This is a genomic window from Gracilibacillus sp. HCP3S3_G5_2, assembly GCF_052063305.1.
In the GTDB taxonomy this organism is placed as follows: Bacteria; Bacillota; Bacilli; order Bacillales; family Amphibacillaceae; genus Gracilibacillus.
Genome location: NZ_JBQHXU010000002.1, coordinates 403,700 through 502,785, shown reverse-complemented (window position 1 = coordinate 502,785; position 99,086 = coordinate 403,700). Strand labels below are relative to the sequence as shown.

82 protein-coding genes, 1 tRNA gene, 1 other RNA gene, 2 pseudogenes and 3 riboswitches (1 of these 89 cut by a window edge) are annotated in these 99,086 nt (G+C 36.9%); of the genes and pseudogenes, 79 read left to right on the top strand and 7 right to left on the bottom strand.

The window, feature by feature from the left end:
- The 32 genes from ACTNEP_RS04925 to ACTNEP_RS04770 all read left to right on the top strand — a co-directional run.
- The coding region (locus tag ACTNEP_RS04925; protein WP_441160601.1) for an IS3 family transposase at positions 1-82 on the top strand (82 nt) is incomplete at its 5' end.
- A gap of 318 nt (positions 83-400) precedes the next feature.
- On the top strand, positions 401-958 hold the full coding sequence (hpf, locus tag ACTNEP_RS04920; protein WP_441160583.1) for a ribosome hibernation-promoting factor, HPF/YfiA family: 558 nt from the start codon (positions 401-403) through the stop codon (positions 956-958).
- A 301-nt stretch (positions 959-1,259) separates the two neighbouring features.
- A complete protein-coding gene (locus tag ACTNEP_RS04915) occupies positions 1,260-1,778 on the top strand; it encodes a hypothetical protein (protein ID WP_441160582.1) in 519 nt (172 codons plus the stop codon).
- 113 nt (positions 1,779-1,891) lie between these two features.
- Complete coding sequence (locus ACTNEP_RS04910) at positions 1,892-2,920, top strand: TFIIB-type zinc ribbon-containing protein (RefSeq protein WP_441160581.1); 1,029 nt, start codon at positions 1,892-1,894, stop codon at positions 2,918-2,920.
- Positions 2,917-3,684: a TPM domain-containing protein gene (locus tag ACTNEP_RS04905; RefSeq protein ID WP_441160580.1), complete on the top strand. Its 768-nt coding sequence runs from the start codon at positions 2,917-2,919 to the stop codon at positions 3,682-3,684. Before ACTNEP_RS04910 ends, ACTNEP_RS04905 begins: the two co-directional genes overlap by 4 nt.
- 26 nt (positions 3,685-3,710) lie before the next feature.
- Complete coding sequence (locus ACTNEP_RS04900) at positions 3,711-4,736, top strand: SPFH domain-containing protein (RefSeq protein ID WP_441160599.1); 1,026 nt, start codon at positions 3,711-3,713, stop codon at positions 4,734-4,736.
- A 1,182-nt stretch (positions 4,737-5,918) separates the two neighbouring features.
- A complete protein-coding gene (locus tag ACTNEP_RS04895) occupies positions 5,919-7,028 on the top strand; it encodes an AAA family ATPase (RefSeq protein WP_441160579.1) in 1,110 nt (369 codons plus the stop codon).
- Between the two features lies 1 nt (position 7,029).
- Positions 7,030-8,256 (top strand): CpaF family protein, encoded by a 1,227-nt coding sequence (locus ACTNEP_RS04890; RefSeq protein ID WP_441160578.1) that lies wholly within the window; start codon positions 7,030-7,032, stop codon positions 8,254-8,256.
- 7 nt (positions 8,257-8,263) lie between these two features.
- The gene (locus tag ACTNEP_RS04885) at positions 8,264-9,217 is read left to right on the top strand and encodes a type II secretion system F family protein (RefSeq protein WP_441160577.1); all 954 of its coding nucleotides are present in this window, start codon (positions 8,264-8,266) and stop codon (positions 9,215-9,217) included.
- Positions 9,218-9,220: 3 nt separating this feature from the next.
- Positions 9,221-10,087, top strand: coding sequence for a type II secretion system F family protein (locus ACTNEP_RS04880; RefSeq protein WP_441160576.1), 867 nt, complete (start codon positions 9,221-9,223; stop codon positions 10,085-10,087).
- A 37-nt stretch (positions 10,088-10,124) separates the two neighbouring features.
- A complete protein-coding gene (locus ACTNEP_RS04875; protein ID WP_441160575.1) occupies positions 10,125-10,295 on the top strand; it encodes a Flp1 family type IVb pilin in 171 nt (56 codons plus the stop codon).
- A gap of 28 nt (positions 10,296-10,323) precedes the next feature.
- Positions 10,324-10,962, top strand: coding sequence for a TadE/TadG family type IV pilus assembly protein (locus tag ACTNEP_RS04870; RefSeq protein ID WP_441160573.1), 639 nt, complete (start codon positions 10,324-10,326; stop codon positions 10,960-10,962).
- 27 nt (positions 10,963-10,989) lie between these two features.
- On the top strand, positions 10,990-13,389 hold the full coding sequence (locus tag ACTNEP_RS04865; RefSeq protein ID WP_441160572.1) for a DUF5702 domain-containing protein: 2,400 nt from the start codon (positions 10,990-10,992) through the stop codon (positions 13,387-13,389).
- Positions 13,390-13,455: 66 nt separating this feature from the next.
- On the top strand, positions 13,456-14,091 hold the full coding sequence (locus tag ACTNEP_RS04860; protein WP_441160571.1) for a DUF4352 domain-containing protein: 636 nt from the start codon (positions 13,456-13,458) through the stop codon (positions 14,089-14,091).
- Positions 14,092-14,237: 146 nt separating this feature from the next.
- A complete protein-coding gene (locus ACTNEP_RS04855; protein WP_441160570.1) occupies positions 14,238-14,876 on the top strand; it encodes a hypothetical protein in 639 nt (212 codons plus the stop codon).
- Positions 14,877-15,372: 496 nt separating this feature from the next.
- Complete coding sequence (locus tag ACTNEP_RS04850; protein ID WP_441160569.1) at positions 15,373-15,969, top strand: TadE/TadG family type IV pilus assembly protein; 597 nt, start codon at positions 15,373-15,375, stop codon at positions 15,967-15,969.
- Positions 15,970-15,987: 18 nt separating this feature from the next.
- Positions 15,988-16,503, top strand: a complete 516-nt coding sequence (locus ACTNEP_RS04845) for an A24 family peptidase (protein WP_441160568.1) — start codon at positions 15,988-15,990, stop codon at positions 16,501-16,503.
- A gap of 265 nt (positions 16,504-16,768) precedes the next feature.
- On the top strand, positions 16,769-18,310 hold the full coding sequence (locus tag ACTNEP_RS04840) for a DUF6382 domain-containing protein (protein WP_441160567.1): 1,542 nt from the start codon (positions 16,769-16,771) through the stop codon (positions 18,308-18,310).
- Between the two features lie 16 nt (positions 18,311-18,326).
- Positions 18,327-18,896: a hypothetical protein gene (locus ACTNEP_RS04835; RefSeq protein ID WP_441160566.1), complete on the top strand. Its 570-nt coding sequence runs from the start codon at positions 18,327-18,329 to the stop codon at positions 18,894-18,896.
- Between the two features lie 71 nt (positions 18,897-18,967).
- Positions 18,968-19,768 (top strand): PP2C family protein-serine/threonine phosphatase, encoded by an 801-nt coding sequence (locus ACTNEP_RS04830; protein WP_441160565.1) that lies wholly within the window; start codon positions 18,968-18,970, stop codon positions 19,766-19,768.
- A gap of 27 nt (positions 19,769-19,795) precedes the next feature.
- Positions 19,796-20,560, top strand: coding sequence for a PP2C family protein-serine/threonine phosphatase (locus ACTNEP_RS04825; RefSeq protein ID WP_441160564.1), 765 nt, complete (start codon positions 19,796-19,798; stop codon positions 20,558-20,560).
- A 13-nt stretch (positions 20,561-20,573) separates the two neighbouring features.
- Positions 20,574-22,514 (top strand): protein kinase domain-containing protein, encoded by a 1,941-nt coding sequence (locus tag ACTNEP_RS04820; protein WP_441160563.1) that lies wholly within the window; start codon positions 20,574-20,576, stop codon positions 22,512-22,514.
- Between the two features lie 10 nt (positions 22,515-22,524).
- Entirely contained in the window at positions 22,525-23,139 is a 615-nt protein-coding gene (locus ACTNEP_RS04815; RefSeq protein WP_441160562.1) for a hypothetical protein, read from the top strand.
- On the top strand, positions 23,136-29,057 hold the full coding sequence (locus tag ACTNEP_RS04810) for an Ig-like domain-containing protein (protein ID WP_441160561.1): 5,922 nt from the start codon (positions 23,136-23,138) through the stop codon (positions 29,055-29,057). Before ACTNEP_RS04815 ends, ACTNEP_RS04810 begins: the two co-directional genes overlap by 4 nt.
- Before the next feature lie 415 nt (positions 29,058-29,472).
- Positions 29,473-31,983, top strand: a complete 2,511-nt coding sequence (gene secA, locus ACTNEP_RS04805) for a preprotein translocase subunit SecA (RefSeq protein ID WP_441160560.1) — start codon at positions 29,473-29,475, stop codon at positions 31,981-31,983.
- Between the two features lie 19 nt (positions 31,984-32,002).
- A protein-coding gene (gene prfB, locus ACTNEP_RS04800; protein WP_441160559.1) for a peptide chain release factor 2 occupies positions 32,003-33,104 on the top strand; the annotation gives its coding sequence in 2 pieces (ribosomal slippage) (positions 32,003-32,074 and positions 32,076-33,104; 1,101 coding nt in all).
- A gap of 71 nt (positions 33,105-33,175) precedes the next feature.
- Positions 33,176-34,039 (top strand): YitT family protein, encoded by an 864-nt coding sequence (locus ACTNEP_RS04795; protein ID WP_441160558.1) that lies wholly within the window; start codon positions 33,176-33,178, stop codon positions 34,037-34,039.
- Positions 34,040-34,240: 201 nt separating this feature from the next.
- Positions 34,241-34,927 carry a cell division ATP-binding protein FtsE gene (gene ftsE / locus ACTNEP_RS04790; RefSeq protein ID WP_441160557.1) on the top strand — a complete coding sequence of 229 codons (687 nt, stop codon included), beginning with the start codon at positions 34,241-34,243 and terminating at the stop codon, positions 34,925-34,927.
- Positions 34,917-35,810: a permease-like cell division protein FtsX gene (gene ftsX, locus ACTNEP_RS04785; protein ID WP_441160556.1), complete on the top strand. Its 894-nt coding sequence runs from the start codon at positions 34,917-34,919 to the stop codon at positions 35,808-35,810. The genes ftsE and ftsX overlap by 11 nt, the downstream gene beginning before the upstream one ends.
- A gap of 38 nt (positions 35,811-35,848) precedes the next feature.
- Entirely contained in the window at positions 35,849-37,252 is a 1,404-nt protein-coding gene (locus ACTNEP_RS04780) for a murein hydrolase activator EnvC family protein (protein ID WP_441160555.1), read from the top strand.
- A gap of 152 nt (positions 37,253-37,404) precedes the next feature.
- Positions 37,405-38,886 (top strand): S41 family peptidase, encoded by a 1,482-nt coding sequence (locus ACTNEP_RS04775; RefSeq protein WP_441160554.1) that lies wholly within the window; start codon positions 37,405-37,407, stop codon positions 38,884-38,886.
- A 1,027-nt stretch (positions 38,887-39,913) separates the two neighbouring features.
- Positions 39,914-41,113, top strand: coding sequence for a PDZ domain-containing protein (locus ACTNEP_RS04770; protein ID WP_441160553.1), 1,200 nt, complete (start codon positions 39,914-39,916; stop codon positions 41,111-41,113).
- A gap of 3 nt (positions 41,114-41,116) precedes the next feature.
- On the opposite strand, the gene ACTNEP_RS04765 is transcribed toward ACTNEP_RS04770, so the two are convergent.
- Entirely contained in the window at positions 41,117-44,344 is a 3,228-nt protein-coding gene (locus ACTNEP_RS04765) for an SNF2 helicase associated domain-containing protein (RefSeq protein ID WP_441160551.1), read from the bottom strand.
- A gap of 158 nt (positions 44,345-44,502) precedes the next feature.
- On the opposite strand from ACTNEP_RS04765, the gene ACTNEP_RS04760 reads away from it, so the two are divergent.
- From ACTNEP_RS04760 to ACTNEP_RS04670, 19 genes are all read left to right on the top strand, one after another.
- Positions 44,503-46,083 (top strand): peptide chain release factor 3, encoded by a 1,581-nt coding sequence (locus tag ACTNEP_RS04760; protein WP_441160550.1) that lies wholly within the window; start codon positions 44,503-44,505, stop codon positions 46,081-46,083.
- Between the two features lie 559 nt (positions 46,084-46,642).
- A complete protein-coding gene (gene uvrB, locus ACTNEP_RS04755) occupies positions 46,643-48,628 on the top strand; it encodes an excinuclease ABC subunit UvrB (RefSeq protein ID WP_441160549.1) in 1,986 nt (661 codons plus the stop codon).
- 5 nt (positions 48,629-48,633) lie between these two features.
- Entirely contained in the window at positions 48,634-51,489 is a 2,856-nt protein-coding gene (uvrA, locus tag ACTNEP_RS04750) for an excinuclease ABC subunit UvrA (protein ID WP_441160548.1), read from the top strand.
- Positions 51,490-51,649: 160 nt separating this feature from the next.
- Positions 51,650-52,003 (top strand): YojF family protein, encoded by a 354-nt coding sequence (locus tag ACTNEP_RS04745; protein WP_441160547.1) that lies wholly within the window; start codon positions 51,650-51,652, stop codon positions 52,001-52,003.
- An 18-nt stretch (positions 52,004-52,021) separates the two neighbouring features.
- Positions 52,022-52,678, top strand: a complete 657-nt coding sequence (gene bshB2 / locus ACTNEP_RS04740) for a bacillithiol biosynthesis deacetylase BshB2 (RefSeq protein ID WP_441160546.1) — start codon at positions 52,022-52,024, stop codon at positions 52,676-52,678.
- Positions 52,679-52,779: 101 nt separating this feature from the next.
- On the top strand, positions 52,780-52,977 hold the full coding sequence (locus ACTNEP_RS04735) for a PspC domain-containing protein (protein ID WP_441160545.1): 198 nt from the start codon (positions 52,780-52,782) through the stop codon (positions 52,975-52,977).
- 2 nt (positions 52,978-52,979) lie between these two features.
- Entirely contained in the window at positions 52,980-53,321 is a 342-nt protein-coding gene (locus tag ACTNEP_RS04730) for a phage holin family protein (RefSeq protein WP_441160544.1), read from the top strand.
- Positions 53,322-53,608: 287 nt separating this feature from the next.
- Positions 53,609-54,571, top strand: a complete 963-nt coding sequence (hprK, locus tag ACTNEP_RS04725; RefSeq protein WP_441160543.1) for an HPr(Ser) kinase/phosphatase — start codon at positions 53,609-53,611, stop codon at positions 54,569-54,571.
- Positions 54,572-54,594: 23 nt separating this feature from the next.
- The gene (lgt, locus tag ACTNEP_RS04720; protein WP_441160542.1) at positions 54,595-55,440 is read left to right on the top strand and encodes a prolipoprotein diacylglyceryl transferase; all 846 of its coding nucleotides are present in this window, start codon (positions 54,595-54,597) and stop codon (positions 55,438-55,440) included.
- A 64-nt stretch (positions 55,441-55,504) separates the two neighbouring features.
- Positions 55,505-56,146, top strand: a complete 642-nt coding sequence (ppaX, locus tag ACTNEP_RS04715) for a pyrophosphatase PpaX (RefSeq protein ID WP_441160541.1) — start codon at positions 55,505-55,507, stop codon at positions 56,144-56,146.
- Positions 56,147-56,149: 3 nt separating this feature from the next.
- Positions 56,150-56,692, top strand: coding sequence for an acyltransferase (locus ACTNEP_RS04710; RefSeq protein ID WP_441160540.1), 543 nt, complete (start codon positions 56,150-56,152; stop codon positions 56,690-56,692).
- Between the two features lie 208 nt (positions 56,693-56,900).
- Positions 56,901-57,899, top strand: coding sequence for a tetratricopeptide repeat protein (locus ACTNEP_RS04705; RefSeq protein WP_441160539.1), 999 nt, complete (start codon positions 56,901-56,903; stop codon positions 57,897-57,899).
- Between the two features lie 80 nt (positions 57,900-57,979).
- Positions 57,980-58,930, top strand: coding sequence for a thioredoxin-disulfide reductase (trxB, locus tag ACTNEP_RS04700; RefSeq protein WP_441160537.1), 951 nt, complete (start codon positions 57,980-57,982; stop codon positions 58,928-58,930).
- A 251-nt stretch (positions 58,931-59,181) separates the two neighbouring features.
- The gene (gene rapZ / locus ACTNEP_RS04695; RefSeq protein ID WP_441160536.1) at positions 59,182-60,063 is read left to right on the top strand and encodes an RNase adapter RapZ; all 882 of its coding nucleotides are present in this window, start codon (positions 59,182-59,184) and stop codon (positions 60,061-60,063) included.
- 2 nt (positions 60,064-60,065) lie between these two features.
- Complete coding sequence (locus ACTNEP_RS04690) at positions 60,066-61,019, top strand: gluconeogenesis factor YvcK family protein (protein WP_441160535.1); 954 nt, start codon at positions 60,066-60,068, stop codon at positions 61,017-61,019.
- Between the two features lie 33 nt (positions 61,020-61,052).
- Positions 61,053-62,003 carry a DNA-binding protein WhiA gene (whiA, locus tag ACTNEP_RS04685; protein ID WP_441160534.1) on the top strand — a complete coding sequence of 317 codons (951 nt, stop codon included), beginning with the start codon at positions 61,053-61,055 and terminating at the stop codon, positions 62,001-62,003.
- 141 nt (positions 62,004-62,144) lie between these two features.
- Positions 62,145-62,402, top strand: coding sequence for an HPr family phosphocarrier protein (locus ACTNEP_RS04680; RefSeq protein ID WP_441160533.1), 258 nt, complete (start codon positions 62,145-62,147; stop codon positions 62,400-62,402).
- A 173-nt stretch (positions 62,403-62,575) separates the two neighbouring features.
- On the top strand, positions 62,576-63,019 hold the full coding sequence (locus tag ACTNEP_RS04675) for an SRPBCC family protein (protein ID WP_441160532.1): 444 nt from the start codon (positions 62,576-62,578) through the stop codon (positions 63,017-63,019).
- A gap of 544 nt (positions 63,020-63,563) precedes the next feature.
- Positions 63,564-64,088 carry a GNAT family N-acetyltransferase gene (locus ACTNEP_RS04670; protein WP_441160530.1) on the top strand — a complete coding sequence of 175 codons (525 nt, stop codon included), beginning with the start codon at positions 63,564-63,566 and terminating at the stop codon, positions 64,086-64,088.
- 221 nt (positions 64,089-64,309) lie between these two features.
- On the opposite strand, the gene ACTNEP_RS04665 is transcribed toward ACTNEP_RS04670, so the two are convergent.
- Positions 64,310-64,382 (bottom strand) — tRNA-Arg (locus tag ACTNEP_RS04665).
- 333 nt (positions 64,383-64,715) lie between these two features.
- On the opposite strand from ACTNEP_RS04665, the gene clpP reads away from it, so the two are divergent.
- The 15 genes from clpP to eno all read left to right on the top strand — a co-directional run bounded on the left by clpP (position 64,716) and on the right by eno (position 82,320).
- Entirely contained in the window at positions 64,716-65,312 is a 597-nt protein-coding gene (gene clpP, locus ACTNEP_RS04660) for an ATP-dependent Clp endopeptidase proteolytic subunit ClpP (protein ID WP_441160529.1), read from the top strand.
- 214 nt (positions 65,313-65,526) lie between these two features.
- A riboswitch (SAM riboswitch) is annotated at positions 65,527-65,642 on the top strand.
- A 72-nt stretch (positions 65,643-65,714) separates the two neighbouring features.
- Positions 65,715-65,822: riboswitch (SAM riboswitch) on the top strand.
- Positions 65,823-65,927: 105 nt separating this feature from the next.
- Complete coding sequence (locus tag ACTNEP_RS04655; protein ID WP_441160528.1) at positions 65,928-67,724, top strand: PLP-dependent aspartate aminotransferase family protein; 1,797 nt, start codon at positions 65,928-65,930, stop codon at positions 67,722-67,724.
- 22 nt (positions 67,725-67,746) lie between these two features.
- A complete protein-coding gene (locus tag ACTNEP_RS04650; RefSeq protein WP_441160527.1) occupies positions 67,747-68,754 on the top strand; it encodes an aliphatic sulfonate ABC transporter substrate-binding protein in 1,008 nt (335 codons plus the stop codon).
- 32 nt (positions 68,755-68,786) lie between these two features.
- On the top strand, positions 68,787-69,644 hold the full coding sequence (locus ACTNEP_RS04645; RefSeq protein WP_441160525.1) for an ABC transporter permease: 858 nt from the start codon (positions 68,787-68,789) through the stop codon (positions 69,642-69,644).
- Between the two features lie 15 nt (positions 69,645-69,659).
- Positions 69,660-70,388, top strand: a complete 729-nt coding sequence (locus ACTNEP_RS04640) for an ABC transporter ATP-binding protein (RefSeq protein WP_441160524.1) — start codon at positions 69,660-69,662, stop codon at positions 70,386-70,388.
- Between the two features lie 24 nt (positions 70,389-70,412).
- Complete coding sequence (gene acsA, locus ACTNEP_RS04635) at positions 70,413-72,107, top strand: acetate--CoA ligase (protein ID WP_441160522.1); 1,695 nt, start codon at positions 70,413-70,415, stop codon at positions 72,105-72,107.
- A 3-nt stretch (positions 72,108-72,110) separates the two neighbouring features.
- A riboswitch (SAM riboswitch) is annotated at positions 72,111-72,218 on the top strand.
- A 77-nt stretch (positions 72,219-72,295) separates the two neighbouring features.
- On the top strand, positions 72,296-73,213 hold the full coding sequence (locus ACTNEP_RS04630) for an alpha-hydroxy-acid oxidizing protein (protein WP_441160520.1): 918 nt from the start codon (positions 72,296-72,298) through the stop codon (positions 73,211-73,213).
- Positions 73,214-73,298: 85 nt separating this feature from the next.
- Positions 73,299-74,270: an L-lactate dehydrogenase gene (locus ACTNEP_RS04625; protein ID WP_441160518.1), complete on the top strand. Its 972-nt coding sequence runs from the start codon at positions 73,299-73,301 to the stop codon at positions 74,268-74,270.
- Between the two features lie 594 nt (positions 74,271-74,864).
- On the top strand, positions 74,865-75,119 hold the full coding sequence (locus tag ACTNEP_RS04620) for a glutaredoxin family protein (protein ID WP_441160517.1): 255 nt from the start codon (positions 74,865-74,867) through the stop codon (positions 75,117-75,119).
- Positions 75,120-75,237: 118 nt separating this feature from the next.
- Positions 75,238-76,257, top strand: a complete 1,020-nt coding sequence (locus tag ACTNEP_RS04615) for a sugar-binding transcriptional regulator (protein ID WP_441160516.1) — start codon at positions 75,238-75,240, stop codon at positions 76,255-76,257.
- 48 nt (positions 76,258-76,305) lie between these two features.
- Positions 76,306-77,313, top strand: coding sequence for a type I glyceraldehyde-3-phosphate dehydrogenase (gene gap / locus ACTNEP_RS04610; protein WP_441160515.1), 1,008 nt, complete (start codon positions 76,306-76,308; stop codon positions 77,311-77,313).
- A gap of 199 nt (positions 77,314-77,512) precedes the next feature.
- On the top strand, positions 77,513-78,694 hold the full coding sequence (locus ACTNEP_RS04605; protein ID WP_441160514.1) for a phosphoglycerate kinase: 1,182 nt from the start codon (positions 77,513-77,515) through the stop codon (positions 78,692-78,694).
- A gap of 20 nt (positions 78,695-78,714) precedes the next feature.
- A complete protein-coding gene (gene tpiA / locus ACTNEP_RS04600) occupies positions 78,715-79,473 on the top strand; it encodes a triose-phosphate isomerase (RefSeq protein ID WP_441160513.1) in 759 nt (252 codons plus the stop codon).
- The gene (gene gpmI, locus ACTNEP_RS04595; protein ID WP_441160512.1) at positions 79,470-81,008 is read left to right on the top strand and encodes a 2,3-bisphosphoglycerate-independent phosphoglycerate mutase; all 1,539 of its coding nucleotides are present in this window, start codon (positions 79,470-79,472) and stop codon (positions 81,006-81,008) included. Before tpiA ends, gpmI begins: the two co-directional genes overlap by 4 nt.
- Positions 81,009-81,033: 25 nt before the next feature.
- Positions 81,034-82,320: a phosphopyruvate hydratase gene (gene eno, locus ACTNEP_RS04590; RefSeq protein WP_441160510.1), complete on the top strand. Its 1,287-nt coding sequence runs from the start codon at positions 81,034-81,036 to the stop codon at positions 82,318-82,320.
- A 500-nt stretch (positions 82,321-82,820) separates the two neighbouring features.
- Here the strand turns inward: eno and ptsP are convergent, their stop codons facing one another.
- The 3 genes from ptsP to ACTNEP_RS04575 form a co-directional block, all read right to left on the bottom strand.
- Positions 82,821-84,536, bottom strand: coding sequence for a phosphoenolpyruvate--protein phosphotransferase (ptsP, locus tag ACTNEP_RS04585; protein ID WP_441160509.1), 1,716 nt, complete (start codon positions 84,534-84,536; stop codon positions 82,821-82,823).
- 7 nt (positions 84,537-84,543) lie between these two features.
- Positions 84,544-84,813 (bottom strand): phosphocarrier protein HPr, encoded by a 270-nt coding sequence (locus tag ACTNEP_RS04580; RefSeq protein WP_441160507.1) that lies wholly within the window; start codon positions 84,811-84,813, stop codon positions 84,544-84,546.
- Between the two features lie 102 nt (positions 84,814-84,915).
- Positions 84,916-85,863 carry a lysophospholipase gene (locus tag ACTNEP_RS04575; protein WP_441160505.1) on the bottom strand — a complete coding sequence of 316 codons (948 nt, stop codon included), beginning with the start codon at positions 85,861-85,863 and terminating at the stop codon, positions 84,916-84,918.
- Between the two features lie 108 nt (positions 85,864-85,971).
- Here ACTNEP_RS04575 and secG point away from each other — a divergent pair, with 108 nt between their 5' ends.
- The 6 genes and pseudogenes from secG to ACTNEP_RS04545 form a co-directional block, all read left to right on the top strand.
- The gene (secG, locus tag ACTNEP_RS04570; RefSeq protein ID WP_441160503.1) at positions 85,972-86,202 is read left to right on the top strand and encodes a preprotein translocase subunit SecG; all 231 of its coding nucleotides are present in this window, start codon (positions 85,972-85,974) and stop codon (positions 86,200-86,202) included.
- 177 nt (positions 86,203-86,379) lie between these two features.
- Positions 86,380-87,120: an alpha/beta hydrolase gene (locus tag ACTNEP_RS04565; protein WP_441160502.1), complete on the top strand. Its 741-nt coding sequence runs from the start codon at positions 86,380-86,382 to the stop codon at positions 87,118-87,120.
- 127 nt (positions 87,121-87,247) lie between these two features.
- Positions 87,248-89,530, top strand: a complete 2,283-nt coding sequence (gene rnr / locus ACTNEP_RS04560; RefSeq protein WP_441160501.1) for a ribonuclease R — start codon at positions 87,248-87,250, stop codon at positions 89,528-89,530.
- A 209-nt stretch (positions 89,531-89,739) separates the two neighbouring features.
- Positions 89,740-90,204 carry an SsrA-binding protein SmpB gene (smpB, locus tag ACTNEP_RS04555; protein WP_441160499.1) on the top strand — a complete coding sequence of 155 codons (465 nt, stop codon included), beginning with the start codon at positions 89,740-89,742 and terminating at the stop codon, positions 90,202-90,204.
- Between the two features lie 128 nt (positions 90,205-90,332).
- Positions 90,333-90,695, top strand: a transfer-messenger RNA (tmRNA) gene (gene ssrA, locus ACTNEP_RS04550).
- A 231-nt stretch (positions 90,696-90,926) separates the two neighbouring features.
- Positions 90,927-91,007 (top strand): annotated as a pseudogene (locus ACTNEP_RS04545) (transcriptional regulator); the annotation flags it as partial.
- A gap of 58 nt (positions 91,008-91,065) precedes the next feature.
- Here ACTNEP_RS04545 and ACTNEP_RS04540 read toward each other — a convergent pair.
- Both ACTNEP_RS04540 and ACTNEP_RS04535 read right to left on the bottom strand, forming a co-directional pair.
- A pseudogene (locus ACTNEP_RS04540) lies at positions 91,066-91,219 on the bottom strand (IS1595 family transposase); the annotation flags it as partial.
- A gap of 18 nt (positions 91,220-91,237) precedes the next feature.
- Positions 91,238-91,354 carry a biofilm-forming protein gene (locus tag ACTNEP_RS04535; RefSeq protein WP_441160498.1) on the bottom strand — a complete coding sequence of 39 codons (117 nt, stop codon included), beginning with the start codon at positions 91,352-91,354 and terminating at the stop codon, positions 91,238-91,240.
- Positions 91,355-91,843: 489 nt separating this feature from the next.
- On the opposite strand from ACTNEP_RS04535, the gene ACTNEP_RS04530 reads away from it, so the two are divergent.
- The 7 genes from ACTNEP_RS04530 to ACTNEP_RS04500 all read left to right on the top strand — a co-directional run.
- Positions 91,844-92,215, top strand: coding sequence for a hypothetical protein (locus ACTNEP_RS04530; RefSeq protein ID WP_441160497.1), 372 nt, complete (start codon positions 91,844-91,846; stop codon positions 92,213-92,215).
- 179 nt (positions 92,216-92,394) lie between these two features.
- Positions 92,395-94,176 (top strand): cache domain-containing sensor histidine kinase, encoded by a 1,782-nt coding sequence (locus ACTNEP_RS04525; protein ID WP_441160496.1) that lies wholly within the window; start codon positions 92,395-92,397, stop codon positions 94,174-94,176.
- A complete protein-coding gene (locus ACTNEP_RS04520) occupies positions 94,151-95,692 on the top strand; it encodes a response regulator transcription factor (protein WP_441160494.1) in 1,542 nt (513 codons plus the stop codon). The genes ACTNEP_RS04525 and ACTNEP_RS04520 overlap by 26 nt, the downstream gene beginning before the upstream one ends.
- Before the next feature lie 129 nt (positions 95,693-95,821).
- The gene (locus ACTNEP_RS04515) at positions 95,822-97,162 is read left to right on the top strand and encodes an ABC transporter substrate-binding protein (RefSeq protein WP_441160492.1); all 1,341 of its coding nucleotides are present in this window, start codon (positions 95,822-95,824) and stop codon (positions 97,160-97,162) included.
- Between the two features lie 84 nt (positions 97,163-97,246).
- Positions 97,247-98,143 (top strand): carbohydrate ABC transporter permease, encoded by an 897-nt coding sequence (locus ACTNEP_RS04510; protein ID WP_441160491.1) that lies wholly within the window; start codon positions 97,247-97,249, stop codon positions 98,141-98,143.
- Positions 98,144-98,146: 3 nt separating this feature from the next.
- Positions 98,147-98,986, top strand: a complete 840-nt coding sequence (locus ACTNEP_RS04505; protein WP_441160490.1) for a carbohydrate ABC transporter permease — start codon at positions 98,147-98,149, stop codon at positions 98,984-98,986.
- A 70-nt stretch (positions 98,987-99,056) separates the two neighbouring features.
- Positions 99,057-99,086 carry the 5' portion of a YesL family protein gene (locus tag ACTNEP_RS04500; protein ID WP_441160489.1) on the top strand. It continues 603 nt past the right edge of the window, so the window shows 30 of its 633 coding nt (coding positions 1-30); it begins with the start codon at positions 99,057-99,059; its stop codon lies off the right edge, out of view.

Here is a 99,086-nt window from a genome sequence, read left to right as displayed (position 1 = left end):
CAACCATGAACGATCAAAGAAAAAATTAGCTGGATTGAGTCCAGTTGAATACCGAACTCAATCCAGCCAATCAGCTTCATAATAAAACTCTAACTTTTAGGGGTAACCACCCAATGAAGTGGTTATTTTTGTTTACCTGATAACTAAGATACATCGCTAACAACACTCCTTCTCGAGCACAATCCTCTACTAAATTTTTTCATTTAACATATCATGTCTGTGCAGGGTTCAGCAATAGAAAGACATAGTCCGTACAAAAATCGACAAAAAGGTAAAATGTTAAAAAAATGTTCAATTTTTCTGAATTTTATTTACATTTTATTCGTTTAACTTTTACAAACTGTGGTATTATAGTTATATAGCTTATTATAGCTTGATAGTTTGAAAGGAGGACACTTTCATGAAGTATAACATTCGAGGGGAAAATATAGAAGTGACCAATGCCATTAAGGAGTATGTCGAGCGCAAAATCGGCAAATTGGAAAGGTATTTTGACACTCCTCCGACTTCTGATGTAAATGTTAATATAAGTGTCTATAATGATGAGCAGCAAATCGAAGTTACCATTCCAATGACAAATTTATTGTTGAGAGCAGAAGAAAATCATGTTGATTTATACGCTGCAATCGATCTTGTTGTTGACAAACTAGAAAGGCAAATTCGTAAGCATAAAACAAAAGTAAACCGTAAGTTCCGTCAGCAAGGTGCGCCCAAGCACGTATTTGCGGAATTGGAAAATGAAGCAACACAATTAAGTGAAGTTGATTTTGAAGATCAAGATATAGAAATTGTAAGGACAAAGCGTTTTGAGTTAAAACCAATGGATTCTGAAGAGGCAGTGTTGCAAATGGATATGTTAGGACACGCATTCTTCGTTTTTGAAAATTCAGATACAGGTAATACTAACGTTGTATATAAACGTCGGGACGGTAAATACGGCCTGATCGAACCAAATTAAAATACTTAATATATAAACCCGTTTCAGTAAAATGGAAACGGGTTTTTTAATTGAAAATACACATGTAACTATGTTTAAGCAGCTTACGTATCTCTCCACCAGTCAGTCTTAAAAGAGCGCATGTTATCTCAGTCATCCATAAAAAAAGAAAACACAAAAGTTACTTATTTGGTATACTAAGAACATATAAAGGAAACCTATTAATTTTGGATGCTAGTATTTCAATCCCAGAAAAGGAAAAATTGCTATTTTGAAACAAAATTCCCATTTGTAACGTATAGTAAAGAAAGAGGTGATAAGTGTGGGCTTTTTTAAACGGGCAAAGAGAATTCTAAAAAGTAACATAAAAACAGAAAAGAATCCTCTTCATAAAATGCAGAAAGACTTTGATCAGATAATGCGTGAACTAAAGGCAAAAGTAGATACAGCAGAGGCAAAGCTTCACCAACTTGAACAACAGATCCTCGAACAACAAAGCAAGGTTCAAAAATTGACGAAATATGAACGAAAAGCAACAGAACAAGGTGAAACGAATACATTTGCCCTACAAAAACAGCAGGCATTTAACGAAATTCATGCTTTAGAAACCAAAAAAATAGATTTAGCAGCAGAAGCGAAAGAACTAAATGATGCCTATCAGAGATTAAAGCAAAGGCAAGAAAATCAATCAGCGTATCTGCAAGTGATGAAAACGGAAGCAAAGGGAAATCAACAATTAGCAGCTTCTGTAAGCGCAGCTGAAAAATATGAAGAGCAAGTGCGTAAAGAACTAGCAGAAGCGGAAGCATTGTTAGAACTGCGGAAGGATTCGCTACAATAAGATGACACAGAACCCATTAGCAAATAGAAGGAGATAAAGAAAATAGACGCTTGCTCTTTAGTGTTAGCCATCTCCTTCGTTACTTTACTTACAATTAAATAGAGGTGAGAAAGATGTTAGTACATTATAAATGTTCAGGTTGCGGTGCAGATATGGCTTTTGACAGTGAAACAGGACATCTTTCCTGTGACAGCTGTGGCAGACAGGAGCATATTGATACATATGAGGACGTTAATATTACTCAAACATTTGAAGAGAATGAGGCAAAAGAGTACCATTGCGAAAACTGTGGAGCTGTCGTTTTGACAGAACCAGATACAACTGCAACTTCCTGCAGTTTCTGTGGAGCAGGGGTTGTGTTGGCAGATCGCTTATCTGGAGATTTAGCCCCGACGAAAGTGATCCCTTTTACCATTAGTAAAGAAGAAGCTATGCAAGCATTCAAAAAATGGTGTAAAAATGGCAGATTAACACCTAAAGGATTTATGACAGCAGACCGAGTCAAAGGCATTACTGGTATATATGTACCGTTCTGGATCTATGATCTAGAAAATGATGTGGAAGTAGAGGCAACTGCAACAAAGGTGAGAACGTATCAAAGAGGAGACTATCGTTATACCGAAACGCGTTATTATAATGTGTATCGAGATATTGATTTAAGTTATTTGAAGGTGCCAGTAGATGCTTCAGAAAAACTGGATGATGCCTTAATGGATAAACTGGAGCCTTATAATTACAATGATTTTAAAGAATTTAAAACACCATATTTAGCAGGTTATTTAGCAGAAAAATATAACTATACGGACAAAGAATTATTTGGGAGAGTAAAAGACAAGATTAAGACTTTCATAGATTCCTATGTATCTTCCACAATTACCGGTTATTCAACTGTCCAGTATAAACAAAAAAATATTCATACAAAGCAAAAAAATAGCTATTATGTATTATTACCTGTTTGGATGGTGTATTATGACTTTGATAAACAAGAGCATACTTTTGCAATGAATGGCCAAACAGGAAAAATCGTTGGTAAACCACCGTTAAGCTATAGTAAGGCTGCCATCTGGTTTTCAGGTATAGCAGGTGGAACATTTATCGTGTTGAAAAGCATTGCTTTGTTGTTGGGTGGTGATCTTCTGTGAAAAAGGTCTTAAGTAGCTTTTATCTCTTACTATTATTTTCCTTATTGTTGTTTACCCCTGTGATGGCGGAAGAACAATATATTTATGATAATGCCAACATTTTCTCCGATGCAGAAAAAGCAGAACTTGAACAACTGGCAGCGGAGTATAGAGGGGAAAATGAAACGGATTTTCTTATTCTAACAGCTGATGATCTAGAAAATAAAAATGCGACGGAGTATGCAGATGATTTCTATGACGAAGTTGCTCCGGGATACGATCAAGCACAGGGTGCTACAGTGATATTAACAATCGATATGGAAAATCGCGAGGTTGATTTAGGTGGTTATGGAGATGTGCAAGAGTATTTATCAGATGAACGACTGACTCAAATCCGGGAATATATTACTCCTGCATTATCAGAAGGGAACTATGTCAAAGCAGCTCAACAATTCTTTGACAAAGTCGAACAATACCTTGGCGTAAATCCTTATATAAATCCAGATAGTATTTTTTTAAAGACATGGTTTCAATTAGTGGTAGCAGTCCTGATCGGTGCAGTTGTTGTTGGATCGATGATATTTAATATGGGTGGCAGGGTCACTGTCAATCATCAAACATATATGGACCCTCAAAATTCAAGAGTTGTAAAGAAACGAGATACGTATATTAGGAAGTCTGTAAGAAAAACGAAAATTCAGAAAAATAATAGCCGTAGTGGTGGCGGAAGTGGTGGAATGACTAGCGGTGGTCATTCGCGTACTGGAAGCCGTGGCGGATTTTAAAATTAGTGAAAGGATCTGATAGTATGATGAGTTTTTTTAAAGGACAACTAGCTAACGTTGTGGAATGGGAAGAGTTCAGAGACGACATGATTTTTTGGAAATGGAATAATCGTGAAATTAAAAAAGGAAGTAAGTTAATTATTAAAGCAGGTCAGGATGCTGTGTTTTTTGATCATGGAAAAATTGAAGGAGTGTTTAAGGAGCCTGGTCAATATGAGATTGAATCAGAAATCATTCCTTTCTTATCTACGCTAAAAGGCTATAAGTTTGGTTTTAACAGTGGTATGCGAGTGGAGCTATTATTTGTTAATACGAAGGAATTTACTGTAAAGTGGGGAACCAAAAATGCAATCAATATCCCGACACCACAGTTACCAGGTGGCTTGCCAATTCGAGCAAACGGAACATTTAACTTTAAAGTAACGGACTATTTAAAACTAATTGAAAATATTGCAGGTATGAAGGACAGCTACTTAGTAAAGGACGTCCACTTGAGGATTATCCCCAACCTTGATCAGCTGTTAATGAAATGGATTACCAAAGAAGGCAAGGATATATTTAACCTTCAAGCGAATTCATTTGAAATAGGAGCAGGAATCCGTGAAGACCTTGATATGCTCGTGAATAAAGATGGCTTTGAAATTACAGGCTTTAATATTATGAGTTTCAGTAATCCAGATGAGATCCAGGACATGATTAACAAGACAGCTTCACACAGCATGATTGGTGATATGAACCGGTACAAGGAAGTTGCAATGACAGATGCAATTGCCTCTGGGAAATCAGAAGGAGGCAACTCAGCTACCGATATGGCTGGCATGATGATGGGGATGAATATGGCTCAGGAAATGATGAAAGGGATGAATCAAAACCAATCGTCCAATCAACAACAAGCACAGCCACAACAACAGAGTCAGCAAGCGCAGCAACAGCCACAACAGAATCAATCAGCACAGTCACAATCAGGAGCTATTCCAAACTTTTGTCCAAATTGCGGAAGCAAAACAGCAGGTATGAATTTTTGTGGGAATTGTGGTCATAAATTAGCATAAATAGAAACGGAACTGTTTGATAAACGATCGTACTATTGTTTGTCGGCAGTTCCTTTTTTAAAGACAATGCCTTACCTAAGCGTCAAAAAACATTTTACGAGTCACTCGATATAGTAGAACGCTCTAATCACCCCCTTCTATTAATACTTCCTGTTCATCGATTTGCATCCGTTTATTTCAGTTCACTCACTCCAAATACTACATTTATGAATCTAGTCTTTTACAAAAGAACTGATCATTATTGAAAAATTTTTTCAGAAAGTCCACAAACAGCCATTTCCAAGTAACGAAGGGGATTCACTCCGGAAAAAAATAGTTCTTTTTAACTAAAAAGTCAATAGATTCATAGTTATAAACTCCTCTTTTTGTTTACACCTATTTAATATTTGGTTTTTTGCTGTTTTTATGACGATATATGGCGCTGTGTCACATAATAGCACTATTTTTATCTGAATAATACAGCTTTTTTGCAGAAAATGAAAAATAGATTCTGTCTACAATTAGAAGATAAAATGATCTTCATCTCAGTAATCACAAAGGTTAGAAGTATCTAAACAAGGAATATTGGACTATTAAAAAAACGTTTTCATTTATGTTTAAGTGCTTTTGGAGTTAGCAGAGATTAAGAAATTCAGATTAAAAATCAGGATAATAGCATGAATCCAATAAAATATAAAAAATCTCACCTTTAAATAGCTCGAATTCAAGGTATTCAAACATTCTCAAAAGTGAACCAAATTGCTTAATAAACAAACTTTGTCAGGATATGTCGAGGAAAATAATGGTTCTTTTTGTTTATCCCTTCCAATCCCTTGCACAGAGGTATATTGATTTGTTTTTGTTGTGAATAGGATTTTTAATATAGTTCATTATAACTAATAAAAAAATTTTTATGAAACTTATGGATTAGATGGAAATGATTTCATTTTCCTATAGAAATTATATAGATATGTGGTTAAATAAACTTTAGTTGAAGGAAGCTTGCATTTTGTGGAATTTTATCCAACAAATTTATTAATTCAAAAGTGTTACATCATCAATGATTGGTTGGATGTTTGGAAGGAAGTCGAAAAATGAATTTACACATGAAAATAACAATCTTATTAGCAGCATTGGCGCTAGTATTTATAATAGGTGGAATGCTAAAAATTTTAGGTCTTTTTTAAAAAGGGGGGAGAAACGATGAAGAAATTACGTCTTGTTTTATTTGATCTTGATATTGAGTACATAGAATTGTTTGCAAATTATATTAGGACTTCCGAATATGCAACACGTTTTGATGTTAAATTGTTTTCCAGGTTCGACAGTTTACAAGAATATTTAAAAAGTGGTGAACGAACCGATATTTTGTTGCTGTCTTCTGAAGATCTGCAACTTGAACCAGAAACAAAATCGGTAGGAACGTTACTTCATCTGGTTAATGATATGAAACAAGAACCTAATAAACAAGAATTATTTAAATTCCAACCGTTGAGTCAATTAATATCACGAGTATTATCGTCTCATTACGAACAAGGTGACAAACAAACCAAAATAGAAAAACCACAGAATGGAAACACCCATGTTATTTCGCTATTTTCAGCAGCTGGAGGAACAGGTAAAACAACAACAGCCTTTCATTTAGCAAATCAAATGAAAGAAAATGGACTAAATGTATTTTATTTAAATTTGGAATTAGTGAATACAAGTCCACTACTTTTTGACGTTGAGAACCTTTCTTCTTCCTCTCCACTTTTGTATTATCTAAAAACAAATGCGGAACAACTACCATCTAAAATGAAGGAATTGATAGTGGTTGATCAGGATACAGCTGTTCCTTTCTTTTACTTTATCCCGAGTGCGGAAGAAATGCTCGATTTAAGTGAAAAGGAAATCGAATTGTTACTAGATAGTCTTGTGAGTATGGAAGAGTTTGATTATATCGTTGTCGATTTAGAAAGCACGATAAATCCTATCGTTCTTACCGCGTTAAAAAAATCCGACCATGTTCTATGGCTTCTTGCGAATGATATGTACAGTTTTCATAAAACTGGCTATCTATTAGAGGAGTTACACGGGTTTGTCAATGATGGATCTTTTAGTAGCAGAGTTCAATTAGTACTCAATAAATATACAGGCTCGATTGATCCAACGCTTTCCGAAACAGGAATAGAAATCGATCATTTTCTTCCATATATACCTGAGTGGAAGCAGTTAGTAGATAAAAAACAACTTGATAACCAAGTGTTTCAAGAGTACATTCAACAACTCATTCATTCTTTTAATAGAGTAGTACCAGAGGTAGGTGGATGAGATGGAACTGAACGATACTTTAACAGAATCCATTATCACTCATGTGCGTGAGATGTTAAATGAAAGACAGACTATGGAAGACGAGGCTTTGCATGAGTACATTGAACACTATGTCTTTCAACAGGCCAATCAGCATAGGCTGACGTCTAAGCAAATGAAATGGTTGATCGATAGAACGTATAATGCTTTTCGAGGATTAGATGTACTTCAGCCTTTAATAGATGATCCTTCGATTACAGAAGTAATGATTAATAATTATGATGAAATCTTTATTGAGCAGGATGGAGAGATTTTCAAGAGTGATGTTCAGTTTGAAAGCTCTGAAAAATTAGAAGACATTATTCAAATGATTGTCGGGAGAGTGAACCGTACCGTAAACGCATCGTCTCCAATTGTCGATGCACGTCTACAGGACGGTTCCAGGGTTAATGTCGTCTTACCACCAATTGCGCTCAAAGGCCCGACCATGACCATTCGGAAATTCCCGGAAAGACCTTTAACGATCGAAGATTTAATAGAAAAAAATTCTATTACTGAAGAAGTAGCAGACTTTCTCGAAAAATTGGTTCAAGCTAAATACAACATTTTTATCAGTGGTGGTACTGGTTCAGGAAAAACAACCTTTTTAAATCTGTTATCCAATTTTATCCCGAAGTCAGAAAGGATTATAACGATCGAGGATTCAGCTGAGTTGCAGATCAAGAGTGTACCAAACCTTGTCAGCATGGAGACGAGAAATGCGAACACAGAAGGAAAAGGTGAAATTACAATGAGAGATTTAATCAAATCTTCATTGCGGATGCGTCCTGACCGTATTGTTGTCGGAGAGGTTCGAGGTGTAGAAGCATTGGACATGCTGCAGGCAATGAACACAGGGCATGATGGTTCGCTTTCCACAGGACACGCTAACTCCACACAGGACATGCTCAGCAGATTGGAAACAATGGTGTTAAGTGGAGCAAATTTTCCAATCCCGGTAATTCGCCAGCAAATAAGCTCTGCTATCGATATTATGGTTCATCTTTCTAGATTACGAGATCATTCAAGAAAAGTTGTTGCCATTAGTGAGGTGTTAGGTGTGGAAGATGGAGAAGTCCAACTTTCACCAATGTATGAATTCATCGAGGAAGGTGAAGGCCCAGCTGGTAAAGTAGTAGGATCTTTAAAACGGACAGATGCCATGTTACAGAACAGGCTCAAATTGGAAATGTCAGGAATCAAGCTGTGAATAGGGGGTGAGTACGATCGAAATTTTTATTATAGCTACGATCGTAGTGGCGATATTGGTTGTTGTATTTATTATTCTTGATCGTAGAAAGAATAAGGACAAGGAAGAATTACAAGAACAGGTCCAACAAGCGAAAAGAGAAAAACAGCAAACAAAGGCAAATAAACCTAAAAAGAATAAGAAAGTGGCGGAACCCGCTTTCAATGAACACGGTATGACCAATTACAATACCTATCAATTTAGTAGTCATGAATTTTTATTATGGGCTATCGTCGGATGTGGCATCTTATTTACGATTGGATTTGTTTTTTACCAAAATGTAATTCTAGCAGCATTATTCAGTCTTGTCGGACTATATTTCCCAAAAATGAGAAAAAAACAAATCATTCAAAAGCGGAAAGCAGAGCTAAGCCGCCAATTTCAGCAGGCGCTTTTCTCCTTATCTTCTTCTCTGATAGCGGGGAGATCGATTGAGAATGCATTTAAAGAAGTAACCAATGACTTATATTTACTTTATCCAGGAAAACAAACGATGATTATTCAGGAATTTGAGCATATTAACAAACGTCTTGAAAACCGGGAACCAATTGAAAAATTACTGAAGGAATTTAGTGAAAGAGCAGGAATCGAGGATATTTCTAACTTCACGGATGTATTCGTAACTTGTAAACGAACTGGTGGAGATTTGGTAGAAGTGATCAGGAGAACTGCCAATATGATTAGTGAGAAATTCGAAATCCAACAGGAAATATCAGTAATGATTGCACAAAAGCGTTTTGAATCTAATGCATTGGTTCTCATACCAATTGGCATTGTTGCCTTGTTAACTTACTTTTCCGGAGACTATATGGAGCCGTTATATAAGTGGTCAGAGTTAGGTCCGATTGTCATGACCTTTTGTTTAGGCTTGCTTGCTCTTTCATTTTGGATTTGTCAACGAATTATGAATATTGAGGTGTAGGAGATGCTGATTAGTGCAATATTTAGCTGTTTTGCTGTCGGATTGGTTGTAATATCGTTTGTTTTTGCCGGCTCCAAATACAAATTATTTATCGATGAAAACAAGGCAGACTTCCAGTTTTTATTTATGGCTCCTGCAGCTTTATGGTTAATTGACCGGACAAGGCTGATGGAACGGCTATCCTCACAAATAACAGCCGTTCAACACAAAGTAGCCATTCTATACTCGGCTGGTAAGCAGGTACCACAATATACCAAAATGTTTCTTGCCCAAATGATTTCAGTAGTATTGCTTTGTTTGGCAGGAGGAAGTCTGTTTGCTGTTTTAAATGGTGGTGATAAACGATTCGTTTTTTTAGCAATTGTACTGGCTGTTATTATCCCACTCGTTTCGGTGAGAAGCCTAGATGAGAAAATGAAAAAACGAAAACAGGATATTATCATTGAGTTGCCAGAATTCGCAAGTAAGATTGCGCTCTTAGTTAATGCTGGTGAAACCGTTCAGCAGGCCATTATCCGATGTACAATGATGAAAGCTGATCATGATCATCCATTATATAGAGAACTGAATGATGCGGTCACCAAAATCAAAAACGGAGATTCATTTAGTGGCGTTATGGAGGATTTCAGTAAACGTTGCGCTGTTCAAGAAGTCTCTGTTTTTACCACTACTATACTATTAAATTATAAACGTGGTGGTAATCAACTAGCTTTATCATTACGAGAATTATCAAGAGACTTATGGGAGAAACGTAAAGCAATCTCTAGAAAACGAGGTGAAGAAGCATCTTCTAAACTCGTATTCCCAATGGTGCTAATTTTTATTGCCGTACTCATTATTATCGCATATCCTGCGTTAAGAATTTTTTAAGTATTTCAACATAATCCCTTTAAAGGAGGTGAGAAACATGCAGGCATTTTTCGCAAAACTATGGACAGAAGAAGATGGTCTAGGAACTTTAGAGCTATTATTAATTGTTGCCGTACTTGTTGCAGTTGCAATTCTTTTCGGACAACAGATTATTCAATGGGTACAAGATATCATTGGAGGAATTGATGTAACTCCACCATCACCATAATAATTATGTGAAGAAGGGGGACTTTGTTATGTTCCTTTCGCTAAGTAACAAGTGGAAGAAGTTCCAAAAGGACGAAAAAGGGATGTTCACTATTGAAGCATCCCTAGTCTTCCCGGTTATATTTCTATCTACAATTGCGCTAATATTGTTTAGCCTTGTTATTTATGAAAAAGTAGTGATCTATCAAAAGGCTCAGATAATCGCTGAGCGGACTGCCTTTACATGGGATAACAGTCAGAAGGACTTTACAACTGGAGCATTTGAAGAAAATCAATACACTACCATGGATGGTGGAGATGGACTTTATTGGCGCAGTAACTATATAGGAGAAGAGTTGATCCGAAAGATATTTAACTATCGAATGACAGGTAGTAAAAGATCTCAAAAAGAACAACGGGCTAATACAGAAGGTAGTGCCATGTATACAAGTGGAGATGTGAGCATTACTACAAATGGAGCGTTAGGCTTTAATAACAAAGTAACAGTTGAAGTTTCAGGGAATTTAAAGTTTCCTGACTTTATTGGAGAATTTTTTGGGAATGCAGTCAATGACGAATTTAAGGCAGAAGCCACTGCTTCGCTGAAGGATCCTGTTGAACTAATTAGAACAACAGATTTTATTGTGCATTATGGTAAAGAGATCATCGGGGCTGTGGTAGATCGTTAGCTATGAAGGTAAATTAGAGGTGAGTGTATGAGGCGATTTTTATATAAATTAAAGCATGATACAAAAGGTGCTGTCACCATCTTCTTTTTATTAATTATTGCAGTGGTTTTTGCTTTCAATGCTGTACTGATAGACTATGCAAGAATTATGTCTGCAGAACAGCAAGCAGAATACGCTGTTCAAAGTGCTGTTCGTTCTGCCATGGCCGGATATGAAAATGACTTAAGAGAATATGGACTCTTTGGTATTGATGGAAGCACTGTTGGATCAGACTTTGAGGATCTTTTGAAAGCGAATGTTGAAGCTACTTCTAATGATGACACCTTTAACTTTACTAATCCTCAGGTAGAAAGTGCGGAGATTAATTTTTCACGAGCTTTGGCTAATCCAGAAATATTGGAGCACCAAATATTAGAAGAGATGAAGTATAAGGCCCCTGTTGAGGTTGTAAAAGAATTAATAGAAAAGTTTTCGTTTTTAACTACAGCTTTGAAAGAAACATCAGCATTTATTGACACTGCAGAGAAGATCCAAGAAGACTTCGAGGATAGAGAAGAACTATTGGATGAGGTGGAGGGTGAATATGAAACTCTTCAAAGCAAAATTGCTCTTTTTAAAAAGAATTTAACATATGACAATTACAGTACTTATCCAGATGTGAATTATTTTTCTGATGTTGTTTATCATTATTCTACATATAGTCAAACTGATAGTAAAATAAGTGAATTAGAAAGTGAAAATGAGTTTATTGAGGCTAATAATAAAGCTACTCAAGAACAATTAAAAGAAATGCGTAAAGAATTAGAGGAACTAGAAGATGATTTAGAAAAGGTTAAATCAGGTAAAGAAATTGACCCACCTAAAACTGTCGAAGAACTGGAAGAAGAAATAGAAGAGCTAGAAGAAGAGATTAAGAGGAAAGAAAATCTAATAGAGAATAATGATCAGAACTTTGCTGATAATAAAGCTGAAATAGAGCGGTTAGAAGATGATAGTAAGGATTTTAAAGAACAAGCTGAAGAAAAAGCATCGGAAATGTATACATTAGCAAATGACATTGTAGATTTTTTGAATAATATAAGAGAAAGTATCGAAGAAGCGAAGAAATTAAATGAGAATATAGCCAATGCTATAAATGATGCTAATGATGAAGCAGATGCAAACTATGGAAATGCTGAGCGTTATGCGGAAGCTCCGAGAGGTGGTATAGATACTGGGTCTGTAGAAGACGTGGCAAATGCTATTGCCGAAACAAGTGCTAAGCTTGATGAGTATCCTTACGAAACGGAATTCTTTGATCATATACTTGAAGTAACAGACGAAGCTATTACTAATGTAGAAAATTTACCCGATTTGTTTGATGCATTGGAGTCCAACATAGATCTCTCCAGTACAGAAGCGTTACGACAAGTTAGAGATGATGCACTAGATATGATAAATACAGGTGCAACAAACGTTGATTCGGGTGCAAATAAACTGGAAAATGATCGAAAAGAATTTGAAGAAAATGATGAAAAATCGATGGAAGAACATAAAGAAGAAGCGGAAGAATCAAAAGGAGAAGCAGAAGGTGATTTTGGAGATATTGAAAATATAATCAATTCTGCTATGGAAGATGAAGAGATGTATGAAGAACTGCAAGAATTAGTTAATCAATATAATGAGTTTGTAGAAGGTTTCGACGGAGATATTCCTGAATTAGATTTTAGTGGGGATGCTGGTGAAAGTGGTAAAAGTGCGATGGATATAGTGGATTCCATCTTTAGTGGAATAGGGAATATACTTAGAACTTCAAGAGATAAATTATATATTAATGAATATATATTATTGCATTTTGAGAGTGCAGAACCAACAGGTATTACCAATACGGATGATTTTTTATTTAAGAATCGGGAAGTGGAGTATATTCTATATGGGCAACATGCATCTGGTATGAACTATTCTATGGCGTTAGGTCAACTTTTTGCTGTTCGATTTGCTATAAGGTTTATCGATGCCTTTATGCAAACAGAAGTTCGAGCCGCAGGTCACCCTCTTGCTGTATTTATAGCAGCGGTAGCGTATTCTCTAAAACATTCGATTCGAGATACAAACAACCTCGCAAAATCAAATGGGGTACCATTAATTAATAGTGATATAACGCCGGTTCGAGCACTTAAGGTAGTATATAAAGATTATTTACGTTTGTTCCTGTTTATTAATCCAAGTGGTGATGCTCGCTTAAGAAGGATTATGGCAGTAATTGAAAAAAATACTGGAATAAACCTTGCAGAACGTCAGACATATGTTCAAGGAAATGTTAGTGCTTCAGAAAGGCTTATTTTTGTACCTCAAATTGCAGATACACTAAACCTTGTTGGAGCGCTTGATGGACACTCAGAAGGCGGTAAATTCGTTTTTGAAAAAGAAGCACATTTCTCTTATTAAGTATAATAAGGATAGAGGAAGAATAGTCATAATTTATGAATAATTTTACACAAAGGAGAATGAACCATGAAGAAGTTTCACGTAAGTTTGATAGGATTTCTATTATTGATTGTAATGGTTGCTTGTAGTTCCAATGATGAAAGTAACCAAGAGCAAAATGATAATGCTAATGACAATGAACCAGTTCAAGAAGATACAGAAACAAACCCAACAGATACAGAAGAGGAATCGAATGAACCTGAAGATGAAAATGAAGGTAATGTGGAAGATCCTAGTAATAATGAATATTTAAGTTTAGGAGAAACTGGTGAAGTTACTGGTATTTTAGGAAACTATGAAATAACGGTAAATTCTTTTGAGATTCTTGATGAAATCGAAGGCGAACCATCACTGATGGAAGTACTTGTCTTAGTTAATTTTGAAGTAACCAATATCGATGATGAACCAATCGTGGGTAAGGATATATATAATGGAATGTTGTTTGATGATGATGATACAAGCCAAGAAAACCTTTATGATTTTGAATCAATAAAAATGTTGACAGAAGAAGAGATCCAGCCTGGCGAAACCGTGGAAGCACAAATGCTTTTTGATCAAAACAATTCGGATTATTATGAGTTAGTTTTCAATTTTGGAGCACTAGAATCAAATGCAACGATTTTAACTTGGCGTTTCGATGCTGAGGAAGCAAGTAATAATTAAAGAATGAGTAGGGAGAGTAATCTCTCCCTAAAAGAGATCTTATCAGTAGCTGTTAGGAGATACATGTATCTCCAAGTTTATGAACCTAACTAATTTATGATGGATCAATATGCTATTAGTTCTTTAATACAAAAGGAGAGTTTAACATGAAAAAGTATTTATACGTATTTGCATGTCTTTTAGCAGTATTATTTTTAGCAGCATGTAATTCTGAAGACACAGATAATGGCGAAGAAAATGAGGAACCACCTGCAGAAGAAGCGACAGCAACAGAGGAGATTGAAGCTGAAGATGAAGAGTCAGAAGACATAACAGAAAGTTCTGAGACAGATGATTCGGTATCGACAGGAAGTGATATGGAAGAGGTTAAAGAAGTAGCGCTTGAACGCTTTCCTGACAACGTAAGAATCGGAGAAAAGCTAGAATTTGAAAGAAATGATCTTGGACATGATCATGTTAATCAAATCGTCAATTCATTTAAACTAGTTGAGGAAATTGATGGAATAAAACCAGAAAATGATTATTTCTTGATAGCCAATATCACAATTGAAAACTTAATTGATGATTTTGCATATGGGTTAGATTTTCTAATGCCAATTGTATACGATGATAGTTCAACTACTTTTCGGATAGAATCCGGTGAATTGGAGGAAGAATTTGTTGACGAAGGTGATGGTATATCAACAGGTAATATAATTGTGGATGTTGATGATTCCGATTATTATCGTATTCTTGTAGATGGCGGAGAATTTATACTATTCCGTGATGAAGCGACTGAAGAGTAAATAGAATACATAGATCGAGTGACTTCAGATAGAGGATATCTACGGTCAAACCCGCAAATAAATGAATGTATATTCTGGACAAAGAAGTTTAAGAATTATGTTTACTTTCTAATGTGAAAAAGCGAATAGGTAAACAGAGGATAGTTAATCTAACCATTGAATACTTCATATAAGATTATGCCTATGTAATTGATTTTGTAAAGTCTTCCGCTAGGAATGAGAACTACCAAACGTTCGGTAAAGAAAATGGTGAGCTCGAGCAAGAGTTAGTAGATGAAGGTAATGGAGTAAGTACAGGGAATGTCATTTATGATGTGGAAGATTCAGATTTCTATCGCATTTCGTTGCCAGGTGACTATGAATTTATGCTGTTCCCTGACGAAGCAGAAAATGCCGATGAATTAGAATTATAAAAAGTATCTGAATTTATTGAAAATATGGTGAGATATTTTCATCACACTTACTGAAAAAGACTGACTACTTAGGAGGTGAAGCAATGAAGCGGTTTGTCAGGAAAGAAGATGGAAGCATTACGTTGGAAGCAGCACTTGTAATGCCATTCTTTATTCTATTTTTAGTTTTTCTAATGTATATGATCAAGTTCGCACTGGTAGAAATTGCAATAAACCGAGCAACCTCTGAGGCTACTAAGCAGGTGGCAACGCAGTTATATCCAGCAGAGGTTGTCGTCGATGAGGTGCATACAGCTGCATCAGGAACAGACATTTACCAAGACTTAGTCCCAGGTATACAGGAAAATATTGAACTTATTGAAGAATCAGTAAAAGAGACGCTTGGTGAAGAAAATTACAATACGATTAAAGGCAGGGCCGGTGCTGTCCTTGATGAAGCTAGTGCCGCTGTCTTCACCTCTGTTGTAAATATGTATTTAGAAAAGGAAGAAGAGATGAATATTGTGGATAGAGATAATGTCAAGGTTACCTCAGCAGTTCTTCCTAATATTTTTAGTAGTAGTGGTAATAAGTATGTAGAAATCACCACTCAATATGAATTAGATTTACCAATACCATTTATAGATGAACCTTTTATTATTGAGAAACATTCCAAGGAAAGAGCATGGGTTGGCTCATAGGAAAGGAAATTGTTTAATATGTATCTGAATTTTTACATTTTATTTATCTATCTTTTAATTGCATTCTACACAGATGTACGTTATAGCAAAATACCAAATTGGCTAACCATCAGTGGTGTTTTAGTTGGAGTGTTATATCATGTCGCTACAGGGCTGGTTGGCGGTCTTATTTTTACCTTATTGGGGCTTGTTGTAAGTACATTTGTCCTTATCTTATTATATCTTTTCAAAGCATTAAGTGCTGGAGATGTGAAACTATTCGCTGGTATCGGTGCAATCACAGGAATGGAATTCTCACTATACAGTATCCTTTATTCAGTAATTATGGCAGGACTAATTAGTTTGATTATTTTAATAATCTTTAAACTACCACCATTAAAGATACTTGTCTATCATCTTTATTACCGAATTTTAACGTTATTTAAAAAGGAACCGAAGCATGATCGTGAAAGTTTTATGGAATTAAAAATTAAGCAATTTCCTTTCATGTATGCAGTTATTCCGGGAGTTCTTATTACACTGTCCTATTTTTAATTACAAAGTAATCGATAAGTGAAAGGTGAAGAGGACAACCCTCTTCACAAGTAGGTATTTGTAATAACATTTTATTATTACTTTTCTATATATGCAGGCATGTATGGGAAGGTAATAATAGGATGTGAAGAAATGAAGGAGAAGTAACGTATGAAGCAAACGGTAGAGAAGATTCATGAGGTGAGAGAGGAAACAGAAGAATGTATACGAGATGAATGAAAGCCAGAACAAATAATGGATCTGAATTTTAAGTGGGGTGAATAATATGAGTGAAAAAATATATGGATTAACATGTGATTTTGAACAGCAACAAGGACACTTTATGACATTATTTCGTGAGGAACCTACTCCTATACATAGTGATGAGTTAGCAAAAATTCAGGTAAACATGATAAAGGCAAACAGTATTGATCATGTTTTACCACTAGAAGTTCAGGAAATCGATTTTTATGTCAAGTTTTATTATGACATTTCTTCAAAAAAGATGCTTTCTCATTATGTGAGGGAAAATGCAATCACGATGCATGAATTGTATGAGTTGTTATATGAAATTGGTTCTGTCATTAAATCGAGCAAGGAATTTATGTTAGATGAACAACAATATGTCTTGCATGAAGAGTTTATTTTTGTAGGAGAAAGTATCAAAGAACTTTATTTAACTTACATACCTTTAAAAGAAATCAAGCAAAAACCAGATCTTCATCAAGAATTTAGAGAGTTGTTTTTCCGACTGGTTGGCTCTGTAACAGAATTATCTGGTGATGGAGTACAGAAATTAACAAGTTATTTAAATGGCTCTAATTTTCAATTAGATGACCTATTAAAAAGGCTGGATTCCTTACGTAAAAACAATGTATCTCGACAGCCTGCTCCTCCACCAAAGCCGGTTGATATGCCAGCAAAAATTGAGAAAAAACGAATTGATTATGCAAAACCAACGGTGGCAAGTAGCAATAAACAGAATAAAAACAGTCAAAGTAAGTCAGCACCAAAAAATACACCTGTAAAAACAGAAAGGAAAGTGAAGAAAAAAGAACCAGTTATTCAGGTTGAAGAAGAAATAATGGAAGAGACAACGGAAAGAAAAGCTCCTAGTCCAATAATTGTTGGTTGTTTAGCTTTACTTGGAATAGCAATTATCTGGAGAATGTATATGTCTTTTCCGAATGAAGGTGTTTTCTATATTTCCATTGGATTATCATTAGCTGTTTTAGCTGCATGTTATTATTTCTTGATGGTCTATCCGAAGGCAACGAAAAAGGTAAAACCAACAGAAAAATCGAATAAAAATAAGGTGCATTCAAATCTTAAAAAAGAGAAAAAAGTTACGGCTAGCCAAGGTATTAGTCCAAGACAAGTTGATAGTCTTGAAAACAGTTCACTGAGAAAACAAGAAAAACCTGAAGTAAATAGTGCTAACTATTTTCAAAATCTGAATATGGAAACAACGCTCTTATCGCAACCAGATTCCACCGTAGCTCTGGATAATAGCATACAAGCAGTGGATACAATAGCCTATCTGGATGTTGATCGAAATGGAGAAATTGAAACGATTCCGCTTAACAGCGAATCCTTTATTATAGGCAGACAAAATGAAGGTGTTAACTATGTAGAGGATTCTATTGGGATTTCTAGGGCACACTTAGAAATAATCAATAATGGTACATCCTTTACTGTCAAAGATTTAGGATCTAAAAACGGCAGTAAACTGAATGAAGAGCGAATGGTAGCTTATAAAAGCTATCCATTGAAGGATGGCGATCAGCTCAAAATGGCTAAAGTTACCTATACTTTTCATAATAAATAAAAAAATGAGGGATTAGATGAAACGATTTCGATTAACCTTTATTGGTTTGTTAGTATCACTTGCATTAATAGCATGTAGCTCGGAAGAAGAAAGCAATCAAGCTATTGATGAAAACAGTGAAGTGAGTCAAGAGAATGATGAAGAAACAGTTGAAGCGGAGGATAAGGAAGTCCTAAGCTTAGGAGAAACTGGTGAAGTAACAGGCATTCTAGGAAACTATGAAATAACGGTAAATTCTTTTGAGATTCTTGATGAAATCGAAGGCGAACCATCACTGATGGAAGTACTTGTCTTAGTTAATTTTGAAGTAACCAATATCGATGATGTACCAATCGTGGGTAAGGATATATATAATGGAATGTTGTTTGATGATGATGATACAAGCCAAGAAAACCTTTATGATTTTGAATCAATAAAAATGTTGACAGAAGAAGAGATCCAGCCTGGCGAAACCGTAGAAGCGCAAATGCTTTTTGATCAAAACAATTCGGATTATTATGAGTTAGTTTTCAATTTTGGAGCACTAGAATCCAATGCAACCATTTTAACTTGGCGTTTCGATGCTGACGAAGCAAGTAACGAATAATAACCTTACATACCTATACATAAATCTGATTGCTATACATTATCGAAACTTTTAAAAAAGGATTTAATCACATGTTACGAAAAAAAGAAAAATGGCGTTTTGGAGTGTCTACCCATAAAGGGTCTGTGAGAGAACACAACGAGGATAATGCATATCTCAATACAATGAAGGATCGAAAAGGCAATCATTTACTAGTAGCTGTCGTAGCAGACGGCATGGGTGGGTATTATGCTGGTGATGTTGCTAGTAGTATCGTGATTGCAAAAATTGATGAATGGTATCGAAGGAAAGCCTCCATTTGTTTACCATTACCATATCCATTGGCAAAAATCGAGCTAGAGATGGAGCAAGTGTTACAAGAAGTGAATCAAACCTTGCTTGAGCAAGGAAAAAAACAAGGGAAGCGAATGGGTTCTACAGCTTCGATTCTCTTTCTTTATAATGATAGCTATCTAATTGTCCATGTAGGTGACAGTCGCATATACAAGATTACTAAATTGGAAGAAATGAAATATAGTATCAATCAGTTGACAGAAGATCATTCCTGGGTGATGGATCAAGTAAGGAAAAATCTGCTGACCATAGAAGAAGCAGAACTTCATCCACAGAAAAATATACTGATGCAATGCCTTGGTGTAAATGAACATTTTTCCCCTTTTGTAAAGGTAGGTAAATATACTCAAAATGACCTTTTTTTCCTTTGTAGTGATGGTTTTTACAATATTTATCCAAGTGAAGAACTATTAGATAATTTGCAAGATTGTGAATCAGACAAGCTTCCATTCCAATCTATTACCGACTACCTGGTAGAGGATGCTGATAATAAAGGAGCAACAGATAATATTACTGCATCTCTTGTTGCACCAAAATGATTAAAGAAGAGAGGGTGGCTAATCCCAGTGCCTTTTATTACTGCTTACCATACCGAAAAAGGAAATACGAAACCAATAAACCAAGATGCATTAATGATCCAAGCTGCAAGAAGTAAGCAAGGGTCAATCGGCTTGTTTGTTGTTTGTGACGGAATGGGCGGGCTGAACCAAGGGGAGGTTGCAAGTTCTACCATTATCGAACAATTGTCAGAATGGTTCAAGCACACATTGCCAATCCTTCTAGATTCAGCCGAGTTAGAGGATCTACCATTATATTTTGTAGAAAAAATAGAAGCTATTAATCAAGATCTCATAGAAAAAAGTCAACTGCAGAAAATACAGATGGGTTCAACACTTACGGCCATTTTGGTATTAGACCAGCAATACTTCACTTTCCAGGTAGGTGACAGTAGAGCATATGCTGTAGGGCAACAGATTACCCAGTTAACCAAGGATCAGTCATTGGTAGCCAGAGAAATAGAAAGAGGCATGATAACAGAGCAGGATGCACTAACACATCCCCAACGTCACGTTCTGTTGCAATGTATTGGTGTCCAATCTGATATAGAAGTAGCAACCACCAGTGGGATGTTAGCAGATGGTGAGCAGCTTTTACTTTGTACAGATGGCTTTTACAAAACTTTAGCCCCAGAAGAAATATTTCAAGTGATGAGTCCCGATACCTCGCTAGACAAGACTGAAATGGAGGAAAATTTGAAGTTGTTAAGTCAGACTGCTAAAAGTCGAGAGGAGACAGATGATATTACCGCATTGTTAGTACAACCTTTATGAAAGGAGGAAGAAGATGCTGGAGAGTGGTGTCGTCATTGATGGCAGATATGAGATATTGAAGGAAATTGGCCGAGGCGGGATGAGTATTGTTTATCTCGCGATGGACAATCGATTGAAAAAATCATTAGTCGTGAAAGATATTCGCAAGCGCAAGAGTAATAACCATGAAATTTTACTAAATAGTCTTGTTGTTGAAGCGAATATGCTCAAAAAATTAGAACACCCTGCTTTGCCGCGAATCTATGACATTATTGAATCGAAAAATGGTATTTATGTGGTGATGGACTACATTGAAGGCGAATCACTTAAAGAAAAACTAGAACGTGAGCATCGTGTTGGGCCAGATGAAGTAATTGAATGGGCGAAACAGATCACCAATGTACTTGGTTATCTTCATAGCAGGGAGCCGCACCCGATCATCTACCGAGATATGAAACCAGACAATCTTATGCTGACGCCAGATGACAAAATCAAGCTAATTGACTTTGGGATTGCTAGAGAATATAAAACAGAAAATTCAACGGATACTACTAATCTAGGAACGAAAACCTACGCAGCTCCGGAACAGATTGCCGGTAAACAAACAGATAAACGAACGGATATTTATAGTTTAGGTGTTACGCTATATCATCTTGTCACTGGCAAAACATTGAATGAACCACCTTTTGAAATTAGACCCATTCGTACATGGGATCCTTCACTCCCTGAAGGGCTAGAATATATTATTCAGCGTTGTACTCAGGTAGAGCCAGAAGATCGCTACCAAGAGACAGAAGAGCTATATGCAGATCTTTTTCAAATTGATAAATTAACAAAAGGCTATAAGAAGCAGCTAATTAAAAAGCTATCATACTTTCTCATCCCAGCGATACTTTTTCTTACCTTTACTACAACCGCGGCTTTTGGCTATACAGGCATGCAAAAAGAACAGTTTCAGGATTATGTCCGTTTATTAAATGACGCCAATATCGCATTAATTGACGGGCGGGAAACAGAAGCTATTTCCCTTTTGGAAAATGCCATATCTGTTGATAATTCAAGGGCTGAAGCATATAACCGTCTCCTTGACCTATATATTAACAGGGGTGATACAGAAACAGGTCTGTCTACTATAGAAACGCACATCGATGATGGCTACGGTAGATTGGATCAAAACAACGAAGTGTTATTTAAAGTTGGGATGACTTATTTTGATGTGGCAAGAGATTATAATGCCGCCCTTCACTATTTCCGGCAAATAGATGAAGAAGCGTTACCAGATGCTAGATATTACAAAACGCTCGCTACGCAGATGAGTCAGTTAGATATTGATTATGATCAATTTGTAGCAGAACTTGATAGCTTTGAACAATATAACGATAGTTTAGCCAATAATAGTAGAAAGTTAGAAAATTATAATGCATTGGCAAACATTTATCTGTCCTATAAGGGTCAAATAGAAGATGCCAATTCAAAGGCGATCAGTATTTTACTAAAGGCACAAGATATGTTTGCTTTGCTTGATGATCAAAATGTTCAGATGCAATTTGAACAGAACTTTCAACGGAAACTAGCACAGGCATATTTCAGTCGCGGGATTTTGGAAGATAATAACGCAAATGCAAGAGATGATTTCTATGCAGCGATTGATCATTATAACGAATTGCTTGGTCAAGATGTCTCCGACCAGGAAAGTATTATGATTGCGATAGGAAATGCCTATCAAGAAATGGGAGAATATGATGATGCTATTAACCAGTATCGGTTGGTAATTGATCAATATTCACAATCTATCAACGCTTATGTAAAGCTGATTAATTTACTCATTGATATCGAGCAGGAAAAAGAAGTCTCTGACCGTAACTTTAAGAAAACAATGGATTTATATGAAGAACTATTGGAAATCGAACATGCAAAGGATAACCCAGAAGTAGAAAAACTAGAACGTAGATTACAGAATAATTCCGTTATATAGGAGGGGTGATATGGAATTAACGTATTTATATAGATTGATGCTATATGGAGGTATTACTGGTGCACTTATCACCCTTTCGATTGCGATTTGGTTGTTTTTCAGACTGGATATTCGCCATGTAATAGAGGACTTAACAGGAATAAGATTAGGTAAAAGCAAAAGAAAACAGAGTAATACTTCCTTTGAAATGTGGAACGAACGGGATCACACATCTAGTAAGATTGAGTTAAAAAAAATCGAATATACTTCTGATAGATTGCGTCAAAGTCGGCATTCACATACTTCATCAAGCTTCTCACCGACTAATAAAAAATTGCGAAATAAGGAAGAAAGCTTCGTAAAAAGTGTCAACAATACTACTTCAACTAACAAGCACAATGTGGATCAAACAGAACTATCGCAAGAAGAGACATTCGATGAAACAGAGTTGTTAAAGGATGCTACTGATCATTTCCAGACAGAATTATTACATGAACAGGATGATAACCAAACGGAATTATTGGAAGAGACAAGTCTTCTGGGCAGTGAAACCGAGTTAATCAGCGATGAGGAGCAATCATTTCTAGTAGAAGAGGAAGTTATCGTAACTCACAATTCATTAAACAAGAAGGAGGGATTAAAGTGAGTAATAATCAGAAGAAAAGAAGTAAAAGCTATGTAGTTTATGCCATCATATCAATTGTTATGTTATCCGCTATTATTTTTACCTCACATGCAATTGCTTCTGATGAGTTGCATATGAAAATTCAATATCAAGGAGAGGAATGGGATTTAAGTAGTGAGCCGACAAATGATCCCGACTGGTACACCAATAAGGATGATATTAGTTTTGAGGTCGATCTGAGTGAATACTACCAAGACCTAGAGAAAGAAGAGGAAGATGGCTCCACCATCTCATATAGCCAGCCCTTTGAGGTGAATGTTTCACGAGCAACTGTTGATGTTAAAGAGATAACAAATGCTGAAGGGGAATTTACGGGCATCTATGAGGTAACAGTGGAACCTAATCGCAACCATGAAGGACAAATGAAGATAGAATTAGACATTGAGGAAGATAACAACTGGGGAATTCCTACTGAACAAAATCCGATATCTTTTACCATTGTAAAAGATACGACATCACCTGGTGTTCGTTATTCAGGTTTGGAAGATCAACAAGTATATTATGATGAACAGGAATTACGAATTACTATTGAGGAAGAGAATATTGACAATAAGAGCGTGATGATAACGCATAACAATAATGAATTGGACCAGGATATTGAATGGAATGGTAATAAGGCGAAAATTAGCTTTGCAGAGAGTGGTAATTATCAAGTCAAGACGACAGCAGTAGACAAGGCAGGAAATGAGACAACGGAAGAACTTACCTTCTACTTAAACATCGAGAAACCTATCTTGGAAGTTACTACAAGCTCAGGCGATGCAGTAGAAGATGGAGCAGTGCTTGCAGAGGATAGTTACAACTTTGCAATTGAGAATGGTATAGCAATCGAAGCTGCAAAGATAATGATTAGCCAAGAAAACGAAGAAATAGTCGAGCTTGATATGAATACAAGTGGTAATCAGGCGAGTGTGGAGTATCAATTCGAACAAGATGGAACATATGAAATGAAAGCAGAGTTGGAGGATAGTCATAACGGCAAAAAGCATGAGCTTGAACCGTTTATGCTTACAGTGGATCAATCAAATCCGAAAGTTACTATTACAGATAGTTATGATCAGCCAGTAACAGACGAGCAAGTGTATGAACGCGAATTTGAATTGTTGTTTCATGTAGAGGATGCCAATCTCGATGTGGATCAAAGCTCTATTACCGTAACACATAGCTATGTTGAGAGTGTAACCGAAAGTGAAGTCCCATTATCCTACAGTGATGGGGTAGGTATCGGAAAATTCGCTGTTAATCAGGATGGCGAATATAAGGTAAGCGGTAAACTTGTAGATTATGCTGGAAACGAGAGCATTATTGATCTTACTTTTGCTTTGTATACAGATAGTGATCTTATTAATATTACAGATAAAACGAATAATGGAAATCTGCAAGAATATTACCAGGATAACGTGTTAATTAATGTTAGATATTGGGACTTCAATCCAATTAATAAATCATTCTCCGTTACTAAGCGTAACTTAATTACTGGTGAGGATGAGCCTTATTTAGATAGTTCTGACCTTTCTAGTATTTTATTCTTGAGCTGGATTGACCATTTCTTCCATGAAGGGGAGTACTATTTATCGATAGAAACCCAGACAATTACGGGAAAAACAGAAACAGAGAAACGTAAATTTATTGTAGATAAAACTGACCCAGAAGTAACAATTGATTCACCAATTGTTGACAACCAACATATTACATCTGCTTTTCTTGAAGAACAAGAAAGCAGCATCTTTAACTTAAGTGTATTCGATCATTACCTCGATCAATATCAAGCGCAATTGGAATATACAGACACTAACGGTAGAAAACAAATGTGGGTAGATAGTGATGCAGGTACTTGGGTAAATCAGGAAGGTACCTATCATTTTGATTTGAATGAAGAACTGATCGGTGATGAGGGAGATTATACGCTTTCGTTACGAGCTGAAGATAAAGCAGGACGAACTGGTGAACAACGTCTTCGCTTTACTATTGATGATACAGCTCCAGTTATCGAAATTTCGGAAGTAGATAGATATAGCGACAAACACGTAGTAAGTAACGTAATCGTAAAAGAACATAATTATGAGGAGAACAATGTAACCATAACAATCGAGAAGCAAAATGAATCTGGAACGTTTGAACCATTTGAATCTGATAGCTTTGAAGATTGGGAAAATAGCGGTTTTCAATCAGAAGCAGCATTTCCATTCAATGAAGATGGCACCTACCGTATTACAGTAAATGCTGTAGATTTAGCTGGTAATGAAGCAGTAGGCGAACGTGTAGTCTTCACGATTGATACAGAGAATCCTGTGTCGACGATTTCAGGAGTCAAACACCAGGAACACTATACAAGTGCTAGATCAGTAGAGGTAGATATTAAAGACCATAATATTGATGAATCAGCTACAAATCTTACGGTTAATAAATGGAATCACAACAGCGAGCAATTTGAACCATATGATATGGATACCACGTTACAGTTTGAGCGTAAACATGCAGAATGGCAGCATGATTTTGAAGAAGAAGGCACCTATGAAATGATCGTTAGAGCGAAAGATAAAGCTGGTAGAGAGGCAGAAGATGCACATGTTATTTTCACCATTGATTACACAGATCCAGTTGTATCGATCGTGAATATAAAGGATAAAACCTATTATGATAAGGAATTAACAGCTACATTTAAAGTAGAGGAATTAAATTATCGTGAAAATGATGTCACTTTTGAAGTAACAAAAGATGGTAAGGATTATACAAAACAAGTTGAAGGAAATGCGGGACAAGCCTGGAGAAATGCATCGAGTCTATCTGAATTAACATATACCTTTACGGAGGATGGAGACTATGAAGTAAGATTATATGCTGAAGATAAGGCAGGAAATACTTCCAAGAATGTCACCAGAACGTTCACAATTGATACGGCATCACCGTCAATTACAGTAGAGGGTGTGAAAGATGGTGTACATTATGACGGTAATAAAGAGGTTGCTGTAACAATCAAAGATAAGAATCTTGATGAATATCAAATGACGGTTTGGAAAAATCAAAAAGAGTATGCAATAGAAAATGTGGATGAAAAACGTACATTGGTCACTTTTGAACATACGTTTAAGGAAGAAGGCGACTATGTAATTAATCTTTCTGCGGTTGACCGCGCTGGTAACCATTCGACTGAAGAAGTCAGCTTTACCATTGATAAGACAAATCCAGCCATTTCAATTGATGATGACATTCCACCATATGTTAGGAGTAACTATATTAATGACAAGGGAATGACAAACCTTATACCGATTAATTTAAAAGAAAAGAATCTTAAAACGAAAGAAGTACGTATTTCTCGAGTAGATAATAACGGTAAAAGGAGTACACATGGTGAAGCGGAAACTGGTAAATGGGTTAAATTATCAGATTCTAACTATCGCTATGATCTGAAGGATAGTTTTTTTGCAAAAGATGGTGATTACGAAATTGTGGTGACAGCTGAAGATTATGCAGGCCGAACCGATCGTAAAAGCCTGTCATTTACTGTTGATAATATTGCTCCGGTAATCAAGCTATCGAATTTGAAAGAATTTAATGATGCAGCTCAGACACAAACGGTTACGGTAACAGAGCATAATCACGCTACGAATAAGGTGAATGTATCCATTTATCGGGAGAACTCCCAAGGTAAGTTTGTTCCGTATAATGATCATTTTCCAAGTTGGAAGAACAACCAAAAGGTTACATCCTTAGATTTTCCTTTTACAAAGGATGGAAAATACAAAATAGAAGTAAGTGCAACAGATGCAGCAGGTAACAAAGCAAAAACGCAAACCAACATATTTACCATTGATACGGTTAATCCGGACTTAAGTATCTCTGGAGTTACGCAAGATAGCCATTACCGTACAAATAAAGAAGTGAGGGCTTCCGTTAGGGATGAGAACGTAAGTAAAGCGGATACCGTGTTAGCTGTATATCGACTCAACCCTTCAACTGGCAAAATGGAACCTTATAACACAAGAAAGCAGCCAACTTTTACAAGACGTTCGATGAATTGGCGTTATAATTTTACTACGGCAAATGAAGGTACTTATCGTGTTCAATTAAACGCTACTGATTTGGCTGGTAATAAAGGAACAGAACAATCAGTTGACTTTACGATCGATAATACCGCACCTGTTTTAGCGATCAACAATATTACTGATGGCAACTATTACGCTTCTGGCAGAACTGCTGAGATGACTGTACAAGAAACAAACTATCGTCATAATAATGTACAGTTTGAAGTGACAAGGAATGGTCAAAATATAACAAACACAGTAGAAGGATCAAGAGGGCCATCTTGGAGAACCGCTAGTGCGTTGTCAAGATTAAGCTACCACTTCAATCAAGATGGGGCTTATAGTATTGTATTAAATGCAACAGATAAAGCTGGAAACAAAAGCAAGACAGCTAAGAAAAGCTTTGTAATTGATACTGTTAAACCAGAAATAGATATTTCTGGCGTCGAGGATGGACAATATTATAATCATGATCTTCCGGTTTCCATACAAATTGCAGATGTAAACTTGGATCAGAATAGAATTCGTGTAACACGGAATGGACAGAATTATCCTGTTGGAGGTTTCTCTATCACGAATAATCAATATCAAAACTCCTTTGCAAGATTAAGCCATACCTTTAGTCAAGAAGGCGATTATGAAATAGTAGTAGAAGCAGTGGATAAAGCAAATAATCAGCAGTCCCAATCTGTCTCTTTTACTATCGATAAAACGCCACCGGTTATTACTCCTGTAATGGGAGGAGAAGGTAAGGAGCTTGTAGATGGCTCATACATTAATCATGTATTCCAGCCCCAGTTCTTATTAGATAATGAGGAGGACACGATTGTATCCGTTAGATTAAATGGAGGTTCCAATATCGCTGGTAATATTCCGTTAGCGTCAAAAGAAATGAAATATAATTATGAAGTATTGGCACGGGATAAAGCAGGAAATGAAACAACGCTAACGACAAGCTTTACATTAGATACAACTAGACCAGAGTTAAGTATTACCGGGATATTTGGCAATTTTACTAATGAGAATGTCCGTCCACATGTAGAATATTCGGATCGTAACTTAGATGAAGAACGGACATCTGTGACGTTAAATGGAGCACCTTTTAGTAACGGGATGGAATTGACAGATGAACAAGATTATATTCTAGAGGCTGTTATTACAGACTTAGCAGACAATGTCACAGAACAGACAATTGTCTTTACGATCGATAAGACTGGTCCAAGAATTATTTTTAAAGAGCCATTGTCAGGGCAATACTTTAATGGAGTGGTTATTCCTGAGATTATTATTGAGGCAATGACAGGCTATGATATCATTACTTTAACACTGAACGGGGAACCATATGAATTAGGTGACCCAATCGAAACGGAAGGTAAGCATGTACTCTATTTTGAAGTAGTAGACCAAGCAGGAAATGTGAAACAGCTTACTGTTGAATTTATTATCGACTTAACTCCGCCAGTAGTGATTTTTGATGGTATTGAAGAGAATGGTGAGTACGTGGAAGCAGTTAATTTGTCTGTTCAGTTAGACAACCCAGAAGATACAATCCAATCTGTGTCTGTTAATGGTGAGGCATATGAAGGTGAAGTGACGGAAGAGGATGGATTTGAAGTAATTCAATACCGCTTTACCGAAATTGATGATTATACCGTAGAAGTTACTGCATACGATAAAGCTGGTAATGAAGTAACGGAAAGCTTACCATTCGTCATAACAGACAAAAGTTTACTAACAAAATTCTATGAAAATAAACCATTATTTTCTGGAAGCATTGCGGGTATTATCGTACTGATAATCAGTGCAATAGCAGTATTAGCTCGTAGAAGAGCAACAGCGAAAGCAGTAGAATAATAAAAATAAAAGCAAATAGAGGAGGACTCTATTTGCTTTTATTTGCCTATTTTGTTTTTATCGGCTATTTTCATTGAAAAATACAAAGTTGTTTTTTCTAAGGATCTAAACTTATTAAGATAATAAAAAGTCTATGGAGAAAGCTATTTTTATATTATCTTCACAATATGAAAATTCCAAATCACTAATTTTGTTCGACGATAAAATTGTGATATAAAAAGAGTAGCTCCTTTTTAGGGAGGATTTAGCCTCCCTCTCTTCCTTTCATGGAGAAGCAGTCTTCACCCCTCTATCAACTGCTTCTCCTCTCTTTTTGTGGATTGTTGTAATTTATATCCTGCAAGTGTTATTATAGGGTGTGGAGAATAATTATAGGAAACAAGTATTGATTTTAAGATAAAGAGGAGCGGCTGCAATGCGTGGATTATTAAAAAAAGTATTCGGTGATGGCAACCAACGTGAATTAAAAACGCTTGAAAAAATTGCGGATGAAATAGAAGCGTTAGAGCCATCAATACAGCAATTATCAGATGATGAATTAAAAAATAAAACAGAAGAATTGAAGGAACGTTACCAAAATGGTGAGTCCCTAGATGATCTTCTAGTCGAAGCATATGCCGTAGTGCGCGAAGCTGCGAATCGTGTGTTAGACATGCGACCATTTTATGTGCAATTACTTGGTGCAATTGCCATGCACAAAGGGAATATCGCAGAGATGAAGACTGGTGAAGGAAAAACCCTTGCTTCTACCATGCCTGCCTATTTAAATGCATTGACAGGAAAAGGTGTGCACATTATCACGGTAAACGACTATTTAGCAGATCGTGATGCTCGGGAAATGGGAGAATTATTTCAATTTTTAGGTTTAACAGTTGGGTTAAATCTGAACAGTATGTCAAAAGAGGAAAAAAGAGAAGCATACCTAGCAGATATTACGTATGGAACCAATAATGAATTTGGTTTCGATTATTTACGAGACAATATGGTATTATACAAGGAACAAATGGTTCAACGTCCATTACACTTTGCTATTATTGATGAGGTGGATTCGATTTTAATCGATGAGGCACGTACGCCGCTGATTATTTCCGGTACAGCCCAGAAATCAGCTAGCCTTTATCAGCAAGCGAATTCTTTTGTTCGCACATTGAAAAACGAAGAAGATTATACGTATGACGAAAAAACAAAAGGTGTACAGTTAACAGAAGAAGGAATGAATAAGGCTGAACGATTCTTTAATATTGATAATCTGTTTGACCTTGACAATGTGACGTTAACACACCATATTAATCAAGCATTAAAAGCCCATGTCGCAATGCACCGGGATACCGATTATGTAGTGGAAGAAGACCAAGTGGTCATTGTCGATCAATTTACTGGTCGTTTAATGAAGGGCCGCCGATACAGTGATGGCTTACATCAGGCGATTGAAGCAAAAGAAGGTTTACAAATTCAAAACGAAAGCATGACACTTGCTTCCATTACCTTTCAGAACTACTTCCGTATGTATGAAAAGCTTGCAGGGATGACTGGTACTGCCAAAACGGAAGAAGAGGAATTTCGTAATATTTATGCAATGGATGTTATTGCGATTCCAACAAATAAGCCGATTATCCGGGAAGATAAAGCAGATTTAATTTATAAGACGATGGATGGGAAGTTTAAAGCAGTTGTGGAAGAAATTAAAGAAAGATATGAGAAGGGGCAACCAGTACTAGTCGGTACGGTGGCGGTTGAAACCTCTGAATTAATTTCGAAGCTTTTGAAGAAGGCAGGCGTCAAACATAATGTATTAAACGCTAAAAACCATTATCGAGAGGCTGAAATTATCGAAAATGCTGGTCAGAAGCATGCCGTTACCATTGCGACTAACATGGCTGGTCGTGGTACAGATATCAAATTAGGTGATGGTGTGAAAGAGTTAGGTGGACTTGCTGTAATAGGTACAGAACGTCATGAATCACGACGTATTGATAATCAGTTACGTGGTCGATCTGGTCGTCAAGGGGATCCAGGTATAACCCAATTCTATTTATCAATGGAAGATGAATTGATGCGACGCTTTGGATCAGATAATATGAAAAATATGATGGAAAGACTTGGCATGGATGATACGCAGCCAATTGAAAGTAAAATGGTCTCACGTGCAGTAGAATCTGCTCAAAAACGTGTAGAGGGTAATAACTTTGATGCACGTAAAACGATCCTTTCTTATGACGATGTGTTACGTCAACAACGTGAGATTATTTACAAACAACGTTTTGATGTCATTGATTCTGAAAACCTTCGAGACATTATTGAACAAATGATCGAGACCACAGTAGAAGGTGCTGTTGACACGTATATGACGGATGATATTCCAGAAAATTGGAATATATCTGGATTAATGGAATATCTCCATGCAACATTGCTAGAACCTGAATGGATGACAGAAGATGATCTCAAAGGAAAAGAAAAAGAGGAAGTTATTAAAGAGATCATGACAAAAATTAAAGAAAAATATGACCAGAAAGAAGAAGAGTTCACCCCAGAAAGAATGCGTGAGTTTGAAAAAGTTATCCTTCTTCGTACGGTTGATCGGAAGTGGATGGATCATATCGATCAGATGGATCAGTTACGCCAAGGTATTCATCTGAGAGCATATGGACAAAATGATCCATTGCGTGAATACCAGATGGAAGGCTTCGCCATGTTTGAACAGATGATTGCTGTCATTAATGAAGAAGTAGCTAAATATATAATGAAAGCTCAAATTCGTGAAAACTTAAAAAGAGAAGCAGTTGTCAAAGATACACAGGCGGTTTCTGGTGGAGATCAGCAAAAGAAAAAAGTGAAAAAACCATACGTTAAAGCACAAAGTGTTGGACGAAATGAACCATGCCCTTGTGGCAGTGGTAAGAAGTACAAACATTGTCATGGACGTTAAGGTTAAATGAGGTGGAATGATGGAACTGGTAGAAATAAAACAAGAATTAGACAAAATGGCTAAGCGATTAGCGGATTTTAGGGGGTCTCTTTGACTTAGATGCAAAGAGAGCCCGTATTGCCGAATTAGAGGAAATTATGACAGACCCAAGTTTTTGGGATAATCAGCAAGCAGCGCAGAAAGTAATTAACGAGGCAAATGGTTTAAAAGAGTTAGTTCATGCATTTGATAGAAATGAAGAAACATTGGAAAATGCAGAGGTCTCTTACGAGCTAGTAAAAGAAGAAAATGATGAGGACTTACGTGAAGATTTAGAAAATGAAGTAAAGTCTCTCACCGAGGCACTTAATCAATTTGAATTGTTCATTCTTTTAAGTGAGCCTTATGACAAGAACAATGCGATTTTGGAATTGCATCCAGGTGCTGGTGGAACGGAATCACAGGATTGGGCAAGCATGCTTTTACGTATGTATACAAGATGGGCAGAATCGAAGGGGTTTAAAGTAGAAACCTTGGACTATCTTCCTGGTGAAGAAGCAGGAGTCAAAAGTGTTACATTGTTGATCAAAGGTCATAATGCCTACGGTTATTTGAAAGCTGAAAAAGGTGTTCACCGTCTTGTGCGGATTTCGCCGTTTGACTCATCCGGACGTCGTCATACTTCGTTTGTTTCCTGCGATGTAACACCTGAATTGGATGATGATATTGATATTGAAATTAATAGCGAAGACTTGAAGATTGATACGTACCGTTCAAGTGGTGCTGGTGGTCAGCATGTTAACACAACTGACTCAGCTGTCCGTATCACGCACTTACCAACAAACACGGTAGTAACATGTCAATCGGAAAGATCGCAAATCAAAAACAGAGAACAAGCGATGAAAATGTTAAAAGCGAAATTATATCAATTAGAAATAGAAAGACAGAAGCAAGAAATGGCTGAAATTCGTGGAGAACAAAAAGAAATAGGTTGGGGAAGTCAAATACGTTCTTATGTCTTCCATCCATATTCGATGGTGAAGGATCATCGAACAGATTACGAAACAGGGAATACCCAGGCAGTAATGGATGGAGAGATAGACAATTTTATTGATGCCTATTTACGTTCTGTAATGGATTAACGAGCAAAAGGGGAAGGATCTCCTTTTGCTCGTTTTACTGTGTCATTAACAACAGGAGGAGTGATTTAAACATGATAACAAAATATCGAAGAAAGCAAATGCCTGATTGGCTACGTCAAACATTAGACTATATCTTTGTTCTGGTAGGTGCCTTCTTTGTTGCCATCGCATTTAACCTTTTTTTATTACCAAATAACATCGCATCCGGTGGTGTAGCAGGAGTTAGTACGATAACGAAAGCTGTCTTTGATTGGGAACCATCGATTGTACAATGGGGGCTGAATATCCCATTATTTATCGCTGGAATAGTAATTTTAGGAAAAAATTTCGGTGCAAAGTCACTGGTTGGTACAATCGTTTTACCATTTTATGTGTTTCTAACTAGAGATATACAGCCAGCAACAGCAGACCCATTGTTAGCAGCTCTTTTCGGAGGGATGATAGTTGGGATAGGAATTGGTATCGTTTTTCGTGGTAAAGCATCAACTGGAGGTATGGATTTAGCAGCACAAATATTACATAGATTTACCTCTTTACCCCTTGGTATATGTGTGGCGATATTGGATGGTTTGATTGTGTTAACAGCTTCCTTTGTTTTTTCTATTGAAGAAGGCTTATATGCATTAATCGGATTATTTATTACCAGTCGAACCATTGATTTTGTCCAAGTGGGTCTAAATACCTCAAAGAACGTGATGGTCATAACGAATCAACCTGAGAAAATACGTCGAATTCTGTTGAATGATATTGATCGAGGTGTTACTATTTTTAAGGGATCAGGTGGTTATACAGATGAAGATCGAAAAGTGTTAATGTGTGTCGTACAGCAAAATGAATTTAGTAAAACCACTAGAGCGATCAAAACGATTGATCCTGATGCATTTGTTATAGTGATGAACGCAACAGAAGTATTAGGGGAAGGATTTAAACGATAATTACCATTTAATGGTATAAAATCCTGGACCTAGGTAATGGAGGGAACGCTTTAAACATTTTGAAATAAAATTGTAATAAAAAATAGGATAAAAATTATCGAAAATGATGTTATAATGTATTTGTACGCAATAGATCGTCGAAATTTGATTCCGTTAATCGGGAAATTTATATATCATACGATAAAAAAGGTGAGTAATTTTATGATAGAGATGCAAGATGTTTATATGACTTATCCTAACGGGGTTGTTGCCCTGAATGGAGTAAATGTAACAATTGAACAAGGAGAATTTGTCTACATAGTAGGACCAAGTGGTGCCGGTAAGTCAACCTTCACTAAAATGTTATTCCGTGAGGAAGTACCAACTAACGGCTCCGTTGTTGTTAATAATACCGACATATCAGCGTTGAAGTGGAAAGAAGTACCTTATTTCCGTAGAAATATAGGGGTTGTCTATCAAGATTTCCGTTTATTACCGAAATTAACTGTATACGAAAATATTGCTTTCGCTTTGGAAGTGATTGAAGAAACACCAAAGAACATTCGTAAACGAGTAATGGCTGTTTTAGATCAAGTTGGATTGAAAAATAAAGCACGTTTTATTCCTGATGAGTTGTCTGGTGGAGAACAGCAACGTGTTGCAATTGCCAGAGCGATAGTAAACCACCCGGGTTTACTAATAGCAGACGAACCGACTGGTAACTTAGACCCAGATACATCATGGGAAATTATGCGGATATTAGAAGCAATTAATGCAAGTGGTACAACAGTTTTAATGGCAACGCACAGTAAAGATATCGTTAATACAGTAAAAAAACGTGTCATAGCTATCGAAGATGGCATGATTGTACGTGACGAGCATCGAGGAGAGTATGGATATGAAGTTTAGTACATTAAAGCGCCATTTTAAAGAGGGTGCTAGAAATACGTGGAGAAATGGCTGGATGACCGTCGCATCTATAGGGGCGGTGACCACTACCTTGATTCTGGTTGGGGTATTTCTTGTATTAATGCTGAATTTGAATCATATTGCTAATGGACTAGAAGATGATGTACAAATCAAAGCATTAGTCGAGTTAACTGCTGAAGAGAGCGATGTACAACAATTAGAAGAAAATATTAATGAAATAAGTGGGATTGAAACAATAGATTATGTCACAAAAGAAGAAGAGCTACAGAGTTTAATTGAGAGCATGGGAGAGCAAGGACAAGCATGGGGGTTATATGAACAAGATAACCCATTGAATGATGCGTTTATCATAAAAGCGACAGATCCGCTCGATACAGAAAAAATAGCAGCAGAAATAGAAGAGTTTGACTTCATTTATCGTGTTAATTATGGACAAGAGTATGTAGATACTCTATTTACGTTCAATGAATATGCTAGAAATATAGGATTAGTGTTAATTGCTGCACTAGTATTTACCGCCATCTTCCTAATTTCGAATACAATTAAGATAACGATTCTTGCTCGTAAGAGAGAAATTGGTATTATGAAGCTTGTAGGTGCAACAAATAACTTTATTCGTTGGCCATTTTTCGTTGAAGGTCTGCTGTTAGGAGTGTTGGGAAGCTTACTTCCTATAGCAGTTATATTAATTGGCTATTATTTCTTGACACAGAATTTAGCGATGTTACAGCAATTTGAATTCGTACAAATCTTGAACTTTTATCCATTTGCGGTCCAGATTTCACTTATTATTATTGGAATAGGAGCTGCGATTGGTGTGTGGGGAAGCCTTATGAGTGTTCGCAAGTTCTTAAAAGTTTAATAGAATACGAGAAAAGTTTTACAGAGAGGGGAAATTATATGAAGCGACTATTTCTAGTGCTAATTATATTACTAGTCTCTACCGTTTTCACTACAACTTCTGTATTTGCGGAAAACCTAGACGAAAAAATAGGTGAATTGGAAAAAGAAAAGAATCAAATTAATAAAGAAGCAGACAGTATAAAAAGTGAAGTAAACGAGACAGAAGAAAAAATCGCAGGAAATCAAGAGCAACAAAAAGAGACAAAAAGTGAGCTTGATAAAATTAATAGTGATTTAGAAAATACCCAAGCTGAATTACAAGCGAAAGAAGACGAAATTGCAGCAACTAACACGAAAATATCCGAAACTGAGAATGAAATTAATAAGACTGAAGAGGAAATAGAGGAATTAAAGGAAGAAATTAAGGAATTAGAAGAGGAAATTAAAGAGCTAGAAGAGAAAATTGAGGCAAGAGAAGAATTATTAAAAAACAGATTGCGCTCCATTCAACAAAACGGTGGCAATATCAGTTATTTGGAAGTAATTTTGGGCGCCCAAAACTTTGGAGACTTTATTAACAGAGCAACTGCTGTCACAAAAATCATGGATTCTGACAAGAAGATCATGGAAGAACAACAGGATGATAAAGATAAACTAGAAGAAAACAAGATTGCAGTGGAAGAAAATAAAAAAGAAGTTGAAGAGAAGCAAGCTGCTTTAGAAGAAGATAAAAAAGAATTAGAAGAAACAAAATCTTCTTTACAATCTCAAAAACAAGAATTAGATGCTATTCAAACAACGTTAAATCAACAAATGGATGAAAAAGAAAGTATAATGGAGCAGTTAGAGATAGAAGAAGAAGAGCTAAATGAAATTGTACTTTCTGCTGAAGAAGAGCAAAGACTACTTGATGCACAGGCAGCAAGTATTCAAAAAGCAATCGAACAGGCTGAAAAGGAAAAGCAACGATTAGAGCAATTAGCTAAGGAAGAGAAGGAATCTAACTCTTCTTCATCTGGTAATTCAAGCTCATCTTCTAATAGTGGTGGAAATGGTAAATTTATTAGACCTACAAGTGGTTCTGTTTCATCTCCGTTTAACCCTAATAGGGTTCACCCGATTCATGGTGTAGTAAAGCCACATAATGGAACGGATTTCCGTAATGATACAAGTGACGCTTCTGTCATTAAAGCTGCTGCAAGTGGTGTTGTTTCATATGCAGGGTGGATGAGTGGATACGGAAATACTGTAATGATCACACATTCGATAGATGGACAAACCTATTCGACACTTTACGCTCACTTGGCTAGTATTCGCGTTTCGGTAGGACAATCAGTAAGTCAAGGTCAACAAATAGGTGTAATGGGAACAACAGGGGATTCAACAGGAGTACATTTGCATTTCGAAATACATCCTGGTGGATATAAAAATCCAGCAGACCCTATGAATTATATTAATTAACATCCGTAGATGTTTTCTTTACAATACATATAATTTCATATATAACTGAGTGTAAAAAACAAAAGACATCACAAAATAGTTGTGATGTCTTTTTTAAACCTTCATAATATAGTAAGTAAAGAGTTATTTATTTAAGGCTATGGGGTGAAATAATGAATATTAGAAAAAAATATTTAGTGTTATATTTATTCGTGGCGCTTGCATTGGGAGCAGTTGGTACATATGTAGGCTTATCTTTTTTGTCAGACGGAACAAGCTCTAATAATGGCAGTCTAACTAGTTCGGATCGGGATTTATTGCTAGAACTGACTGACAACCAAGAAACATTAGAAGAAAATATGGGAAAAATGACCAAAGTTGTAGATGCCTTTACGATTATACAGGAAAACTATCTGGAAGAGGTGGAAGATACCCAATTAATAGAGGGTGCCATTCAAGGCATGCTTCAATCTCTTGAAGATCCTTATAGTGTTTATATGGATCAGGAAACAATGGAGCAATTCAATGAACAGATTGAATCCTCCTTTGAAGGGATAGGTGCTGAGGTATCCATGATGGAGGGTAATGTGACCATTATAGCTCCAATAAAGGATTCTCCTGCTGAGAAAGCAGGCTTAAGGCCAAACGATCAGGTGCTTTCAGTTGATGGAGAAAGTGTAGAAGGATTGGATCTCTATGAAGCAGTAAATAAAATACGTGGTGAAAAAGGTTCACAAGTTACATTAGAAATCAGAAGACCTGGTGTAGAGGATATTTTAGAAGTGGAAATAACAAGAGATTCTATACCATTGGAAACCGTTTATGCAGATACACGAGAAGTTGATGGTAAGTTAATTGGAATTTTGGAATTAACTTCTTTCTCTGAGGATACAGCAAGTGATTTCGAAAGGGAACTAGAAAACCTAGAAGAACAAGGGATTGATGGCTTAGTAATTGACGTCCGTGGAAACCCAGGTGGTTTACTTCCTGCTGTAGAGGATATTTTAAAGAATTTCATTCCTAAGGATACGCCATATATTCAAATTGAGGACCCATCAGGAAAGAAAACAAGGTATTTTTCTAACATTGAATCTGCCAAAGAGTACCCTATTGTAACATTAATCAATGAGGGGAGCGCATCAGCATCTGAAATTATGGCAGCTGCCTTAAACGAAGCGTTAGACTATGAGATCGTTGGAGAGACTTCATTTGGGAAAGGTACTGTACAACAAACCGTACCAATTGGTGATGGGAGTACCATTAAAATAACTCGTTTCAGGTGGTTAACTCCTGACGGTAATTCGATTCATGAAGTCGGTGTAGAGCCGACAATTGAGCAGAGAATGCCAGATTATTATTACACCAATCCTATTCAAATTGAGGATCCTCTAGCCTTTAATCAAAGTGACAATAATATAGAAAATGTTCAAATTATGCTAGAAGGTCTGGGTTATGATCCTGGACGAACAGATGGTTATTTTAATGAAACGACTCAAGAAGCAGTGGAAGCATTTCAACGTGATCAAGAAATCAACGTAACTGGGGAAGTGGACGAAAAGACAGCAGAGGTTTTACAAACTACCATTATTGAAAAAATTCGAAACAACGAAGACGATAAACAACTTGAAAAAGCAATCGAAACACTAACCCAATAACGGAAGATGCGAGCAGCCGTATGAAAGTTTACGGCTGCTTTATTTATTAGAGTAAAAATCAGGTAAGAAGAAGATAATTTTTTACACCTATTGTGTTTTATTTCTACATAGGAAATGAATAAAAAACATTACTTAAAACTTCTGTAAGCTCTCTTAACCTCTCTTATTTCTTAAATAAAAGATGAATCCTATTGACCCAAGTAATAGCAATAAAACTAATGACAGGAATAGAATTCCAAGCGTAGTAAACCCTTGAATGGATGCCATGACCATCAATAAACTTCCTCTCATTCATTATCTATAAATTTTCTTCATGCATTTCATGCCGTATAAAAAATATAACCTATTATTTTTAAAAATTATGTAACTCCAAATATTCCAGCATCATCATAGCCGTATATTTTTAATTGCCAACATTATATAAATTCTTTGTGCAAGGAACGTTTGTGGTGCGAAAGAATATTAAAGCTTGGCAATTTATCCTTTATGGGAGAAATTTAAGGTTTGGAGATAAAGATAAGGGGTAATAATTAATTAGCAATAATATAGAGGTGATATAATGGAGAAGAAAATAACGACAGAAGATGTGCAATTATTGCTACAGGAATTAGATAAACTAATTGATAAAGAAAGAACATAGGAGAGGTTGAGACAAAAAGAAAGTTTTTCGTCTAGAAGCCGGACAATGTGCTAATAGAGCTTAGGAAATATACGTAGACTCCTGTGGGAAAGCGGGGTATAATTTCCGAAGCGGGTATTCGCACCATTTGTGTTAGGAATTTGCTGGATAAAAACCACTTTTGTCTCAGCTTCTTTTTTTATCCTATATCGTCTACCTACGAATTTTCACTCCCAAATACTCCAAAAAAACATACAATTTACTACACGAATTTGGATTTGCGTTTTATACTGATTAATAGTAAAGTGTTGATATGATAGAGTTTTCATCTTTAAAGTTTTCGTTATAGAAATCATAAAAGAGTCAATATACATAAATGGATGTTTGGTTGGGGAGGGAGTGTTTGGGATGGAATGGTTGATGGAACTTGGCGCAGTTATCGCACGTTTGTTTATGCAGCCGTTTATCTATCTATTTTTTCTATTAATATTACTGAGTGGTTATCGGCGAATTAAAAAAGACCGTCAAAATTTTGGAGCGAAAGTATATCCGTATTTTCATGAGTCAAAGCATACTTGGGCGATATCCATCATAAGTGGTTTACTATTATCAGTTGTGTCGATTGTGTTTGGATTCGTCATTTCGATTCCATTTACTTTAGTATTAGGTCTAGTTATGCTAGTAGTGGCAATTGGTAACCGATTTTACTGGTTATCAGCTAGTTACACATTAGCCATTGTATCTGCTCTTATGTATTTTCTCAACATATATGGTGAGAATTATTTGCCTAACAATTGGCTTCCTTTACTGGCTGCAACAGACTTATTCTATATACCGTTTGTCGTTGGGATATTTTTATTAATAGAAACGTGGCTTTTAGCTAGAGTACGTAATCGTGATACATTTCCTGAACTTGTTAAAAGTAGTCGCGGTAAATACTTAGGTCAGCACCGTATCAAAAAGTTAACGATCATCCCGTTTATCGCATTAATTCCGGGTGGATGGGTAGAACCTTTTAGTGGGTGGCCAATTGTAGAAATTGCCGGTGAATCATTTGGCTTCATTCTTTTACCATATATATTAGGTTTTGAATACGTAGTACGCTCTCGGTTAGTACAGGATGCAGCTAGTTGGTTATCAGCAAAGAATGCTTTCTTAGCAGTAGTTGTTTTGCTAATAGCTGTAGGAAGCTATTTCTTTCCAATTTTAACAGTTGCTGCACTTGCAGTTGCTTTTTTAGGTAAAGCATTCATTCAGCTATTTTATCGAACTGGAGAGCGACGACATACACCGTACTACCAGCCAGCTAAAGAAGGCCTATTAGTCCTAGGAACCTTGCCAGGTACACCAGCAGTAGGTTTAGAATTATTGCCAGGAGAGAAAATTATCAAGGTTAACGATATAACCGTAGAGAATGAAGAAGACTTTTACCATGCAGTTAATCAAAATAGAGCATTTTGTAAATTAAATGTTCAAGACTTAAACGGTGAGATCCGCTTTGCTCAACGGGCACTATATGAAGGAGAACATCACAAGTTAGGAATATTATTTGTAAAAGAAAACGATAGCTATGTACAAGAAACCATACTAGAAAAACAAGAGAGCTGATCATCAGCTCTCTTGTTTTTCGTTAAATTGCAGCAGTTCCCGAATCTCTTCTTCCGATAATTTCGATAATAACGTTTCACCTGGCTGGATAATTTGATCCACTAGTTCACGTTTCTTTTGCTGCAACTGGTATATTTTTTCTTCAATCGTTCCTTCGGTAATAAAACGGATGACTTGTACGACGTTTTTCTGACCAATTCGATGGGCTCTTCCTGCAGCTTGTTCTTCTACTGCTGGATTCCACCATAGGTCATATAGTATAACGGTATCTGCTCCGGTCAGGTTTAGACCTGTTCCACCAGCTCTTAAGGATATTAGGAAAAACCCTCTTTCCCCAGCATTAAATGCTTCAACCATCTGCATTCGTCGTTCAGAAGGAGTTGATCCATCTAAATAAAATACTTCATGACCATTGGCTTGTAGAGTATTACGGATAATCTCCAGCATACTAGAAAATTGAGAAAAAATTAATGTCCGTTTTCCATTTGCTTCTAACTCAGAGGTTAATTCCATCAACTGTTCTAGTTTTCCAGATTTACCACTGTAATTCTCAAGAAATAAACTAGGGTGGCAGCAAATTTGCCGTAAACGAGTCAGCCCTGCTAAAATTTGCAGCTTGCCGCGATCAAAGCCTTTAGCTTGAATGGTTTCATCCAGCTCATTCTGAATTCGTTGCAGATAACCGATATATACTTCTTTTTGTTCTTTTGTTAGTTCAGAATATTGAACCGATTCTATTTTGTCAGGTAATTCATCCAAAACATCTTTTTTTACACGCCTTAATATAAATGGTCTAGTAATTTTAGCGATATAGTTTGTGTCAAGGTCGCTGAATGCTTTTTTGCTACCAAATAATCCAGGTGATATCGTATAAAAAATCGACCATAATTCATCCAGATCATTTTCGATAGGCGTTCCACTCAGTGCAAAAAATTGTTTTGCCTGTAACGATCGTACCGCTTTTGCTGTTAAAGTTAAATGATTTTTAATTGCCTGGGCTTCATCCAAAATGATGCAATCAAATAAATGATTCTCATATAAATCCTGATCTTTCCGTAAAGTGGGATAGGAAGTAATCAGAATATTAGTATCTTGATGCTGCTGTAATAATTTTTGTCGTTCGAGTTTTGGCCCGATAATGACTCCGGAAGTCAGCGTAGGTGCAAATTTTTCAATTTCTTTTTTCCAGTTATATAACAGTGAAGCAGGTGCGATGACAAGGGCTTGATAACGGTCCGTTTTTACATTAGCTTCCGAAAGAAGGTAACTGATCGTCTGTAATGTTTTCCCTAATCCCATATCGTCAGCTAAAATACCACCTAAATGATAATGGGATAATGCTTTCATCCATTGAAATCCTGTTACTTGGTAATCGCGGATATCCGCTTCTAACTGATCTGGTAATTGAAATTGTAACTGCTCCGGGTGTTTCAATTGCTCCAGCATTTGTTGAAATGATGCACTATAGCGATAGTCTGTCTTATTCAATGCTTCTTCCACCTGGAAACTACGAGCAGCTGGAATCGAAATTTTACCATCTTCCATTTGTTTTTTGGATAAGTCCAATGTTTTTTGCAGTTTTTGAAAGGACGAAAAGTCATCTGATTCTAAATGGATAAGTGCTCCATTCGGGATACGATAATATCGCTTTTTCTCGATTAAAGCTTGCAAAATATTACGTACATCTTCGTTTGAAATACCTTCCATATCAAATGCAATATCCAACATTCCTTCAGAAGGTCGATAATCAACATGTGATTGTAGTTTTATTTGATCGATACCTTCCAGCATTTGCTTTACACTTCTAGATAAGTAGACAGATGCTGTTCTTTCTAGTTGATATACGCCTTCGTGGATGAAGGAATAAATGGCATCATCATTAAATAAGTAAAACGATTGATTCATCTCAATAAAAGCTTCATCACGGAGCATTTGCAGTATGTCTTGTTCCTTGTGCGTTTCTCGTTTGACGATTGTTCCTCCTGATCCTTGATCTGAAAAAGGGGTAAATGTTGCCTCACCATATTGATACTCTACTTCAGCTTTTAAAGCTCCTTCTATTTCATCGATATAGATTTTCGTTTTTAGTGGAGCGGTGTTAATCTGTCTCTCCATTCTCTCTGTCATGTTTAATGTTCCGACTTGTTCGAATTGTGGCATAACATTTTTGACAAATACATCCATTTCGTTTGGTGAAATTAGCTGTTTTTTCTTGTTTTGAAAAGGAACGACCCGGAACAATTTTTCTAAAATTACTTTCTGTTGATAGGATATTTTATAAAAGTGGTGTTCATGGATGACATAACGATAACTATCTAAAAAGTAATAATCTGTTAAATCGGTCATTTCCAAGGTATAATTATTTGGTTGTTGGTAATCGAGATGAAATTGAAGCTGATCTTCCATTTCACTCACTTCTATAGCATTATATTCTTTATTCGTATGATGGCGGAACACATATTCCATCTCGACTAATTGGTCTAACAATTGGTCAATTAAACTTGGAGGAATATAAATACTCCTAGGTTGCTCCAACTTTAACACATAGCTGTTCCCAAAGAGACGTTCCTGCTCATAACAGGTTAGAAGCATCTCCATCATTTTTTGGTCATTCGACGTAAAATAATGAATAAATGGATCATAAGTGAAGCTTTGATTTACTTTATAGGGTTCCCCACTATTAAAGGATTTGAAAAAACCACGAAGATCGCGAATCACATATGGTCTTTTATCTCCTATTTTTACTTCGATGCTCAAAGCATACTGCGAGTTTTTATTCGCTTTCGTTAAGGACAAAAGGTACTCTGTTTCAACAATTTGTGGTGTTTCACTGCGTCCTTTTTTATCCCGAAATGTATGTAATAATTGCTTGGCAAACAGGTCTGTATCCTGTACAGGTCTCTGATGGGCAGTTCGGTCAACTGCAAATCTTCTGCGATTGGATTGCGCATCCTGCGTAATAGCTAACAGTACTGCAGCAATATGTTTACAGGTACCATGTGTTTCATAGGCTGGGCAGGTGCATGTTGTATCTACCTTCATATCATCTGAAAAATAAATGCGAACCGTATAAATTTTTGTTCCTTTTACAAGTCCCCGCCAGGAATTGGATTCCGGGTTATAGGAAAGACCATACACTTTTCCTGATTGATAGTATTGATAGCCTCTTTTATAAAAACGCTCACCAGTAAGCTGGCGGATCGATTGTTCTGTCATTTGAATTTGCTGCAAATTGATCCCATCCTTATTTAAAGAATCCATCATTATATTATATCAGATTCTGGTTTTGATGCCATTCTGATGATGTTTTTATTTTCACTCTGATCGATAAGTGGTAAAATAGGAAAAGTTAATAGGTATGCACGTAAAGCAGAAAGTAGGTAACAAATATGGGATTACAAGAAGAAGTGCAAAAAAGAAAAACGTTTGCCATCATTTCACACCCTGATGCAGGGAAAACAACGATGACAGAAAAACTATTGTTGTTTGGAAATCTAATTCGCTCAGCAGGTACCGTAAAAGGAAAAAAGTCAGGTAAATTTGCTACATCTGATTGGATGGAAATCGAGAAACAACGTGGAATCTCGGTTACTTCTAGTGTGATGAATTTTGATTATAAAGGCCATAAAGTCAATATCCTTGATACACCTGGTCACGAAGACTTTAGTGAAGATACCTATCGTACGCTTACAGCTGTCGATAGTGTCGTTATGATTATTGATGCCACAAAAGGGATCGAGGCCCAGACGATTAAACTGTTTAAAGTTTGTAAAATGCGCGGGATCCCGATCTTTACGTTCATTAATAAACTAGACCGTGAAGGGCGCGATCCCTTTTCCTTATTAGATCAGATAGAGGATGTTTTGAATATTGAAACCTATCCAATGAATTGGCCTGTGGGGATGGGAAAACGATTTTTAGGTATATTAGATCGATACAATGATCAATTTATCAAATTTAATGGTAATGAAGAAGAAACATATATCCAGATGGCAGAGATGGAAAAAGAAGAGGAAATATTTAATCATCCTACTTATCAGGAAACAGCAGAAGAACTGGAATTATTGGATGAAGCAGGCGATCAGTTTTCATTAGATCGTGTGCTTGCCGGTGAACAAACACCAGTATTTTTCGGTAGTGCACTTGCCCCGTTCGGTGTGCAAACCTTTTTTGATACATTTATAAATATGGCACCAGCTCCAGGACCACGCCGTACCACAGAAGAAGTAATCAGTCCTGATTATCCTGATTTTTCCGGATTCATTTTCAAAATCCAAGCGAATATGAATCCCCAACATCGTGACCGAATCGCCTTTTTACGTGTTTGTTCTGGTAAGTTTGAACGAGGAATGAATGTGACACTTGCTCGTACTGGAAAAACCATTCGTCTTGGTCAGACTCAACAATTTGTTGCTTCCTCACGTGATACGGTAGAAGAAGCCTATGCGGGTGATATTATCGGTGTTTATGATCCAGGTTCTTATCGAATTGGTGATACATTAATCGAAGGTAAGAAGACATTTGAATATGATGAGTTGCCACAATTCCCACCGGAAATGTTTCAGCGAGTAATGGCGAAGAATGTGATGAAAGCCAAGCAATTTAGAAAAGGAATTGAACAGCTTGTTCAGGAAGGTGCGATCCAATTGTTCCGTGGTTACCCAACTGATTCGATGATTATCGGTGCGGTTGGACAATTACAGTATGAAGTATTCCAGCATCGTATGAAGAATGAGTATAATGTAGAAATTATGCTTGAATCAATCGGTGATAGGATTCCGCGCTGGTTGAAAAAAGAGCAAGTTGATCCGGCCTTATTTGATGAGCGGAATTTATTAGTGAAAGACAGAGAAGATGAATTTCTCGTATTGTTCAAAAATGACTTTGCCCTTAGATGGTTCACCGATAAGCACCCAGAGATCGAGTTGATCGATTTATATGAAGTAAACCAATACGATCAAACTACCTAATTAGTGAAATTTCGATGAATTTACCATTCTTTCCTTTGAGTTTAAAGGGTTATGAAGTAATAGGGAAATCATCAAAAATAATTGTATGAGTTATACACTCATCGATAATCAGAAAACTAATACTAGCGGAGGTAGAATGCTGAGACTCCTGCGGGAACAGCACGAGCTGAAGATCCATTTCGTGAAGTGCTCTTCTTCACGAAGTTAGCTGAAGCCGTTCCCGCTAAAAGCGAAGTATTCTGCCGCTGCGTTATGAGGACATCTATCCAAAGCTACGGAAAAAAATGCGACACTCTTAGAAAAAGAAGGTATTTTTCCGTAGCGATAAGATAGCCCCATTTTGAGCTATACATCTTAATTGTAGCATTTTTTATATACAACCTCGTATTTTCTCCCATATTGAACAGCCCCTCTATTATTATAAACATTTATTTTTATCATCACTGTACCTTTGGTTATAATGAAAGAAGAGAATCCAAAACCAAAAACGAATATTTGTTCGCTTTTTGTTGGGATATAGTGTATACTATAACCAGTAAATGAGAACGGAGGTATGAAGGTGGAAGAACAAACATTTTCTTTACAAGCACCTTATCAGCCGCAAGGTGATCAACCTCATGCAATTAAGGAGCTTGTGACTGGCATAGAGAATAAGAAACGTCATCAGACCCTACTAGGTGCTACGGGGACCGGAAAGACGTTTACCATCAGTAACGTTGTCAAAGAGATCAATAAACCAACTTTAGTGATTGCCCATAACAAGACACTAGCTGGTCAATTATATAGTGAGTTTAAAGAATTTTTTCCGAACAATGCTGTCGAATATTTTGTTAGTTACTATGATTATTATCAACCGGAAGCATATGTGCCGTCCACTGACACATTTATTGAAAAAGATGCGAGCATTAATGACGAAATTGATAAATTGCGCCACTCGGCAACATCTGCATTATTTGAACGTCAGGATGTTCTAATTGTTGCCAGTGTTTCTTGTATCTACGGTTTAGGTTCACCGGAAGAATATCGTAGCCAAGTGCTTTCATTGCGAGTAGGGATGGAAAAAGACCGGGATGAGCTATTAAGGGGGCTTGTTGATATTCAGTATGCTCGTAATGACATTGACTTTCAACGTGGTACGTTCCGTGTTCGTGGTGATTCAGTCGAGATTATTCCGGCATCACGTGAAGAGCATTGTGTTCGCGTGGAATTTTTCGGTGATGAAATCGACCGGATTCGTGAAGTGGATGCATTGACAGGTGAAATTATCGGGGATCGTGATCATATTGCCATTTTTCCGGCATCACACTTCGTTACCCGTGAGGAAAAATTGAAAGTAGCGATGGAAAATATCAAAAAAGAATTAGATGAACAATTGGAAAAGTTACGTTCTGAGGATAAATTGCTAGAGGCACAACGATTGGAACAGCGGACCAATTATGATTTGGAAATGATGGCAGAAATGGGTTTTTGTTCAGGTATCGAGAACTATTCTCGCCATCTGACTTTAAGAGAGCCAGGGTCAACACCGTATACTTTACTTGATTATTTTCCAGATGATTCCTTAATTGTAATTGATGAGTCCCATGTTACCTTACCACAAATACGGGGTATGTATAATGGAGACCAGGCACGGAAGCAAGTATTGGTCGATCATGGCTTCCGTCTTCCCTCTGCACTAGATAACCGACCATTAACTTTTGAGGAGTTTGAAAATAAGGCAAATCAGTTGATTTATGTTTCAGCTACTCCGGGCCCTTATGAATTGGAACATACACCTAAAATGACGGAGCAGATTATTCGCCCGACAGGCTTGTTGGACCCGGAAGTAGAGGTCCGTCCAATCGATGGGCAAGTGGATGACTTAATTGGCGAAATTAACAAAAGGATAGAAAGAAATGAACGTGTATTAGTAACAACCCTTACGAAAAAAATGTCAGAGGATTTAACTGATTATTTAAAAGAAGTTGGTTTAAAAGTTGCTTATTTGCACTCAGAAATAAAAACGTTAGAGCGTATTGAAGTCATTCGCGACTTAAGAGTAGGAAAATATGATGTGTTAGTGGGAATCAACCTTTTACGTGAAGGGTTGGACATTCCTGAAGTATCACTGGTAGCGATTCTTGATGCTGATAAAGAAGGTTTCTTACGTTCAGAGCGTTCGTTGATTCAAACAATGGGGCGTGCAGCACGAAATGAAAATGGTATGGTTATCATGTATGCCGATAAAGTAACGGACTCGATGCAAACCGCTATCGATGAAACATATCGCCGTCGCGAAAAGCAACAGGCATATAATGAAAAACATGGCATTGTACCTCAAACGATCAATAAGGGAGTTCGAGATGTGATCCGTGCTACAATGGCAGCAGAAGAAGAAGCACCATATGACAGTAAAGCCAAACAATTAAGTGAAATGACGAAGAAAGAAAAGCAGGAATTAATCGAAAAAATGGAAAATGAAATGAAACAAGCGGCACGAGAACTCGATTTTGAACGAGCTGCAGAGCTTCGTGATCTTGTTTTAGAATTGAAAGCAGAAGGGTGAAATAAATGGCTAAAAAATCCATTTCTATAAAAGGAGCACGTGCACATAATTTAAAAAACATATCACTTGATATACCAAAGGATAAACTGGTAGTTTTAACAGGTTTATCTGGTTCAGGTAAATCATCATTAGCTTTTGATACTATTTATGCCGAGGGACAACGCCGGTACGTAGAATCACTATCGGCATATGCTCGTCAATTTTTAGGGCAAATGGACAAACCAGATGTCGATTCAATTGAAGGATTATCGCCTGCTATCTCCATCGATCAGAAAACGACAAGCCGTAACCCACGGTCAACGGTTGGAACTGTAACAGAAATTTACGATTATATGCGTTTGCTTTTTGCACGAATTGGTCATCCGATTTGTCCGATTCATGGTGAAGAAATCACTTCCCAAACGGTTGAACAGATGGTAGATAGAATTATGGATTACCCAGAACGAACAAAATTGCAAATTCTTGCGCCAATTGTCTCTGGTCGAAAAGGGACACATGTTAAGGTTTTAGAGGATCTGCAAAAAGAAGGGTATATCCGCTTACGTATCGACGGAGAGATGCGTGAAATTAGTGATGATATTCAATTAGATAAAAATAAAAAACATTCTATAGAGGTTGTCATTGACCGAATTGTCGTAAAAGATGGTATTGCAGGTCGTTTATCTGATTCATTGGAAACAGCTTTAAAACTAGGTGATGGTAAAGTAATGGTGGATATTATTGATGATGAAGAGTTGTTGTTCAGCGAAAATCATGCTTGTCCTATTTGTGGTTTTTCAATAGATGAATTAGAACCAAGATTATTTTCTTTTAACAGTCCTTGGGGAGCATGTAAAACTTGTGACGGGCTTGGCTCACAGCTAGAAGTAGACATTGACCTTGTCATCCCGAACAAGGACTTAACTCTTAATCAAGGAGCAATTGCTGCATGGGAGCCTACAAGCTCCCAATATTATCCACAATTACTGAAAAGTGTTTGTGACCACTATGGAATTGATATGGACGTACCGGTAAAGAAACTACCGAAAACGCAAATGGACAAAATATTGCATGGAAGTGGTAAAGAAAAAATATACTTCCGTTACCAAAATGATTATGGCATGCTTCGGGAAAATGATATTTACTTTGAAGGGGTTATAAATAATATTGCTCGTCGTTATCGAGAAACATCATCAGATTTTATCCGTGAGCAAATGGAAAAATATATGACAAATAAACCTTGCCCGACATGTGAAGGCTATCGTTTAAACACTGAAGCTCTTGCAGTTAAAGTAAATGATTTGCATATTGGCCAGGTAACAGCATTGTCCGTGACAGAAGCACATCATTTTTTTACAACACTTCAACTGTCAGAAAAAGAAAAACAAATAGCACAATTAATTATTAATGAATTAGATGACCGCTTAACCTTTTTGAAAAATGTCGGTTTAGATTATCTAACTTTATCTCGTTCTGCTGGTTCGTTATCTGGTGGGGAAGCACAGCGTATCCGCTTGGCAACCCAGATTGGTTCAGCACTTACTGGTGTGCTTTATGTACTAGATGAGCCTTCCATCGGTCTACATCAGCGAGATAACGACAGACTAATACAGACATTGGAACGGATGCGTGACTTAGGTAATACATTGATTGTCGTCGAGCATGATGAAGACACGATGTTAGCAGCTGATTATTTAATTGATATCGGTCCAGGTGCTGGAGAACATGGCGGGGAAATCGTTGCACAAGGTACACCAAAGCAAGTGATGAAAAAGAAAAAATCATTAACAGGACAATATCTATCAGGTGATAAATTTATTCCTGTTCCTGCAAAACGGAAGGAACCCGATGAACGTTTTCTAGAAATTATCGGGGCGGAAGAAAATAATCTAAAAAATGTAGATGTGAAAATTCCTATTGGTATTTTCACGGCAATAACCGGTGTATCTGGATCAGGGAAAAGTTCATTAATCAATGAAATATTACACAAAAGCCTTTCTGTTCAATTACACCGCGCCAAACAAAAACCAGGTAAACATAAAGAGATTAAAGGTATAGAACATTTAGAAAAAGTGATTGATATTGACCAGTCACCAATCGGAAGGACACCTCGTTCGAATCCAGCAACCTATACAGGTGCATTTGATGACATACGTGATGTATTTGCCCGAACAAATGAGGCAAAAATCCGTGGCTATAATAAAGGGCGATTTAGCTTTAATGTTAAAGGTGGCCGATGTGAAGCATGTCGTGGTGATGGAATTATTAAAATCGAAATGCACTTTTTACCAGATGTATATGTACCTTGTGAGGTGTGTGAAGGAAAACGATACAACCGTGAAACGTTGGATGTGAAATATAAAGGAAAGAATATTGCTGATATTCTTGATATGACAATTGAAGAGGCTATGAAATTCTTTGAAAACATTCCGAAGATCAAGCGAAAATTAGAAACGATTTACGATGTTGGATTAGGTTATATTCGACTCGGGCAACCAGCAACAACATTGTCTGGCGGCGAGGCGCAACGTGTAAAATTAGCGAGTGAATTGCACCGTCGCTCAAATGGGAAGTCATTATATATTTTGGATGAACCAACGACTGGCTTGCATATTGATGATATCTCTCGTCTTTTAGCTGTTATTCAGCGCCTTGTTGATAATGGAGATACGGTCATTATTATTGAACATAATTTAGATGTAATTAAGGCAGCGGATTATATAATTGACCTAGGTCCTGAAGGAGGAGACGGCGGTGGAACAATTGTTGCTACTGGAAGTCCTGAGGAAATCGTGGAAGTAAAGGAATCACATACAGGTAGATATTTAAAGCCTATTTTAGAACGTGACAAAGCAAGAATGGAAGCAAGAATAGGAAGTTAACGAATTAGATGGCCGTCCATTTTCGGACAGCCATTTTTTCGTTTTTGTCAATTTTATTATTTAGATATACCCATGGATGATCACAATTCTGAAACAAGAACTTGCGCTCATACTATGATAAAATAGAAAAAGAATGTAGGAAGAGGAGGCGTCCATTTCCATGGAACCAATTGAAATCAATCAACTACAAAAATACATTGATCATTTTGCAAATAAAGAAGTATATGTTCACTTAGAAACTACCAATGGAGCATATGCGAGTCATTTTAATCAAGATGCCTATAATGTAGGTGCTTTTATCCGTAATGCAAAAGTAACTTTTCAACGAGGAAAAATTGTAGGAGCAGGTACTACATATCGTGTAGGATTAAAGCTGGATATTGGCTGGATTTATGCCGAAGGTGTCAATCAGTTTGAAGTAGATGAACAAAACAGACTGTTAATGGCAGGTCACGATCGTGAAGGAAGATTAATGGTAGCATTACAAATAAGTGAATCACCATTTCATTATTAAGTTAGAGGAGGAATAGATATGACAGAGCATGTGGTTGTTATATATCCACATCCAGATGATGAAGCATTTGGTGCATCTGGTACGATTACAACGTTTCGGGAAAAAGGTATTCCGGTAACATATTTATGTGGTACATTAGGGGAAATGGGGCGAAACATGGGAAACCCTACTTTTGCCACTAGGGAGAATTTACCCGAAATTAGAAAAAGAGAATTAGTGAAAGCATGTGAAGTCCTAGATATTAATTTGGAGATGCTTGGCTATCGCGATAAAACATTAGAATTTGAATCAACGGAGGAAGTAGCAGCACATCTTTTTTCTTACTTAGATAAACTGAAGCCATCGTTAGTTATAACCCATTATCCTGGACATGCAGTACACCCAGACCATGATGCATTTGGAAAAGCAGCTATTAGAGCGGTAGAAATGTTCCCTGCAGATGAACGACCAACAGTCTGGGCACAAGCGATCAGTCGCAATCACTTAGAAGAACTTGGCGAACCGGACATCCAAAATGATGTAAGTGAAGTATTCACGAAAAAATTTGAAGCAATCCAAGCACATAAATCACAGGCTGATGGTATGCTCTCAAAGGTCAGAAATGAAGCTGATGATATAGTAGAAGCGGCAAGGCAATGGTTGGGCGTAGAATCTTTCTACACGTGGAAATTTTAAGGTATTACCTTTCGACAGGAGCATAGAATAAAAATAGTAGGTTTAATCTTTCAAGTTTGTGGAAATGTAATTAATACAACGCAGACTGGGAGGTCAACATCATGAACCATAAATTATATCGGTCTGATACGAATCAAATGGTTGCAGGAGTACTAGGAGGTATAGCAGAAGCGACCAAACTAGATGCAACCATATTACGGTTGATATACATCATCCTACTTATTTTTACAGCAGGATTCCCACTATTTATTCTGTATATAGCAGCCGCTATCATCATACCAAAAAGAGGTGTTCATTAAGCATGCGCTGGATTCTATCGCTCGTATTTAATGCTTTAGCGTTAATGTTAATTGATTATTTGTTTGATGGTTTTATTGTCGATGGCTTTGGTATTGCTTTGATTGCTAGTATCATACTCGCTATTTTAAATGCGATCGTAAAGCCCATCTTAGTTTTATTAACATTACCAATCACCATCTTAACACTAGGATTGTTTTTGTTGGTAATTAATGCTGTTACGTTATGGCTTACACAATTATTACTAGGTAATAATTTTATTATTGAAGGGTTTGGTACAGCATTTATAGCTGCCATTCTTTTCTCCATTATGAACCTGTTTATTAACAGTATCGTCAAAGACTAAAATCGCTAGGTAGCTATTAGCTACCTGGCGATTTTTCATGCCAAGGAGATTGATGAATTGCATTTTATAAACAGCAGATTCTCTCCTTATCAGTTACTTTATACTGTGTTAATTACTTGTCACTTACCGACTATTATTTAACAGCAATTATGCTCGAATTTTTTCGAACAAATCTGTACTATATCTTTCAAAAAGTGCTACAATAGTTACAGCATGATCATAAAAAGAAGTGAAAGAATGGGGCGAGAAGGCACTGCTTCTCTGTCCTAAAATGAGGGGGCTTTTGTATGGCGAAGGTGCGTACACAGGATTTGTTGGATCGTTTTCAAATTGAGCTTATTGCTGGAGCAGAGGGAGTTCACCGTGAGATTTTTATGAGTGAGGTTTCTCGACCAGGAATTGAGTTGACAGGTTATTTTAAATACTATCCAAAAGATCGATTGCAATTATTAGGGAAAACAGAATTATCTTATTTCGCAGAACTGACACATGAAGAAAAAAAGGATCGTGCATACCGCTTATGTACTGATATAACACCAGGTATTGTGGTAACAAGGGATATGGAAGTACCAGAAGAATTAATAGAAGCCTGTGAAGCTTCAGGTGTCCCGTTAATGAGATCACCATATAAAACTACACGTGTTATCAGTCGTATAACGAACTTTTTAGAGGCTAAATTTGCCCCTTTTACAGCAGTACATGGTGTTTTAGTCGATATATATGGTATTGGTGTTCTAATTACAGGTCAAAGCGGCGTTGGTAAAAGTGAAACAGCACTGGAATTAGTCAAACGAGGACACCGTCTTGTTGCTGATGATAGTGTAGAAATTCGTCAAGAAGACTATGATCGTTTAATCGGATCTTCCCCTCCATTAATTGAACATTTATTGGAAATTAGAGGATTGGGTATTATTAATGTGATGACATTATTTGGTGCTGGATCAGTTCGTTCCCATAAACGTATTTCATTAGTAATTAATTTAGAAACTTGGGATCAAAAGAAACAGTATGATCGCTTGGGATTAGAGGAAGAAACAATGAAAATAATTGATGTGAAACTTCCTATGGCAACACTTCCTGTTCGACCTGGTCGTAACCTAGCTGTTATTATAGAAGTGGCTGCGATGAATTTCCGTTTGAAACGAATGGGTGTGAATGCAGCAGAAGAATTTTCGCAAAGATTATCAAAAATGATTCAAAATGGAGAACAAGAAGTATCAGAATTTGATCCAGATCTTGATATGGATTAAGATGGGAACGGAGGAGATAGACTTTGGCATGTGAAGCTCCAGCACTTGATCCTGTTTTCTTGCAAATAGGTTCATTACCAATTTATTGGTATGGCGTAATCATCGCTTCAGGTGTTTTTTTAGCATTATGGTTAGCGACGAGGGAAGCAGATAAATTAGGTGTGAAAAAAGATTATATTGTGGATTTAGTAGTATTTGCAATACCGATTGCAGTTTTAAGTGCACGAATATACTATGTAACTTTTGAATGGAATCAATATGTTGGCGAACCATGGTGGAAAATATTTGCCGTCTGGGAAGGTGGTATTGCCATTCATGGTGCATTGATAGGTGCTGTTCTAACGGCAGTTATCTATACGAGAGTAAAAAAGCTTTCCTTTTGGCAAATTGCCGATATTGTAGCGCCAAGTATTATTTTAGGACAAGCAATTGGACGATGGGGTAACTTTATGAACCAGGAAGCTCATGGCGGTCCCATTTCTGAAGCTACATATCAAAGTTATCATCAATATTTACCAGATTTTATTATGAATCAAATGTGTATTAATGGTACGATGTATCACCCTACCTTTTTATATGAATCAGTTTGGAATATCATTGGATTTATTATATTATTAGTATTGCGTAGATATCCATTACGTCGTGGTGAACTGTTCTTAAGCTATGTGATTTGGTATTCAGTCGGACGTTTCTTTATTGAAGGGATGAGAACCGATAGTTTATATATTATTGGTGAGCTGAGAACAGCACAGTTTATTTCAATTCTGTTAATTATCGGTGCAGTACTTATGATGCTATACCGTCGCAAAAAAGGCTTAGCCGACAGAACGTATCAAGGAAAAAAAATAACACAAAATAGGAAGAAATAAGGAACGATGAGCTTTTGCTTTATTTCAGGCAAAAGCTCGTTTCTCGTCATTTGGAGGTAACAGTATGAAAGTAGAAACAATTTTATTTGATTTAGATGGAACGTTAATCGATACGAATGAATTAATTATTGCGTCCTTTACCCATACATTGGAAAAGTATGGGGACCGTCGATACACAAGAGAGGAAATTCTCGATTTTATCGGCCCACCATTAGTGGATAGCTTTAAGAAGGTTAATCCACAGAAAATCGAAGAAATGATGGCGACTTACCGAGAACATAATTATGCGAACCATGAAAAATTTGTGGAAGCATACCCTACGGTTGTAGAGACCATCAAAAAATTAAAAAAATCAGGACTGCAACTTGCCATTGTCACTACCAAATTAAACGACACTGCAAAGTTAGGTTTAAAGATTACTGGTATGGATCAACTGTTTGATGTATTGATCGGTCTTGACGATGTCGACAACGCTAAACCACATCCGGAACCTATTTTAAAAGCTATCGATGAATTAAAAGCAAATCCGATGACAACGCTGATGGTTGGTGATAATTATCATGACATCGAAGCTGGCCATAATGCTGGTGTTCAAACTGCAGGTGTTGCCTGGACAATTAAAGGAAGAAAGATATTAGAAGATCATGATCCAGATTATATGTTAGAAGAAATGAGTGATCTATTAAAAATCGTTGGAGTGGAATAAAACATGCGAAAAACAAAACGATATCGTGTCCATGGTGCTAACAGTTTATGGCATGTCTATAAAACGGTTCCGTTCTGGAAAGTTATCAAAAACTTTATTGTTATTCAGATTGCCAGATACACTCCTTTTCTAAAACTGAAGAATACGATGTATCGTACTCTCTTAAAAATGGATGTCGGCACCGAAACGGCATTTGGACTAATGGTAATGCTAGATATTATGTTCCCTGAAAAAGTTCATGTCGGAAAAAATACGGTCATAGGTTATAACACCACGATTTTAGCTCATGAATACTTAATTGAAGAATATCGTTTAGGTGATGTGTATATTGGTGACGAAGTAATGATTGGTGCTAATAGCACTGTATTACCTGGAGTGAGGATCGGAGACGGTGCAGTCGTGGCAGCAGGAACGGTCGTCCATAAAAATGTCGATGCTGGAACATTTGTCGCAGGTAATCCAATGCGTGTAATCTATTCAAAAGACGAAATGTACGAACGTAAACAAAAAGACACGTTCTTCCAAAAAGCTGATGATCATTCGTGAGATCGTCAGCTTTTAATGATTGGTCAGTATTCCGAAAATACAGTAAAACACATATACTTTACGGGGAGAGAATTTTTATGAAAGCTTGCCTTTTTAAAAAGATCTTTTATTGTAGCAAAAGTATGTTATAATGCTAAAGTCATTAAATTTAAAAATGAAGGAACGATCATATAGAAATTTTTGTAAGAATGGGAGGGGACTGCTAAGCGTGACGAATCCATATCAAATAGAAGGAAACATCATACCTTTCATACCTGAAGGGGATTTTTATTTTACAAAGGGAGTAGAAGCGTATCAAAAACGAAAATTCGATCTTTCTTTAAAATGGTTTAAAAAAGCGATGAGTGATAAACCGGATAACCCTCTATACCAATGTCAAGCATCCATTGTCTACACTGAAATTGGTTCCTATCATCTAGCTAATCAATTGCTAACGAAAGTACTGGCAACACATGGAGAAGATTATATGGATTGCTATTACTTAATTGCTAATAATTACGCACATTTAGGGCTTCTGCAGGATGCGATTAAATATGCTGAATTGTATGTAGAAAAAGCACCAGAAGGAGATTTTATCGAGGAAGCAAAAACACTAGTAGAACTGTTAGATTTTAGCGACGAGGAAGAAGACGATGATGATGAATGGATGTTGGAAGAAGAGGACGACGTATTAATTTATCAGGAAACAGCTTTTTATCATTTAGAGCGTGAGGAATGGGAAGAAGCCATTGCTGTCTTGGAAGAAATGATTGCATTGTTTCCAGATTTTTCTCAAGCACAACATGAATATCACTATGCACTATTCTTTGTTGGTGAGCGAGAAGAAGCAATTGCGATGGAAGAACAATATTTAAAAGATCATCCTGATGCATTGTTCAGTTGTTTAAATTTAGCGATATTTTACGCTCATGAAGAAAATCGCGAGAAGCTACAGTATTATGCCAAGCTGTTGGATAATATTTACCCGATTCATGAGCAACAGAAGCTACGTATTGCAGTGACATTTACACAAATTGGACTTTATGAAAAAGCATTACAACGATTTAAGTTGCTGCATAAATCTAAGCTAAAAGGCCATCCTTCCTATTATAGGTGGTATAGTACTTGTCAGTATTATTTAGGAATGAGACAAATGGCAGAACGTTTATGGAAGGAAGGGTGTAAGCAGCATAATATTTTAGCTGTACAGACACCTCCATGGAAATGAGAGAAGTGAGCAGAATAGTAGACCTTTTATTTCGTCCATAGGATAATTGGTTTAAGTTAAAGATGGAAAGGATGACAATAATGACTGGAGAAAGAATATATGATGTTATTATTGCAGGTGCTGGACCGGCTGGTATGACTGCAGCGGTTTATACATCACGTGCAAATTTAGATACATTAATGCTGGAAAGAGGAATTCCTGGTGGACAGATGGCAAATACCGAAGAGGTGGAAAACTATCCAGGTTATGAGCATATCCTAGGACCCGATTTGTCGAATAAAATGTTCGATCATGCTAAAAAATTCGGTGCCGAATATGCGTATGGAGATATTAAAGAGGTCATTGATCATGGTGATTACAAAACAGTCCTAGCGGGAGCGAAAGAATATAAAACGAAAACAGTAATCATTACAACAGGTGCACAATATAAAAAACTAGGTATTCCAGGTGAGGAAGAACTCGGTGGACGTGGTGTTTCCTACTGTGCTGTTTGTGATGGAGCTTTCTTTAAAGAGAAGGAGCTTATTGTTGTTGGTGGAGGAGACTCTGCTGTGGAAGAAGGTGTGTATTTGACCAGATTCGCTAGTAAAGTAACGATTGTTCATCGTCGTGATGAATTACGTGCACAAAAGATTTTGCAAGACCGTGCTTTTAATAATGAAAAAGTTGACTTTATTTGGGATACGATTGTAAAATCTATTAATGAAAAAGATGGTAAAGTTGGTAGTGTCACATTAGTTAACAAAAAGACTGGTGAAGAATACGAGCATAAGGCAGATGGCGCATTCATCTATATTGGAATGGTGCCGTTAAGTCAACCATTTAAATCATTAGGTATTACTAATGAGGAAGGTTACATCCCAACAAATGAGAATATGGAAACAAGTGTACCAGGTATATTTGCAGCCGGGGATATCCGTGAAAAAGAATTACGTCAAATTGTAACGGCAACAGGTGATGGCAGTATTGCAGCACAAGCAGCACAAGCTTACATTGAAAATTTAGAGGAGACTGTAAATACACCTAGCTAGTATTGTAATGTTATCGACATATACACGTAATTAGAAATTAACGTGACTGTAACACGGACGAAATATAAATGAGTTATAATGTATTTAACTAATTGACCCCCTTTTTAATAAATATAAGACTTGACGGCATAGGTTTTCATACCTATGCCAATTTTTTTTGGTGGTAGTGGTCATTCACTCCGTGTATAATAGAGATATAAATAATATTGGGATCGTTACATATATTGAACAATGAGAGGAGTGATTTGATCATGGGGAGACAATCTGAGGAAACAAAATTAGTCATCATTACTGGAATGTCAGGTGCAGGGAAAACAGTCGCCGTTCAAAGTTTTGAGGATCTTGGTTACTATTGTGTCGATAACCTTCCGCCAGCACTCCTGCCGAAATTTCTTGAACTTATGAAAGATGCCACTAATAATATTCAAAAAGTAGCCCTTGTAATGGACTTACGAGGCAGGGAGTTTTTTGATACTTTGTTCGAGGCGCTAGACACTCTTGGACGAGAAGAATGGTTGGAGGAGCATATTTTATTTTTGGATGCTAATGATCATGTGCTAGTATCCCGTTATAAAGAAACACGACGTTCCCATCCATTGGCACAAGACGGACTGCCACTGGAAGGTATTCATGCTGAAAGGAAAATACTGGATGAACTCCGTGGACGAGCACAACATTTTATTGATACATCTAAATTAAAGCCAAAGGAATTACGTGAAGAAATAGTGCAACGCTACAGTAAAAAAGACCAGGAAATTTTTTCTGTTCACACTGTTTCCTTTGGTTTCAAGTATGGGTTGCCGATCGATGCAGACCTAGTATTTGATGTTCGTTTCCTGCCAAACCCGCATTATGTCGAACAAATGCGTCCACTCACTGGCTTAAATTCAGAAGTTTCTTCTTACGTGTTCAAATGGTCAGATACACAAAAGTTTTTAGAAAAAACAATTGACTTATTGCAATTTATGCTCCCGCAATACAAACGTGAAGGGAAAAGTCAGCTCGTTATTGCGATTGGCTGTACAGGAGGTCAACATCGTTCTGTAGCTATTGCTGAGCATTTAGCAAAGCATTTTCAAAAAAATTATGTCACACATGTCAGTCACCGTGATATAGATAAACGAAAGGGATAAAAATGTCACAATCTGAATTGAAAAAAGTAGTTGTCATCGGAGGTGGCACTGGTATGCCTGTGCTTCTCCGAGGACTAAAAAAACAAGCAATTGATCTATCAGCAATTGTCACGGTTGCCGATGATGGTGGGAGCTCCGGTCGCTTACGTTCTGAAATGGAAATGCCAGCCCCAGGAGACATACGTAATGTTATTGCAGCACTTTCTGATGTTGAACCAATGCTGATGAATTTATTTCAACATCGTTTTACAAAAGGAAATGGTCTTTCCGGACACTCGATGGGTAATTTATTGCTAGCAGCAATGACTTCCATTACGGGAGACTTTTACAATGGAATAAAAGAAATATCTCGAGTATTAAATGTAAAAGGAAACATTTACCCAATTGCTAATCAAAATATGTTTCTTCATGCAGAATATGAAGATGGAGAAATAGTCGTAGGGGAGTCCAACATTCCGAAGGCAAATAAACGGATAAAACGTGTTTTTTTGAAACCAAATCCGGTACTTCCTTTACCGGAAGCAATTTCAGCTATTCATGAAGCAGATTTAGTTGTCATTGCACCTGGCAGCTTGTATACAAGTATTTTACCAAACTTAATTGTGCCACAAATAGGAGAGGCATTACGAAATACGAAGGCAAAAGTTGTTTATGTTTGTAATGTTATGACGCAAGCTGGTGAAACTAACCATTATACTGCTTCCGATCATGTTGAAGCAATTATGGATCATATTGGTACAGGTTGTATTCAGGCGGTTATTGTTCACAATAAGGCTATCGCTCATGATGTGAAAATGGTATATGCAGAAGAGAACGCCGAGCCGGTAAAGCAAGATCTCGATAAATTACGGCAAATGGGATTAGAAATTATCGAAGAAGATATTGTGAAAGAACTTAATCATTCACTACGACACGACAAGGACAAAGTAGCAAAAGTATTATGTTCGTTAATGTAGTCCTAGCAGTGGAAAAAGAGGGGAGGGAGAAAGTTGTCCTTTGCAGCTGATATAAAAAAAGAGTTAACGAAAATCGAAAGTGATGAATGCTGCCAACAGGCTGAATTAGCAGCATTGATCAGAATGAATGGTGCTATCTCTTTTTCAAAAAATCATTATTCCTTGGATGTACAAACAGAGAATGCAGCAATTGCACGTCGTATATATACATTAATAAAATCGATTTATCATATACCGGTAGAATTATTAGTGCGAAAGAAAATGAAATTGAAAAAAAATAATGTTTATATTGTTCGAATGAACGAAGGCGTAAAAGAGATGCTTCAAGACATGGAAATATTAGTGGAACCATTCCAATTTATTCGTACAATATCTAAAAAGTATACTGGAAAGCAGTGCTGCCGCAGAGCTTATTTGCGTGGTTCTTTTTTAGCAGGGGGTTCAGTTAACAATCCAGAAACTTCTTCGTATCATTTAGAAATCTATAATTTTCACGAAGAGCATAATCAATCATTGTGTGATTTGTTGAATGAATATCATCTCCATGCCCGAATTTTGGAACGGAAAAAAGGTTTTATTACTTACATTAAAGAAGCAGAAAAAATTACTGAGTTCTTAAATTATATTGGTGCCCATCAAGCATTATTTAAATTCGAAGATGTAAGAATCGTTCGGGATATGAGGAATTCTGTTAATCGTTTAGTGAATTGTGAAACAGCCAATTTAAATAAAACAATTGGCGCAGCCTTTAGACAGGTTGAGAATATCCGCTTTATCGAGAAGACTGTCGGACTGGATGCGTTGCCTGATAAGTTGCAAGAGATCGCAAAGTTGAGAATGGAACATCAAGATGTTTCTTTGAAAGAATTAGGCGAAATGGTATCTGGTGGTAAAATTAGTAAATCAGGTATTAACCATAGATTGAAGAAAATTGATCAATTCGCAGATCAATTACGAAAAGAAGAATTAACACTGAAAATGTGAGGCTTTCCTCGATGAGCTTTTCTTTTATCACTGTGATAAACAAGAGGAGGATTTCTCCTCCTCTATGATATTATAAGAATAAGATGAGCTATTAGATAGTAAAATAAAATGATAGCGCTTACTAAATGGGAGGGGTTTAGGATGTTAGAGAAAGAAGTGGTTATTGGAGTAGATCCAGGATTACAAGCAAGACCAGCAGCTCAGTTTGTACAGAAGGCAAACAGTTTTACTTCGGAGATATTTATCGAAAAAGATAACAAACGAATTAATGCCAAAAGTATTATGGGATTAATGAGCCTTGCTTTGTCAAAAGGGAATACGATTACCATTATTACAGATGGCAGTGATGATGCGGAAGCATTAAACGAATTAGTAAAATTTGTTGAAGGAAAAGAGTAAAGTAGGCGTTACTCATCTGGATGGTTTATCCTATATCTTTGACGGTCTAAGAATTAGTAATAAATAAAAGGTGTTGCCTCAATAGCAATATATAATAAACCATGCTATTTAAACTATGCTACAATCCAACCGAATAGTAGTTTTAGCTAACAATAGAAGAGGAGTTGGAGCGCATGGTAAATATAGAGCAACTACAAAAAATAAATACATCAGCACATCAAGTATATGTTGCATTAACTACAAAAGAAGGCTTGTCAAAAGTATGGACAAATGATTTGGAAGTGGAGGAGGTCGTTGGAAAAGAGAATGCGTTTCGCTTTGGTCCTAATGATACCGTCAAAGTGAAGATCATCGAGCTTGTTCCAGATAAGCGGGTCAGCTGGGAATGTATAGAATCGAATGCCGAACCGGAATGGATCGGAACGAAGATCACATTTGCCTTAACAGAGTCTAACGGCACTACAACGATTGATTTCAGCCATGCTCAATGGCAGGAAATTACGTTATGTTATAAGTTTTGCAATTACAATTGGGCAATGTTTTTGCTAAGTTTAAAGGAGTACTGTGAGTTTGGAAAAGGTACACCTTATCAAGAAAGAGCTCTAGAGAATTCTTGAAAGGAAGGTATACAGAAATAACTTTTATTGATGCTCTTACTGTAGAGTATAATTATTGAGGAAGTGTAAATAAGTGAAGATAACGAGATTGGGACATAGCCCATGTTCTTCACATCAAATAAGAACGTTGCTAGATCAAGTGCCATATAAGCCTCCGATTATCCTGATGAATTTTTTGTTTATCGTTCCTTAAGTATATAAATAATATATATGGAAAACAAAAATTCGTCACTGAAATTAAAATTGAGCAAAATGAAAAATAGACTAACTGTAGTTTTAAAATGAAGTCCCGACGTTTATAGAAAAGTTGCGAAGCTTTACCCCTTTGGATATGATTGTCTAAAGGGTATTTTTGTGACGAAAAGAAAAAGAACATCTAAAGTCGATTAGTGAATTAAAGAAGGTAGAGGAACTGGGAGTGGTGCAGATTATCAACCATGGTTAAAAAATTCAATTTTATTGGATGGATACATTTTCAGTTCCTTTGCAATTAATCTATAGTTAGCGTTTTATAGAGATCATTTTCTTTAGAGGAGGAGTCTTTTTGGAATTTCGCACTGAAAGATTAACAGTTAGGCCGTTTTTGAGTAATGACTTACATGATGTATTTAATATTTACAATAATGATGATATATGTAAATATCTCTTGCATGATACGTGGACACTTGAAAATATGCAGGAAGAGTTTAATAAAAAGCTAGAAAATAGCACACTCACAAAAGAAGGAATGTTAAGTTTAGCGGTAGTAAACGATACTAACGTAGTTGGTGATTTATCTGTATGGTATACAGATATGAAAGATACAGTTGAAATTGGTTATAGTTTTTCTAAAAATGTTGCAGGAAAGGGTTATGCAACAGAAGCCGTGAGTGGTTTAGTCAAGAAGTTATTTGATGAGTTTGAGGTGCATCGCATTCAAGCTAACCTTGATGCAAGAAATGAAGCATCACAAAGATTATGTGAGCGTATAGGGATGAGAAAAGAAGCTCATTTCATTCAGGATTTTTGGAGTAAAGGTGAATGGACAGATAGCATAGTGTATGGAATGCTATTTACAGATTTAAAATAAGGGGATTACTTTATTGTAAAAAAATACAATAGTTGCATAGTTCGCATAAGTCCTTTCGAATTAATGTGGAAAAAGAAAAGCACCTACCGTAAGAAGTAGGTGCTTTAGCATTTTAGAAACATATGTGTAACACTATATAGAAGAGCGTACCGTTTTACACATATTTTACATGTGCAACCTGTTTGAGATTGGTATGACAGTGTTTTCTTCTATCATATAAGCGCGCCCGGAGGGATTCGAACCCCCGACACATGGTACCGGAAACCATTGCTCTATCCCCTGAGCTACGGGCGCATAATGTTAGACTTCTTTCTATGTGTAACAAAGCTTCTCAATCACTGAGGATTAGCGAAGATTATCAAACTATTAGTGCTATTGCACTTAGCTTCTTCGGATTATTTGTACAGTGATAAAATGCGACAAGAATAATTATAGCGAATCGCTCGTATAATTTCAATACATAAATCAAACTTTGAATATTTGCGATGTAAGGTTTAAATCGTTATAGTTAAGGGTAGGATGAGGTTAGAAAAACAAATCGTTTGACCTTTTTTGACCATTCAGTTAAGATAAAAATAGTTAGAATTCATGAATGAAAAAGCAAGTGTTATAAAGGAGGAATTTTTCATGAACTTAATCCCTACAGTAATTGAACAAACAAATCGAGGCGAACGTGCTTACGACATCTATTCACGCCTTTTAAAAGATCGAATTATCATGCTTGGCAGTGGAATCGATGATAATGTTGCAAACAGTATTGTAGCACAGATGCTATTCTTAGCGGCAGAGGATCCAGATAAGGATATTTCATTATACATTAACTCACCTGGTGGCTCTATTACTGCAGGTATGGCGATTTATGATACGATGCAGTTCATAAAACCAAGTGTATCAACTATCTGTATTGGTATGGCCGCATCCATGGGTGCGTTCTTATTGGCAGCTGGTGAACCTGGTAAACGTTTTGCCTTACCAAACAGTGAAGTAATGATTCACCAACCATTAGGTGGTACACAAGGGCAAGCGTCAGACATCCAAATCCATGCTAATCGTATTATCGAAATGCGTAAAAAGCTAAACCAAATTCTAGCTGATCGTACTGGTCAACCATTAGAAGTAATTGAAAAAGATACAGACCGTGATAATTTCATGTCTGCTGAAAAAGCAAAAGAATACGGTCTAATTGATAAAGTAATGGAGAAGAAACCATCAGACTTAAATTAAAAAGAAAAAGTGGCGGAACTAACCGCCACTTTTTTTCGTTGAAAAGTTGATATTAAATGCTTAGTGTTAACAGTAATCCAAAGCTAGTACTTAGAAGAAGTCTCCACTTTTTATTTGTATTAATTTTCAGAAAATATCTTGACATCGTGTTTATCGCGTGCTACAGTATTACATAGCATTAATAAAAACGAGTAAACAACTCGGAATTATATATTTCTTATCTAGAGAGGTGGAGGGATCGGCCCTAGGAAGCCTCGGCAACCATTAAGTGAATCATCATTTAATACAGGTGCCAATTCCACTAAGTACATATACTTAGAGAGATAAGAGAGCGAATATACATATTCAAGTCTCTCTATCTCGGTGTAGAGAGACTTTTTTATGAACAATTGAATACTAAAACTCTTATCCAGAGAGGTGGAGGGACTGGCCCGATGATACCCAGCAACCATTAAGCAAAAGCTTAAAAGGTGCTAATTCCTGCAGGATATTTATCCTGAAAGATAAGGGGAAGACTACTGTTATGTCAGTTAAAGCCTTCTTCTTATCGAAGAAGGCTTTTTTTAATAGAGATAGTACTTAAAATGGAAATTTTAATTGGGGAGGAAATAAATAATGACAAATTTTAAAGGCTCAACTTACGATCCGGAAACAATTCATCTACATGGAGGGCAAGCGCCTGATCCGACAACAGGTTCACGGGCAGTACCTATCTATCAATCTACCTCATACGTGTTCCACGATACGGAGCATGCAGAAAGATTATTCGCTCTAGATGAGCCGGGCAATATTTATTCAAGAATTGGGAATCCAACGGTTGATGTCTTTGAAAAAAGGATGGCTCTTTTAGAGGATGGGGTTGCGGCTGTTGCTACAGCCTCAGGTATGTCTGCTATAACGCTATCAATTTTAAATCTGGCAAGTGCCGGTGATGAAATTGTTGCAGGCGTCAACTTATATGGTGGAACATACAATTTGTTCAATGTAACACTTCCACGTTATGGAATTACTGTTACATTCGTTGATCCAACAGACCCTGAAAACTTTAAAGCAGCGATTACAGATAAAACAAAAGCCGTTTACGGTGAAATTATTGGTAATCCTGGTTTACAGGTATTAGATGTGGAAAGGGTATCAGAGATTGCACATGATGCTGGTATTCCGTTAATAATTGATAATACTTTTGCCACTCCATTTGGATGTAAACCAATCACACTTGGTGCAGACATTGTAGTCCATTCTGCAACGAAATGGATTGGTGGCCATGGAACATCCATTGGTGGTGTCATTATTGATGGTGGACGTTTTAACTGGAATTCTGAAAAATATCCAGCGTTCACAGAGCCTGATCCAAGTTACAACGGTATTCGCTATGCAGTAGATTTTGGAACATTAGCCTTTATTACCAAAGTGCGTGTGCAATTATTGAGAGACTTTGGGGCAGCACTAAGTCCTTTTAATGCATTTCAATTGTTACAGGGATTAGAGACTTTGCATATTCGCGTTGAAAGACATAATCAAAACGCACTGGAACTCGCAAAACACTTAAATGAACATGAAGCGGTAGAGTGGGTAAGATATCCTGGTCTTGAAAGTCATCCATCCCATGAGTTAGCAAAGCGTATCTTAAATAATGGCTATGGTTCAATTATTGTATTTGGCATTAAAGGTGGACGTGATGCAGGTCGTGACTTAATCAACAATGTTGCATTATGGTCACATGTCGCGAACGTAGGAGATGCTAAATCACTCATTATCCACCCAGCATCTACAACACACCAGCAACTGACAAAAGAAGAACTTGAACAAACTGGTGTTTCAGAAGAATTAGTTCGCTTGTCTGTAGGCATCGAATCAGTTAGGGATATTAAAAATGACCTTGACCAAGCGCTAGTGAAGGCAACTGGAATAGGTGAAGAAAATGAGAAGCAAATTGTTGTAAATGACGAAGGAATTATCAAATGGGCATTAAATTCACCATATGAACGATACGTGGAAAACGGAGAAGAAGTAACACGACAAAAGACTCTAGCCATTGTTGGGCTAAGTGGAAAAGAAGCGAGACCTAGTTACCGCCTAGCAAGAAAAATGCAGCGACTTGGCTATAAAATCATACCGGTTAATCCGCGAGAAACGGAAATTTTAGGAGAAAAAGCATATCCAGACTTAAAAAGTGTTCCGGTCGATATCGATATTGTCCAAGTATTCCGTAGTCCAGACGCTGCAGTAGAGATTGCCAAAGAGGCAATAGAAGTAAATCCAAAAGTATTCTGGCTTCAAGAAGGTGTTGTGTCACCAAAAGCGGAAGAAATAGCCCTTCAAGGTGGTTTGCAGGTGGTCCATAACCGATGCACATATAAAGAGGCACAACGCTTAAGAGGAACTATTTCCACCTATGCATGTGAAATCTAGTACGAAAAGGAGAATACTAATAATGAAAAAGATACCATTAATTGATTTAAGAAGCTTTATGGCAATTGCGATATGTGGAATCATTATTATTTTAGCCGTTGGCTGTTCATCTGATAGCAATGCTGATGAAGGAAAACCTTCTGAGATTCGTTTAGACTATGCCTATTATTCGCCAACAAGTTTAGTATTAAAGGAATTCGGGTGGGCAGAAGAAGTGTTTGAGGAAGAAGATATCGATGTCACTTGGACATTAAGTCAAGGAAGTAATAAAGCAATCGAGTTTTTAAATAGTGATAGTGTAGACTTCGGTTCTACAGCAGGTGCAGCAGCTCTGATCGCGAAGGCAAATGGTGTGCCGCTGGAAAATGTATATATTTATTCTCAGCCGGAGTGGACAGCATTGGCAACTAATGAAGGCTCTGAGATTGAATCAATTGAAGACTTGGAAGGTAAAAAAGTGGCAGCAACTCTTGGTACAGATCCATATATTTTCTTGGTAAGAGCTTTAAACTCAGTCGGTTTATCTACGAATGATATTGAAGTAGTTCCACTACAGCATGCTGATGGTGGAAATGCGTTGGTTAATGGTGACGTAGATGCATGGGCAGGGCTCGATCCACATATGGCTAAACATGAATTAGAATCAGGAGCTGAACTATTTTACAGAGATATTAATCTTAATACGTATGGTTTCTTAAATGTCCGCGAAGACTTTGCGGAAAGCTATCCTCAATATGTTGAACAAGTAATTGAATTATATGAAAGAGCACGTGAATGGGTACTAGAAAACCCTGAAGAAGCGGCAGAGTTATTAGCCAAAGAAGCAGATATTAGTATGGATGTGGCGGAAATTCAGTTAGTGGAAAGAACGGACTTTTCGAACCCAATACCAGGAATAGAGCATATTGAATCTATCATCGCAGCTGGTAATGTGTTGAAAGATTCCGGTGACTTAGATGATGATAATGATGTGGAGACATTAACAGATGAGCTAATAAATCCGGAGTTTGCAGAAGCGGTAATACAATAAATGGTGTAGAAATTTTAGGAGGGGCAGAATAAATGGCTAAGCAACAAAATGACGTAACAGCTGGATACGTGAACCCAGCGTCATCAGAAACGGGAGGAAAAAGAGTAACAATCAATAAAAATAATGGCTCATTGTTTAGAACTATATTAATGGGTAGTATTATTCCTGTCATTCTAGTTATTTTGTGGGAAACCTTAAGTCGTGCTGGCGTTGTCCCTTCTAATCAATTGCCAGCGCCGACAACAGTCTTAGGAAAAATAGGGAGTATGGCACAAGATGGTTCTCTGTGGGGACATATCGGTATTACCACTTATCGGGTGTTTGCCGGATTTATTGTAGGAACAGTGGCAGCGATATTACTAGGTTCACTTGTTGGATTCTATAAAAAAGCAGAGCAATTACTAGATCCAATGATTCAAGCTTTTCGCTCCATTCCATCTTTAGCATGGGTCCCCTTGTTTATTCTATGGCTAAGCATTGGGGAAACGTCTAAAATAACGATGATTGCGGTTGGTGTATTTTTCCCTGTTTATTTAAATATTGTTAGTGGTATTTTAGGCGTCGATCGTAAATTGATTGAGGTTGGTAAGATGTACGGATTAAATACATTTCAACTTGTAAAGCGAATTATTCTGCCTGCCTCTTTACCATCTTTCTTAGTAGGAATGAGAAGTGGCTTAGGACTTGGCTGGATGTTTGTAGTAGCGGCGGAATTGATGGGCGCGAGTCAAGGCCTAGGATTTTTACTAGTACTAGGTCAAAATATGTCACAGCCTGATACAATTCTAGCGAGTATCATACTATTTGCGATTATCGGTAAATTAACGGACTGGCTGCTAAAACTGGTAGAAATTCGTTCGTTGCATTGGCAGGACCGTGTGCAAAAATAAGAAAGGATGAAACAAATGAGTCTGGCATTAAGAGATGTAAGCCGTACGTTTAATGGTGTAACCGCCGTACAAAATGTCAATTTTGAAGTGAGGCCAGGAGAAATTATTGGTTTGTTAGGCACTAGTGGATGTGGAAAAAGTACCTTACTCAGAGCAATATCCGGTCTTGACCCTGATTACGATGGTGAGATTGAAATTAACGGGACCGTAACAAAAGACATTCACGATACAACAGGGTTTATTTTTCAAGAGCCGAGATTGCTTCCTTGGTTAAATGTGTTGGATAATGTGACGTTCGGATTGGCTGGTAGCCGTAGAGATAAGGAAAATAAAGCTATCGAGTATTTAGAGAGTGTAGGATTAAGAGGAAAAGAAAAGCTGTATCCTCGTGAATTATCAGGTGGTATGGCACAGCGGGTCGCAATTGCCCGAGCATTGGTGACATCACCTGAAATTCTCCTTCTGGATGAACCATTCAGTGCACTTGATGCATTTACAAAAATGCAATTACAAGATCTTTTATTGGATGTGTGGCAAAAATATCAAGCTACCATTATCTTAGTAACACATGATATTGATGAAGCAACTTATTTATGTGACCGTGTCTTCATACTGAGAGGGCAGCCTGGAGAAGTAGAGAAAGAGATTCAGATTAATCAAAAGAGACCAAGAGATCGTGGAAATGAAGAATTGGCACATTTAAAATCAGAAATATTAGCATCTTTAGATTTAAACAAAAAGTAACCGGTCATTAAGGGGGAGAAGTAAATGCCACAATTGACTACAAAGCAGTTAGAAACGTTAGATGGTCAGTATAATCTTAATAATTATAATGAGATTTATCGGACTTTTGACTGGTCAGATGCAAAAGCATTATTATCTGCTGCAAAAACAGGGAAAATCAATGCAGCATATGAGGCAATAGACCGCCATGTTGACGACGGGTATGGAGACAAAATTGCTTTACATTATATCGATAACAATGAAAAACGCTCTTATACATTTAAGGAAGTAAAGGATCAAACAGATCATTATGCCCGTATTTTAAAAGAGCACGGTGTTACAAAGGGAGATCGTGTATTTGTCTTTCTACCTAAAACGCCTGAATGTTATATTGCTATTCTGGCTGCCATTAAGGTTGGTGCTATCGCTGGTCCATTATTTGAAGCATTTATGGAAGAAGCGGTAAGGGATCGTATTAATGATTGTGATGGTACATTACTAATTACGGATAAGAATTTGGTAAAACGTGTTCCACAAGAAGATATCCCATCACTAGAAACCATCCTTTTTGTGGAGAATATTGCTAATGAGTTGGTAAAACCTGTTGACGGTGATGATTATGTAGAATGGGTTGACTGGGAAGATGGTTTAATCATCCACTATACGAGTGGTTCTACTGGTAAACCGAAAGGTGTGTTACATGCCCACCGTGCCATACAGCATCACATTATAACAGGTAAATGGGTACTGGATATTAAAGATGATGATGTTTATTGGTGTACTTCCCATCCTGGCTGGGTAACAGGAAGTGTGTACGGTCTGTTTGCTCCATTATTGAATAGAGCAACTGTTGTCATCCAAGGTGGTCGCTTTAGTGCGGAAAATTGGTATTCCTTGATTGAGGAATTAGGTGTAACGATCTGGTATAGCGCACCAACTGCCTTTCGCATGCTTCTGTCAAAAGGTGATCTTTATCAACAATATGATTTATCCTCTATTCGGCATGTGTTGAGTGTTGGAGAGCCATTAAATCCTGAAGTAATTCATTGGGCGTGGAAAAGCTTAAAGGTACGTATTCATGATACGTGGTGGATGACAGAAACAGGGGGCCACTTAATTGTGAATCTTCCAGCTGAAAATATTAAACCAGGTTCAATGGGAAGACCTTTTCCAGGCGTACAAGTAGGAATTCTAGATGAAGAAGGTAATGAGCTTCCTCGAGGCGAAATAGGTCAATTAGCTGTTCGCATACCATGGCCAGGACTGATGAAAGAAATTTGGGGAAACAAAGACAAATTCCAATCTTATTTCCAATACGAAGGCTGGTATATTTCTGGGGACCTTGCTTTACAAGACGAAGAAGGATATGTTTTCTTCCAGGGGCGTAATGATGATATGATCAACTCTGCAGGTGAGCGAATAGGTCCATTTGAGGTAGAAAGCAAATTAATTGAACATCCAGCAGTTGAAGAAGCTGGTGTCATTGGAAAACCAGATGAATTGCGCGGAGAATTAGTCAAAGCATTTATTACATTAAGAGCTGGTTATCAGCATTCAGTTCAATTAATGGAAGATATTCGCTTATTCGTTCGGAAAAATCTTTCCGCACATGCAGCACCTCGAGAAATAGAGGTGATGGAAGAATTACCGAAGACGAAAATCAGCGGAAAGATTTTAAGAAGAGAATTAAAAGCATTGGAAGTGAAAAGAGCTAATAAAGCGACAAATGAAAACATATAAATACTCTTATGAAGAGTGGTGGAGGGACTGGCCCGATGAAACCCGGCAACCTTAAGTAATCCGAGCTTAAAAGGTGCTAAATCCTGCAAACATCTGTTTGAAAAATAAGAGGGAGATAAGCGTTTGCGTCTCTCTTGTTTATCAAGAGGGACTATTTTGTTTCCCTTCATTATTAGGAGGCATATAACATGGCAAAAGCAAAGGTGAATAGAACTGTTGTAAAAAGCTTAGAGGAAGTCGCTGAAAAACAGTTATCACAAGCAGCAACTTTATTTTTAGATCAATTAACATCCCATAAAGGGAATGCTACATCCTTTATACGTTATAATAATTCATCATCTAAATGGAAGATTTCTCCTCTGTTGTTAGGTGCAGTCGGTGCTCAGACCTATTTCCATGAAGATGGTGAATTAGCTACCGTACAGGCTGCTAGTAAACAAGGTGTACCTTTTATTGTGAGCAGTCATTCGTCTTATAGTATTGAAGAAATAAGTGATGCTGTGCCAGATAGTGAGCTGTGGTTTCAAGCACATATTTTTAAGGATGTAGAGCTTACAAAGCATTTTGTTCAACGTGCTGAATTAGCAGGATATCAGGCAATCATTTTGTCGGTTTCTAACGACGAAGTCTATCAGCAGCCGGATCAATTAGTGAGAGGATCAGCCAACTTTGTAGTAGATCCCATTTTTGCTAAGAAATATTATGATAGTAAAAGCTCTTTGTCTGAACAAATTGCACAAGAATATCAAAAACGTGAAATCAAATGGGCAGATCTTCAGTATATAAAAAGATTCACAACATTACCTGTTTTTATACACGGAGATTTGTCATTAGATGATATTCGTTTGGCACTAAAACATCAATTTGATGGAATTATTTTATCTAATATTAATCAATCTAATCTTGAATTATTAGAACAAATTAAAATTATTGTGGGTGAAAGCTTAACTATTGTTGTGGAGACAGAAGTAGAAACGAAAAATAACTTAAACAATTACTTACAACAAGGTGCGGATGCTATTTCGATAAGAAAACATTATATTCATGGGTTAGTTGCTTCAGGTGTTTTAGGGGTGGAAGAAGTAATAGATCAGTTATTCAATTAATTGTCAAAGAGATAATGTTTGATAAGAGGATGAAATGGGATATAGTATAACTATATCCCATTTTTTTTGGAAGGAATGGTTGTGGATGCCAATTCATAAAACGAAATTAAGAAAAGTAGTAGTTATAGGAACTGGACTGGTAGGAACAAGTTATGCATATGCATTGTTAAATCAAGGTGTTGTTAATGAAATAGTTCTTATTGATTTAGATCAAGCAAAAGCGGATGGAGAAGCTAGAGATTTGAATCATGGTATGGCATTTGGTAATCCTATGCGCATAAAAGCTGGAGATTATGAAGAATGTCATAACGCCGATTTAGTTGTAATAACTGCTGGTGCCAATCAAAAACCAGGGGAAACAAGACTAGACCTTGTCACGAAGAATGCCAAAATTTTCAAAGGGATCATTCGTAAAGTAATGGATGTAGACTTTCAAGGGATATTTTTAGTAGCAACAAACCCGGTAGATATTCTATCTCACCTTACAAAGGAAATTTCTGGTTTGCCGAAAGAACGTGTAATTGGATCAGGAACGATTCTGGATACAGCAAGATTCCGTTATTTATTAGGCGAACACTTTCAAGTAGATCCACGTAATGTACAGGCATATATCATTGGAGAGCACGGTGATTCAGAGCTACCTGTTTGGAGCCACGTGCAAATTGGTGGTGTACCACTAGAGCAATATGCTGGTATTGATAGCCTTCATGAAAATCCAAGCATGATAGAGATTTTTGAGAATGTAAGAGATGCGGCATATCATATTATCGAGCGAAAAGGAGCAACCTATTATGGTATCGGATTAGGGTTAGTCCGTTTAACAAAAGCAATCTTAAACAATGAAAACGCGATTTTAACTGTTTCTGCTCGATTAGAAGGACAGTACGGATTAAATGATATATACATTGGTGTGCCAGCTTTACTAAATGAAAATGGTATACGTGAAGTAATCGAACTGAAATTAACAGAAAAAGAAAATCAACAATTACATCAATCTGCTGCCATCGTTAAAGAAATGATTGACACCAGTATGGAAGCAATAAAATCTGATCAGTAACTTCGTGAAAAGAGACAATACGTAAACAACCTTGGGCAATTGCGAAGTATTTGCTTCCTCTATTCTGAATTAGAAAACGTTTATTGATATGCTCCGGCAATATACTTCGCTTTCCACGGGCACGGCCTCAACTTCCTCAGAAAACAAAGGACGTTTTCTTGCGGGATTTTCGGCACGCGCTGTTCCAGTAGGAGTCTGCGTATCTTGCCTCCGCTTTGTGAAGTTTTCTGATTGAAAGAGAAATACACGGTAAGATATATCTTAATATCTCCACATTAAAAATAAAATGATGGAAATAGCGTAGGCAGAATACGGAGACTCCTGTGGGAAAATGAGAGCTGAAGATCCACTTGGTAAAGGGCTTTTCTTTACCAAGTTAGCTGAAGCCGAGCCCACGGAAAGTGGAGTATTCTGTCGGAGCGGATGGCAGCAATCGAATGGAAAGGCATGCAATTAGAACGCTATGCTAAGCGAAGTATTTTGCCGTAGCGTATGCATGCATTCAATGAAAGATAATTTTTATTTGTTCGTAGTAGGTATCTACATCTCATTTTACAGAAGAGGTTTTCTAGTTTGGTTAAGGTGGTGTATATAGTGAAATTAAAACTATATGGTAAAGAAAATTGTAGTCTCTGTGACGAAGCTAAAACAATCCTAGAAATGTTACAACAGGATTATTTATTTGAATTCGAAGAAATTAATATTTATAATGATGATGTATTGCTGGAAGCCTATCATCTCCTGATCCCGGTCATCAAGCATGAGGACATCATCGTCGACGCTGAGATAATCGACATGGAAAGAGTCGAAAGCTATCTGAAAATGAAAATTAATTCAGAAAATAGTTGAGAGATGTTTGACCATTTGATACAATTAATTATGGAAGTTATTTTTTTGTTCTGAGTGGGACGGAATGCGACTAGGAGGGACAAATATTCCCCGGTGTAAAATAAAGGAGCGTTTCCGATTGAAGGATTTATTAGATATTCAACAAAAATTGTACCCGGATTTACTCGATATCATGCAGAAAAGATACAAAATACTTCACTACATACAGATGATGCAACCAATCGGACGTCGCAGCTTAGCTGAAAATCTTCAACTAAAAGAACGAGAGGTTCGAAGTGAAATTGACTTTTTAAGCAAGCATGGTTTTATTATGGTGACATCGAAAGGAATGACCCTTACTGATGAGGGAGACACGATTGTGGAGAAATTATCTTCTTTTATGAATGAGATTTCCGAATTTCGTGTTTTAGAATCTCAAATTAAGGATAAATTACAATTGGAGCATGTTATTATCGTTTCGGGGAATAGTGATTCGCAACCATCCGTTAAACAGGAACTAGGAAAAGCATGTGTACAATTTTTACATTCCATTTTAACTTCCGATCAAACAATAGCAGTGACAGGCGGTACATCAATGGCAGAAGTTGCCAACCAAATGAAGCCTATTGAACATGCTGCAAATTGTACGTTTGTTCCAGCAAGAGGCGGTTTAGGAGAACAAGTAGAAAATCAAGCTAATACGATTTGTGCACAAATGGCGAAAAAGGCTAATGGTAATTATCGTATGTTATATGTCCCTGACCCGTTAAGCGAGGAGACTTATCACTCGATCATCGAAGAACCAGCTATCAAGGACATTTTAGAAATGATTCGTGATACGAAGATTGTTCTTCACAGTATAGGTGATGCATTTACGATGGCAAAGCGCCGTAAAGCTTCTGAGCAAGTTTTAAATAAGTTGAGAAGAGGTAATGCTGTTAGTGAAGCATTTGGTTATTACCTTGATGAGCAAGGTGAGGTTGTTTATAAAGTACGTACTGTTGGTATGCAATTAGAAGAGCTTGAACGTGCACAATATGTTATTGCTGTAGCTGGTGGTTCTTCCAAGGCAAAAGCGATACAGTCTTACTTTAAGCAAGGGAAAAGCAATGTCTTAATTACAGATGAGGCGGCAGCAAACGAGTTGTTAAAGGGTTAATCCCTTTAAAATATAAATCATAAAGGATACTTTAAGGAGGAATTAAGCATGGCAGTAAAAGTAGGTATTAATGGTTTTGGCCGTATCGGTCGTAACGTTTTTCGTCAAGCTTTAAATAACGATGAGGTAGAAGTGGTAGCAGTTAACGACTTAACTGATGCAAATATGCTTGCGCATCTACTTAAATATGACTCTGTTCACGGAAAACTAGAAGAAGAAGTTTCTGTTAATGGAGATTCTCTAGTAGTAGGTGGAAAAGAAATTAAAGTTCTTTCTGAGCGTGACCCAGCTAACTTACCATGGGGTGATCTTGGAGTAGAAATCGCTGTTGAATCTACTGGTATCTTTACTCAGCGTGATGCAGCAGCTAAACACTTAGATGCTGGGGCGAAGAAAGTTATCATCTCTGCACCTGCAAAAGACGAAGATATTACTGTAGTTATGGGTGTTAACGAAGATAAATATGATCCGGCTAATCACCATGTAATTTCTAATGCTTCTTGTACAACAAACTGTTTAGCTCCATATGCAAAAGTCTTAAATGATAAATTTGGTTTAAAACGTGGTATGATGACTACTATTCACTCATATACAAATGATCAACAAATTCTTGATTTACCACACAAGGACTATCGTCGTGCTCGTGCGGCTTCTGAAAATATCATTCCAACAACTACAGGTGCTGCAAAAGCAGTTTCTCTAGTATTACCTGAATTAGAAGGTAAATTGAATGGTATGGCAATGCGTGTACCTACTCCAGACGGTTCATTAGTTGACTTAGTTGCAGAACTAGATCAAGAAGTAACTGTGGAAGATGTAAATGGTGCATTAAAAGAAGCAGCAGAAGGCCACTTGAAAGGTATCTTAGGATACTCTGATGAGCCATTAGTTTCTGTTGACTACATTGGAAATACTAACTCTTCTACTATTGATGGACTTTCTACAATGGTAATGGAAGGTAACATGGTAAAAGTAGTATCTTGGTATGACAACGAAATGGGATACTCTAGCCGTGTAGTTGACTTAGCTGCATATTTGAAAAAACAAGGACTATAAGCGCGTAACAAAGAAACGGGAGGGGGATTGATCCTCCTCCCGTTTTTACCTAGAAGATGGAAAAATAGCTATTTATCATCGTGATGAAAGTAACCTTGGTAGATGAATAGTGATCTATTTGTGGAAAGAAAGTCATCCATCTCTTTCTATCACAAAGAAAATAGAGCTGAAACCAAAGTCCTTAAGGAGGTTCATTCTAATGAACAAACAAACAATTAAAGACATTGACGTAAAAGGTAAAAAGGTATTCTGCCGTGTTGACTTCAACGTACCAATGAAAGACGGTGAAGTAACTGACGACACACGTATCAAAGCAGCATTACCAACTATCCAATATTTATCTGAACAAGGAGCCAAAGTTATCCTTGCTAGCCATCTAGGTCGTCCAGGTGGAGAAGTAGTAGAAGACCTTCGTATGGATGCAGTTGCTAAACGATTAAGTGACCTTAGCAACAAATCCGTTTTGAAAACAGATCAGGTTTATGGTGAAGAAGTAAACCAAGCAGTTAACCAACTGGAAGACGGCGATCTATTATTAATTGAAAATGTTCGTTTTGAGCCAGGAGAAACAAAAAATGATCCAGCATTGGCAAAAGAATTTGCTAGCCTAGCAGATTATTATGTAAATGATGCTTTTGGTGCTGCTCACCGTGCACATGCATCAACAGCAGGAATTGCAGAACATATTCCATCCGCAGCAGGCTTCCTTTTAGAAAAAGAATTAGACGTCCTAGGTAAAGCCTTGTCTGATCCAGATCGCCCATTCACAGCGATTATCGGTGGTGCAAAAGTAAAAGATAAAATCGGTGTCATCGATAATTTATTAGATAAAGTTGATAATTTGATTATTGGTGGCGGTCTTGCCTATACGTTTGTCAAAGCATTAGGACATGAAATTGGTAAGTCATTACTTGAAGAAGATAAAATCGAGTTAGCAAAAGAATATATGCAAAAAGCAAAAGACAAAGGTGTCAATTTTGTTATGCCTGTTGATGTTGTCATTTCGGATGAATTCTCTAATGATGCAAAAACAGAAATTGTAGCTATTGACTCCATTCCAGCTGATTTAGAGGCATTAGACATCGGCCCAAAAACTCGCGAGAAATATGCGCAAATTGTTAAAGACTCTAAATTAGTTATTTGGAACGGACCTATGGGTGTATTTGAATTAGACGCATTTTCCAATGGTACAAAAGCTGTCGCAGATGCACTAAGCAAGACAGAGGGTTATACTGTTATTGGTGGGGGAGATTCTGCTGCTGCAGTTGAAAAATTTAACTATGCAGAACAGATGGACCACATTTCAACAGGTGGCGGTGCTTCCTTGGAATTTATGGAAGGTAAAGAACTGCCAGGTGTTAGTGTACTAACCGACAAGTAATGATAGAAGAGGTGAAGAACATGCGTAAAAAAGTAATTGCTGGTAACTGGAAAATGAATAAATTGCTAGGTGAAGCTGTTCAGTTTGTCGAAGATACAAAAGACAAAGTGGCAAGTAAGGATCAAGTAGAATCAATCGTTTGTGCACCTTTTCCTTACTTAGTAACCTTAGTAGAAAAAACAAAAGGAACGGATTTAGAAGTTGCAGCACAAAACATGCACTTTGAGGAAAATGGTGCATTTACAGGTGAAGTAAGTCCTAGTATGCTTGCTGATATTGGGGTAACATACGTAGTGCTTGGACATTCCGAGCGTCGCGAAATGTTTGCTGAAACAGATCAAACAGTAAACAAAAAAGTGCATGCGGCTTTTACACATAACTTAGTACCAATTGTCTGTGTAGGTGAAACACTTGAAGAGCGTGAAGCAAATCAAACAATGAATGTAGTGGAAGAGCAAGTAAAAGCAGCACTTGCAGGGCTTTCTGAGGAACAAGTTAATGCTACAATTATTGCTTATGAGCCTATCTGGGCAATCGGAACAGGAAAAACAGCTACTTCTGAGCAAGCGAACGAAGTATGTACACATATCCGTAAAGTAGTTGCAGATTATGTATCTCAAGCAGCAGCAGATGCTGTTCGTATTCAATACGGCGGAAGTGTCAAGCCAGCTAATGTTGATGAATTATTAGCACAGTCTGATATCGATGGAGCATTAGTAGGTGGTGCAAGTCTTGAAGCTGATTCCTTCTTACAGCTAGTGGAGGCTGGTACAAAATGAGCCAAAACAAACTAGCAGCATTGATCATTCTTGATGGTTATGCATTACGAGATGAAGTGAAAGGAAATGCAGTTAAACAAGCAAATACACCAAACTTTGACCGCTATTGGAACCAATATCCAACTAGTCAGTTAACAGCTAGTGGCGAAGCAGTAGGCCTTCCTGAAGGTCAAATGGGTAACTCAGAGGTAGGCCATTTAAACATTGGTGCAGGTCGTATTGTCTATCAAAGTTTAACCCGTGTTAATTTATCTATTAAGGATGGCGACTTTTTCGAAAATCAAGTTTTAGTAAATGCAGTGGAACATGCGAAAAAGAATGACAAAGCACTTCACATTTTCGGACTACTATCTGATGGTGGTGTACATAGTCATATCGAGCATATGTATGCTGTATTAAAGCTTGCTGCTGATAAAGGACTTGATAAAGTATACGTACATGCCTTTTTGGATGGACGTGATGTCGATCAAAAATCAGCGAAAATCTATATAGAACAAGCCTTAGAGAAAATGAAAGAATATGGAGTTGGAGAGTTCGCAACAATCTCCGGACGCTATTATTCCATGGATCGTGACAAACGTTGGGATCGTGTGAAAAAATCATATGATGCCATGGTTTATGGTGAAGGACCACAGTATAGCGATCCATTTGAAGTGGTAGAAGACTCTTATAAAAACGAAATCTATGATGAATTCGTGATCCCATCTGTTATTACAGATGAAAATGGCCAGCCAAAAGCTACGATTCAAGATGAAGATGCGGTTATTTTCTATAACTTCCGACCAGACCGTGCGATTCAAATTTCACGAACGTTTGCGAATGAAGATTTCCGTGATTTTGACCGTGGGGATAAGGCGCCAAAAAATATCCATTTCGTTTGCTTAACAAATTTCAGTGAAACAGTGGATGGGCTTGTAGCTTATGAACCGGTCAATCTAGACAATACAGTAGGGGAAGTATTAGCGCAAAATGATTTAAATCAACTGCGTATTGCCGAAACGGAGAAATACCCACATGTTACCTTTTTCATGAGTGGGGGACGTGAGCAAGAATTCCCTGGTGAAAAGCGTATACTAATTGATTCACCGAAAGTAGCAACATATGACTTAAAGCCAGAAATGAGTGCATATGAGGTAACAGATGCATTATTAGAAGAACTGGATAAAGATGAGCATAATGCGATCATCTTAAACTTCGCTAACCCTGATATGGTTGGACACTCAGGGATGTTGGAACCAACAATTAAAGCGATCGAAACCGTTGATGAATGTCTAGGAAAAGTTGTCGACAAAATCATCGAAAAAGGTGGTCAAGCTATTATTACAGCTGACCATGGTAACTCCGATGAAGTAGTTACGCTTGATGGCGATCCAATGACAGCTCATACAACCAATCCTGTCCCAGTCATTGTGACAAAAGATGGTGTTGAGCTACGTGATGGTGGTATTTTAGCTGATCTAGCACCAACATTATTAGATTTATTAAATGTGGAAAAACCAAAAGAGATGACAGGCGAAAGCCTTATTCAAAAATAATATTAAAAAAGGAGAGTTTTACATTATGCCTTACATTACAGATGTTTATGCACGCGAGGTATTAGATTCTCGTGGTAACCCAACAGTTGAAGTGGAAATTTTTACTGAATCAGGAGCTTTCGGTTCTGCACTAGTTCCAAGTGGTGCATCTACTGGTGAACACGAAGCAGTGGAATTACGTGACGGTGATAAAGACCGTTACCTAGGAAAAGGTGTATTAAAAGCAGTAGAGAACGTAAATGAAGTAATTGCACCAGAATTATTAGGTATTGACGTTACTCGTCAAGTTGTTATCGATCAACTTTTATTAGAGCTTGATGGTACAGAGAACAAAGGAAAATTAGGTGCGAATGCAATCCTTGGTGTATCGATGGCAGCAGCACATGCAGCAGCTGATTACTTAGGTGTACCATTATACACTTATTTAGGTGGATTCAACGCAACTACGCTTCCTACACCAATGATGAACATCCTTAATGGTGGAGAGCATGCGGATAACAACGTAGATATCCAAGAATTTATGATTATGCCTGTAGGTGCTCCAACATTCCGTGAAGCACTTCGTATGGGTGCTGAAGTATTCCACAGCTTGAAAAAAGTATTAAGTGGAAAAGGCTACAACACTGGAGTCGGTGACGAAGGTGGTTTCGCACCTAACTTAAAATCTAATGAAGAAGCACTTTCTACAATCATTGAAGCAATCGAAGCTGCTGGTTACAAACCAGGAGAAGAAGTGAAACTTGCAATGGATGTAGCATCTTCTGAATTCTATGAAGATGGTAAGTACAACCTTAAAGGAGAAGGCGTTGTCCGTACTTCTGAAGAAATGGTTGCATGGTATGAGGAAATGATCAACAAATACCCAATCGTATCTATCGAGGATGGTTTAGATGAAAACGACTGGGAAGGTCACAAGCTATTAACTGACCGCATCGGTGATCGTGTACAATTAGTAGGTGACGATTTATTCGTTACAAATACGAAACGTCTTGCTCAAGGTATCGAGCAAGGAGTAGGTAACTCAATCCTTGTAAAAGTGAACCAAATCGGTACTCTTACAGAAACTTTCGAAGCGATCGAGATGGCAAAACGCGCTGGTTACACAGCAGTTATCTCTCACCGTTCTGGTGAAACAGAAGATGCAACAATTGCAGATATCGCTGTTGCAACTAACGCTGGTCAAATTAAAACAGGTGCACCATCTCGTACAGACCGTGTGGCGAAATACAACCAATTACTACGTATTGAAGATGAACTTGTTGGTACAGCAAAATACGCTGGAAAAACAGCATTCTATAACCTAAACAAATAAGGTTACTAGCTTAAAACAGCACCCAATGGCGGGTGCTGTTTTTGTTTTAACAACAAAACTAAGAGAGAAGTAAGAGGATTTGTTTAATAAAAGGAGATAATCGACAAAACTAAGAGAGAAGTAAGAGGATTTGTTTAATAAAAGGAGATAATCAACAAAACTAAGAGAGAAGTAAGAGGATTTGTTTAATAAAAGGAGATAATCAACAAAACTAAGAGTGAAGCAAAAAGATTTGTTTATAATAGGAAATTAACTACACTCCCTAAATAATATCTAAGGAGCTTCATACGTACTATGGTTAATGAGTTGATCAAAGGAAATATCTATGTACACTTGTAAAAAAATGTGCGAAAGAACTTATTAGCAGAAAAGGGCTACAAAAAACTTTAGTTATGACTTGCAATATTTTCCTGTTCACTTTAGAATATTTGTTAAGGCTTTCATTAAGGAACCAGTATAAAGAATAAACGACCCAGAATAACTTCTGAGTCGCTTCAACATTATTGATTCGTTTTTTTGCGGATGAATGCTTCCACTTCATCTGCTGTGTCCATACTTAACAGTTGATCCTTATAAGAAGCTAATTCTTCTTTTGAAAGGTCTTTAATTTGCGTACGAGCAGGTAAGATAGATGTAGCGCTCATACTGAACTCATCTAGTCCTAAACCAAGAAGAATTGGAATCGCGATCGAGTCACCAGCCATTTCTCCACACATACCAGCCCATTTACCTTCTGCATGTGCTGCTTCAATCACATTGTTTACTAGATTAAGTATTGCTGGGTGATATGGTTGGTATAAATAGCTCACACGTTCATTCATACGGTCAGCTGCTAATGTATATTGGATTAAGTCATTTGTTCCAATACTGAAGAAGTCAACTTCTTTTGCAAATTGACGAGCAATTACTGCTGTTGAAGGAATTTCAACCATAATACCGACTTCGATATTATCCGATACTTCTACCCCTTCTTTGCTCAAGTTGTCTTTTTCTTCAAGTAAGATAGCCTTTGCTTGACGGAATTCGTCTAACGTTGCAATCATAGGAAACATAATTTTAAGATTTCCGAATGTACTTGCACGAAGTAGTGCACGTAATTGTGTACGGAAAATATCATCACGTTCTAGACAGAGACGAATCGCACGATATCCAAGGAATGGATTCATTTCCTCGGGTAATTCTAAATATGGTAATTCTTTATCTCCACCAATATCTAATGTACGAACAACTACAGGCTTGTCTCCCATTTGTTCTAAAACAGATTTATAAGCCTCAAATTGTTCATCTTCGGTTGGTAGTTCGTTTTTCCCCATATATAGGAATTCTGTCCGGTAAAGACCGACACCTTCACCACCATTGTTCATCACACCTTCCACATCCTCAGGTGTACCAATGTTAGCTACTAATTCAACATGAGTGCCATCTTTTGAAATGGTAGGCTCATCTTTCAATTTAGCCCATTCCTGTTTTTGTTGTTCAAAACTTTCCTGTTTCTGGCGATAACTATTGATTTCATCTTCTGTCGGGTTGATGATGACTTTACCATCGATACCATCTACAATTACCATATCGCCTTCTTTAGCTGATGTGGTAATTTCCTTTGTCCCAACCACTGCTGGTATTTCCAGTGAGCGAGCCATAATAGCTGAGTGAGAAGTACGACCGCCGATATTTGTGGTAAATCCTTGCACAAATTGTTTATTTAATTGTGCAGTATCTGACGGTGTTAAATCCTCTGCAATAACGATTACTTCCTCATCAATTAAAGCCGGATTTGGAAAGGAAACTTCTAGTAGATGTGCCATTACTCTTTTGGTAACGTCTTTGATGTCTGCTGCACGTTCTCTCATATATTCATTGTCCATGTTTTCAAACATTTGAATAAACATTTGTGCCGTTTCGTTTAATGCAAACTCTGCATTAACTTGCTCCGTCTCAATTTTATCCTTAATTGGATTGATGAGCTCAGGATCACTAAGGACTAATAAATGGGCAGAAAAAATTTCCGCATGCTCATCACCTAAAGAGATACGTGCATGTTCCTTAATTTTTTCCAGTTCAGATTTCGAAACGTCCAGTGCCTTCGTTAAACGTTCTACTTCATTTGTTGTATCATCTATTTTCTTTTTGTCAAAAGAAAGGTCTGGAATAGCCAGTTTATATGCTTTTGCAATCGCTATTCCATTTGATGCTGCAATACCTGTTAATTGACTCATCTATGAATTACTCTCCTAGACCTTCTGATTTGATTACGTCGACAACTGCATCAAGTGCTTCTTGCTCATCAGAGCCATCAGCAACGATCTTAATTTCTGCACCTTGAGGAATCCCTAGAGACATAACACCCATAATTGATTTTAAGTTAATGGATTTACCGTTATATTCTAAGCTCATATCAGATGCAAAGCTGCCAGCTTTATTTACTAATACTGTTGCTGGACGTGCGTGAACTCCTGTTTCATCTGTGATTGTTACTGTTTTTTCTACTGCCATAAAGAAAAACCTCCTAAAAATAATTTTACAGATAGAACTACAACCTAATTTTACTCTTTCTTTAGGTTATATTTCAAGGGAAATTAAAAAGTAACATGCTTATTATAAAGATAGTGTAAAGCCATGACAAGCCATTTGCTTTTCAATCCATGTGACAATATCGTGAAAAATCTCCAATTTGTTAGTTTCGTTCAATATTTCGTGTCTTGCGTTATCATATAAATGGTAGTCAACAGTCTTCATACCTATGGAACGGTAGAATGCTACAGCTTTATGAATACCTTCTCCATATTGTCCAACAGGATCTTCTTTGCCACTTACAAAATATACTGGCAAATTCTTTGGAATTTTCTCTGATTTATCTTTCGTTTGGATTAATTGTAATCCGGTATACAGATCATAAAAAAACTGATTCGTCGGTATAAAGCCACACCATTTATCTTCTTGATATTTTTCTACTTCTTTTGGATCTGAACATATCCAATCAAAAGGTGTTTCATTATCTGTATGTTTGTTATAGCCGAAAAAAGTAAGATTATTCATTAATTTTGCTTCTGCATTTTTTCCTTTGAAATGACAAATAGCCTTAGTCATTTGTCTAGCAGTTTTTAGCAATCGAGTTGATTGAAAACCAGTCCCAACCAGAATGACTCCTGATAAGTGATTTGGTGCTACCATCATGTACCTTCTGCTAATGAAGGATCCCATACTGTGCCCAATTAAAAAAATGGGTGTTTGAGGATATTTTTGTTTAATCATTTCTGTTAATTCGATACAATCTTGGACGACACGATCAAAACCATTTTCTTCAGCAAAATAACCAAGTGCATTTGCATTTTCTCCAGTTTTACCATGACCTCGATGATCATGTCCATAGACAGTTATGTCATGTTGTGTCAAATAGGTAGCAAACTCGCTATATCGCTCAATATGTTCTACCATGCCATGGGCGATTTGTACGATTGCTTTTGGTGAAGAAGTACTGTGCCAGCATTTTACATAAAGCTCATGTTGATCAGCTGTACGAAACCAGAATGACTGATTTGGCATTCTTAATCACTCTCCTTCCTTTTAGAATTAGTAAAAAATTCTTGCTATTTAATACACTTTTTGCTACATTGTAATTATGTATTTGTACGTCTAAGGGGGGTTTGCAACATGTTAACCGTTGCAATGACTTTGTTAATTATTGATGCCATCGTTTTAATCGTATTTGTATTATTACAATCCGGTAAGAGTGCAGGACTATCTGGAGCAATTTCAGGTGGTGCAGAGCAATTATTTGGAAAGCAAAAAGCAAAAGGTATAGATGCTGTATTGCACCGTGGGACAATTATAACTGGTGTGTTACTATTTGTCCTGACATTTGCTATTGCTTATTTATTATAATTCAAAATCGGATAAAAAAATAGCATCATTTAACATCCTTTGCAAAGTGCAGAGGATGTTTTTGTTTAAAGATAAGAATGCGGAGAGGTATAATAGGGAAATATACATTAATAGATAAAGAAAACGAGGGCAGTAGTCATTTGACGACTGTTCTACCTGAAAGGAGTATACATAGAGATGAAAATGAAGCAACCGGAACCATTTATGTTTGAAGGGGACAATCGTGCGGTATTATTATTACATGGATTTACTGGACATTCTGCAGATATGAGAATGCTTGGTAGATATTTAAACAGTGAAGGGTATACATGTTATGCGCCAATTTATCGTGGGCATGGTAAATCACCTGAGGAATTAATAGGTGTTACAGCTGACGATTGGTGGGAGGACGTCAAGGAAGCATATCAACATTTAAAAGACAAAGGCTACCAAAAAATTGTAGTAGTTGGACTTTCACTTGGGGGAGTTTTAGCTTTACGACTAGCTGGGAATACTCCTTTACAAGGTGTCGTAACGATGTGTTCACCAATGTTCTTTGATAATGAGGAGCAATTAACGATTGGCTTCCGCAAATTTGCTAAAGAATATAAACAATTAGAAGGTAAAGAAGCAAACATTATTGAACAAGAGGTTAAGCAATTACTAGAAGATTCCAAGGGACTATTTAAGGAAATTGAAACGTCGATTACACGGGTTAAAGAAAATATTGACATGATTTATACTCCAACCTTAGTTGTACAAGCAACAAAGGATGAGATGATTAATCCAGATAGTGCCAATTATATTTATGAAAATGTGGAAACGGATCATAAACAAATAAAATGGTATGAGAATGCTGGACATGCCATCACATTCAGTAAGGAAAAAGATCAATTACATCAAGATGTTGCTGCATTTTTAGAATCTCTTAATTGGTAATAGCTATACTAACTTATACAAGCAAAAAGTGTCGTTAGAAACTTAATGAGTGGACCGAGCAAGACAAGTTTCTGGCACTTTCCTATTATTACACAGTAATAACCAAAAAAGAAAAAGAGGTGAGGATATGGAATCACTGCAACAACAAATTTTAGATTTTTTTAATGAGAATGCTACAAAACCACTTTCCGTTCAGGAAATAGAAGAAGTTTTAGGACTCGAAGATGCCGAACAATTTACCGAATTGATGAAAGCTCTGAACGATCTTGAATATACAGGTGAATTAATCCGTACTCGTAAAAATCGATATGGTTTACCAGAAAAAATGAATTTAATCCGTGGTACCATCCAAATGCATGCGAAAGGATTCGCATTCTTAATTCCAGACGAAGAAGGGCTGGAGGATGTGTATATTAATCATGCAGATTTAGCTTCTGCAATGAATGGTGACAAGGTTTTTGTCCGTGTTGATCGGCGTGATGATGACGGAAAAAGAGCAGAAGGTGTCGTTGTAAGAATCATTGAGCGTTTCACGAAAGAGATTATTGGTACTTACGAGGATAATGGTGCATTTGGTTTTGTTATCGCAGATGATAAACGAATTCCTAATGATATTTTTGTACCGAAAGGAGAAGCAAAAGGAGCGGTAGACGGCCATAAAGTAATCGTGGAGATAACAAAATACCCTGAAGGTCGCATGAGTGCAGAAGGAAGGGTAATGGAAATTCTGGGTCATAAAAATGATCCTGGTATGGATATCTTATCCATCATTTATAAAAATGGTATTGCCATTGATTTTCCTCCGGAAGTACTAGAGCAAGCGGAAAATATTTCCTCGGAAATAGCAGAAGAAGATTTGAAGGCGCGTCGTGATCTAAGGGATGAAACGATCGTTACAATTGATGGCGCCGACGCAAAGGACTTAGATGATGCCGTAACAGTGAAAAAGTTAGAAAATGGTCATTACAAACTAGGGGTATATATTGCCGATGTTACCCATTATGTAGAAGAAGATTCACCGATAGATAAAGAAGCGTTTGAGCGTGGAACAAGTGTCTATTTAGTTGATCGAGTCATTCCGATGATACCTCATCGTTTGTCAAATGGTATTTGCTCATTAAACCCTCAGGTAGACCGCCTAGTGTTAGGTTGCGAAATGGAAATCAATCCAAAAGGAGACGTAGTAAATCACGAAATCTTCCAGGCAGTCATCAAAACGACCGAGCGAATGACTTATAAAGCAGTAAACCAGATACTAGTTGACAATGATCAGGAAACAATAGACCGTTATGAATCACTTGTACCGATGTTTAGAGAGATGGAGGATTTAGCTGAGATTCTACGGAGAAAACGATTTGGACGTGGTGCGATTGATTTTGATTTTAAAGAAGCACAAGTACTAGTAGATGATAAGGGGAAAGCCCAGGATGTCGTGATTAGAGAACGTTCTGTAGGAGAACGGTTAATCGAAGAGTTTATGCTGTGTGCCAATGAGACAGTAGCAGAGCACTTTCATTGGATGGATGTACCGTTTATACATCGTATTCATGAAGACCCAGATCCAGCTAAACTGCAGACATTTTTTGAATTCATTGCAAGATTCGGATATGTGGTGAAAGGGACATCAAATGAAATTCATCCACAAGCATTACAAAATGTGTTAGAAGAAGTAGCGGGATCAGATGAAGATATGATAATTTCCAAACTGATGCTACGGTCAATGAAACAAGCGAAGTATGATCCACAAGGAATTGGTCATTTCGGGTTAGCAACGGAGTTTTACACCCATTTCACTTCTCCAATTCGAAGGTACCCGGATTTAATTGTTCACCGTTTAATACGAACATATCTCATTGAAAATAAACTAGATGAACAGACGAGACAGCACTGGAAAGATAAAATGCCAGTAATTGCAAAACAGGCATCACTCAAGGAAAGAGCTGCCGTAGATGCGGAACGAGAAGTAGATGACTTGAAAAAAGCGGAATTCATGCAAGATAAAATCGGAGAAGAGTATGAAGGTGTCATTAGCTCAGTGACTAATTTTGGTCTATTTGTAGAGCTTCCAAATACAGTGGAAGGTCTTGTGCATGTAAGTTATTTAACAGATGATTATTATCATTTCGATGAGAAAGCTTATGCCATGATCGGGGAAAGAACCGGAAATGTATTTCAAGTCGGTGATGCGATCACCATAAAGGTTGCTCAAGTCAATTTAGATGAACGTGCTGTTGATTTTGAGATTGTCGGAATGTTACCCAGAAAAAACAAACCTTCCAAGGAAGGAAAAGTCATTCATGCAAAGCGTGGTAATGGCGAGCTAAAGAAGACTGCCAAAAAATCGCAAAAAGCAGGGACGACGGAAAAGAAAAAGAAAAAAGGACGGAAAAAGAAGAAAAATAAAAAATAAATACTGATGCAGCTGGATGATACATTGAATACAACATGTGTTGATAAAGTTTTATTATAGAACTGATTCCAGCTGCTATCTGTTGGAAGATTTGGTTATCATTCATCTTACTTTTTAGCTTATTCATTTAAAAAACTTTGATTAACCATTCGCACGTTTCTCATTTTTTTGTTAAAATAAGCTTTACGTAGCAATAGGAGGAACGGAATATGGGAAAAAATGATGGAAGAGTTATTGCGCAAAACAAAAAAGCCAATCATGATTATTTTATAGAAGAAACTTTTGAAGCTGGACTTGTGCTCCAGGGAACGGAAATAAAGTCAATTAGAGCTGGACGAGTCAATCTAAAAGACAGTTTTGCAACGATAAAACAAGGGGAAGCATATATCCATAATATGCATATATCTCCATATGAGCAAGGTAATCGTTATAATCATGAGCCTACCCGAGCTCGTAAATTATTATTGCATCGTAAACAAATTGATAAGTTAATTGGCGAAAGTCAGCAGGCAGGATATTCGATCATCCCTTTGAAGGTCTATATTAAAAATGGTTTTGCAAAAGTACTAATTGGCTTAGGTAAAGGGAAAAAGAAATATGATAAACGGGAAGATTTAAAACAAAAACAAGCAAAACGTGATATGGATCGGGCTATCAAAGATAGGGTGAACTAAATTTTACCAATTGCATTATCTTGAATTCCATATAATTTATGTTATAATGGAAATATCGGCAGGACATCTATAACTAAATAAGAGTGAGTAAGATTACTCTTGTCCGTGTGCCCTTATATAGTATATATGGGGACGTTACGGATTCGACAGGGGTAGATCGAGCTCAGGTTGCGCGTCGAGGTTACGTCTCGTAAAACGTTAACGCCAATAATAACTGGCAAAGAAAACAATTACTCTTTAGCAGCTGCCTAAGCACTGTTAAAGGATCCTTCCTACCATCGCCCATGTGGTAGATTGAAGGGTCTCACTTATTAGTGGGCTACGCTGCTATCCTCCGTCTGTGGATCGGCAGAAGAGATTAATCAGACTAGCTACTCGGACGCCTGTTGGTAGGCAGAAGAGATAGTGAATACGTAATATACCAACTATGCGTGTAGACGCCTGAGTGACGATATCCTTGGACGTGGGTTCGACTCCCACCGTCTCCACCAATACATAATTGGTGGTTTTTTTATGCGATGAATTATAATAGAAAACTTTCGATTTTAGGTTCTCATATACAAACCTCCATCGAATAACATTTTTTACAAGTTCCTTTCTTAGTTATTCTGAGATAAGAATAGATCACCTTCAAAATATAGAATATCTCTTTTTTCTTTTTGATACTTAGTATAAAGGAGCTTTTAAACTTATCTAATTTGTAACAAATCCTTTTATATACTAAATATGATCCAACCTTACAGTTAGCTTTTAACTTAGCTTCTGTCTTGAATACAACTGTTGATGAATTGTTTATCCATTAAAACTTCTAAGACCTCTATGCTTGAATGGAGATCTTTTTTATGCACTTTCAAAGATTTCAGTTGCTGTATCTGTACATAACAAAGCAGACGGGTGAATATACTCACCCGTCTGCTTTTACACAACCCGTTCCTGCTTTTCTTGCAATTAGATTTCAGTTTCGGTCTTATCCCACCACAACAGCGACTTTGAGGTTAGAAATTCCTCTTTTATTCCTACCCACAGCAAGGTATTATCTACGTTTTTTATTTTTTTGCTTTTTATTATTATCGGTTTTAAAGGCCGTTTCGGATTCGTGATCTTTTCTAACTTGCTCAATACTTGAATTTTGAATTCCTTTCTTTGCCATGTTTTTCACCACCTTTTTTATCAATCATCCTTAAATTTCCCTAAGTACTGTACAACCATTCATATCTGGAGTTATCTCACCAGGGATACATCATCTTTTATGTCAAGGTATAACGTCCCATCTTTCTGTATCTAAGCAAAAATAGATCGGACATATCATTCACTCCAGCTTGTTTCAACTGTCATTCCAGCCAATTTTCGTCTAGGTTTAATTTGCTAAGTTTGACTTGTGGATCTTCCTGTCAGAAATAACTTCTGTAGCTATAGGGAATGGTGCTGTTTTTACCACCTGGATATGCACACAAGAAATCCAGATATAATTCTAAGTGTAATTTCAGTAAAATCCATATGAAGACCCTTTGCCCAATTTATTGTGTTAAAAAAATACTCTCTTAAATTACCCTGAATTGTTTATTTTTAACAACTAAGCAAAGGAATTGTATATAATAAAATAGGTGATAACAATGGAGATACCTGAAAGGAGGAGAAGATGATAGCTTACCATGGTGCTAGATTAGTTCTAGGTATTATCTTTCTGGTCGCTGGTTTGAACGGTTTTCTGGTTGTATTTGGTATTGAGCCTGTTATTCCAACAAGTCCTGAAGCAATGGTGTTATTTCATTTTAGCTATTTACTAGTGGTGGAAAAGTCATTGGAAGTGATTTGCGGTTTATTACTATTGATGAATCGGTTCGTTCCATTAGCTTTAGCAGTTTTGACACCGATTACAGTTAATATTCTTTTGCTTCACATCTTTGTAGATCCTTCATTACTTATCTTGGCGATAATAATAGTTATCCTACAAGGATGGTTATTATATCACTTTAAAGAAAAGTTCAAAGTGTTCTTGGAGAGTCGGTAATTCCTTTGACTTACGTCCCCCTAAAACGGTCAGTTGGATAGTCCCGCCATGTTTATTTGCTTCGTTTAATATAAAGAACTATTCGGTTTATACTTCTAGCGGAGATAACTCAAATTGACGTAATGCTTTATTGCAACTTATAATAACTGTAAGCGTTAACAGAAGGTGGGTGGACGTACGTGCTAACAAAACTAAGGTTAAAATTTTTAAACTTACGCCTGAAATATAAAATGATTATTCTTACTTCTTTAGTACTTCTCGCTTTTAGTATAGGTGGATTATCGATTTTACAATATGCTTTCAATTTGTACAATAAAGAGATTTATCGTCAGTCTGCCCAAGCTCTGCAAGTTTCCACTAATTCAGTAGAAGCTGAATTAAAAAAGATGGAACGTCTTTCTTATCAAATTTCCACAGATACTTATGTGCAGTCTTACTTACTGGAATTAGGCAATACTGATTCAAGCTATGATCAATTTATGATAGGTAATGAACTCCGCAAAAGATTATTGCATATCGGTGCTTTAAATAAATATGTACAATCAGTTCAAGTATATGATAAGAATGACAAAGAATATGCCAGTGGAAATTTAATGCTGAAGCTATCTGATGAAAGAATGGGGACGATGAAAGAGGCAGCAAAAGAAGAACAAGGCGGGGTCAATTGGATATCACCATCTGACAATGATGAGACTGTCATAGCAGTTCGAGAAATACGAGAATATCTAGATTTCTCGTTTGAAAGGTTGGGGACAGTCGGGATTAGAGTGGATATAAAGGAGATTATGGAAGATTTAACTAGTAATTTGAAAGAGCAAGAAACAAATTTTCTCATTTTTGACCAAGATGGACAGCAGGTGTTTGCCAATGAACATCTCCTTGATGAGATCAAACCATCAGATTTTATTGAGCATGAGCAAGGTTATCAAATTATTAAATATAACGGGGAGCGGTATTTTGTTACCTATTCTGAAGCAAATCACTTAGAGTGGACATATATGATCTTAACCCCATACAGTAATTTGTTTACTGTTATTACCAAAGCACGGACAGCAGTCTTTTTTACATATTTTGCACTATTCTTACTGATGATTTTCTTAGGATCTAAATTCACCGGTACCATTGTGAATCCAATTGAAAGTTTAAATAAAAAAATGAAAAAAGTTCAGACAGGTGATATGGACTACTATGATGTTGGAACGGAAACAGAGCTAACCAAAGATGAGGCTGGCCAAATGCATGAGAATTTTAAGAAAATGATGAACCAGATTAATTATTTAATTGGTGAAAATTATAAAAAACAATTATTAATTAAGGAATCCGAATTTAAAACATTACAGGCACAAGTCAACCCACATTTTCTATATAATACGCTCGAATCGATTAATTGGTCTGCAAAAATGGCAGGTGAAAGGAAAATATCGCAAATGGCTGAGTCACTAGGCTATGTCTTGCGTGCATCGATTAATATGAAAGATTCCATGATTCCGTTGAAGGAAGAACTTACGATTGTCGATCACTACATTACTATTCAATGTCATCGTTTTGATGAAAGATTACAGGTTTCCAAAGATATCCCTAAGTCATTTTTATCTGTGCTGGTACCAAAATTTATTATTCAACCATTAGTTGAGAATTCTATTCGTTATGGCCTTCAAGAGATGATTGGTGTTTGTAAAATTCATCTATCTATTAAAGATATAGAAGGTACAATCGTTATATGTGTGGAAGATAATGGACCGGGCATGCAAAAATCATATTTACAACAAATTGAAAAAGGTAACTATAAGCCTAAAGGGATGGGAATAGGCCTGCGAAACATTAATGAACGTGTCAAAATGCTATTTGGTGAGGAATTTGGACTTACCATTGAAAGTGAAATCGGAAATGGCACGAAAGTTTCTATTACTTTGCCAAAGGAGGATAATCAAAACTATGTACAAAGTGTTGCTAGTAGATGATGAGCGGATGATCCTTGATGGAATCTCGGTGATCGTGGATTGGAATAAGCACGATACAGAGTTGATAGGCAAAGCATTGAATGGTGTGGAAGCTTATGATTTTATAACAAAACAGCAACCAGACATCGTGATTACTGATATAACAATGCCAGGCTTAGATGGAATTGAATTAGTAAGAAAAGCAAGAAAAGATTACCCTTCCATCAAATGGATCTTTTTATCCGGATTTAATGAATTTGAATATGCGAGACAGGCTATGCGATTTGGTGTGAAGCATTACTTGTTAAAACCGTGTAATGAAGACCATATCTCGGAAGCACTGTATGAAGTTGTCAAAGAGAAGCGAGCGGAAGAAGAAGCAATAGCATATGTACGGACTATCGAAAAAGAAGTGACAGTAAATACGGTTAACCAATATGAAGAAGTGCTAAAACAATTTTTTACTTATGAGCAAATAGCCGAAACCAGCCAGTCTAAAATGAAAATGTTGGTAGAAGATCTTTACCCGTCTGATTCCTTCTTTTTTTGGATGCTCTTCATGGAAGGGAGAATAGCTTATGATCAGATCAATGAATTAGTGGATAAGATCAATCAAGCATTTCCTCATGAAAATGTCATTACTACCTTAATTGAAAATAAATTAATTGTGTGGATGCGTTTTTCAGAAGAAAATCAAATGAAAATAAAAGCGTTTTTTGAATCAGAAATACAAAATACAGTATTACGTATAACGGCTGTATTAACAAAAGGTTTTGTTAAAGAGCAAACAGCAAATATTCCTAAGTTAGATGATATGGTACAGCAAGTTTTTTATCATCCTCGATATAGTTTGATCGCCTATCATCAATGGATTCACTTTAAGGAGGTATTTCATGCTGATCTGGAAATTGATCTTGATACCATCGTATACTTTTTGAAAAAAAAGTTAAAAAAGCAAGCTAATTCATATCTTTCGGATTATATGGAGAAGTTAAAAAAACACAAAGTTGCTCCAAAAGTTACAAGAGGATATTTTATACAAATCTATTTATTATTGATGAATAAGTTTACTCATCAATCGACAGAGGATCGGGTTCAAGCAATAGGGCAGATGGAGGAGTATCAGCATTATTCAGACTTTGTTGCTTTTTTTGATAATCTTTTTGAGCGAATGATGGTACAAAATGAAGCACCCCCTAAATATTCAAAGGTGGTTAGGGAAATGCTAGCGTGTATTGATGCTGAAATAGAAAACCCTGAATTATCACTTCAATGGCTAGCTAATCATTGCCTTTATATGAACGCGGATTATTTAGGTAAAATCTTCAAAAAAGAAATAGGGCAGCGCTTTTCTTCGTATGTAACAAATGTCCGTATTAATAAAGCGGTGGAAATTATTGAAGAAGAGCAGGACATTAAAGTATTTGAATTGGCTCAAAGGTTGGGATTTGGTAATAATCCCCAATATTTCAGTCAAATTTTCAAAAGGATGAAAGGTTTTACCCCATCTGAAATTATAAAGTCAAATGAGGGTTGAAGGTAAGGTGTTTAAATTCCTCTTCTTTTTAAACATTTATCACTGTTTTTTGTATCATACTAATGTTTGGTTTTCTGATATCATATATCTGTAATCGCTTACAGCGGATTAAAAAGGGGAGGGAAAAATATGAAAAAATCTTTGTTAGTACTGTTAGGAATAATGATGATTCTGTGGTTAGCAGCTTGTGGTGGAGACGACAGTTCTGAAGAGACTGGCGGTGACACAGACAGTGATGCAACAGAAGAAACAACAGATGAAAATACAGATACAGATGCTGCATCAAGTGATGGTGATGTTACATTAAGAATTGCTTGGTGGGGAGAACAATCAAGACATGATTATACATTGGAAGTAATTGAACTATTTGAAGAAAAAAATCCTGGTGTGAAGCTGGAGCCGGAGTACGCCAGCTGGGATGATTATTGGCAAAAATTAGCACCACAGGCAGCAGCAAATGAGTTACCTGATATTATCGCAATGGACTTATCCTATTTATCACAATATGCAGATAACAATCAATTAGCAGACTTAACACCATTTATTGGGAACGAAATTGATGTATCAAATATTTCAGAGGATATCGTTAACGGCGGTGCAGTTGGTGAAGGAGTATATGGCTTCAATTTAGGAGTAAATGCTGTAGGTTTCCATTATAATCCTGAGCTATTAGCTGAGGTAGGTATAGGTGAAATTCCTGAGGATTGGACTTGGGATGAATATTTAGAATTGTCACAGCAGGCTGTTGATGCAGGAGTTTACTTTGATACAGGCTTCCAGCCAGACGTATTTTTCAATTACTATTTACGTCAGCATGGCCAACGTCTGTATGCGGAAGATGGAAGCGGTTTAGGTTATGATGACGACCAATTATTTGTTGATTTCTTCACTATCGTGCAAGGTCAAGTCGAAAAAGAAGCGACACCTACACCAGACTATTTAGCTCAATTAGCAGGTCCTGAAGAAGATCCAGCGGTAAAAGGAGAAGGTATCGGTGTTTTCCAATGGTCTAATCAATTCGTTGGTTTAGAGCAGATTTCAGAATATGAATTTGAAATTGCTCCGATGCCAGGGCCAAATGCAGAAGATGGTTTATACTTGAAGCCAAGTATGTTCTTCTCCGTATCGGAAAACTCTGAACAAAAAGAAGCTGCTGCTCAATTCATTGACTTCTTTGTTAATGATCTTGATGCAAATAACATTATTCTAGGTGAACGTGGTGTTCCAGTTAATTCTGAAATTAATGAGGCTTTACTTAGTGAAGTATCAGATTCACAAGCAAAAGTATTCGAGTACGTAGCATGGGCAGAAGAAAATAGTACCGAAATGGGTGCACCAGATCCATCCGGTGCAGGTGAAATTATTTCTGCTTTAGATAACCTGTCAGAACAAATTGCATATGGAGAAATTTCACCAGAAGATGCTGCACAACACTTCAGAAATCAAGCAGAAGGTATTTTAGGAAATTAATCAACAGTCATGAAACTTGGATAGCTGATCTTTAAATGATCAGCTATCGTTGTTCAACATGCAATAGAGAGAGGAGATAGACTAATGCAGACACATGTAAAGCAAAACCTGTGGGGATATATCTTTATTGGACCGTTTATTATTGGTTTTTTAGCTTTTACAATCATTCCTATCGTTGCTTCTTTTTATTTTTCATTTACTTCGTATAACCTATTTTCTTCACCAGAATGGATAGGATTAGATAACTTTAAAAGAATGTTTACAGATGATCCCAGGTATCTTCATTCATTAAAAATTACATTTATTTATGTATTTGTAGGTGTACCGTTAAGGTTAGGATTCGCTTTATTAGTAGCAATGCTGTTAAATACAGCATCAAGAGCAGTTGGTTTATACCGTACATTGTACTATTTACCGTCCCTGATTGGTGGAAGTGTTGCCGTTGCGATTATGTGGCGTAACATTTTTGGTGATGAGGGAATTGTTAACATAGCTCTAATGTCAATGGGAATTGATCCGGTACGTTGGTTTGGTAATCCAACAGCTGCCCTTTGGATGCTAATTTTCCTATCTATTTGGCAATTTGGATCTTCGATGCTAATTTTTCTAGCGGGCTTAAAATCAATCCCGCAAAGTTATTATGAAGCAGCAAGTGTCGATGGTGCAAGCTTCTTTCAAAAGTTTGGCAAAATTACAATTCCAATGTTAAGTCCGGTTATATTATTTAACGCAATTATGCAAACGATCGCAGCATTTATGACCTTTGTACCAGCATTTATTATTTCGAAGGGTACTGGTGGACCATTAGATGGTACGCTACTTTATTCACTTTACCTCTTTATGCAAGGTTTTGAGTTTTTCCATATGGGCTACGCCTCAGCAATGGCTTGGGTTATGCTTATCATCATTGCGATATTAACGTCACTCATTTTCTTCTCATCTAAATTCTGGGTTCACTACGAATCAGAAGGAGGCAGATAATCGATGAAAACTAAACATATGAAGAAGCTTGCTTATCATATTATTGTCGGTGGATTTGCCATTCTGTTACTGTACCCGGTAATTTGGCTGGTAATGAGCTCGTTTAAAGAGAGTGAAAAAATCTTTGTCACAGCTGACTCTTTAATCCCTGATCCTTTTATTTTAGGGAACTATGCCCAAGGATGGGAAGGGTTCGGTGATTATGGATTTGGTACGTTTATTACGAATACAGCTGTTTTCGTCGTACTTGTTTTAATAGGTCACTTAATTTCCTGTTCATTAATTGCATTTGGCTTTGCAAGGTTAAAGTTTACAGGAAGAAATTTTTGGTTTGCGATTATGATTATGACATTAATGCTTCCATATGAAGTAGTAATGATTCCTCAATATATTATATTTGCCCAATTAGATTGGTTAAACTCATTAAAACCATTAGTAGTTCCTGCTTATTTTGGTCATCCATTCTTTATCTTTTTGCTCGTTCAATTTATAAGAACGATACCTAGAGAGTTGGATGAAGCAGCAATTATCGACGGTTGTAATACATTTGGAATTTATTATCGAATTATTTTACCGTTAATTGTTCCAGCACTTGCAACTACAGCAATTTTTACTTTCTATTGGACTTGGGACAATTTACTTGGACCCGTTTTATACTTAAATAGTCCATCAAAATATACGGTATCAATGGCATTAAACATGTTCTTAAGTAATGAAACTGTATCTAACTGGGGAGCAATGTTTGCCATGTCCGTTGTTTCGTTAATACCGGTATTCATTATCTTCTTTATATTCCAGCGTTATGTGGTGGAAGGTATCAGTACGAGCGGGTTGAAAGGGTAATGGAGGGAGGTAATTGTTCTGTTGATGTTACAATTACCTCTTTTGATAAGTGTTAAAGGAGGAAATTAGTATGAATGCATTAAATAAAGCATTTGAATGG

Bases quoted from the DNA above. Each gene is read 5' to 3' on its own strand.
- hpf (WP_441160583.1), top strand. From the start codon at position 401: ATGAAGTATAACATTCGAGGGGAAAATATAGAAGTGACCAATGCCATT.
- ACTNEP_RS04910 (WP_441160581.1), top strand. From the start codon at position 1,892: ATGTTAGTACATTATAAATGTTCAGGTTGCGGTGCAGATATGGCTTTT.
- ACTNEP_RS04900 (WP_441160599.1), top strand. From the start codon at position 3,711: ATGAGTTTTTTTAAAGGACAACTAGCTAACGTTGTGGAATGGGAAGAG.
- ACTNEP_RS04895 (WP_441160579.1), top strand. From the start codon at position 5,919: ATGAAGAAATTACGTCTTGTTTTATTTGATCTTGATATTGAGTACATA.
- ACTNEP_RS04890 (WP_441160578.1), top strand. From the start codon at position 7,030: ATGGAACTGAACGATACTTTAACAGAATCCATTATCACTCATGTGCGT.
- ACTNEP_RS04880 (WP_441160576.1), top strand. From the start codon at position 9,221: ATGCTGATTAGTGCAATATTTAGCTGTTTTGCTGTCGGATTGGTTGTA.
- ACTNEP_RS04875 (WP_441160575.1), top strand. From the start codon at position 10,125: ATGCAGGCATTTTTCGCAAAACTATGGACAGAAGAAGATGGTCTAGGA.
- ACTNEP_RS04870 (WP_441160573.1), top strand. From the start codon at position 10,324: ATGTTCCTTTCGCTAAGTAACAAGTGGAAGAAGTTCCAAAAGGACGAA.
- ACTNEP_RS04865 (WP_441160572.1), top strand. From the start codon at position 10,990: ATGAGGCGATTTTTATATAAATTAAAGCATGATACAAAAGGTGCTGTC.
- ACTNEP_RS04860 (WP_441160571.1), top strand. From the start codon at position 13,456: ATGAAGAAGTTTCACGTAAGTTTGATAGGATTTCTATTATTGATTGTA.
- ACTNEP_RS04855 (WP_441160570.1), top strand. From the start codon at position 14,238: ATGAAAAAGTATTTATACGTATTTGCATGTCTTTTAGCAGTATTATTT.
- ACTNEP_RS04850 (WP_441160569.1), top strand. From the start codon at position 15,373: ATGAAGCGGTTTGTCAGGAAAGAAGATGGAAGCATTACGTTGGAAGCA.
- ACTNEP_RS04845 (WP_441160568.1), top strand. From the start codon at position 15,988: ATGTATCTGAATTTTTACATTTTATTTATCTATCTTTTAATTGCATTC.
- ACTNEP_RS04840 (WP_441160567.1), top strand. From the start codon at position 16,769: ATGAGTGAAAAAATATATGGATTAACATGTGATTTTGAACAGCAACAA.
- ACTNEP_RS04835 (WP_441160566.1), top strand. From the start codon at position 18,327: ATGAAACGATTTCGATTAACCTTTATTGGTTTGTTAGTATCACTTGCA.
- ACTNEP_RS04830 (WP_441160565.1), top strand. From the start codon at position 18,968: ATGTTACGAAAAAAAGAAAAATGGCGTTTTGGAGTGTCTACCCATAAA.
- ACTNEP_RS04820 (WP_441160563.1), top strand. From the start codon at position 20,574: ATGCTGGAGAGTGGTGTCGTCATTGATGGCAGATATGAGATATTGAAG.
- ACTNEP_RS04815 (WP_441160562.1), top strand. From the start codon at position 22,525: ATGGAATTAACGTATTTATATAGATTGATGCTATATGGAGGTATTACT.
- secA (WP_441160560.1), top strand. From the start codon at position 29,473: ATGCGTGGATTATTAAAAAAAGTATTCGGTGATGGCAACCAACGTGAA.
- ACTNEP_RS04795 (WP_441160558.1), top strand. From the start codon at position 33,176: ATGATAACAAAATATCGAAGAAAGCAAATGCCTGATTGGCTACGTCAA.
- ftsE (WP_441160557.1), top strand. From the start codon at position 34,241: ATGATAGAGATGCAAGATGTTTATATGACTTATCCTAACGGGGTTGTT.
- ftsX (WP_441160556.1), top strand. From the start codon at position 34,917: ATGAAGTTTAGTACATTAAAGCGCCATTTTAAAGAGGGTGCTAGAAAT.
- ACTNEP_RS04780 (WP_441160555.1), top strand. From the start codon at position 35,849: ATGAAGCGACTATTTCTAGTGCTAATTATATTACTAGTCTCTACCGTT.
- ACTNEP_RS04775 (WP_441160554.1), top strand. From the start codon at position 37,405: ATGAATATTAGAAAAAAATATTTAGTGTTATATTTATTCGTGGCGCTT.
- ACTNEP_RS04770 (WP_441160553.1), top strand. From the start codon at position 39,914: ATGGAATGGTTGATGGAACTTGGCGCAGTTATCGCACGTTTGTTTATG.
- ACTNEP_RS04760 (WP_441160550.1), top strand. From the start codon at position 44,503: ATGGGATTACAAGAAGAAGTGCAAAAAAGAAAAACGTTTGCCATCATT.
- uvrA (WP_441160548.1), top strand. From the start codon at position 48,634: ATGGCTAAAAAATCCATTTCTATAAAAGGAGCACGTGCACATAATTTA.
- ACTNEP_RS04745 (WP_441160547.1), top strand. From the start codon at position 51,650: ATGGAACCAATTGAAATCAATCAACTACAAAAATACATTGATCATTTT.
- bshB2 (WP_441160546.1), top strand. From the start codon at position 52,022: ATGACAGAGCATGTGGTTGTTATATATCCACATCCAGATGATGAAGCA.
- ACTNEP_RS04735 (WP_441160545.1), top strand. From the start codon at position 52,780: ATGAACCATAAATTATATCGGTCTGATACGAATCAAATGGTTGCAGGA.
- ACTNEP_RS04730 (WP_441160544.1), top strand. From the start codon at position 52,980: ATGCGCTGGATTCTATCGCTCGTATTTAATGCTTTAGCGTTAATGTTA.
- hprK (WP_441160543.1), top strand. From the start codon at position 53,609: ATGGCGAAGGTGCGTACACAGGATTTGTTGGATCGTTTTCAAATTGAG.
- ppaX (WP_441160541.1), top strand. From the start codon at position 55,505: ATGAAAGTAGAAACAATTTTATTTGATTTAGATGGAACGTTAATCGAT.
- ACTNEP_RS04710 (WP_441160540.1), top strand. From the start codon at position 56,150: ATGCGAAAAACAAAACGATATCGTGTCCATGGTGCTAACAGTTTATGG.
- trxB (WP_441160537.1), top strand. From the start codon at position 57,980: ATGACTGGAGAAAGAATATATGATGTTATTATTGCAGGTGCTGGACCG.
- rapZ (WP_441160536.1), top strand. From the start codon at position 59,182: ATGGGGAGACAATCTGAGGAAACAAAATTAGTCATCATTACTGGAATG.
- ACTNEP_RS04690 (WP_441160535.1), top strand. From the start codon at position 60,066: ATGTCACAATCTGAATTGAAAAAAGTAGTTGTCATCGGAGGTGGCACT.
- ACTNEP_RS04680 (WP_441160533.1), top strand. From the start codon at position 62,145: ATGTTAGAGAAAGAAGTGGTTATTGGAGTAGATCCAGGATTACAAGCA.
- ACTNEP_RS04675 (WP_441160532.1), top strand. From the start codon at position 62,576: ATGGTAAATATAGAGCAACTACAAAAAATAAATACATCAGCACATCAA.
- clpP (WP_441160529.1), top strand. From the start codon at position 64,716: ATGAACTTAATCCCTACAGTAATTGAACAAACAAATCGAGGCGAACGT.
- ACTNEP_RS04655 (WP_441160528.1), top strand. From the start codon at position 65,928: ATGACAAATTTTAAAGGCTCAACTTACGATCCGGAAACAATTCATCTA.
- ACTNEP_RS04650 (WP_441160527.1), top strand. From the start codon at position 67,747: ATGAAAAAGATACCATTAATTGATTTAAGAAGCTTTATGGCAATTGCG.
- ACTNEP_RS04645 (WP_441160525.1), top strand. From the start codon at position 68,787: ATGGCTAAGCAACAAAATGACGTAACAGCTGGATACGTGAACCCAGCG.
- ACTNEP_RS04640 (WP_441160524.1), top strand. From the start codon at position 69,660: ATGAGTCTGGCATTAAGAGATGTAAGCCGTACGTTTAATGGTGTAACC.
- acsA (WP_441160522.1), top strand. From the start codon at position 70,413: ATGCCACAATTGACTACAAAGCAGTTAGAAACGTTAGATGGTCAGTAT.
- ACTNEP_RS04630 (WP_441160520.1), top strand. From the start codon at position 72,296: ATGGCAAAAGCAAAGGTGAATAGAACTGTTGTAAAAAGCTTAGAGGAA.
- ACTNEP_RS04625 (WP_441160518.1), top strand. From the start codon at position 73,299: ATGCCAATTCATAAAACGAAATTAAGAAAAGTAGTAGTTATAGGAACT.
- gap (WP_441160515.1), top strand. From the start codon at position 76,306: ATGGCAGTAAAAGTAGGTATTAATGGTTTTGGCCGTATCGGTCGTAAC.
- ACTNEP_RS04605 (WP_441160514.1), top strand. From the start codon at position 77,513: ATGAACAAACAAACAATTAAAGACATTGACGTAAAAGGTAAAAAGGTA.
- tpiA (WP_441160513.1), top strand. From the start codon at position 78,715: ATGCGTAAAAAAGTAATTGCTGGTAACTGGAAAATGAATAAATTGCTA.
- gpmI (WP_441160512.1), top strand. From the start codon at position 79,470: ATGAGCCAAAACAAACTAGCAGCATTGATCATTCTTGATGGTTATGCA.
- eno (WP_441160510.1), top strand. From the start codon at position 81,034: ATGCCTTACATTACAGATGTTTATGCACGCGAGGTATTAGATTCTCGT.
- ptsP (WP_441160509.1), bottom strand. From the start codon at position 84,536: ATGAGTCAATTAACAGGTATTGCAGCATCAAATGGAATAGCGATTGCA.
- ACTNEP_RS04580 (WP_441160507.1), bottom strand. From the start codon at position 84,813: ATGGCAGTAGAAAAAACAGTAACAATCACAGATGAAACAGGAGTTCAC.
- ACTNEP_RS04575 (WP_441160505.1), bottom strand. From the start codon at position 85,863: ATGCCAAATCAGTCATTCTGGTTTCGTACAGCTGATCAACATGAGCTT.
- secG (WP_441160503.1), top strand. From the start codon at position 85,972: ATGTTAACCGTTGCAATGACTTTGTTAATTATTGATGCCATCGTTTTA.
- ACTNEP_RS04565 (WP_441160502.1), top strand. From the start codon at position 86,380: ATGAAAATGAAGCAACCGGAACCATTTATGTTTGAAGGGGACAATCGT.
- rnr (WP_441160501.1), top strand. From the start codon at position 87,248: ATGGAATCACTGCAACAACAAATTTTAGATTTTTTTAATGAGAATGCT.
- smpB (WP_441160499.1), top strand. From the start codon at position 89,740: ATGGGAAAAAATGATGGAAGAGTTATTGCGCAAAACAAAAAAGCCAAT.
- ACTNEP_RS04535 (WP_441160498.1), bottom strand. From the start codon at position 91,354: ATGGCAAAGAAAGGAATTCAAAATTCAAGTATTGAGCAAGTTAGAAAA.
- ACTNEP_RS04530 (WP_441160497.1), top strand. From the start codon at position 91,844: ATGATAGCTTACCATGGTGCTAGATTAGTTCTAGGTATTATCTTTCTG.
- ACTNEP_RS04520 (WP_441160494.1), top strand. From the start codon at position 94,151: ATGTACAAAGTGTTGCTAGTAGATGATGAGCGGATGATCCTTGATGGA.
- ACTNEP_RS04515 (WP_441160492.1), top strand. From the start codon at position 95,822: ATGAAAAAATCTTTGTTAGTACTGTTAGGAATAATGATGATTCTGTGG.
- ACTNEP_RS04510 (WP_441160491.1), top strand. From the start codon at position 97,247: ATGCAGACACATGTAAAGCAAAACCTGTGGGGATATATCTTTATTGGA.
- ACTNEP_RS04505 (WP_441160490.1), top strand. From the start codon at position 98,147: ATGAAAACTAAACATATGAAGAAGCTTGCTTATCATATTATTGTCGGT.